General features: G+C 65.1%; 79 protein-coding genes and 1 other RNA gene (1 of these 80 cut by a window edge). 42 read left to right on the top strand and 38 right to left on the bottom strand.

Going from position 1 to position 99,611, the window contains the following annotated elements:
• Positions 1-110 precede the first annotated feature (110 nt).
• From guaD to xdhA, 4 genes are all read right to left on the bottom strand, one after another.
• Complete coding sequence (gene guaD, locus ACI2KK_RS09930; RefSeq protein ID WP_404668805.1) at positions 111-1,415, bottom strand: guanine deaminase; 1,305 nt, start codon at positions 1,413-1,415, stop codon at positions 111-113.
• Positions 1,416-1,427: 12 nt separating this feature from the next.
• Entirely contained in the window at positions 1,428-2,273 is an 846-nt protein-coding gene (xdhC, locus tag ACI2KK_RS09925) for a xanthine dehydrogenase accessory protein XdhC (RefSeq protein ID WP_404668804.1), read from the bottom strand.
• Between the two features lie 132 nt (positions 2,274-2,405).
• Positions 2,406-4,805, bottom strand: coding sequence for a xanthine dehydrogenase molybdopterin binding subunit (xdhB, locus tag ACI2KK_RS09920; protein WP_404668803.1), 2,400 nt, complete (start codon positions 4,803-4,805; stop codon positions 2,406-2,408).
• A complete protein-coding gene (gene xdhA / locus ACI2KK_RS09915; protein WP_404668802.1) occupies positions 4,798-6,252 on the bottom strand; it encodes a xanthine dehydrogenase small subunit in 1,455 nt (484 codons plus the stop codon). Before xdhA ends, xdhB begins: the two co-directional genes overlap by 8 nt.
• A 258-nt stretch (positions 6,253-6,510) precedes the next feature.
• Here xdhA and ACI2KK_RS09910 point away from each other — a divergent pair, with 258 nt between their 5' ends.
• The 9 genes from ACI2KK_RS09910 (at position 6,511) to ACI2KK_RS09870 (ending at position 19,059) form a co-directional block, all read left to right on the top strand.
• A complete protein-coding gene (locus tag ACI2KK_RS09910; protein WP_217885860.1) occupies positions 6,511-7,170 on the top strand; it encodes a GntR family transcriptional regulator in 660 nt (219 codons plus the stop codon).
• A 3-nt stretch (positions 7,171-7,173) separates the two neighbouring features.
• Positions 7,174-10,662, top strand: a complete 3,489-nt coding sequence (gene smc / locus ACI2KK_RS09905; protein ID WP_404668801.1) for a chromosome segregation protein SMC — start codon at positions 7,174-7,176, stop codon at positions 10,660-10,662.
• 206 nt (positions 10,663-10,868) lie between these two features.
• Entirely contained in the window at positions 10,869-11,756 is an 888-nt protein-coding gene (zipA, locus tag ACI2KK_RS09900) for a cell division protein ZipA (protein ID WP_404668800.1), read from the top strand.
• Between the two features lie 253 nt (positions 11,757-12,009).
• Positions 12,010-14,364, top strand: coding sequence for an NAD-dependent DNA ligase LigA (gene ligA, locus ACI2KK_RS09895; RefSeq protein WP_404668799.1), 2,355 nt, complete (start codon positions 12,010-12,012; stop codon positions 14,362-14,364).
• Positions 14,365-14,566: 202 nt separating this feature from the next.
• Positions 14,567-14,663: signal recognition particle sRNA small type (gene ffs, locus ACI2KK_RS09890), an RNA gene on the top strand.
• A 228-nt stretch (positions 14,664-14,891) separates the two neighbouring features.
• Positions 14,892-15,938, top strand: a complete 1,047-nt coding sequence (locus ACI2KK_RS09885) for an N-acetylmuramidase family protein (protein ID WP_404668798.1) — start codon at positions 14,892-14,894, stop codon at positions 15,936-15,938.
• Position 15,939: 1 nt separating this feature from the next.
• On the top strand, positions 15,940-16,551 hold the full coding sequence (locus ACI2KK_RS09880; RefSeq protein ID WP_404668797.1) for a hypothetical protein: 612 nt from the start codon (positions 15,940-15,942) through the stop codon (positions 16,549-16,551).
• A gap of 117 nt (positions 16,552-16,668) precedes the next feature.
• Positions 16,669-17,094 carry a hypothetical protein gene (locus ACI2KK_RS09875; protein ID WP_404668796.1) on the top strand — a complete coding sequence of 142 codons (426 nt, stop codon included), beginning with the start codon at positions 16,669-16,671 and terminating at the stop codon, positions 17,092-17,094.
• Positions 17,095-17,115: 21 nt separating this feature from the next.
• Positions 17,116-19,059, top strand: coding sequence for a hypothetical protein (locus ACI2KK_RS09870; protein ID WP_404668795.1), 1,944 nt, complete (start codon positions 17,116-17,118; stop codon positions 19,057-19,059).
• A gap of 117 nt (positions 19,060-19,176) precedes the next feature.
• On the opposite strand, the gene ACI2KK_RS09865 is transcribed toward ACI2KK_RS09870, so the two are convergent.
• On the bottom strand, positions 19,177-19,566 hold the full coding sequence (locus tag ACI2KK_RS09865; RefSeq protein WP_404668794.1) for a helix-turn-helix domain-containing protein: 390 nt from the start codon (positions 19,564-19,566) through the stop codon (positions 19,177-19,179).
• An 85-nt stretch (positions 19,567-19,651) separates the two neighbouring features.
• On the opposite strand from ACI2KK_RS09865, the gene ACI2KK_RS09860 reads away from it, so the two are divergent.
• The 3 genes from ACI2KK_RS09860 to ACI2KK_RS09850 all read left to right on the top strand — a co-directional run bounded on the left by ACI2KK_RS09860 (position 19,652) and on the right by ACI2KK_RS09850 (position 21,903).
• Positions 19,652-20,131 carry a DUF2938 family protein gene (locus tag ACI2KK_RS09860; RefSeq protein ID WP_404668793.1) on the top strand — a complete coding sequence of 160 codons (480 nt, stop codon included), beginning with the start codon at positions 19,652-19,654 and terminating at the stop codon, positions 20,129-20,131.
• Between the two features lie 138 nt (positions 20,132-20,269).
• On the top strand, positions 20,270-21,181 hold the full coding sequence (locus tag ACI2KK_RS09855) for an EamA family transporter (protein WP_404668792.1): 912 nt from the start codon (positions 20,270-20,272) through the stop codon (positions 21,179-21,181).
• A gap of 44 nt (positions 21,182-21,225) precedes the next feature.
• Complete coding sequence (locus ACI2KK_RS09850; protein WP_404668791.1) at positions 21,226-21,903, top strand: hypothetical protein; 678 nt, start codon at positions 21,226-21,228, stop codon at positions 21,901-21,903.
• Between the two features lie 216 nt (positions 21,904-22,119).
• Here the strand turns inward: ACI2KK_RS09850 and ACI2KK_RS09845 are convergent, their stop codons facing one another.
• Positions 22,120-22,398 (bottom strand): hypothetical protein, encoded by a 279-nt coding sequence (locus ACI2KK_RS09845; RefSeq protein ID WP_217839550.1) that lies wholly within the window; start codon positions 22,396-22,398, stop codon positions 22,120-22,122.
• 798 nt (positions 22,399-23,196) lie between these two features.
• Complete coding sequence (locus ACI2KK_RS09840) at positions 23,197-23,949, bottom strand: substrate-binding periplasmic protein (RefSeq protein ID WP_404668790.1); 753 nt, start codon at positions 23,947-23,949, stop codon at positions 23,197-23,199.
• A gap of 132 nt (positions 23,950-24,081) precedes the next feature.
• On the opposite strand from ACI2KK_RS09840, the gene dnaX reads away from it, so the two are divergent.
• The 3 genes from dnaX to recR all read left to right on the top strand — a co-directional run bounded on the left by dnaX (position 24,082) and on the right by recR (position 27,576).
• Positions 24,082-26,163, top strand: coding sequence for a DNA polymerase III subunit gamma/tau (dnaX, locus tag ACI2KK_RS09835; protein ID WP_404668789.1), 2,082 nt, complete (start codon positions 24,082-24,084; stop codon positions 26,161-26,163).
• A 64-nt stretch (positions 26,164-26,227) separates the two neighbouring features.
• Positions 26,228-26,563 carry a YbaB/EbfC family nucleoid-associated protein gene (locus tag ACI2KK_RS09830; RefSeq protein WP_023535908.1) on the top strand — a complete coding sequence of 112 codons (336 nt, stop codon included), beginning with the start codon at positions 26,228-26,230 and terminating at the stop codon, positions 26,561-26,563.
• A 410-nt stretch (positions 26,564-26,973) separates the two neighbouring features.
• Positions 26,974-27,576 carry a recombination mediator RecR gene (gene recR, locus ACI2KK_RS09825; RefSeq protein WP_404668788.1) on the top strand — a complete coding sequence of 201 codons (603 nt, stop codon included), beginning with the start codon at positions 26,974-26,976 and terminating at the stop codon, positions 27,574-27,576.
• A 124-nt stretch (positions 27,577-27,700) separates the two neighbouring features.
• Here the strand turns inward: recR and ACI2KK_RS09820 are convergent, their stop codons facing one another.
• From ACI2KK_RS09820 to ccoN (ACI2KK_RS09740), 17 genes are all read right to left on the bottom strand, one after another.
• Complete coding sequence (locus tag ACI2KK_RS09820; RefSeq protein ID WP_028692867.1) at positions 27,701-28,249, bottom strand: adenine phosphoribosyltransferase; 549 nt, start codon at positions 28,247-28,249, stop codon at positions 27,701-27,703.
• An 86-nt stretch (positions 28,250-28,335) separates the two neighbouring features.
• Positions 28,336-28,911 carry a hypothetical protein gene (locus tag ACI2KK_RS09815; protein WP_404668787.1) on the bottom strand — a complete coding sequence of 192 codons (576 nt, stop codon included), beginning with the start codon at positions 28,909-28,911 and terminating at the stop codon, positions 28,336-28,338.
• A 153-nt stretch (positions 28,912-29,064) separates the two neighbouring features.
• Positions 29,065-29,799, bottom strand: coding sequence for a Crp/Fnr family transcriptional regulator FnrA (fnrA, locus tag ACI2KK_RS09810; protein WP_217839545.1), 735 nt, complete (start codon positions 29,797-29,799; stop codon positions 29,065-29,067).
• A gap of 187 nt (positions 29,800-29,986) precedes the next feature.
• On the bottom strand, positions 29,987-31,369 hold the full coding sequence (gene hemN, locus ACI2KK_RS09805; protein ID WP_404668786.1) for an oxygen-independent coproporphyrinogen III oxidase: 1,383 nt from the start codon (positions 31,367-31,369) through the stop codon (positions 29,987-29,989).
• Positions 31,370-31,711: 342 nt separating this feature from the next.
• Positions 31,712-32,395: a sulfite exporter TauE/SafE family protein gene (locus tag ACI2KK_RS09800; RefSeq protein ID WP_404668785.1), complete on the bottom strand. Its 684-nt coding sequence runs from the start codon at positions 32,393-32,395 to the stop codon at positions 31,712-31,714.
• Positions 32,388-32,600 (bottom strand): cbb3-type cytochrome oxidase assembly protein CcoS, encoded by a 213-nt coding sequence (gene ccoS / locus ACI2KK_RS09795; protein ID WP_217885832.1) that lies wholly within the window; start codon positions 32,598-32,600, stop codon positions 32,388-32,390. Before ccoS ends, ACI2KK_RS09800 begins: the two co-directional genes overlap by 8 nt.
• Positions 32,582-35,053, bottom strand: coding sequence for a heavy metal translocating P-type ATPase (locus ACI2KK_RS09790; protein ID WP_404668784.1), 2,472 nt, complete (start codon positions 35,051-35,053; stop codon positions 32,582-32,584). Before ACI2KK_RS09790 ends, ccoS begins: the two co-directional genes overlap by 19 nt.
• Positions 35,054-35,202: 149 nt before the next feature.
• A complete protein-coding gene (locus ACI2KK_RS09785; RefSeq protein WP_404668783.1) occupies positions 35,203-35,730 on the bottom strand; it encodes a FixH family protein in 528 nt (175 codons plus the stop codon).
• Between the two features lie 15 nt (positions 35,731-35,745).
• Positions 35,746-37,161, bottom strand: coding sequence for a cytochrome c oxidase accessory protein CcoG (ccoG, locus tag ACI2KK_RS09780; protein WP_404668782.1), 1,416 nt, complete (start codon positions 37,159-37,161; stop codon positions 35,746-35,748).
• A 319-nt stretch (positions 37,162-37,480) separates the two neighbouring features.
• Complete coding sequence (gene ccoP / locus ACI2KK_RS09775; RefSeq protein ID WP_404668781.1) at positions 37,481-38,461, bottom strand: cytochrome-c oxidase, cbb3-type subunit III; 981 nt, start codon at positions 38,459-38,461, stop codon at positions 37,481-37,483.
• Complete coding sequence (locus ACI2KK_RS09770; protein ID WP_217839537.1) at positions 38,458-38,652, bottom strand: cbb3-type cytochrome c oxidase subunit 3; 195 nt, start codon at positions 38,650-38,652, stop codon at positions 38,458-38,460. The genes ccoP (ACI2KK_RS09775) and ACI2KK_RS09770 overlap by 4 nt, the downstream gene beginning before the upstream one ends.
• 5 nt (positions 38,653-38,657) lie before the next feature.
• Entirely contained in the window at positions 38,658-39,266 is a 609-nt protein-coding gene (ccoO, locus tag ACI2KK_RS09765; RefSeq protein WP_217839536.1) for a cytochrome-c oxidase, cbb3-type subunit II, read from the bottom strand.
• Positions 39,266-40,708, bottom strand: a complete 1,443-nt coding sequence (gene ccoN / locus ACI2KK_RS09760; RefSeq protein ID WP_369987366.1) for a cytochrome-c oxidase, cbb3-type subunit I — start codon at positions 40,706-40,708, stop codon at positions 39,266-39,268. Before ccoN (ACI2KK_RS09760) ends, ccoO (ACI2KK_RS09765) begins: the two co-directional genes overlap by 1 nt.
• A gap of 431 nt (positions 40,709-41,139) precedes the next feature.
• Positions 41,140-42,078 carry a cytochrome-c oxidase, cbb3-type subunit III gene (gene ccoP, locus ACI2KK_RS09755; RefSeq protein WP_404668780.1) on the bottom strand — a complete coding sequence of 313 codons (939 nt, stop codon included), beginning with the start codon at positions 42,076-42,078 and terminating at the stop codon, positions 41,140-41,142.
• Positions 42,075-42,266 (bottom strand): cbb3-type cytochrome oxidase subunit 3, encoded by a 192-nt coding sequence (locus ACI2KK_RS09750; protein WP_404668779.1) that lies wholly within the window; start codon positions 42,264-42,266, stop codon positions 42,075-42,077. Before ACI2KK_RS09750 ends, ccoP (ACI2KK_RS09755) begins: the two co-directional genes overlap by 4 nt.
• Before the next feature lie 5 nt (positions 42,267-42,271).
• Positions 42,272-42,880 (bottom strand): cytochrome-c oxidase, cbb3-type subunit II, encoded by a 609-nt coding sequence (gene ccoO, locus ACI2KK_RS09745; RefSeq protein WP_217839527.1) that lies wholly within the window; start codon positions 42,878-42,880, stop codon positions 42,272-42,274.
• A gap of 13 nt (positions 42,881-42,893) precedes the next feature.
• Complete coding sequence (ccoN, locus tag ACI2KK_RS09740; RefSeq protein ID WP_217839526.1) at positions 42,894-44,318, bottom strand: cytochrome-c oxidase, cbb3-type subunit I; 1,425 nt, start codon at positions 44,316-44,318, stop codon at positions 42,894-42,896.
• Positions 44,319-44,368: 50 nt separating this feature from the next.
• Between ccoN (ACI2KK_RS09740) and ACI2KK_RS09735 the strand changes: the two genes are divergently transcribed.
• Positions 44,369-45,061, top strand: coding sequence for an alpha/beta family hydrolase (locus tag ACI2KK_RS09735; protein WP_404668778.1), 693 nt, complete (start codon positions 44,369-44,371; stop codon positions 45,059-45,061).
• 113 nt (positions 45,062-45,174) lie between these two features.
• On the opposite strand, the gene ACI2KK_RS09730 is transcribed toward ACI2KK_RS09735, so the two are convergent.
• Both ACI2KK_RS09730 and ACI2KK_RS09725 read right to left on the bottom strand, forming a co-directional pair.
• Entirely contained in the window at positions 45,175-45,459 is a 285-nt protein-coding gene (locus ACI2KK_RS09730; protein WP_217839525.1) for a pyrimidine/purine nucleoside phosphorylase, read from the bottom strand.
• A 73-nt stretch (positions 45,460-45,532) separates the two neighbouring features.
• Entirely contained in the window at positions 45,533-46,084 is a 552-nt protein-coding gene (locus ACI2KK_RS09725) for an exonuclease domain-containing protein (protein WP_404668777.1), read from the bottom strand.
• Positions 46,085-46,265: 181 nt separating this feature from the next.
• Here ACI2KK_RS09725 and ACI2KK_RS09720 point away from each other — a divergent pair, with 181 nt between their 5' ends.
• A complete protein-coding gene (locus ACI2KK_RS09720; RefSeq protein ID WP_404668776.1) occupies positions 46,266-47,060 on the top strand; it encodes a substrate-binding periplasmic protein in 795 nt (264 codons plus the stop codon).
• Between the two features lie 63 nt (positions 47,061-47,123).
• Positions 47,124-48,137, top strand: coding sequence for a GNAT family N-acetyltransferase (locus tag ACI2KK_RS09715; protein ID WP_404668775.1), 1,014 nt, complete (start codon positions 47,124-47,126; stop codon positions 48,135-48,137).
• Between the two features lie 115 nt (positions 48,138-48,252).
• On the opposite strand, the gene ACI2KK_RS09710 is transcribed toward ACI2KK_RS09715, so the two are convergent.
• Positions 48,253-48,780 carry an RNA polymerase factor sigma-70 gene (locus ACI2KK_RS09710; RefSeq protein ID WP_404668774.1) on the bottom strand — a complete coding sequence of 176 codons (528 nt, stop codon included), beginning with the start codon at positions 48,778-48,780 and terminating at the stop codon, positions 48,253-48,255.
• A gap of 321 nt (positions 48,781-49,101) precedes the next feature.
• On the opposite strand from ACI2KK_RS09710, the gene ACI2KK_RS09705 reads away from it, so the two are divergent.
• From ACI2KK_RS09705 to ACI2KK_RS09655, 11 genes are all read left to right on the top strand, one after another.
• Positions 49,102-62,046, top strand: coding sequence for a non-ribosomal peptide synthetase (locus ACI2KK_RS09705; RefSeq protein ID WP_404668773.1), 12,945 nt, complete (start codon positions 49,102-49,104; stop codon positions 62,044-62,046).
• 158 nt (positions 62,047-62,204) lie between these two features.
• Positions 62,205-66,752: an RHS repeat-associated core domain-containing protein gene (locus ACI2KK_RS09700; protein ID WP_404668772.1), complete on the top strand. Its 4,548-nt coding sequence runs from the start codon at positions 62,205-62,207 to the stop codon at positions 66,750-66,752.
• Positions 66,739-67,044, top strand: coding sequence for a hypothetical protein (locus tag ACI2KK_RS09695; RefSeq protein ID WP_404668771.1), 306 nt, complete (start codon positions 66,739-66,741; stop codon positions 67,042-67,044). The genes ACI2KK_RS09700 and ACI2KK_RS09695 overlap by 14 nt, the downstream gene beginning before the upstream one ends.
• Positions 67,045-67,286: 242 nt before the next feature.
• Complete coding sequence (locus ACI2KK_RS09690) at positions 67,287-67,748, top strand: hypothetical protein (protein WP_404668770.1); 462 nt, start codon at positions 67,287-67,289, stop codon at positions 67,746-67,748.
• A 28-nt stretch (positions 67,749-67,776) separates the two neighbouring features.
• Positions 67,777-68,118 (top strand): Imm45 family immunity protein, encoded by a 342-nt coding sequence (gene imm45 / locus ACI2KK_RS09685; RefSeq protein ID WP_404668769.1) that lies wholly within the window; start codon positions 67,777-67,779, stop codon positions 68,116-68,118.
• A gap of 204 nt (positions 68,119-68,322) precedes the next feature.
• Positions 68,323-68,640: a hypothetical protein gene (locus tag ACI2KK_RS09680; RefSeq protein WP_404668768.1), complete on the top strand. Its 318-nt coding sequence runs from the start codon at positions 68,323-68,325 to the stop codon at positions 68,638-68,640.
• Between the two features lie 67 nt (positions 68,641-68,707).
• Complete coding sequence (locus ACI2KK_RS09675) at positions 68,708-69,031, top strand: hypothetical protein (protein WP_404668767.1); 324 nt, start codon at positions 68,708-68,710, stop codon at positions 69,029-69,031.
• A 27-nt stretch (positions 69,032-69,058) separates the two neighbouring features.
• A complete protein-coding gene (locus tag ACI2KK_RS09670; RefSeq protein ID WP_404668766.1) occupies positions 69,059-69,325 on the top strand; it encodes a hypothetical protein in 267 nt (88 codons plus the stop codon).
• An 81-nt stretch (positions 69,326-69,406) separates the two neighbouring features.
• Complete coding sequence (locus tag ACI2KK_RS09665) at positions 69,407-69,685, top strand: hypothetical protein (protein WP_404668765.1); 279 nt, start codon at positions 69,407-69,409, stop codon at positions 69,683-69,685.
• The gene (locus tag ACI2KK_RS09660; protein WP_404668764.1) at positions 69,682-70,164 is read left to right on the top strand and encodes a hypothetical protein; all 483 of its coding nucleotides are present in this window, start codon (positions 69,682-69,684) and stop codon (positions 70,162-70,164) included. The genes ACI2KK_RS09665 and ACI2KK_RS09660 overlap by 4 nt, the downstream gene beginning before the upstream one ends.
• A 34-nt stretch (positions 70,165-70,198) precedes the next feature.
• Complete coding sequence (locus tag ACI2KK_RS09655) at positions 70,199-70,585, top strand: hypothetical protein (protein WP_404668763.1); 387 nt, start codon at positions 70,199-70,201, stop codon at positions 70,583-70,585.
• An 837-nt stretch (positions 70,586-71,422) separates the two neighbouring features.
• Here the strand turns inward: ACI2KK_RS09655 and dsbG are convergent.
• From dsbG to dsbD, 3 genes are read right to left on the bottom strand one after another with little or no spacing between them, the layout of a single operon-like run.
• Entirely contained in the window at positions 71,423-72,181 is a 759-nt protein-coding gene (dsbG, locus tag ACI2KK_RS09650) for a thiol:disulfide interchange protein DsbG (protein WP_404668762.1), read from the bottom strand.
• A gap of 1 nt (position 72,182) precedes the next feature.
• A complete protein-coding gene (locus ACI2KK_RS09645; RefSeq protein WP_404668761.1) occupies positions 72,183-73,013 on the bottom strand; it encodes a prolipoprotein diacylglyceryl transferase family protein in 831 nt (276 codons plus the stop codon).
• The gene (dsbD, locus tag ACI2KK_RS09640) at positions 73,013-74,725 is read right to left on the bottom strand and encodes a protein-disulfide reductase DsbD (protein WP_404668760.1); all 1,713 of its coding nucleotides are present in this window, start codon (positions 74,723-74,725) and stop codon (positions 73,013-73,015) included. Before dsbD ends, ACI2KK_RS09645 begins: the two co-directional genes overlap by 1 nt.
• A gap of 223 nt (positions 74,726-74,948) precedes the next feature.
• Here dsbD and ACI2KK_RS09635 point away from each other — a divergent pair, with 223 nt between their 5' ends.
• The 3 genes from ACI2KK_RS09635 to ACI2KK_RS09625 all read left to right on the top strand — a co-directional run bounded on the left by ACI2KK_RS09635 (position 74,949) and on the right by ACI2KK_RS09625 (position 78,607).
• Positions 74,949-75,632: a response regulator gene (locus ACI2KK_RS09635; RefSeq protein WP_404668759.1), complete on the top strand. Its 684-nt coding sequence runs from the start codon at positions 74,949-74,951 to the stop codon at positions 75,630-75,632.
• Positions 75,629-76,951, top strand: coding sequence for an ATP-binding protein (locus tag ACI2KK_RS09630; RefSeq protein ID WP_404668758.1), 1,323 nt, complete (start codon positions 75,629-75,631; stop codon positions 76,949-76,951). The genes ACI2KK_RS09635 and ACI2KK_RS09630 overlap by 4 nt, the downstream gene beginning before the upstream one ends.
• A gap of 258 nt (positions 76,952-77,209) precedes the next feature.
• The gene (locus tag ACI2KK_RS09625; protein WP_404668757.1) at positions 77,210-78,607 is read left to right on the top strand and encodes an aspartate aminotransferase family protein; all 1,398 of its coding nucleotides are present in this window, start codon (positions 77,210-77,212) and stop codon (positions 78,605-78,607) included.
• Positions 78,608-78,699: 92 nt separating this feature from the next.
• Here ACI2KK_RS09625 and ACI2KK_RS09620 read toward each other — a convergent pair whose 3' ends face one another.
• Positions 78,700-79,632: a siderophore-interacting protein gene (locus tag ACI2KK_RS09620; protein WP_404668756.1), complete on the bottom strand. Its 933-nt coding sequence runs from the start codon at positions 79,630-79,632 to the stop codon at positions 78,700-78,702.
• 148 nt (positions 79,633-79,780) lie between these two features.
• Here ACI2KK_RS09620 and ACI2KK_RS09615 point away from each other — a divergent pair, with 148 nt between their 5' ends.
• Complete coding sequence (locus tag ACI2KK_RS09615) at positions 79,781-81,403, top strand: twin-arginine translocation signal domain-containing protein (protein ID WP_404668755.1); 1,623 nt, start codon at positions 79,781-79,783, stop codon at positions 81,401-81,403.
• 382 nt (positions 81,404-81,785) lie between these two features.
• Here the strand turns inward: ACI2KK_RS09615 and ACI2KK_RS09610 are convergent, their stop codons facing one another.
• Genes ACI2KK_RS09610 through ACI2KK_RS09600 form a run of 3 tightly spaced genes read right to left on the bottom strand, consistent with a single transcriptional unit; the run spans position 81,786 to position 86,337 of the window.
• A complete protein-coding gene (locus ACI2KK_RS09610) occupies positions 81,786-83,189 on the bottom strand; it encodes an efflux transporter outer membrane subunit (protein WP_404668754.1) in 1,404 nt (467 codons plus the stop codon).
• Between the two features lie 3 nt (positions 83,190-83,192).
• The gene (locus tag ACI2KK_RS09605; protein ID WP_404668753.1) at positions 83,193-85,157 is read right to left on the bottom strand and encodes a MacB family efflux pump subunit; all 1,965 of its coding nucleotides are present in this window, start codon (positions 85,155-85,157) and stop codon (positions 83,193-83,195) included.
• Between the two features lies 1 nt (position 85,158).
• Positions 85,159-86,337 (bottom strand): efflux RND transporter periplasmic adaptor subunit, encoded by a 1,179-nt coding sequence (locus tag ACI2KK_RS09600; RefSeq protein WP_404668752.1) that lies wholly within the window; start codon positions 86,335-86,337, stop codon positions 85,159-85,161.
• 211 nt (positions 86,338-86,548) lie between these two features.
• Here ACI2KK_RS09600 and ACI2KK_RS09595 point away from each other — a divergent pair, with 211 nt between their 5' ends.
• From ACI2KK_RS09595 to ACI2KK_RS09570, 6 genes are all read left to right on the top strand, one after another.
• Entirely contained in the window at positions 86,549-87,025 is a 477-nt protein-coding gene (locus ACI2KK_RS09595) for a sigma-70 family RNA polymerase sigma factor (RefSeq protein ID WP_404668751.1), read from the top strand.
• A 144-nt stretch (positions 87,026-87,169) separates the two neighbouring features.
• Complete coding sequence (locus ACI2KK_RS09590) at positions 87,170-87,655, top strand: histidine kinase (RefSeq protein WP_404668750.1); 486 nt, start codon at positions 87,170-87,172, stop codon at positions 87,653-87,655.
• 60 nt (positions 87,656-87,715) lie between these two features.
• A complete protein-coding gene (locus ACI2KK_RS09585) occupies positions 87,716-89,041 on the top strand; it encodes an MFS transporter (protein WP_404668749.1) in 1,326 nt (441 codons plus the stop codon).
• Between the two features lie 93 nt (positions 89,042-89,134).
• On the top strand, positions 89,135-89,431 hold the full coding sequence (locus ACI2KK_RS09580) for a type II toxin-antitoxin system MqsR family toxin (RefSeq protein ID WP_404668748.1): 297 nt from the start codon (positions 89,135-89,137) through the stop codon (positions 89,429-89,431).
• Positions 89,432-89,434: 3 nt separating this feature from the next.
• The gene (locus ACI2KK_RS09575; RefSeq protein WP_404668747.1) at positions 89,435-89,836 is read left to right on the top strand and encodes a type II toxin-antitoxin system MqsA family antitoxin; all 402 of its coding nucleotides are present in this window, start codon (positions 89,435-89,437) and stop codon (positions 89,834-89,836) included.
• A 124-nt stretch (positions 89,837-89,960) separates the two neighbouring features.
• A complete protein-coding gene (locus ACI2KK_RS09570; protein ID WP_404668746.1) occupies positions 89,961-91,604 on the top strand; it encodes a hypothetical protein in 1,644 nt (547 codons plus the stop codon).
• A gap of 66 nt (positions 91,605-91,670) precedes the next feature.
• Here ACI2KK_RS09570 and ACI2KK_RS09565 read toward each other — a convergent pair whose 3' ends face one another.
• On the bottom strand, positions 91,671-93,353 hold the full coding sequence (locus ACI2KK_RS09565) for an electron transfer flavoprotein-ubiquinone oxidoreductase (protein WP_404668745.1): 1,683 nt from the start codon (positions 93,351-93,353) through the stop codon (positions 91,671-91,673).
• A gap of 540 nt (positions 93,354-93,893) precedes the next feature.
• Here ACI2KK_RS09565 and ACI2KK_RS09560 point away from each other — a divergent pair.
• The 3 genes from ACI2KK_RS09560 (at position 93,894) to ACI2KK_RS09550 (ending at position 96,464) form a co-directional block, all read left to right on the top strand.
• Complete coding sequence (locus ACI2KK_RS09560) at positions 93,894-94,643, top strand: electron transfer flavoprotein subunit beta/FixA family protein (protein WP_404668744.1); 750 nt, start codon at positions 93,894-93,896, stop codon at positions 94,641-94,643.
• Positions 94,644-95,573 (top strand): electron transfer flavoprotein subunit alpha/FixB family protein, encoded by a 930-nt coding sequence (locus ACI2KK_RS09555; protein WP_404668743.1) that lies wholly within the window; start codon positions 94,644-94,646, stop codon positions 95,571-95,573.
• An 81-nt stretch (positions 95,574-95,654) separates the two neighbouring features.
• On the top strand, positions 95,655-96,464 hold the full coding sequence (locus tag ACI2KK_RS09550; RefSeq protein WP_404668742.1) for a substrate-binding periplasmic protein: 810 nt from the start codon (positions 95,655-95,657) through the stop codon (positions 96,462-96,464).
• Between the two features lie 133 nt (positions 96,465-96,597).
• Here the strand turns inward: ACI2KK_RS09550 and ACI2KK_RS09545 are convergent, their stop codons facing one another.
• From ACI2KK_RS09545 to ACI2KK_RS09535, 3 genes are all read right to left on the bottom strand, one after another.
• On the bottom strand, positions 96,598-97,923 hold the full coding sequence (locus ACI2KK_RS09545) for an NAD(P)/FAD-dependent oxidoreductase (RefSeq protein ID WP_404668741.1): 1,326 nt from the start codon (positions 97,921-97,923) through the stop codon (positions 96,598-96,600).
• 17 nt (positions 97,924-97,940) lie between these two features.
• Positions 97,941-98,834, bottom strand: a complete 894-nt coding sequence (locus ACI2KK_RS09540) for a dihydrodipicolinate synthase family protein (protein WP_404668740.1) — start codon at positions 98,832-98,834, stop codon at positions 97,941-97,943.
• Positions 98,835-99,043: 209 nt separating this feature from the next.
• Positions 99,044-99,611 carry the 3' portion of a LysR substrate-binding domain-containing protein gene (locus ACI2KK_RS09535; protein WP_404668739.1) on the bottom strand. 419 nt of this gene lie beyond the right edge of the window, so only the last 568 of its 987 coding nucleotides appear in the window; its start codon lies off the right edge, out of view; its stop codon occupies positions 99,044-99,046.

The raw sequence follows: 99,611 nt of genomic DNA, 5'->3' as shown, positions 1-99,611 counted from the left end.
TAAGCTGTGATCGCTGTGAGCTTGAATTGCTCGGTGTACTTTTCCATCGATCCCCCAAGGGTTGGATTGGTGTCCAACTTTTGGGGGGCAGTCCAGGGGGCGGTGCAGGTTCAGCGTTTGTGCACGCAACGCCCGGCAGCGTAGGTTTCGCGCACGGTGCGGTCATCGCCCAGGGTGGTCAGCACGAACAGGGTCTCTTCAATGCTTTTGGATTGCTGTATGCGGTAGTCCAGCAGCGGCGTGGCCTTGTAGTCCAGCACCACGAAGTCGGCGTCGTTGCCCGGGCGCAGGCTGCCGATGCGGTCGTCCAGGCGCAGCGCGCGGGCGCCGCCCAGGGTGGCCAGGTACAGCGACTTGAACGGGTGCAGGCGCGCGCCTTGCATTTGCATCACCTTGTATGCCTCGTTCAGCGTGTTCAGCAGCGAGAAGCTGGTGCCGGCGCCCACGTCGGTGCCCAGGCCCACGTTGACCTTGTAGCGCTCGGCCTGGGGCAGGTTGAACAGGCCGCTGCCGAGGAACAGGTTGGAGGTGGGGCAGAAGGCGATGGCCGAACCGGTCTCGGCCAGGCGCTGGCATTCGCTGTCGCACAGGTGCACGCCGTGGGCGAACACCGAGCGCTCTCCCAGTAGCTCGAAGTGGTCGTACACGTCCAGGTAGCCGTTCTGCTCGGGGAACAGCTCTTTTACCCAGTCGATTTCCTTGAGGTTCTCCGACAGGTGGGTGTGCATGTAAACGCCCGGGTGCTCCTTGAGCAACTTACCGGCCGCGCTCAATTGCTCCGGGGTGCTGGTCGGCGCGAAGCGCGGGGTCACCGCATAGTGCAGGCGGCCCTTGCCGTGCCAGCGCTCGATCAGCGCCTTGCTGTCGCGGTAGCTCGACTCGGCAGTGTCGGTCAGGTAGTCCGGGGCGTTGCGATCCATCATCACCTTGCCGGCGATCATCCGCAGGTCCAGGCGCTGGGCCTGCTCGAACAGGGCGTTGACCGACTCGGGGTGCACGCTGCCGAACACCAGCGCGGTGGTGGTGCCGTTGCGCAGCAGCTCCTCGATGAAGATCTTCGCCACCTGGTCGGCGTGGGCCTTGTCGGCGAACTGCTTCTCGCAGGGGAAGGTGTAGGTGTTCAGCCAGTCCAGCAACTGCTCGCCGTAAGAGCCGATCATGCCGGTCTGCGGGAAGTGGATATGGGTGTCGATGAAGCCCGGGGTGATCAGCGCGTCCTGGTAGTGCAGCACTTCGATGTCGGCAGCCAGGCTGGGCAGCAGCTCGCTGGCAGGGCCGACGGCGCTGATGCGGCCGTCGTCGATCACCAGCAGGCCGTCCTCGTAATATTCCTGCGACGCCTCCAGGCCCACTTCGGCGGGGTCGGCGATGCTGTGCAGGATGGCGGCGCGGTAGGCTTTGCGTGTAGCGGTCATTGAATACGCTCGTCAGAGGGCTTGGCTGCGCCGGGAAGGCGGCAGCAACTGGGCAATGGGGCCGGCATTGGCGCCAGCGTCGTGCTGGCCAAAGCAGGCGTTGTAGGTGGCAATGATCTCGGCGGCAATGGACACGGCGATCTCGATCGGCAGCTTGCCTTTGACCTCGGCCAGGCCCATGGGGCAGCGCATGCGCGCCAGCAGGGCATCTTCGAAGCCGCGCTCGCGCAGGCGGTGTTCGAACTTGACGCGCTTGGTCTTCGAGCCGATCAGGCCGAACCAGGTGAAGTCGTTGCGCTTGAGAATGGCGGCGGTGAGTTCCAGATCGAGCGCGTGGTTGTGGGTCATGACGATGCAGTAGCTGCCGGCGGGCAGCTCGGCGATTTCGTCCACCGGCTCTTCGCTGATGATTTTGCTCACCCCTTTAGGGATGTGCTCGGGGAACTCCTGCTCGCGCGAATCGATCCAGCGCACCCGGCAGGGCAGGGCGGCGAGCAAGGGTACCAGAGCGCGGCCGACATGGCCCGCGCCGAACACGGCGATTTCGGCCTGCACCCCGGTCATGGGTTCGAACAGCAGCACGGTGACGCCGCCGCAGCACTGGCCCAGGCTGGCGCCGAGGCTGAAGCGCTCCAGGTGCGGGGTGTGGCGGTGTTCTTCGAGCATCTGCCGGGCGATGTGCAGGGCCTTGAACTCCAGGTGGCCGCCGCCGATGGTGTCGTACAGCGCGCTGGCGCTGACCACCATCTTGGAGCCGGCATTGCGCGGGGTGGAGCCGCGCTCTTCGATGATGGTTACCAGCACGCAGGGTTCGCCGCGGGCTTGATGGTCGGCGAGGGCGTTGATCCATTGGTGCATGATTCAGATCCTCTCTGGCGATCGACACGACCCTGTGGGAGCGGGTTCACCCGCGAACAAGGGCGAAGCCCTTGCCATGCACCGCGGTGCTGGCTTCGCGGGTAAACCCGCTCCCACAGGGATTCCTCGCTATTACGGATGGGCGGTTTCCAGTTCAGCCTCGGCAGGTTGCGCCGCAGCCTGCGCCTTGCGCATCTGCTCGCAGCCCCACAGCACCCGTTCCGGCGTCGACGGCGCGTCGATGTTCGGCTGCACGCGGTAGTCGGCGATGCTCGCCACCGCATCCTTGATCGCGCACCAGGCGGCGATGCCGAGCATGAACGGCGGCTCGCCCACGGCCTTGGAGTGGAACACCGTGTCCTCGGGGTTCTTGCGGTTTTCCACCAGCTTCACGCGCATGTCGATGGGCATGTCGGCCACCGCCGGGATCTTGTAGCTGGCCGGGCCGCTGGTCATCAGCTTGCCCTTGGCGTTCCACACCAGCTCCTCGGTGGTCAGCCAGCCCATGCCCTGGATGAAGCCGCCCTCTACCTGGCCGATGTCGATGGCCGGGTTCAGCGAGTCGCCCACGTCGTGCAGGATGTCGGCGCGCAGCATCTTGTACTCGCCGGTCAGGGTATCGACGATCACCTCCACGCAGGCGGCGCCGAAGGCGTAGTAGTAGAACGGCCGGCCGCGCGCCTGGCTGCGGTCGTAGAAGATCTTCGGCGTGCGGTAGAAGCCTGTGGTCGATAGCGACACCTGGGCGAAGTAGGCCTGCTGCACCAGTTGCTCGAAGCTGACGATCTGGTCGCGGGCGCGCACATGGCCGTTGCGAAACTCCACGTCTTCCTCGGTCACGTTGAAGTGCCGGGCGGCGAACTCGGTCAGGCGCTTCTTGAGAATTTCGGCCGCGTTCTGCGCTGCCTTGCCGTTCAGGTCGGCGCCGCTGGAGGCGGCGGTCGGCGAGGTGTTGGGCACCTTGTCGGTGTTGGTGGCGGTGATCTGGATACGCTTGAAGTCCACCTGGAATACCTGCGCCACCACCTGCGCCACCTTGGTGTTCAGGCCCTGGCCCATCTCGGTGCCGCCGTGGTTGAGGTGGATGCTGCCGTCGGTGTAGATGTGAATCAAGGCACCGGCCTGGTTGAGGAAGGTGGCGGTAAACGAGATGCCGAATTTTACCGGGGTCAGTGCCAGGCCTTTTTTCAGCACCGGGCTGTTGGCGTTGAAGCGGCGGATCGACTCGCGGCGCTCGAAATAGTCGCTGCTGGCTTCAAGGTCGGCGGTCATCTCTTCGAGCATGTTGTGCTCGACGGTCTGGTAGTAGTGGGTGACGTTGCGCTCGGTCTTGCCGTAGTAGTTGGCCTTGCGCACCGCCAGCGGGTCCAGTGCCAGGTGGCGGGCGATGTGGTCCATCACCTGCTCGATGGCCACCATGCCCTGTGGGCCGCCGAAGCCGCGGTAGGCGGTGTTGGAGGCGGTGTTGGTCTTGCAGCGGTGGCCGTGCACGGTGGCATCGCCCAGGTAGTAGGCGTTGTCGGAGTGGAACATGGCGCGGTCGACGATCGAGCCGGACAAGTCCGGCGAGTAACCGCAGTTGCCGGCCAGGTCGAAGTTGATGCCATGCAGGCGGCCCGTGTCGTCAAAGCCCACGTCGTACTCGACGTAGAACGGGTGGCGCTTGCCGGTCATCATCATGTCCTCCACCCGCGGCAGGCGCATCTTGGTTGGCTGGCCGGTCAGGCGCGCGATCACCGCGCACAGGCATGCGGGGCTGGCGGCCTGGGTTTCCTTGCCGCCAAAGCCACCGCCCATGCGGCGCATGTCGACGACGATCTTGTGCATGGGGACATCCAGCACCTCGGCTACCAGCTTTTGCACCTCGGTGGGGTTTTGCGTGGAGCAGTAGACGATCATGCCGCCGTCTTCGCCGGGCATCACCGAGCTGATCTGGGTCTCGAGGTAGAAGTGCTCCTGGCCGCCGATATGCAGGTTGCCCTGGATGCGGTGCGGGGCGCAGGCCAAGGCGGCGGCCGAATCGCCGCGCTGGTGGGTGTGGCTGTCGAGCACGAAGTGCTTCTTGCGCAGCGCATCGACCACATCCAGCACTGGCTCCAGGTCCTCGTACTCGACGATTGCAGCCATCGCCGCGCGGCGCGCGGTGTCCAGGTCGCGGGCGGCCACGGCGAGCACCGGCTGGCCGAAGAACTCGACCTTGTCGATGGCCAGCAGCGGGTCGCCGGCCACCACCGGGCCTATGTCTTTCAGGCCCGGGATATCCTCGTGGGTGATGGCGATGCGCACCCCCTCGAACTGGTAGCAGGGGCTGGTGTCGATGCGCAGGATGCGCGCATGGGCGCGGTCGGCGGTGCGCGCATACACATGCAGCTGGTTGGGGAATTCCAGGCGGTCGTCGATGTACACCGCTTCGCCGGCCACGTGCTTGTCGGCGCTGTCGTGCTTGAGGCTGCGGCCGACCCCGGTGGTCAGGTCCTGGCTGAACAGTGCGGCCATTTCGGCCTGGCTCTTGACGGCATGATGGTTAGACATAAGCGGTCACCCGGGTTTCGATGTGCGGCGATTGCAGTTCGATGAAGTACTTGCGCAGCAGGTTCTGTGCGGTCAGCAGGCGGTATTCGCGGCTGGCCCGGAAGTCGCTGAGCGGGGTGAAGTCTTCGGCCAGGGCCTGGCAGGCACGCTCGATGCTGGCCTGGGTCCAGGGTTTGCCGCGCAGCGCGGCTTCACAGGCGCGGGCGCGCTTGGGGATGGCCGCCATGCCGCCGAAGGCCAGGCGCACGTCACTGACCAGGCCGTTTTCCAGGCGCAGGTTGAAGGCGGCGCACACTGCAGAAATGTCATCGTCCAGGCGCTTGGAAACCTTGTAAGCGCGGAACGTCCAGGCGTTGCTGGCGCGCGGCACGATGATTTTCTCGATGAACTCGCTGTCCTGGCGTGCAGTGACGCGGTAGTCGATGAAGTAGTCTTCCAGCGCCAGGGTGCGCTGGCGCTCGCCCTGGCGCAGCACGATCTGCGCGTCCAGGGCGATCAGCAGGGGCGGCGAGTCGCCGATCGGCGAGGCGTTGCCGATATTGCCGCCCAGGGTGCCCTGGTTGCGGATCTGCAGCGAGGCGAAGCGGTGCAGCAGGGCGCCGAAGTCGGGGTATTCGGCGTTGAGCGCGCCGTAGCAGTCGGTCAGCGGGGTGGCGGCGCCGATCTCCAGGTGGGTGGCGGTCTTGTCGATGCGCTTGAGCTCGGCCACGTGGCCGACGTAGATCATTACCGGCAGGGTCTTGTGAAACTGCGTGACCTCCAGGGCCAGGTCGGTGCCGCCGGCCAGCAGGCGCGCTTCGGGGTGCGAGCTGTACAGGTCGGCAAGGTCGGCCACGGTCAGCGGCACCAGGCAGCGCTTGTCGCCAGTGTTCAGCTCGCCGGTCTGCTGCGGGGCGATGGCCTTCAGGCGGGCGAGGGTCTGCGCTTGTTGTGCGTCGAACTGGTCCTGGCAGGGGCGGGCGCAGCTTTGTTCGGCGGCGTCGAGGATCGGCCGGTAGCCGGTGCAGCGGCACAGGTTGCCGGCCAGGGCTTCCTGGGCCTGGTGCAGGTCGTGGCCCTGGCTGTTCTTCTGCAGGGCGAACAGCGACATGACGAAACCCGGGGTGCAAAAACCGCACTGCGAGCCATGGCAGTCGGCCATGGCCTTTTGCACGCTGTGCAGTTCGCCCTGGTGCTTGAGTCCTTCGACGCTGATCAGTTGCTTGCCGTGCAGGGAGGATACGAACGTCAGGCAGGAGTTGAGGCTGCGGTAGCGCAGGCTGTCGTTGCCCAGTTCGTCCTGGACCCGCTCGCCCACCACCACGGTGCAGGCGCCGCAGTCGCCGCTGGCGCAGCCTTCCTTGGTGCCGGGTTTGCCCAGGTGCTCGCGCAGGTACTGCAGCACCGTCATGTTCGGGTCCAGGGCGTGCTCGCTGTGCAGCGCCTGGTTGACGAGAAACTGGATCACGGGGAAGGCCTCGCAATGGTTTTATTGTTGTTCCGGCGGACTCTAAGCAACCGCTGACCCCGTGGTCAATAAATTTTTGACTCAAAGGTCAGGATTTTGCCCGGGTGCCGCCCGAACCGCCGCAATGTGCCTTTTCCCAAGCATAGTTCGCGCCGGGCGCAAAGGTTGACCTTGCGGTCACACAAAGCACCTCGCGCAAGCAGCAAGTGCGCTACAATCGCGCGCTTGTGCACAGCCTCCCGATTTTGAAGGAAAACCATGACGTTCAAGGCGCCGGACAGCCTCTCTGAGCAGATAGCCCACTACCTGGCCGAGCGGATCATCCGCGGCGAACTCGCGCCCGGCGAGCGCATCCAGGAGCAGAAGGTCACCCAGGCACTCAACGTCAGCCGCGGCTCGGTGCGTGAGGCGCTGCTGATCCTCGAACGCCGCCACCTGGTGGCGATCCTGCCGCGCCGTGGCGCCCACGTGACCGAGCTGGACGAACACAACATCCGCAGCCTGTGCACGCTGATGGGTGAGCTGTACATCTTGCTGGGCAACGCCGTTGCCCAACATTGGCGCCTCGAGGCCGACCTGCGCCCGTTTTTGGAGATCCAGCAGCGCCTGCAGCAGGCCCATGCCCGCGGTGATATCGAGGCCTTCGTCGCCGACAGCTTTGCGGTGATGCGCGCTGCCTACCCGTTCGCCAACAACCCGTACCTGCAGGAGACCGTCGAGAACCTGCACCCGGCCATGAGCCGCGCCTACTACCTGGCGCTGGACCAGCGCCAGGCCAACATGGACGATTACCTCAGCCTGTTCGCGCGCCTGCTCGAAGTGGTGGTCGCCCGCGACCTGGCAGGTATTCGCGAGGTACTCGCCGCCTATTGCCAGCGCAGTTGCGAGCTGGTGCTGGCGGCCATGGCGCGGGCCTGACCGATGCGCCTCAAGTGCATTCGCCTGGCCGGGTTCAAGTCGTTCGTCGACCCCACCACGGTAAACTTCCCCAGCAACATGGCCGCCGTGGTGGGCCCCAACGGCTGCGGCAAGTCCAACATCATCGATGCGGTGCGCTGGGTGATGGGCGAAAGCTCGGCGAAAAACCTGCGTGGCGAGTCGATGACCGACGTCATCTTCAACGGCTCCACCAGCCGCAAGCCGGTCAGCCAGGCCAGCATCGAGCTGGTGTTCGACAACAGCGACAACACCCTGGTGGGCGAGTACGCCGCCTACGCCGAGATTTCGATCCGCCGCAAGGTCACCCGCGACGCACAGAACACCTACTACCTCAACGGCACCAAGTGCAGGCGCCGCGACATCACCGACATCTTCCTCGGTACCGGCCTGGGCCCGCGCAGCTATTCGATCATCGAGCAGGGCATGATCAGCAAGCTGATCGAGGCCAAGCCTGAGGAGCTGCGCAACTTCATCGAAGAGGCGGCCGGCATCTCCAAGTACAAGGAGCGCCGCCGCGAGACCGAGAACCGCATCCGCCGCACCCAGGAAAACCTCGCCCGCCTGACCGACCTGCGCGAAGAGCTCGAGCGCCAGCTCGAACGCTTGCAGCGCCAGGCCCAGGCCGCCGAGAAGTACCGCGAGTACAAGGCCCAGGAACGCCAGCTCAAGGCGCGCCTGTCGGCCCTGCGCTGGCGCGACCTGGACGAGCGCGTACGCCAGCGCGAAACAGTGATCGGCGACCAGGAGGTGGCCTTCGAGGCGCTGGTGGCCGAGCAGCGCAACGCCGATGCCAGCATCGAGCGCCTGCGCGATGGCCACCATGAACTGTCCGAGCGCTTCAACCAGGTGCAAGGCCGCTTCTATTCGGTGGCTGGCGATATCGCCCGGGTGGAGCAGAGCATCCAGCATGGCCAGCAGCGCCTGCGCCAGTTGCAGGACGACCTGAAAGAGGCCGAGCGCACCCGCCTGGAAACCGAATCGCACCTGGGCCATGACCGCACCCTGCTGGCCACCCTCGGCGAAGAGCTGGCGATGATCGAGCCCGAGCAGGAACTGACCCTCGCCGCTGCCGAAGAGGCCGCCGCCACGCTGGAAGAAGCCGAGCTGGGCATGCATGGCTGGCAGGAGCAGTGGGACAGCTTCAACACCCGCTCCGCCGAGCCGCGCCGCCAGGCCGAAGTGCAGCAGGCGCGCCTGGCGCAGCTGGAAAGCAGCCTGGAACGCCTGGCCGAGCGCCAGCGCAAGCTGGGCGAAGAAGGCGAGCAACTGGGCGCCGACCCGCAGGACGCCGAAACGGTTGAATTGGCCGAGCAACTGGCCAGCAGCGAAATGCTGCTTGAAGAACTGCACCTGCAAGAGCAGCAGGTGGTCGAGCAGTTGGAAGGCGTGCGCGAGCAATTGCAGCAGGCAAGCCAGGCCCAGCAGCAACAGCAAGGCGACCTGCAACGCCTGGGCGGCCGCCTGGCCTCCCTCGAGGCCTTGCAGCAGGCCGCCCTGGAACCAGGTGCCGGCGCCGCCGACTGGCTGCGCGCCCAAGGGCTGGAGCAGCGCCCGCGGCTTGCCGAAGGGCTGCGGGTCGAGCCCGGTTGGGAGCTGGCGGTCGAGACAGTACTCGGCGCCGACCTGCAGGCGGTGCTGCTGGATGACTTCGCCAACCTGGATTTCAACCAGCTGGAGCAGGGCGAACTGCGCCTGCTGCTGGGGGCGGGCGAAGGCACGCGTATCGCCGGCAGCCTGCTGGACAAGGTCGAGGGGCGTACTGACCTGTCGCCTTGGCTGGGCCAGGTGCGGCCGGTAGAAAGTTTGGAGCAGGCCTTGGCCCAGCGTGCCTCGCTGGCTGATGGCCAGAGCCTGGTCAGCCGTGATGGCTACTGGGTTGGCCGGCACTTTTTGCGGGTCAGCCGCGGCGGCGAGTCCCAGGGTGGGGTACTGGCCCGCGGCCAGGAAATCGAGCGCCTGGGCGAGGAACAACTGGCACAGCAAGCGCTGCTCGAACAGTTGGACGAGCAGTTGCAGCGCCTGCGCGAGCAGCAGCTCGAGCATGAAGAACAACGCGAACAACTGCGCCGCCAGGGCCAGGACGAAGGCCGCCGGCATGGCGAGCTGAAGGCGCGGCTGTCTGCCGGCCGTGCCCGTGCCGAGCAGCTCGAGCTGCGCCGCCGGCGCTTGCAGGAAGAACTCGCCGAGCTGCAGGAACAGCGCGCCATCGAGCACGAGCAGTTGGGCGAAGCCCGCCTGCTGCTGCAGGAAGCCCTGGAGCTGATGGCCCAGCACACCGAGCAGCGCGAGCAACTGATGGCCCGCCGCGACACCCTGCGCGAAGGCCTCGACCGCGTGCGCCAGGAGGCCCGCCAGCACAAGGACCACGCCCATCAGCTGGCCGTGCGCCTGGGGTCGCTGCGTGCCCAGCACGACTCTACTCGCCAGGCCCTGGAGCGCCTGGAGCAGCAAGCCGCGCGCCTGAGCGAGCGCCAAGAGCAACTGAGCCTGAACCTCGAAGAGGGCGAAGCCCCGCTCGAAGAACTGCGCCTGAAGCTCGAAGAACTGCTGGAGCGGCGCATGGGCGTGGACGAAGAAATGCGCCAGGCGCGCCTGCACATGGACGAAGCCGACCGTGAGCTGCGCGACGCCGAACGCCGCCGCACCCAGGCCGAGCAGCAGGCGCAGATGCTGCGCGGCCAGCTGGAGCAGCAGCGCCTGGAATCCCAGGGCCTGGACGTGCGCCGCAAGACCTTGCAGGAACAATTGCTCGCCGACGGCTACGATCTTCAGGGCGTGCTCGACACGCTTGAAGCTGATGCCAGCGAACAAGGCACTGAACAGGAACTTGAGCAGGTCGAGGCGCGTATCCAGCGCCTGGGCGCGATCAACCTCGCGGCCATCGAAGAATATGAGCAGCAGTCCGAGCGCAAGCGTTATCTGGATGCGCAAAACGCCGACCTTGTGGAAGCGCTGGAGACCCTGGAGAACGTCATCCGCAAGATCGACAAGGAAACCCGCAACCGCTTCAAGGATACCTTTGATCAGATAAATGCCGGATTACAGGCACTTTTCCCAAAAGTTTTCGGTGGCGGCAGCGCTTATCTGGAACTGACGGGCGAAGATTTACTCGATACTGGGGTGACGATCATGGCGCGCCCGCCGGGCAAGAAGAACAGCACCATCCATTTGCTGTCCGGCGGCGAAAAAGCACTCACTGCCCTGGCGCTGGTGTTTGCCATCTTCAAATTGAACCCGGCGCCGTTCTGCATGCTCGACGAAGTCGACGCACCGCTGGACGACGCCAACGTCGGGCGTTATGCCCGCCTGGTCAAGGAAATGAGTGAAACCGTGCAGTTCATCTACATCACCCATAACAAGATTGCCATGGAAATGGCCGATCAATTGATGGGCGTGACCATGCATGAACCAGGCTGTTCACGTCTTGTTGCAGTTGACGTGGAGGCAGCCATGGCCATGGTCGATGCGTGATTCACGCAGATCGGGCGCTATCGTGCAGGTATTTGCCCCTGGCAAATGCGACAGACGGTGTAAAGTTGCCTTTGGTCGTGCTAGCTTTATGTCACTTGTTTTTTGCGTGGGTAAAACGCCTGTCAGAACATAGAGTTGGCGCCACGTGTTAAAGGCCTTTGAAGCCTTTGTTTTCAAGCATATTTTTTATAGAGGCACGGGATTACATGGAAATCGGTCTGCGCGAGTGGCTGATCGTCATCGGCATCATTGTCATCGCCGGTATTCTTTTTGATGGCTGGCGCCGCATGCGTGGCGGCAAGGGCAAGCTGAAGTTCCGCCTGGACCGCAGCTACGCCAACGTGCCGGACGACGAAGGCAGTGCCGAGGTGCTCGGCCCGTCCCGCGTGCTGGATACGCAAAAAGAACCTGAGCTGGACGAGACCGACCTGCCGTCGGTGAGCGCCCCTGCCCGTGAACGCGAGCGTGAGCGCGAAGCCAAGCCGGCCAAGCCCAAGCGCGGCAAGCGCAACAACAGCGAACCGCAACAGGGCGACCTGAACCTGGCCGCCGAACAGCGCGAGCCCGACCTGTTCGCTGACAGCGATGAGGACTTCGCCGCCGACAACAGCCGCAACAGCGGTTTCGCCGCCACTGGCAACGCCGCCAAGGACCTGCCGCCGGTGGAAGAGGTGCTGGTGATCAGCGTCATTTCCCGCGACGAAAACGGTTTCAAGGGCCCGGCCCTGCTGCAGAACATCCTGGAAAGTGGCCTGCGCTTCGGCGAAATGGACATCTTCCACCGCCACGAAAGCATGGCCGGCCACGGCGAAGTGCTGTTCTCCATGGCCAACGCGGTCAAGCCCGGCGTGTTCGACCTGGACGACATCGACCATTTCAGCACCCGTGCGGTGAGCTTCTTCCTCGGCCTGCCTGGCCCGCGTCACCCCAAGCAGGCCTTCGATGTAATGGTTGCCGCCGCCCGCAAGCTCGCCCATGAGCTCAACGGTGAACTGAAGGATGACCAGCGCAGCGTGCTGACCGCCCAGACCATCGAGCACTACCGCCAGCGCATCGTCGAGTTCGAGCGCCGCGCGCTGACCCAGAAGCGCTAAGTATCCAGGCACGCGGGTCCAGCCTCGGCCCGCGCTGCGATGATTCAGGCAAGTGAGTAGCCAGGGGCTGGTGCTGTCACCTCTATCGATCGGGGCTGCTGTGCAGCCCATCGCGGGCAAGCCCGCTCCTACAGGTAATACGCGACCCCTGTAGGAGCGGGCTTGCCCGCGATGGGCCGCACAGCGGCCCCGTTGCTTGAGGGTGCAGCACGAGGCCAAGGGCTTGCCCGCCTGTCTTGCAAGAGACCCGAAAATGACCGCCGAAACCCGAATCCACGCACTGCGCGCCGAACTCGACCAGCACAACTACCGCTACTACGTGCTCGACGAGCCCAGCGTGCCCGACGCCGAATACGACCGGCTGTTCAACGAGCTCAAGGCCCTGGAGGCCGAGCACCCGCACCTGGTCACCCCCGACTCGCCCACCCAGCGCGTGGGCGGTGCGGCGTTGTCGGCGTTCAGCCAGGTACGCCACGAAGTCCCCATGCTCAGCCTGGGCAACGCCTTCGAAGAAGACGACCTGCGCGATTTCGGCCGCCGGGTGAACGAAGGCCTCGACTTGCCCGCCGGCGACCTGTTCGCAGCAGGCGAGGCCGTGGACTACAGCTGCGAGCCCAAGCTCGACGGCCTGGCGGTGAGCCTGCTGTACCGCGACGGCCAGCTGGTGCAGGGCGCCACCCGTGGCGACGGCACCACCGGCGAGGACATCAGCGCCAACGTGCGCACCGTGCGCAACATCCCGCTCAAGCTGCAGGGCGAGGGCTGGCCGGCGGTGCTCGAGGTGCGCGGCGAGGTGTACATGAGCAAGGCCGGTTTCGACCGCCTCAATGCCGCCCAGGCCGAGGCCGGCGGCAAGACCTTCGCCAACCCGCGCAACGCCGCCGCCGGCAGCCTGCGCCAACTGGACTCGAAGATCACCGCCAGCCGCCCGCTGGAGTTCTGCTGCTACGGCATCGGCCAGGTGTCCGAGCCGTTCGGTGACAGCCACATCGGCATCCTCGAAAAACTCAAGGCCTGGGGCATGCCCATCAGCCGCGAGCTGCGCCATGCCGCCGGCATCGAAGAGTGCCTGGCCTACTACCGCGACATCGGCGCCCGGCGCAACGAGCTGCCCTACGAGATCGACGGCGTGGTGTTCAAGGTCAACAGCCTGGCCTCCCAGCGTGAGCTGGGCTTTCGCGCCCGCGAGCCGCGCTGGGCCATTGCCCACAAGTTCCCGGCCATGGAAGAGCTCACCGAAGTGCTCGACGTCGAGTTCCAGGTCGGGCGCACCGGCGCCGTCACTCCGGTGGCGCGCCTCAAGCCTGTGAAGGTGGCCGGGGTGACCGTATCCAACGCCACCCTGCACAACATGGACGAAATCGCCCGCCTGGGCCTGCGCATCGGCGACACGGTGATCATCCGCCGTGCCGGCGACGTGATCCCGCAGGTAATGCAGGTGGTGCTCGACCGCCGCCCCGAGGGCGCGCGCCCGGTGCAGGTGCCCAGTGCCTGCCCGGTGTGCGGCTCGCAGGTCGAGCGCACCCAGCTGGTCAAGCGCAGCAAGGGCAAGGAAACTACCAGTGAAGGCGCGGTGTACCGCTGCGTTGGCCGCCTGAGCTGCGCCGCGCAACTCAAGCAGGCGATCATCCACTACGTGTCGCGCCGCGCCATGGACATCGATGGCCTGGGCGAAAAAAGCGTCGAGCAGTTGGTGGATGAAGGCCTGATCCGCTCGCCGGCCGACCTGTACAAGCTGCAGTTCGAGCAGATCGTCGGCCTGGAAGGCTTTGCCGAGGTGTCCAGCAACAAGCTGCTGGCCGCCATCGAAGCCAGCAAGCGCCCGACCCTGGCCCGCTTCATCTACGCCCTGGGCATTCCCGATGTGGGCGAGGAGACCGCCAAGGTGCTGGCCCGCTCCCTGGGCAGCCTGGCGCGGGTGCAGGTGGCGTTGCCGCAGGTGCTTACCTACCTGCCGGACATCGGCCTGGAAGTGGCGTACGAGATCCACAACTTCTTCGAAGACCCGCACAACCAGGACGTCATCAAAGCGCTGCTGGCCGCTGGCATGCAGTTGCAAGATGAAGGCGATCTGGCCGCCGAGTTCGCCGCCAGCACCACCCTGGCCGGCATGCTGGCAAAGCTCGACATCCCCTCGGTAGGCCCCACCGGTGCGGAAAAGCTGGTGGACAAGCTTGGCACCCTGGACAAGATCATCGCCGCCGACGGCATCGACCTGCGCCAGGCCCTGGCCGCCAAGCAGGCCGAAGGCGTGCGCGAGTTCTTCAAGGTCGAGGCCAATCAGCAACTGGCCCGCGCCATCGAAGCCCAACTGCTCGAGTTCGGTATGCACTGGTCGTGCGAGAAGAAAACCGCCGAGGGCCTGCCCCTGGCCGGGCAAACCTGGGTGCTCACCGGCACCCTGGAGCGCATGAGCCGCGATGTGGCCAAAGAGAAGCTGGAAAGCCTGGGTGCGAAAGTGGCCGGCTCGGTGTCGGGCAAGACCCACTGCGTGGTCGCCGGCCCCGGCGCTGGCTCCAAGCTGGCCAAGGCCAACGAGCTGGGTGTGAAGGTGCTGGACGAGGAGCAGTTCGTTGCCTTCATGGCGGGGCAGGGCATCAGCCTGTAGGTAAGCCCAAAAGCTGACGCAATCCCTGTAGGAGCCGGCTTGCCGGCGATGAGGCCCGAACGGTCCTGCCCCGGCCTTACCCGGCCCTCACGGCACAAGTCCTTGAGAAATGATGCTTTTTTCTCCCCCAACGGTTGTATCTTCGTCACGGAACGGTACAATGGCGCGGCTCGCTGCCTAGCGAGCTGCGTAATGGTGGCCCCACCGGTCCCCCCGCATTGATTACCCGTTAACCTGGTCAGGCCCGGAAGGGAGCAGCCATAGCGGGAACATCGAGTGCCGGGGTGTGGCTGGTGGGGCCGCCTCCATTTTGGGCCCACGGTCCACCTCTGCCGATACCTGCCTGCCAAGCGCCACCCACGCTTCTTGCGTGTCTTCGCGTATCTGCCTCACAACTTCAAAGTCCATCTCTGGACAACTCAAAACCACCTTGTTAGTTTTCGCCCGCCATATGTTTCAATATGTGACTACGGCAATGGATTGATATCAAATTGATATCGCCGCATAAACTAACAAGGATGTACGCAATGAAAAACCTGAAAGGGTTGCCCAAGCTTATCTCGGCTTCGGTAGGTTCGCCGGGCAAGGCCCGCAATGTGCCTGCCGATGTTCAGTGCATCCAGTACCTGTTCAACCTGATCATTCCACGGCTGGGCCTGCCATTGCAGGAAAACGGCCGGTGTGACAATCAACTGGTGCAGTGCATCACCCAGTACCAGTTCCGCCATTTGAAGTACGCGCACCCCGACGGGGTGGTCGACCCGGGCGGGCGCACCTTCAACAGCCTGATCGAAGAGGCCCTGCGCGTGCCGGTCAAGCAGCATCCCACGCTGCGCCTGCCGACCTTCTTCAATGCCTTCGGCAACAAGGGCCCGGACATGATCCAGGCCACGGTCAACAACTACCTGGCGCGCGCCCGGGCGATCATCGAGGCCGAGCGGCGCAACCGCGAGCAGGCACTCAAATCCACCTGCGATGGCGGCACCACCTTGAGTGACGCGGATTACCAGTACGCCGCCACCCAGTTGGGCGATGGCATCCCGGCCACCCTGATCAAGGCTTTCGCTCAGGTGGAGTCCGGTGGCCGCTCTGGTTTTGCGCCAAACGGCCTGCCGATCATTGCCTTCGAAGGGCACTGGTTCCAGCGCCTGACCAACGGCAAATACGACCAGACCCACCCGCTGCTGTCGTACCGCTATAAGAAAAAAGCCGGCCCGCAGTGGCAGCACAACAACAAGGACCAGGACAAGGCCTGGGATACCCTGGCCACCGCCTTTGCCCTGGACCAGGACGCGGCGTTGCAGTCGGCGTCCTACGGTATGTTCCAGACCCTCGGGATCAACTATGGAAAGTGCGGTCACAAGAACGTGTTCGAGTTTGTCGCGGCGATGAAAATCAACGCCAGCAAGCAACTCGAGGCGTTTTTGAACTACTGCAAGAAAACCCCTGCGTTTATCCCCGCGGCCAAGGCCAAGAACTATGCCGGCATGGCGCAAAGTTACAACGGCGATGACTACGGCAACTACGACGTGCTGATCAAGCAAGCCTACGAAAAACTGGAAGGGAAGCGCTGATATGAACCGGATTCTTTGTGCAGGCCTGCTGGCACTGGGTGCACTGGTGGCGACGCCGCTGTTCGCCGCCGGCAGTGCCATCAAGTCTGGCCGCTACGATGCGATGCTGCTGGCAGTGACCCCGGACCACCAGGTCCAGGGCTACTACCTCGAAGAGCTGGGCGAAGGCGTCAGCCGGCGTTGCACCTTCTACTTCCAGGGGGCGATCGATGGGCCGTCGCCCGCGCCGGTCACCACCTGGCGCACAGAGGCGCTGCCCGGCAGCATTGTGGCGTCCGATAAAGGCGTGGTGCTGACCGTGGCGCGTGGCGATGAACATCCTGGCTGTTCGAGTGTGCTGGGGCCGATGATCGGCAAAGGGCTGCCGCTGCAGCGCATCGACACCCGGCCCTGGATCGGCCTGGTCAGCATTGCTGCCGACAAGGCTTACCTGCTCAAGACCCCGGGCAGCAAAGCCGGCAAGCGCCCCTACATCATCAAGAACGATGTGGTCGGTGTGCTCGAGTACAAGGATGGCTGGGCCCGGGTGGAGTACGTCAACGGCGATGACCGCTCGTTCAAGGGCTGGATCCGCGCCGATCAGTACGCCAAGCTGGTACCGCCACAAGGCTGAGCCTGCGTGGTTTCGGGGCCGGACCGCGGCCCCGTCGACTTTTCTTACACCCCCGCCTCTTTCCCTCTCGTCCTCCCAGGGTTTTAATTCCAGCACGATCCCGCGTGGCGCCTTATCATGCGCACCCGTCCGTTCGGCCAGGAGACAGCGACCGTGGAACACGTCGACGAGCTTACCCGTCAAAAAATCCGTGAGTGGCAGGCGCGCCGCCTGGAAATCAAGGACCAGATGGCCAGCCAGCCCGAGCGGGTGTTGGAGCTGTCGCGGGTGCTCGACCAGATGGAAGACGAGCACGAGCAGATTCTCGCCGAAGCCGTGCCGCCAGCGCCGGCGCCTGTGGTTGCTGCGCTTGAACTGCAGCTGAGCGTGTCTGCGGCCAACCGCCGCGACCTGCGCAAGCTGCTGGAACTGGCCCTGCACGAACTGGACGGCGCGCTCGACGAGCCTGAAACCGACGCCCGCCACGCCGGCGACATGGCCGGCTCGCTTGGCGCCTACCGCTTCGAACTGGCGGTAGGCGAGCCGCCGGCCAACCCTGAATGAACCTTTGTACCCTGAGCCCACATGCAGCCTGAACACTTCGACTTTTCCCGCCCGGTCTTTTTGCCGATCACCCTCGAGGTGTGCCAGGGCCTGCTCGAGGCCGAAGGCGCGCCTGCGCTGGACGCGCTGAGCGAACCGGAGCTGGCCGCGCTGCTGGTGATCCAGAACCTGGCCCAGAGCCAGGGCCAGTTGGATGCGCGGGCCGCAGAAAAGGTGCTCGGCAAGTTGTTGGCCTGGGCCGTTGATGGCGCCCATTCGCCTGGTGTGGGCCTGCTGTCGGAGGCGCGCCGGCTGTTCGATGCACGCAAGTTGTACTTTGGCCTGGAAGTGATCAAGGGCTCCAAACTGCGCCTTCTCGATGCCGAAGAAGTGGCTGCCCGCGAGTACCTGCTGGCCGATGGCAAGTGGGACTTTGAATTCCGCATTCGCCGCCAGCAGGGCGACAACCCCTTCAGCCAGCAGGTGGTCACCGGTTTTGACAAGGAGCGCTGGCTCACCGTCGAGCAGGACAAGCTGCTCAAGGTGATCCGCGCCAACCTCGACGAAGACATCCACGTGCAGGGTTACGCCGGCATCGGCAAAAGCTACCTGCTCGGCGCGCTGATGGACTGCCTGCCCGGCGGCCGGGTGCTGGCACTGGCGCGCACCCCGGCCAAGCTCGGCGCGCTGCGCCAGCGCATGGGCCTGGATGCCCAGGCCAAGGTCGGCACCACCTTTGGCCAGTTCGCCCGCGTGCTGCTCAAGGATGCCCGACCGGCCAACAGCCGCACGCCAGTGCCGGGCAAGCGCAAGCTGGCCGAGGAGCTGGGCATCCTGGGCTTGCGCCAGTACGACGCCGAGCACGCTCTGGAGATCTGCCTCGAAGTGCTGCAAAGCTACTGCCAGAGCCGCGACTACAGCCTGGCCAACCGCCACCTGCCGTTCTTCCGCCAGGCCCTGAGCGCGGTGGATGCCCAGGCGCTGCTCGAATACGCCAGCCGGCTGTGGCGCTACCTGGAGGCCAACCCGGCCTGGGGGGCGCAGACCGGTTTCGAGGCGCTGCTGCTGATCAAGCGTGCCAGCCTTGCCGGTTGCAGCGTGCCCGGGCGTTTCAGCCACGTGATCATCGACGAGAGCCAGGACGCCCCGGCTTCGCTGCTGCAGATCATCGAGCGCGGCCGCCAGGTGTTGATCACCCTGGGCGACGAATACCAGAAGGCCACTGGCGAGGTGGTGCGGCGCGAGCGCCAGGTGCGGCACAAGGACATGGCCTTTGCCGTGCGCTCGGGCCCCAAGGTCGAACGCCTGATCAACCCGCTGATCGGCATGCATTCGCGCAAGTCCAAGGTGCAGTTCGAGGCGGCGCGCAGCGTCGATGTGGGCATCGAGCACTACCCCCAGGGCTTCGTGCCGCCCGAAGGCTGTGTGGTGCTCACCGCCTCGCGCTGGGACACCATGCGCTGGGCCATGGAACTGGCTGAGGGCCACTGCCTGCTGACGTTCCCCGACTGGCCCGACATGCGCCGCTTCATGGCCAGTGCGCTGGGGCTGTTCCGTGCGGCGTTCTACGCCAGCGGCCAGGATGCAGCAGATGCCCATCCGTACTTCGCCCACTTGCCCGACTGGCAGCAGGTGCGCGATTCGGAACGCTTCGACGAGTCGTTCCTGTGGGTCGAGGCGCGGCTGCAGGGCGGCTACAAGTTCGCCGACCTCACAAGCCTGGATGCGCGGGTCAGCGATACCCGCGCCAGCCTCACGCTGATGATGGCGCAGGAGGCCGGGGGCCTTGAGTTCGATCAGGTGCTGCTGACCCCGGAGCTGATGAGTACCCAGGCGTTTCGCGATGCCTACGCCTTCGATGCACGCATTTGCGCGGTGTACATCGCCCTGTCCCGGGCGCGCCGACAGCTGTACCTGCCGTATGACGTGCAGGAGTGGATCGACTACCACAAAGGCCAGCCGTTCCGGGAGTTGCACGGGTACTGACTGCTGTTGTGGTGCTTGCGCGCAGTCATCGCCGGCAAGCCGGCTCCTACAGTTGATCGCGCTTCCCTGTAGGAGCCGGCTTGCCGGCGATAGGGCCTGTCCTGTCGGACATTTCTTTCAGCTATTCGCCGATCTGCCACGCCCCGCCACCTGCATCAATCGCCTGAAGGTCGGGCAATCCAGATGATTCTGCTGCGGGCAAACCGCCGCATGCCGCAACCCCTTGCTCATCGCCTGCAAGCGCTTGACCCGCTGGTCCAGCTCATCGGCCTTGGCCAGCAGCATCTCGCGGTCCACCTGCTGCTCCACCAGCATCGCCGCCACCTCATCCAGCGAAAACCCCGCCGCCTGCCCCAGGGCAATCAGTGCCAGGCGCTCCGGCGTATCGGCGGGGAACTGCCGCCGCGCCCCACGCCCGGACAGCGTGCGCAGCAGGCCCTTGTTGGCGTAGTAACGCAGTGTCGAGGCCGGCACCCCGGTGCGCCGGGCCACATCGGCAATGTCCATTCTGGCTCCCTTGACTTGAAGTCGACTTCAACTTGCATGCTGCTTGGCACAGACCTTTTTCGTCAACCTGCCGAGGGCCTTGGCCATGAACATCACCTTGCACATCCTGCTGACCGGTATCGGCGCCACCTTGCTGATGGACCTGTGGACGCTGCTGTTGCGGCGCCTGGGTATCACTACCCTGAACTACGCGATGATTGGCCGTTGGGCCGGGCATCTGTTCCACGGCCAATGGCGGCACGTAGCCATTGGCAAGGCGCCGCCGATACCCGGCGAGCTGGCCTGGGGGTGGTTGCTGCACTACGCCACCGGGCTGCTGTTTGCCGTATTGCTGGTGGGGTTGGCGGGGCAGGGGTGGTTGCATGCGCCTACGTTGGGGCCGGCGTTGCTGTTTGGTGTGGTGACGGTGCTGGTGCCGCTGGGGGTGATTCAGCCGGCGCTGGGGGCGGGGTATTTTGCGGCGAGGACGCCGCGGCCTTTCATGAGCTGTTTGCGTAGCCTGGGGATACATGGGGTGTTTGGGGTGGGGTTGTTCATGGCTGCAAAACTGCTTGCCAGCCTTTGAGCAGGGCGGTGTTTATTGCCGTGTTTATTTCACCCTCAAAATTGCAGATCGGTCGTACGTGAATGCCGGACGCAGCTGATATCTACCGATGAACGATGCCGCTACCGTGACGACTCGCAACCAGTCTGGAGAGGCATCATGAGCATGAGTCGGCGAGATCTGTTTTTCGGCGTTATGGTGACGGTCCTTTGGGGGTGTAACTTTTCAGTTATCGAGCTGGGGTTGGAGTCGCTCGACCCCTACCTGCTGACATTGTTGCGGTTCACGTTCTGCGCATTCCCATTGGTGTTTTTTGTCAGGCGGCCGGCCGGCATTTCATATTGGGTGCTGGGTGTATACGGCGCTCTGTTCGGTGCAGGGTTGTGGTGGATGGTCAACTTTGCCATGTACAACGGTCTCTCACCGGGTATGTCTTCGGTGTTTCTGCAGTTCAGTGCGTTCTTCACCATCGGCTGGGGGGCGCTGGTGCTCGGGGAGCGCATTACCCCGGTGCATGTATGTGGGGTGCTGTTTGCACTGGGCGGCTTGATGTTGATTTTGCTGTTCAACGACGAGGCCTCTACTTCATTTGGCATTTTCCTCGTACTGATGGCTGCCCTGGCCTGGTCGCTTTGCAACTTGTTGGTGAAGCTTCGTAAACCCGCTGAAATGATGGCGTTCATTATCTGGTCGAGCCTGTTCTCAGTGCCGGCGATACTGGTGCTGACGCTTATGATTCAAGGCTTCGAGCCCTTTGTCGGGCTGGCGAAAGGGCTGGCGTGGGGCGCTGTATTCTCCATTGCCTTCCAGAGCTATATCACCACGCTGCTGGGGTATCTGGTCTGGAACAATCTGATGAAAAAATATGCCGCGGCACAGGTGGCACCGCTGTCCTTGCTGGTGCCTGTTTCGGGGTTACTGGCCTCCCATGTGTTCTATGGCGAAGAGCTCAGCGCACTACAAGGTGCCGCCATAGGGCTGATCTTGATCGGCATCGCGATATTCCTCAATGCAGGCGCATTACAGGCAAAGTTGGCTGGCAGGTATGGTGTGCAAGAAGGGCGGTTGTAATTCCGCTCATCAAGACTCGTTTATTCAAGGCAAGGGAGACCGCTATGTTCGATGTGAACAAATACAGGCGCGAGTATTTCTATGACATGGCCACTGTGATCGACGGGTTGCTTCCTGATGACATGTGCGATGAGCTTGCCCGTCGAGTGCAGGCGGTCATCCAAGAGCACGGCGTAGAACTTGTGCAGCATTCCGGGTTGGGCACCGATGCGGTTTCAGACTTGGGCGGCGAGTACAAGCATCATATTTTCAAGGGCAATGATGTGCGGCGGTATTTGCCAGAGTTGCAAGCGGTCTATCATGCGCTGGTACCTCTGGTCAGCATGATCACACATACCGATACGGTAGTTTCGCCGTACCCGTTGTCTGATGTGAATATCAAGGCTTACCCGGCCGGTGGGGGTACCCTGGGGCTGCACTATGACTCCAATGGCATAACGGTCCTGCTGTTCCTGACTACCAATACGGAAGCGCCGCTTCGGATGCAGGTTGAGCGTTCGCATCCAAGCCGGAAAGAAAAGTGGGTCGAGCATCGGAATATCCATGCTCAAAAGGGAGCACTCCTTGTCATGCAGGGCCGTAAAGTGTTGCACGACTCTGAGCCGACTCTGACCGAACATAAGCTCTCGGTGGTCTACAACTACTACGAACGCCACGACACCTTCCGGCACGAAGACTTCGATGAGTTCGTGTATTACGGCACTCGGCCAAAAAAACTGTAGTGGTCATGCAAGCCATTGGGTTGGGTTCCAGGAGTACTCGGGGGGCAGCTAAGTGTTTGTCGAAGCCTTCTGACGCCTAATGAGTCGAGCGCCGCCCGAGCGGCGTTTGATTCATAGGTGTCAGAAGGCTTTCGACGAACCCCTGGTAGCCCAGGTGCGATCACCTCGAGGCCTGCAAGGGCTTCGCCACCGGGAAGCCGGCTCCTAAGCATGGGCTCAATGCTCTGTACGGTTCTCCACAGCGCTAGCCAGCGCATCCGCCTGGCCCCAGGCAATCTGCATGGCGCGCAGGCCGTGTTGCAGCAACTGTCGGGTTTCCTCGTCCTTGATGCGGTCCAGCGCGCGATGGCTGTCGCTGAAGGCGAACATCAGGTAATGGGAGACGTTCATCAGCACGTACTCCATCGGTACCACGCCATCCTGAATTGCTCGGGCGAGGGACTTTTCAGGGGGCAGGATGAATTGATGGGGTGGGTCGGGGACGATTTTTTTCATAAGGCACCATACCGGTTGAAGTCTCCCGTCCGCTTCCACACATCAGGGTGACAGTTGTACGCGGAGTGGAAGACCAGGCGTATGGCAACCCGGCAGGCCGAAAAGCCTCCCGCGCACAACTGTCATGACGACAGCCAGACATTGCCGGGCTTCCACACCCGGTCGCTGAACCCTCAGCGACCGGCAGAGCCTAGTGGGCAGTGATTCCCCGGACAATCAGACGCACATCGACAGGTTTCGTAGGATATTTCCATGGTGTTCGTGGATGTGTGGGAAAGATCTGGCGAATGCGTAGGGCGCTTCCTTGAGCATCGGCTGATGCCTCTGTAGGAGCTGGCTTGCCAGCGATGAGGCCGGCCTAGGCGCAAACAATGCAGTGGCTGGGCGAGTCAGCGCTTTCAAGGGGTTCGCGTGAGGGCTGGCAGGTGTTCGCCGAAAGCCTTGCAGCGCCTATGAGATCGAGCGCCGCCCGCGCGGCGCTTCGCGGGTAAACCCGCTCCCACAGTTTATTTCTGGCCAGTCTCTCCTGAGCCGATATCGGGTCCCCCTTGTTTGTAAGTCGCGATATCAGCGTGGGCATTGCAGCCGCCACACATGACTCCAGACATGCACCAAGGCAGGCGCCGGTACTTTCACAGAAAGTATTGGCCCGAAACAAACTGTGGGAGCGGGTTTACCCGCGAAGCGCCGCGCGGGCGGCGCTCGATCTTATAGGCGCCAAAAGGCTTTCGGCGAACACCTGTCAGCCCTGATGCAATCCCTTCGAGATCCCGTCCCCCATCGCCAGCAAACCACCCCCTACCTCGATGGCGCAGCAGTCTCATCGGTATACCGCCGAATAATCCGCTCGATCTCCCCCGATTGCTTGATCCGCACCAACGCCCGCAGCACCGCCTGGGTCGGCAGCGCCGGGTCGCTGCGCACCATGCAACCCAGCGCCTGCTCCTGCAGCACGGCCAGCACCGGCAAGCGCTGCTCCGGCGGCAGCTGGCGGTTGTACCACTGCAGCGACAGCTGGTTGCTCACCGCATGCCGGTAACGCTGGGCCTGCAGCTTGCGCAGCACCAGCAACTGGCTGCGGCTGTCTTCACGCTGCAGCCGGCCGCTGGCGAACAGCGGCTCAAGCGTTGGGTAGGTGTAGCCCAGCACCGTGCCGATGGCCTGGGCTGGCAGTGCTTCGGGTGTGCTGGGGGTAGTGTCGCCCGGGCGGCCGACCAGCAGGTCGCGCTGCTCGATCAGCGGGATGCTCCAGACATATTCGCCGGGCCGGTCGGTCAGCCACTGGGTGGCCACGTAGCAGCGTACATCGATGTCGCCGCTTTGCATGGCCTCCTGCACGCGCAGCCGGGCCATCACGTGGTAGCGCGGGGTGATGCCGGTTTCCCGGGCGATGGCCTGGATAATGTCGTAGATGATGCCTTCCACCGGCTGTTCGTGCTCGATGCGCACCAGCGGCATGCTCCAGCTTTCGGCAATGGAAAAGCGCAGCTCCGCCGCCCCGGCCAGGCTGTGGGTGGCCCATAACAACAGCATCGCCAGGACTCGCCGCACGCCCCATCCTCCCTGATCAGCCCTGCGCCATGCCTGCCAGTGAGCTTAGACCAGAACCGCAGGGTGCAATTTCCCCCTCGCTCCGCTAGCATTAGCGCTCTTTCCGCCCGCTCCGGTCATGATGGTTTTTTGATGAGTTATCAGGTTCTTGCACGTAAATGGCGCCCGCGCTCGTTCCGCGAAATGGTCGGCCAGACCCATGTGCTCAAGGCTTTGATCAACGCCCTGGACAACCAGCGCCTGCACCACGCCTACCTGTTCACCGGTACCCGTGGCGTGGGCAAGACCACCATCGCGCGCATTATCGCCAAGTGCCTGAACTGCGAAACCGGCATTACCTCCACCCCGTGCGGCACCTGCTCGGTGTGCCGGGAGATCGACGAGGGCCGTTTCGTCGACCTGATCGAGATCGACGCCGCCAGCCGCACCAAGGTCGAAGACACCCGCGAGCTGCTCGACAACGTGCAGTACGCCCCGAGCCGCGGGCGCTTCAAGGTCTACCTGATCGACGAAGTGCACATGCTCTCGACGCACTCCTTCAACGCCTTGTTGAAGACCCTCGAAGAGCCGCCGCCCTACGTCAAGTTCATCCTCGCCACCACCGACCCGCAAAAACTGCCGGCCACCATCCTGTCGCGCTGCCTGCAGTTCTCGCTGAAGAATATGAGCCCGGAGCGGGTGGTCGAGCACCTGAGCCACGTGCTCGGCGCCGAGAACGTGCCGTTCGAGGACGATGCCCTGTGGCTGTTGGGCCGCGCGGCCGACGGCTCGATGCGCGACGCCATGAGCCTGACCGACCAGGCCATCGCCTTTGGTGAAGGCAAGGTATTGGCCGCCGATGTGCGGGCGATGCTCGGCACCCTCGACCATGGCCAGGTGTACGGCGTGTTGCAGGCATTGCTTGACGGTGATGCCCGGGCGCTGCTGCAGGCGGTACGCGATTTGGCCGAGCAGGGCCCGGACTGGAACGGCGTGCTGTCGGAAATGCTCAACGTGCTGCACCGCGTGGCCATCGCCCAGGCGCTGCCCGAGGCGGTCGACAACGGCCAGGGCGACCGCGAGCGCGTGCTGGCGCTGGCCCAGGCGTTGCCGGCAGAAGATGTGCAGTTCTACTACCAGATGGGCCTGATCGGCCGGCGCGACCTGCCCCTGGCGCCAGACCCGCGTGGCGGTTTCGAGATGGTGCTGCTGCGCATGCTGGCGTTCCGCCCGGCCGACAGCGACGACGCACCGCGGCCGGTGCTAAAGCCAGTGGGGATCAGCCAGGCCACAGCTGATCCGGCAACACCGGTGGCTGCGGTGGCTACCGTTGCCCCGGCGGCGCCCGTTGCAGAGCCTGTGCCAGCCCCGGTGGCCAGCGAGCCGCCGCAGCCGGTTGCCGAGCCTGAGCCCGAGCCGGCCCCTGCTGCAGAGCCTGAGCCTGAGCCTGCACCGCAAGCGACAGTGCCCGAGCCGCAGCCAGAACCTGAGCCCGAGCCCGTGGAAGAGGTCATCGACCTGCCATGGGAAGAGCCCGCTGCTGCTGTCGCTGCCCAGCCGCAACCCGAGCCGGTCGCACCTGCACCAGTCGCCGAGCCTGAACCTGCGCCGGCTTCAAGCCAGCCCGACTACGACGAGCCGCCGTTCGATCCGTCTGCTTACAACCCGGCAGGCATGGACCGTGACGACGAACCGCCGGCAGACGAAGACTACTACGCCCCTGACGGCGACCCGGCAGGCTTCAGCTACCTCGACGAGCTGGCCGAGCACGTGCAGGAAGAGGCGCCCGCCAAGGCCCCCGAGCCACTGCCTGCGTCCAAACCGGCCACGGGCCTTGCCCTGCAATGGCTGGAATTATTCCCACAGTTGCCTGTCTCGGGTATGACAGGCAACATCGCCGCGAACTGTACGCTGATCGCCGCCGACGGTGACGACTGGCTGCTGCACCTGGACCCGGGCCAGGGCGCGCTGTTCAACTCGACGCAACAGCGCCGGCTCAACGATGCGCTCAACCAGCAGCTGGGCCGCGAGATCCGCCTGAAGATCGAGCTGATTCGCCCCGAGCAGGAAACCCCGGCCCAGGCCGCCGCTCGCAAGCGCGCCGAGCGCCAGAACGACGCCGTGCTGTCGATCGAGCAAGACCCGCTCATCCAGCAGATGATCAAGCAGTTCGGCGCGACGGTGAGGCAGGATACTATTGAGCCTGTAGACGCCCTGGCCAGCCAGGGCCAATAACGGATAACCATGCAGCCGGCCTGTGCCCGGCTGCATTACATGACCCAGATCGAGGTACTTCCCCATGATGAAAGGTGGCATGGCCGGCCTGATGAAGCAGGCCCAGCAGATGCAGGAAAAGATGCAGAAGATGCAGGAAGAGCTGGCCAACGCCGAAGTCACCGGCCAGTCCGGTGGTGGCCTGGTGAGCGTGGTGATGACCGGGCGCCACGACGTCAAGCGCGTGAGCATCGACCAGAGCCTGATGTCGACTGAAGAAGACGACAAGGAAGTGCTGGAAGACCTGATCGCCGCCGCGCTGAACGACGCTGTGCGCAAGATCGAGCAGAGCAGCCAGGAGAAAATGGGCGGCATGACCGCCGGCATGCAGCTGCCGCCAGGCTTCAAGATGCCGTTCTAAGGCATTTGGTCTGTTCAAGAAGCCGCCGTTGGGTAACCACCGGCGGCTTTTTTATGTGCCTCACGGCTGCGCAACCTATCTTGCATGCGCGCTCCATCTCCTGCGGGAGCAACTGTCTTGTGCTGCCTGTTCCGGCCTCATCGCCGGCAAGCCGGCTCCTACAGGTATGGCACTGGCTTGAAGCTTGTGCGGTCCCTGTGGGAGCGGCTTTAGCCGCGAAGCAGACGACGCGATGTATGGCACCGGCTTTGCCGGTGTTCGCGGCTAAAGCCGCTCCTACAGGTACAGCGCCGGGCCTGCGCTTTGCACACCCCCGTGAAGCAGGCGGCACTATCGGTGTCATGGCAAATTTGACGCTACTGCCCCACGCCGGTATAAACCGCCTCTTACCGATTTATCAGGCCTTTCCCATGAGCTTCAGCCCCCTCATCCGCCAACTGATCGACGCCCTGCGCATCCTGCCCGGCGTCGGCCAGAAAACCGCCCAGCGCATGGCCCTGCAACTGCTGGAGCGCGACCGCAGCGGCGGCACGCGCCTGGCCCAGGCCCTGAGCCAGGCCATGGAAGGGGTTGGCCACTGCCGCCAGTGCCGCACCCTGACCGAGCAGGAGCTGTGCCCGCAATGCGCCGATACGCGCCGCGACGACACCCAGCTGTGCGTGGTGGAAGGGCCGATGGATGTGTATGCGGTGGAGCAGACCGGCTACCGCGGGCGCTACTTCGTGCTCAAGGGGCACTTGTCCCCGCTCGACGGGCTGGGGCCGGATGCCATCGGCATTCCGCAGTTGATGGCGCGTATCGACGAGCAAGGCACTTTCAATGAGGTGATCCTGGCCACCAACCCGACGGTGGAAGGGGAGGCTACGGCTCATTACATCGCCCAGTTGCTGGCCGAGAAGGGCCTGACAGCCACGCGCATTGCCCATGGCGTGCCGTTGGGCGGGGAGTTGGAGCTGGTGGATGGCGGTACGCTGGCCCACGCGTTTGCCGGGCGCAAGCCGATTTCGCTTTGAGAACGCCGGGGCCGCTTTGCGGCCCAATCGCAGGCAAGCCTGCTCCTACAAGGTCACGCAATACCTGTAGGAGCAGGCTTGCCTGCGATTGGGCTGCAAAGCAGCCCCAAAAGCACCGAAAGACTCAGTACTCGCTCAACGAAAACTCAGTCAGGCAGAAGGTCGGCACACCGGCCGCCTGCAACCGGCGCGAACCTTCAAGCTCGGGCAAGTCGATGATCGCCGCCGCCTCGAACACCTGTGCACCGGTGCGGCGCACCAGGTTGGCCGCCGCCAGCAGGGTGCCGCCGGTGGCGATCAGGTCATCGAAGATCAGCACCGAATCGCCTTCGCACAGGCTGTCGGCATGCACTTCGAGGAAGGCTTCGCCGTACTCGGTCTGGTAACCCTCGCTCAACACATCAGCCGGCAGCTTGCCCTGCTTGCGGAACAGGATCAGCGGCTTGTTCAACTGGTGGGCGATGATCGAGCCGATCAGGAAGCCCCGCGCGTCCATGGCACCGATGTGGCTGAACTCGGCTTCGACATAGCGCTCGATGAACTGGTCGGCAACATAGCGCAGCCCGCGCGGCGACTGGAACAGCGGGGTGATGTCGCGGAAGATGACGCCCGGCTTGGGGAAGTCCACTACCGGGCGAATCAGGGCTTTGAGGTCGAAGGTGTCGCTGTGCATGGGGCGGGTATCCTGGAAAACCAAGGCGCCAGTATACCCTCCCTCAACCACATAAGCCTCCCCGAACTGGAGGCGAGGCTGTGGCGTTAGTCTGGGACTTTCTCCCAGCGTATCGAGTCAATCTGAAGGGACCCCACCCGAGACGTTTTGAATATCAATGCAGTGACTATTGCGGTGCCCAAGCTTTTGTTGTGCACGCCCGGGTCGTCGGAGAGGTCGGGCTCCTTGATTGCCTCCTTTGGGATTGCCTCAACAAGGAAATCTTCGGAAAAATTCAGAGCCGTCAGCTTGGTTACGTCCACCGTGCCTACCAAGTCTGGATGTTCAGCATTCAAGTCCTCTTCTGTGTAGTCGATCACCACACAGTAATTCCAGCTCACATTGGTGACCTTTTCTCCGAAATCGAGCCGAACTGCGCTCTGATCGCCGACCACCAGTACCTTTGCACCCATGCCGAGGAGTTCGGTTGACATGATTCCGGAGGGAGTGGCCCCGTCTTCCACGATAGTCAATTCAAAGCTGTGCTTTGCATTGCTACTGGTTTTGTAGGTCATGCCTTTCTCGAACGTTGTCAGCTCGGAACGCTCGAAGTTCTCCACACTGGGGTAAATGGGCGCGGTCATGATGAAGCTCCTGAGGGAGGGAAGGTACTCCAGCGTCATCCAGTTTCCAGGGTTGTACAACTGACAGAATTGCTAGGTGGTCGCAGCCTGTCGCCTTGCGCGTGGGGTGCGCAGAAGCAAAGAAGCCGGCAGGATCTGCTTGGATCCTGCCGGCTTCTCTTGGCGCGTACTATCTAAAGCAGGGAGTGCCGCTCAGGACTCCATTGCACCGCCGGCCAGCGCGCACAGCTGGATCGGGTCGAGGATGTGCACCTCTTTACCCTCGGCCTTGAGCAGGCCGTTCTGCTGGAAGCGGGTGAACACGCGGGACACGGTTTCTACCGCCAGGCCCAGGTAGTTGCCGATCTCGTTGCGCGACATGCTCAGGCGGAACTGGTTGGCCGAATAGCCACGGGCGCGGAAGCGTGCCGACAGGTTGACCAGGAAGGTGGCGATGCGCTCGTCGGCGGTTTTTTTCGACAGCAGCAGCATCATTTGCTGGTCATCGCGGATCTCGCGGCTCATTACCCGCATCAGCTGGCGGCGCAGCTGTGGCAGTTGCACCGACAGCTCGTCGAGGCGCTCGAAGGGGATTTCGCACACCGAGGTGGTTTCCTGGGCCTGGGCCGACACCGGGTAGGCCTCGGTGTCCATGCCCGACAGGCCGACCAGCTCGCTGGGCAGGTGGAAGCCGGTGATCTGTTCTTCGCCGGCGTCGCTCAGGCTGAAGGTTTTCAGGGCGCCGGAGCGTACTGCGTAGACCGAGCCGAAATTGTCACCCTGGCGGAACAGAAACTCGCCTTTTTTGAGCGGGCGCCCGCGTTTGACGATTTCATCCAGTGCGTCCATGTCCTCGAGGTTGAGCGACAGGGGCAGGCACAGGGGGGCCAGGCTGCAATCCTTGCAATGGGCCTGGTTGTGAGGGCGCAGTTTGACTGGCTCGGACATAGCTTCAATCCTTGTGGTAAAGCACACATAAGCCGTAAGGGTAACCCACGGCTAGGGTAGTAGGCCAGCGTGCGCATTTTTGGTGCGTGCTGGTGGCGGCCCTGGCAAGGGTGTGCCGGGGCCTTCCACTGTCCATAGTGTGCCTGGCAAGGCGAGCTGTCCATGCGGTGAAACGCCTCAATTACCGCTATATCACCCGGGAAAAACGCTGGCGGTTGTGCTGGGCGAGGTAAGCGTCGAACACCATGCACACTGAGCGCACCAGCAGCCTGCCGGCCGGCTGCACGCGGATGCCCTTGGCGTCGAGGCTGATCAGGCCGTCGCGCTGCATGGCCTGAAGCTCGGGCCATTGTTCGTTGAAGTAACCGCGAAAATCGATCAGGAACTGCCGCTCGATGGTTTCGAAATCCAGTTCGAAATGGCAGATCAGTTGCTGGATCACCGCCCGGCGCAGGCGGTCGTCCTGGTTGCACAGCAGGCCGCGCTGGGTCGCCAGCTGGGCGCTGGACAGCGTGTCCTGGTAGGTGTTGAGGTCGCTGCTGTTCTGGCAGTACAGGTCGCCGATCTGGCTGATGGCCGACACCCCCAGGCCGATCAGGTCGCAGTGGCCGTGGGTGGTATAGCCCTGGAAGTTGCGCTGCAGGGTGCCTTCTTCCTGGGCGATGGCCAGCTCGTCGTCGGGCAGGGCGAAGTGGTCCATGCCGATGTAACGGTAGCCGGCGCCGGTCAGTTGCTCGATGGTGGCCTGCAGCATCTCGAGCTTGGCCGCAGGGCTGGGCAGCTCGTTTTCGTCGATGCGCCGCTGCGGCATGAAGCGTTCGGGCAAGTGCGCGTAGTTGAACACCGACAGGCGATCGGGTTGCAGGCGGATGACTTCTTCGACCGTGCGGGCGAAGCCTTCCGGGGTTTGCCGGGGCAGGCCGTAGATCAGGTCGAGGTTCACCGAGCGGAACTGCAAGGTGCGCGCGGCCTCGGTCAGGGCGCGGGTCTGCTCCAGGCTTTGCAGGCGGTTGACCGCGCGTTGCACGGCCGGGTCGAGGTCCTGCACGCCGAGGCTGACGCGGTTGAAACCCAGCTCGCGCAGCAGGCCCATGGTCGACCAGTCGGCTTCACGCGGGTCGAGCTCGATGCCGTAGTCGCCGGAATCGTCGTCCAGCAGGTTGAAGTGCTGGCGCAGGCTGGCCATCAGTTGGCGCAGCTCCACATGGCTTAAAAAGGTCGGTGTGCCGCCGCCGAAGTGCAGTTGCTCGACCCGCTGTTTAGGGTCGAGGTGGCAGGCAAGCAGCTGGATTTCCTGCTCCAGGCGCTGCAGGTAAGGCGCGGCGCGGCCGCGGTCCTTGGTGATGACCTTGTTGCAGGCGCAGTAGTAACAGATGTTGGCGCAAAACGGCACGTGCACGTACAGCGACAGTGGGCGCGTGGCCCGGCGGCTTTCACGCAGGGCGTGGAGCAGGTCGAACGAGCCCACTTCGCCATGCAGTTGCACCGCGGTCGGGTAGGAGGTGTAACGGGGCCCGGCCAGATCGTAGCGACGGATCAGGTCGGCGTCCCAGCGTAGGTCGTCGAGCATGTGGGTAGTCCCCGGATAGAGCTGCAGTGTCCGGAGTCTAGGGCGGTGGCGGGGAGGGCATGTTGATTTGCATCAAGGGCAGCCGGTGCGCGTTCGCCAGGCCAGCACCGAACCCTCTGTAGGAGCGGCCTTGTGTCGCGAAAGGGCTGCGCAGCAGCCCCGCGATCCATACATCATGCGAAATCGTCGGGGCTGCTGCGCAGCCCTTTCGCGACACAAGGCCGCTCCTACACAGGGATCGCATTAGCTTTGGGGCTGCGCTGTACCTGTAGGAGCCGGCTTGCCGGCGATGAGGCCGTTACAGGCGGCACAAGACAGTTGCCCCCTAGATCAGCGGTTACCTCAATGCCCCATCAACCAATGCTGATGCGGCCCGGGCAGGGTCCACAGGCCAAACAGCATCACCATCACCCCGCCGGCCATGCGCACCCCGCGGTTGCGCAGCAGCGCACCGACCTGCTGCGCCGCAATCCCGGTGGCCAGCAGCACCGGCCAGGTGCCCACGCCGAACGCCAGCATCAGCGCCGCGCTGTGCAGCGCATTGCCCTGGCTGGCGGCCCACAGCAGGGTGCTGTACACCAGCCCGCACGGCAGCCAGCCCCACAGCGCCCCCAGCAGCAGCGCCCGGGGCAGGCTGGACACCGGCAGCAGCCGTGTGGCCAGAGGCTGCACATGGCGCCACAAACCACGCCCCAGTGCCTCGATGCGGGTCAGGCCGCTCCACCAGCCGGCCAGGTACAAACCCATGGCAATCAGCAGCAGCGCCGCCAGCACCCGCAGCCCGATGGCCAGCGGGCTGCTGGCCACGGCGACGCCGGCCAGGCCCAGCAGCAAGCCGGCGGTGGCGTAGCTCAAGATACGCCCGAGGTTGTAGGCAATCAGCAGGCGCAAGCGGCGGCCGCGCTGCTCGGGGGGGATGGCCAGGGTCAGGGCGCCCATCAGGCCGCCGCACATCCCCAGGCAATGGCCGCCGCCGAGCAGGCCAAGCACCAGGGCCGAGCCCAGCAGGGGGAGCAGCTCAGGCACGCGGGGCAGGGTCCTTGTCGTCGGGCTTTTCGTCTTCAGGTTTTACTGCGGCCTGGTGGCGCGGGTCCTGGTCGTCGAACAGGATGCTGTGGGCCGGGCTTTCCAGGTCGTCGTACTGGCCACTGTCCACCGCCCAGAAGAAGATGTACACGGCCACGCCAACCAGCAGCAGGGCAGCGGGGATCATCACGTAGAGGGCGGGCATAGGGTCTTCCTTCCAGGCGTGGGCGACGCGCAGGTGGCGGGAGCAGCAACGCTGCTCTGGCGGGTCAGGCGCAGGGCGTTGAGCACCACGATCAGCGAGCTGACCGACATGCCGACTGCCGCCCAGACCGGGGTCACCCAGCCCAGCGCGGCGAACGGCAGCATCAGGCCATTGTACAGGCTCGCCCACAGCAGGTTCTGGACAATGTTGCGGCGCGTGCGGCGGGCCAGGGCGAAGGCCTGCACCAGCGCCTGCAGGTTGTTCGACAGCAGCACGGCGTCGGCGCTGGTCTTGGCAAGGTCGGTGGCGCTGCCCATGGCGATGCTGATGTCGGCGGCGGCCAGCACCGGCACGTCATTGACCCCGTCACCGAGCATCAGCACCTTGCGCCCTTCGCCCTGCAATTGCTTGAGGCGGCTGAGCTTGTCGTCCGGGCGCAGGCCGCCAACGGCCTGGTCGATACCCAGTTGCGCGGCCACCTCGGCGACCATCGGCGAGCTGTCGCCAGACAGCAGCAGGGTTTGCCAGCCGCGGGCCTTGCAGGCGGCCACCAGATCCGCGGCGTCATCGCGCAGGCGGTCGTCCAGGCCGAACCAGGCCAGCGGGCCCTGGCGGTCGCCCAGCAGCAGCCACTGGCCGCGTGGTTCGGGTACGGCGGGCACTTCGGCGCCGCTCAGGGCGCAGACGAAAGTCGCCTGGCCGATGCGCAGGCGCTGGCCGTCCACCTCGCCTTCCAGGCCCAGCCCGGGCACTGCGTTGACCGCCTCGGCGGCCTGTGCAGCGCGGCCAAAGGCGCGGGCGATGGGGTGTTCGGAGCGGTTCTCCAGTGCCGCAGCCAGGGCCAGGCACTGGTCGGCATCAAGCCGGCCCAGCGGGCGGATGCTGCGCAGGGCCAGGCGGCCTTCGGTAAGGGTGCCGGTCTTGTCGAAGATCACCGTGTCGATCTGGTTCAGGCCTTCAAGCACATGGCCGCGGGTCACCAGCAGGCCAAGCTTGTGCAGGGTGCCGGTGGCGGCGGTCAGCGCGGTGGGGGTGGCCAGCGACAGGGCGCAGGGGCAGGTGGCTACCAGCATGGCCAGGACGATCCAGAACGCTCGGCCCGCATCCAGCTGCCACCACACCAGGCCGATTACTGCCGCCGCCACCAGGCTGAACAACAAGAACCATTGCGAGGCACGGTCGGCGATTTCGGCCAGGCGGGGCTTTTCCGACTGGGCGCGTTCTAACAGGCGCACGATGGCCGACAAACGCGAGTCCTGGCCGAGGGCCTGAACCTCGACGGTCAGGGTGCTTTCGACATTCAACGTGCCGCCGGTGACCCGGTCGCCGCTGCGCCGGGGTTGCGGCAGGTACTCACCGGTCAGCAGCGACTCGTCGACACTGGAGCGCCCGGCGACGATGCAGCCGTCGGCCGGGATCACCGCCCCCGGCAGCACTTGCACGCGGTCGCCGCAGCGCAGCTCGCCCAGCAGAATACGCTCGGCCTGGCCATCGGCGCCCAGGCGCAGGCACGAGGCCGGCAGCAGGTTGACCAGCTGCGCGGTGGCCGCCGCCGTGCGCTCGCGGGCGCGGCGCTCCAGGTAGCGGCCGGTGAGCAGAAACAGCGCGAACATGCCCACGGTGTCGAAGTAAAGCTCGCCGCTGCCGGTGATGGCGGTCCAGATACCGGCGCCGAAGGCCAGGGCGATGGCCAGCGACACCGACACGTCCATGGTCAGGTGGCGGGTGCGCAGGTCGCGGGCGGCGCCCTTGAAGAACGGCGCGCAGCTGTAGAACACGATGGGGATGGTCAGAAACAGCGCGACCCAGCGCAGGATGGTATGCATCTCGGGCGACAGGTCGATGTTGAATTCCGGCCAGGTGGCCATGGTCGCCATCATTGCCTGGAACCACAAAAGCCCGGCCACCCCCAGGCGGCGCAGGGCGCTGCGGTTTTCGGCAGCCAGGTGTTCAGCGGCCTGGTCGGGCTGGTAGGGGTGGGCGGCGTAGCCGATGTGGCGCAGCTCGGCCAGCAGGCTCGAGAGCGGCAACTGGTCGTCGGCCCAGCTGACCAGCAGGCGGTGGTTGGACAGGTTCAGGCGCGCTTCGCTGACCCCGGCAAGGTTGCGCAGGTGCTTCTCGATCAGCCAGCCGCAGGCTGCGCAACTGATGCCCTCGACCAGCAGGGTGGCCTCGGCCAGCTCGCCCTCGTGGCGCACGAAGTTGCGCTGCACGTCGTCGCGGTCGTACAGCGCCAGTTCGTCCTGCAACTGTTTGGGCAGGGCCTCGGGGTTGGCGCTGCTGTCGCTGCGGTGCTGGTAGTAGTGCTCCAGCCCCCCGGCGACGATGGACTCGGCCACTGCCTGGCAGCCCGGGCAGCAGAAGGCCCGTGGCTCGCCAAGGACCACGGCGGTGAAGCGGCTGCCGGCGGGGACGGGCAGGGCGCAGTGGTAGCAGGGGGTGGGGTGGGTCATTTACATCATTGCCTTACGCAAGTCGGCTGGCTGAACACGGCCCCTGTGGGAGCGGGTTTACCCGCGAAAGCGTCAGGTCGGGCAATGAGGTTTCCAGGTCTGACGCATTCGCGGGTAAACCCGCTCCCACAGGGCTCGCGGTGGAGCGGTTATCGGTGCTCGGCGCCTTGCAACGCCTCATCTCCCAACTGTAACGCTACCCCATGCTCGACCTTCTCCTCCTCGAACAGGCGCCACACATGCTCATCCTGGCTGCCCAGCAGCTCGACGAAGCGCCGCCCCTCGACCTTGTCGTCCAGCTGGCCGACATAGCGGCCAGGCTCGCTGCGGGCCAGTTGCACCTTGCGGTCGCGGTCCGGCTGGGTGGGGGAGATCAGGTTCAGCTCCAGGGTTTGCGGGTTGCTGTTGCCGCTCAGGCGCACGTCCACTTCGCCGGTCAGCTCGTCTAGGTGGATGCTGGCCTTGAGGTTGAGGGTCTGGGCCAGCAGCTCGCGGTCCAGCGAGCGGTTGATGCCCTTGCCGGCCTCGTAGTAGTTGTCGTTGACCAGGTTGTCGGGGTTGCGCACGGCAATGCTGACCATGGTCAGGCTCAGGCACACCGAGGTGGTCAGGATACCGATGATGATCCAGGGCCAGAGGTGCTTGTACCAGGGGCTGGTGGCGGTAGCGGCAGGCATGGTGCGTGGTCTCTCTCAGCGGATCTGTGGGCCGATGAAACGGCTCTTGGCTTCGACCTGTTGGCCGCTGTCGTCGGCGTCCTTCAGGGTGAAGATGATTTCGTTGGTGGTCGAGGGCAGTTTTTCCGGGGCCACCGACAGCTGCACCGGCAGGCTGACGATGTCGCCGGCGGCCACGCGGATCTCGCGCTGGCCGGTCAGTTGCAGGTCGGGCACACCGGTGGCGTCCAGCACATACACGTGGTCGCGCTGGTCCTTGTTCATCACTTTCAGGCTGTACACGTTCTCGATCCGGCCCTGGGCGTTCTCGCGGTACAGCACGCGGTCCTTGGCCACGTCGAAGCCTACCAGCGAACGGGTGGCGAAGGCGGTGGCCAGGGCGCCGATCATCACCAGCAGCACCATGGCGTAGCCGATCAGGCGCGGGCGCAGCATGTGGGTCTTCTGCCCGGACAGGTTGTGCTCGGTGGTGTAGCTGATCAGGCCCTTGGGGTAGTTCATCTTGTCCATGATCGCATCGCACGCATCGATGCACGCGGCGCAGCCGATGCATTCGACCTGCAGGCCGTCGCGGATGTCGATGCCGGTGGGGCACACCTGCACGCACATGGTGCAGTCGATGCAGTCGCCCAGGCCCTGGGCCTTGTAGTCCGCGTCCTTTTTACGCGGGCCACGGGTTTCGCCACGGCGCGGGTCGTAGCTGACGATCAGGGTATCCTTGTCGAACATCACGCTCTGGAAGCGCGCATAGGGGCACATGTACACGCACACCTGCTCGCGCAGCCAGCCGGCGTTGCCATAGGTGGCCAGGGTGAAGAAACCGACCCAGAAGTACGCCCAGCCGTCGGCTTGCCCGGTGAAGAACTCGATGACCAGCTCGCGCACCGGGGCAAAGTAGCCGACGAAGGTCAGGCCGGTGACCAGGCCGATCAGCAGCCACATACTGTGCTTGGCCAGCTTGCGCAAAAACTTGTTGGCGCTCATCGGCGCCTTGTCCAGCTTCATGCGCTGGTTGCGGTCACCCTCGGTGACCTTCTCGCACCACATGAACACCCAGGTCCACACGCTTTGCGGGCAGGTGTAGCCGCACCATACGCGTCCGGCATACACGGTGATGAAGAACAGGCCGAAGGCGGCGACGATCAATATGCCCGACAGCAGGATGAAGTCCTGCGGCCAGATGGTGGCGCCGAAGATGTAGAACTTGCGCTCGGGCAGGTCCCACCACACGGCCTGGCGGCCGCCCCAGTTCAGCCACACGGTGCCGAAGTACAGCAAGAACAGCGCAGCGCCACCGACCATTCGCAGGCGGCGGAACAGGCCGGTGAAGGCGCGGGTGTAGATTTTTTCGCGCGAGGCGTAGAGGTCGACGGAATCCTTCCCTTTGCTGGCAGGCGGGGTGACGTCATGTACCGGTATTTGCTTGCTCATCATCAAGTCCCACGGCAGTGGAGAAACGCCGCGACCCGTGCTTGGCGGCCGCGGTCTGGCGCGCTCTTACGGCGCTCTGCGGCCCATGATACGCCTGTGATGGCGCGCCGGGGCCTTGCTGCGACACTTAGTCGCGTTGGGCGGCTTGGGTAAACGTGATATGGCGGGTGTCAATTGATCCAGGTCATGGACCTGTGGGAAATGGGTAGGCTGTACTGGCTTCTTCGCGGGTGAACCCGCTCCCACAGGTTCACTGCTGTCTCGAATATTACGCAGCTCCTGTGGGAGCGGGTTTACCCGCGAAGAGGCCAGGCCTGCCTTATTCGGCCTTTTGGGCCGCCTCGGGCTGATGCGACAGGCTGTACACATAAGCCGCCAGCAGGTGCACCTTGTCATTGCCCTGCAGCTGCTCTTGCGCCGGCATCTGGCCCTGGCGGCCATAGCGGATGGTCTGTTGCAGCTGGGCAAAGCTCGAGCCGTAGATGAACGCCTGCGGGTGGGTCAGGTTGGGCGCGCCCATGGCCGGCGTGCCCTTGCCCTCGGGGCCGTGGCAGGCCACGCAGTTGGTGGCGAAGATCTGCTGGCCCTTGACCGGGTCGGCCTTGGCGTCTTCGGGCAGCTTGCGCCCGTCCAGGTTGCTCAGCACGAAGGCCGCCACATCAGCCACGCCTTGCTCGCCGATCACCGTGCCCCAGGCCGGCATCACCCCGTGGCGCCCGCCCATGATGGTGGTCTTGATGGTTTCCGGCTCGCCGCCCCAACGCCAGTCGTTGTCGGTGAGGTTGGGGAAACCGTAGGCGCCCTTGGCGTCGGAGCCGTGGCACACCGAGCAGTTGGAGGCGAACAGCCGCGCGCCCATCTTCAGTGCCTGCGGGTCCTTGGCTACCTCTTCCAGCGGCATGGCGGCGAACTTGGCGAAGATCGGCCCGAAGCGCGCATCGGCCTTGGCCATCTCCTTTTCCCACTCGTGCACGCCGGTCCAGCCGGCCTGGCCATTGGAAAACTCGGTCTGCTTGTCGTTGTCCAGGTACGCGTAGCCCGGCAGCACGCCTTTCCAGTTGCCCAGGCCCGGGTACAGCACCAGGTAGCCCAGGGCGAACACGATGGTGCCGACGAACAGCCAGAACCACCATTTGGGCAGCGGGTTGTCGTACTCCTCGATGCCGTCGAAGGCGTGGCCCACGGTCTCGTCGGTGATCTCCTCGCGCTGGCCCTTGCGGGTCGACAGCAGCAGCCAGGTCAGCGAGAAGATGGTGCCCAGGGTGAGTACGGTGACGTACAGACTCCAGAAGGTTGTCATTGTTGTTTGCTCCCAGAAGCGTTTTTCGCTTGCTCGACGTGGCGGATGGCCTCGGGGTCGTCCGCGAACGGCAGCCGCGTCGCTTCATCGAAGTCCTGCTTGCGCCGCGGGCTGAACACCCACAGCGCCAGGCCCACGAAAGCCACCAGCACCACCACGGTGCCCAGGCCGCGAATCATCCCGATATCCATCAGCGTCACCGTTTGCTCTTGATGATGGTGCCAAGGCCTTGCAGGTACGCCACCAGGGCGTCCATCTCGGTCTTGCCCTTGACCGCGTCGCGGGCACCGGCGATGTCTTCGTCGGTGTAAGGGGTGCCGAGGGTGCGCAGCACTTCGAGCTTCTTGGCGGTGTCCTTGCCGTCGAGCTTGTTCTCGACCAACCACGGGTAGGATGGCATTTTCGACTCAGGCACCACGTTGCGCGGGTTGTACAGGTGCGCGCGGTGCCAGTCATCGGAGTAGCGGCCACCTACGCGGGCCAGGTCCGGGCCGGTGCGCTTGGAGCCCCACAGGAACGGGTGGTCCCACACGCTTTCGCCGGCCACCGAGTAGTGGCCGTAGCGTTCGGTTTCGGCGCGGAACGGGCGGATCATCTGCGAGTGGCAGCCCACGCAGCCTTCGCGAATGTAGATATCGCGGCCTTCGACTTCCAGCGCAGTGCGCGGCTTCATGCCTTCGACCGGCTTGTTGGTGACGTCCTGGAAAAACAGCGGGACGATTTGGGTAAGGCCACCGATGCTGACGGCGATGACCATGAAGAAGGCCAGCAGGCCAATGTTCTTCTCGACGGCTTCATGCTTCATCAGTGCGCTCCCACGACGACGATCTTGGCGGCTTGCTCAGCCTCTGCCGGGTTGGCGGCACGCACGGTGCGCAGCACGTTGTAGGCCATCAGCAGCATGCCCGAGGCAAAGAACGCACCGCCCAGGGCGCGGACGATGTAGCCCGGGTGGCTGGCTTGCAGCGCTTCGACGAACGAGTAGGTGAGGGTGCCGTCGTCGTTGATGGCGCGCCACATCAGGCCCTGGGTGATGCCGTTGACCCACATCGAGGCGATGTACAGCACGGTGCCGATGGTGGCCAGCCAGAAGTGCGCGTTGATCAGGCCGACGCTGTGCATCTGCTCGCGGCCGTAGAGTTTCGGGATCATGTGGTACACCGCGCCGATCGAGATCATCGCCACCCAGCCGAGGGCGCCGGCGTGTACGTGGCCGATGGTCCAGTCGGTGTAGTGCGACAGCGAGTTGACCGTCTTGATGGCCATCATCGGGCCTTCGAAGGTGGACATGCCGTAGAACGCCAGCGAGACGACCAAAAAGCGCAAAATCGGGTCGGTGCGCAGCTTATGCCAGGCCCCCGACAGGGTCATCATGCCGTTGATCATGCCGCCCCAGCTTGGCGCCAGCAGGATGATCGACATCACCATGCCCAGCGACTGCGCCCAGTCGGGCAGGGCGGTGTAGTGCAAATGATGCGGGCCGGCCCAGATGTACAGGGTGATCAGTGCCCAGAAGTGCACGATCGACAACCGGTACGAGTAGATCGGCCGCTCGGCCTGCTTGGGCACGAAGTAGTACATCATCCCCAGAAAGCCCGTGGTGAGGAAAAAGCCCACCGCGTTGTGCCCGTACCACCACTGGATCATCGCGTCGGTGGCGCCGGCGTAGGCCGAGTACGACTTGAACAGGCTCACCGGCAGCGAGATGTGGTTGACGATGTGCAGCATCGCGGTGACCACGATGAAGGCGCCGTAGAACCAGTTGCCGACATAGATGTGCTTGGTCTTGCGCTTGACGATGGTGCCGAAGAACACCAGCCCGTAGGTGACCCAGACGATGGCCAGCAGGATCGCCAGCGGCCACTCGAGCTCGGCGTATTCCTTGGTGGTGGTGTAGCCCATCGGCAGGGTGATCAGCGCGCCGACGATCACCGCCTGCCAGCCCCAGAAGGTGAAGGCGGCCATGCTGTCGGAGATCAGGCGGGTCTGGCAGGTGCGCTGCACCACATAGTAGCTGGTGCCGAACAGGGCGCAGCCGCCGAAGGCGAAGATCACCAGGTTGGTGTGCAGCGGGCGCAGGCGGCCAAAGCTCGTCCATGGCAGGTCCAGGTTGAGCTGGGGCCAGACCAGTTGCGAGGCGATGAAGACGCCGAGCCCCATGCCAAGGATCCCCCAGACCACCGTCATGATGGCGAACTGGCGGACGACCTTATAGTTATAAGCAGTCGGGCTGATTGCTGTGCTCATGCTAAGGTTCCACGGTTTTGGGTCATTCTTGTTGGTTGAAATCGGCGCCAGTTTCTATAACCACCAGGGTTATGGCAACGCAAGGAGACTTGCGCCGACCCGTGTCCAGGCCCTCTACACCACCGTCCCGGGGTGATTGGGCTGAACGATTGTACACAAATAAATCTTTGTAATGTGTACCGTTTTTCGCCTTTTTCTGATCGAACGGTCAAGCTTTTTTTAACGCGCGGCGTCAGGCTGTGCGCCACGTCTGCTGCGCCCTTGAGAGAGCGAAGCCACTGAGGCAACAAGCTTAGTTGCGTTCGGAAGGGGTGCAAGGGAGGGGGTAGAGCGGGGTAGGGGCTGGCTGCCGGGGATGGCGCCCGATCAGGCAGTGTTGCTGCCTGATCGGGCCTCATCGCCGGCAAGCCGGCTCCTAAAGGGGAGGGGGGTTACTTGGCGGTTACGGTCTCGGCTGTCTGATCCTGCGACAGGCTATACACATACGCCGCCAGCAAGTGCACCTTGTCGTTGCCCTGGATGTCGGCCTGGGCCGGCATCTGGCCCTGGCGGCCGTAGCGGATGGTCTGCTGCAGCTGGGCGAAGCTCGAACCGTAGATGAACGCCTGCGGGTGGGTCAGGTTGGGCGCGCCCATGGCCGGGGTGCCCTTGCCCTCGGGGCCGTGGCAGGCCACGCAGTTGCTGGCGAAGATCTCCTTGCCCTTGGCCGGGTCGGCCTTGGCGTCTGCCGGCAGGCTGCGGCCATCCAGGCCTGTGAGCACGAAGGCGGCCACATCGGCCACGCCCTGCTCGCCGATCACCGTGGCCCAGCCCGGCATCACGCCGTGGCGGCCGTTCATGATCGAAGCCTTGATGGTGTCCGGCTCGCCGCCCCAGCGCCAGTCCTTGTCGGTCAGGTTGGGGAAGCCGTAGGCACCCTTGGCGTCGGAACCGTGGCACACCGAGCAGTTGGAGGCGAACAGCCGGCTGCCCATCTTCAGTGCCTGCGGGTCCTTGGCCACTTCCTCCACCGGCATGGCGGCGTACTTGGCGAAGATCGGGCCGAATTTGGCGTCGGCCTTGTCCATTTCCTTTTGCCATTCGTTGACGCCGGTCCAGCCGTTCTCGTAGCCCGGCAGGATACCTTTCCAGTTGCCCAGGCCCGGGTAAAGGATCAGGTAGCCCACCGCGAACACCAGGGTGCCGACGAACAGCCAGAACCACCACTTGGGCAGCGGGTTGTCGTACTCCTCGATGCCGTCGAAACTGTGGCCCATGGTCTGGTCGGTGGTGCTGCCCTGGCCCTTGCGGGTGCTGAGCAGCAGCCAGGTGAGGCCGATCAGGCTACCGATGGTCAGTACGCTGATATACGTACTCCAGAAGGTGGTCATTGCCCGTTACTCCTAATGGAAGGTTCCTGCCCGCTCGGGGGCAGGCGGTCGTCGACGAAGGGCAGCAGGCGCGCTTCGGCGAAATCACGGTCGCGGCGACGGTTGAAGACCCAGAGCGACAGGCCGATGAAGGCGATCATCACCACCAGGGTGCCCAGGCCGCGGATCATGCCGATGTCCATTTCCATCGCATTCACCTCTTGTTCTTGATCGCGGTGCCGAGCACCTGCAGGTAGGCCACCAGGGCGTCCATCTCGGTCTTGCCCTTGACCGCGTCGCGGGCACCGTTGATGTCGTCGTCGGTGTAGGGCACGCCGAGGGTGCGCAGGGTGCGCATCTTCACGTCGGTGTGGCTGTTGTCCACTTGCGCGGCCACCAGCCAGGGGTAGGACGGCATTTTCGACTCAGGCACCACGTTGCGCGGGTTGTACAGGTGCGCGCGATGCCAGTCGTCGGAGTAGCGGCCACCTACGCGGGCCAGGTCCGGGCCGGTGCGCTTGGAGCCCCACAGGAACGGGTGGTCCCACACGCTTTCGCCGGCCACCGAGTAGTGGCCGTAGCGCTCGGTCTCGGCGCGGAACGGGCGGATCATCTGCGAGTGGCAACCCACGCAACCTTCGCGAATGTAGATATCGCGGCCTTCGAGCTGCAGCGCGGTGTAGGGCTTCATACCCTCCACCGGCTTGTTGGTGACGTCCTGGAAGAACAGCGGGACGATTTGGGTAAGGCCGCCGATGCTGACGGCGAACACCATCAGCAAGGCCAGCAGGCCGACGTTTTTCTCGATGACTTCATGTTTCATCAGGCAGGTCTCCTCAAGCCAGCTGGGCGTTCGCAGGGGCGGCGTCGAGCGCCGGCGAACGCACGGTGCGCCAGGTGTTCCAGGCCATCAGGAACATGCCGCTGAGGAAGATCGCGCCGCCGACAAAGCGCACGACGAAGCCTGGGTGGCTGGCCACCAGGGTTTCCACGAACGAGTAGGTGAGCGTGCCGTCGCTGTTGACCGCGCGCCACATCAGGCCCTGGGCGATGCCGTTGACCCACATCGAGGCGATGTACAGCACGGTGCCGATGGTGGCCAGCCAGAAGTGCGCGTTGATCAGGCCGATGCTGTACATGCGCTCCTTGCCGAACACTTTCGGGATGGTGTGGTACAGCGCGCCGATGGAGATCATCGCTACCCAGCCGAGGGCGCCAGCATGCACGTGGCCGATGGTCCAGTCGGTGTAGTGGGAGAGGGCGTTGACGGTCTTGATGGCCATCATCGGGCCTTCGAAGGTGGACATGCCGTAGAACGCAAGCGACACCACGAGGAAGCGCAGGATCGGGTCGCTGCGCAGCTTATGCCAGGCCCCCGACAGGGTCATCATGCCGTTGATCATGCCGCCCCAGCTTGGTGCCAGCAGAATCAGCGACATCACCATGCCCAGCGACTGCGCCCAGTCGGGCAGCGCGGTGTAGTGCAAATGATGCGGGCCTGCCCAGATGTACAGGGTGATCAGCGCCCAGAAGTGCACGATCGACAGCCGGTACGAATACACCGGGCGTTCGGCCTGCTTGGGCACGTAGTAGTACATCATCCCGAGGAAGCCTGCGGTCAGGAAGAAGCCCACCGCGTTGTGGCCGTACCACCACTGCACCATGGCATCGGTGGCCCCGGCGTACACCGAGTACGACTTGGTCAGGCTGACCGGCAGTTCCAGGTTGTTGACCACATGCAGCAGCGCCACGGTGAGGATGAACCCGCCGAAGAACCAGTTGCCCACATAGATGTGCTTGGTGGTGCGCTTCATCAGCGTGCCGAAGAACACGATGGCGTAGCACACCCAGACGATGGTGATCAGGATGTCGATCGGCCACTCGAGCTCGGCGTACTCCTTGGAGCTGGTGTAGCCCAGCGGCAGGGTGATGGCGGCGAGCAGGATCACCAGTTGCCAGCCCCAGAAGGTGAACGCGGCAAGCTTTGGCGAGAACAGGGTGGTCTGGCAGGTGCGTTGCACCGAATAATAGGAGGTGGCGAACAGGGCACAGCCACCGAAGGCGAAGATCACCGCGTTGGTGTGCAGCGGCCGCAGGCGGCCGAAGCTGGTCCACGGCAGGTCGAAGTTCAGTGAGGGCCAGGCGAGCTGGGCGGCGATGAAGACGCCGAGCCCCATCCCGACGATGCCCCACACCACCGTCATGATGGCGAATTGGCGGACCACCTTGTAGTTGTAGGCGGTACTGCTGGTTGTGTTCATGTATGGGTTCCCATCCACGGTTATTGGCAGGCTATACAGCGAGGAGAAGCATGATTAATGGGCAAAGTGCCGGTATTGACGGGGATCAATGGGCGCAGATCGCAAATGTCCCAGGCTTGCGCTGCGATCCACCCAAGGTCGGCGGCGATCACGGCGTTTGCCCGTGGTTGATCCTGGCCCACGGCGCCGGCGCGCCGATGGACAGCGGGTTCATGGACGAAATGGCGCAAAGGCTGGCCGCGCTTGGCGTAGGGGTGGTGCGCTTCGAGTTCCCGTACATGGCCCAGCGCCGGCTCGACGGTGGCCGCCGGCCGCCCAATCCACAGAAGGTGCTGCTGCAATGCTGGCGCGAGGTGTATGCCCAGGTGCGGCCATTGGTCGCAGGCCGGTTGGCGGTGGGCGGCAAGTCCATGGGCGGGCGCATGGCCAGCCTTCTGGCTGATGAGCTGGGCGCTGCTGCGCTGGTGTGCCTGGGCTATCCGTTCTATGCCGTGGGCAAACCGGAAAAACCGCGGGTCGAGCACCTGGCCGGTTTGCGCACGCCGACGCTGATCGTGCAGGGCGAGCGCGATGCCTTGGGCAATCGGGAGGCGGTGCAGGGGTATGAATTATCGCCGGCGATCGAGGTGAGCTGGCTGGTGGCGGGGGACCATGACCTGAAGCCGCTGAAGGCGTCGGGGTTCAGCCATGAGCAGCATCTGCAGGCGGCGGCAGAAAAGGTGGCGGGGTTCTTGCTGAAATGATGTGTGCTTCTTCGCGGGTGAACCCGCTCCCACAGGTCAATAGCTGGTCTTCAGACCACTGATATCCCTGTGGGAGCGGGTTTACCCGCGAAGAGGCCGGTACAGGCTGACGCTTAGTCGCGGTACTCGCACAGGTAGGCGGTATCCACGGCCACCTTCAACTGGAACTTGCTGTCGGCCGCCACGTTGAACTTGTCGCCGGCATTGAAGGTTTCCCAGTTGTCGCTGCCCGGCAGCTTGACGGTCAGTGCGCCGGACACCACGTGCATGATCTCGCGCTTGGCAGTGCCGAACTCGTATTCGCCAGGGGCCATCACGCCGACAGTAGCCGGACCTTCATGGCCTTCGAAGGCGATCGACTTGACGGTGCCATCGAAGTACTCGTTGACCTTGAACATGGGCGACTCCTGAAAAAAGGCTGAAAAAAAGGGCTGGCCAGTATGCCCAAGGCCAACCCTTGCGTCATCTGTTTCAGGCGCTGCCCGCCGGCAGGCTCAGGGGCAGCAGCCGGGCGGTGTTGCGCGCGTCTTCCAGGGCCCGGTGCTGCTGGCCGGTAAACTGAAGCCCAGCCAGTTGCAGGGCGCTGTTCAGCCCGGCCGGGCGCTGCAGGTGGCGGGCCTTGGCGAAGCGCTGCTTGAGGTTGATGTGCGGCAACTGCGCCAGCAGGCTGAGCACCTGGTGCTGCTGCCACTCCTGCAGCAGTTGCTTGCGGTCGTAGTCGCCCCAGCTGACCCAGGCCTGCAACTGCCCCTGGTGATGAGTCAGCCAGCGCTCGAACTGCGCCCACACCTCGGCGAAGGGTTCGGCGCTGTCGACGCTGGCCTGGGTGATATGCGTGAGTTCGCGGCAGAATGGCGTCAGTTGCGGGCGCCGGCGCGGCCGCACAAAGCGCTGGAAGTGGTCTACCTCGCGCCCCTCTCGGGTGACCAGGCTTGCGCCGATTTCAATGATTTCCATCTCCGTGACCGGCCAGCCGCCGTCATCGGTGGTGGCTTCCAGGTCGATCACCAACCAGTGGCCCATGCCAGGCTCCCTTTCAATGCAGGTGGTTTGCGGGTGCTCGACCACGCAGGCCTGTAGAGCGTAGCCAAACTCGTCGCTCGCGGCATCCCCTGGCACTTTGGCATATCCAGCGGTTGTGCCTGCCCCGGAAAACGCCTAGCTTAAGCGCATCCAGGCCAATACCCTCGATGAGTGCCCCGTCTTGATCCCACTGCCACGCCTCAACTTGCCCTCCTTCCTGCTGCTGTTGGCCGCATCGCTGGTAGCGGGCCTTATCCAGGCTGGCGAGGTGGTCGAGGTGAAGGTCGGGGCCGCGCACTTCCCGCCCTACACCGTGCGCCCCGAGCAGGGCGCCGACACCGGCCTGCTGCCGCAACTGGCCGAGGCGCTCAATCACTTGCAGGGGCAGTACCACTTCGTGCTGGTGCCCACCTCCATCCCCCGGCGTTTCGGCGACTTCCAGCAGGGCCGCACCGACCTTGCGATCTTCGAGAACCCGCTGTGGGGCTGGCAGGACATCCCGCACCAGAGCGTCGACATGGGGCTGGAAGACGCCGAGGTGTTCGTCGCCCAGGCCGCGCGTGGCCAGCACTATTTCGACAGCCTCGAAGGCAAGCGCCTGGCCCTGTTCAACGGCTACCACTACGCATTTGCCGGCTTCAACGCCGACCCGGCCTACCTCAAGCAGCGCTACCGCGCGACCCTCACCTATTCCCACGACAGCAACCTGTCGATGGTCGAGCGCGGGCGCGCCGACATGGCCCTGGTCACCCGCTCGTATCTCAGCGATTTCTTGCGCCGCAACCCCGGCAGTGGCCAGGCGCTGATGGCCTCGCAGCGCGTCGATCAGGTCTACCACCACTACGCGCTGCTGCGCCCCGGTGCGCCGATCAGCCCCGAGGCGTTCGCCGGGCTGATGCGCCAGCTGCGTGAAAACGGCGAACTGCTGCGCATCTTTCAGCCTTATCAAATCACCGTAGAAGCCCCTCAGGACTAAATCCGCAGGGCCTGGCCGCGTTCTGCAAGGTGAGCCTTTCTTTCATCTTCGTGAGCCAAGACCATGCCGTTCGATGCCGCTTCGCAGCCCCTCGCCGCGCCCCGCTGGCGCACCTTGCAGGCCGAGGAGGGCGATTGCCGCCTGAGCCTGACCCTCGAGGGCCGGCCCCTGATCAGCGTCCGCCTGGTGGCGGGCGAACCCCTTGCCGTGCACCTGGAACAGCTCTGCCCCGAGCGCCCCGAGCAGGCCCTGTGGGCCGCCTGTTACTGGCTGCTGTCCCGCGACCCGGCCTGCCAGCGCCTGGCCTGGCAACTGCCGCAAGCCGTCCCCCAGGCGGTGGCCAGCGGCCTGCTGCTGCCCGGCGCGCAGCCTGGGCAGTACCTGTGCGAGCGCACCCTGTTCTGGCAGTTGCCGCAACCCTGGCTGGGCCAATCGCCTGCTGGCGTTTACCCGCAGCAGATGCAGCTGAGCAACGGCAAGCGCCACCCCCGGCGTGCGCCCAAGCCCCGGGGCGAGGTGTACCGGCGCTTCGACGCGCGGCTGGGGGCCTGGGTGTCGTTGCGCACCCTTGAGGTCGATCAGGATCTTGAGCGTTTCAACCGCTGGCAGAACAACCCGCGGGTGCTGCAGTTCTGGCAGGAGGGCGGAACGCTGGCGCAGCACCGCGAGTACCTCGACAAGCTCGACGCCGACCCGCACACCCTGACCCTGATCGGCTGCTTCGACGACCAGCCGTTCGCCTACTTCGAGGCGTACTGGGCCAAGGAGGATCGCATCGCACCGTTCTACCCGGCCGACGACTACGACCGCGGCATCCACATGCTGGTGGGCGAGGAGGCGCACCGTGGCCCGCACAAGGTGGCCAGCTGGTTGTCGGCGCTGGTGCACTACCTGTTCCTCGACGACCCGCGCACCCAGCGGGTGGTGGCCGAGCCGCGCGCCGACAACGGCAAGATGATCGGCTACATGCACGACCAGTGCTTCCACTGCGAGAAGGAATTCGATTTCCCGCACAAGCGCGCGGCGTTGATGATCCTGGGGCGGGAGCGGTTCTTCGACCACTGCAAGCTGGCGTGAATCCATTCCCCTGTAGGAGCCGGCTTGCCGGCGATGGGGCCCTGGCAGGTCACCCGCATGGCACCGGCCATGCCGGTGATCGCCGGCAAGCCGGCTCCTACAGGGGGGGGCGTCTTCAGTTCTGGCGGCTGCTCTTGCGGCAGTGGATCAGCGCATCGCGAATCATGAAGTTGACCAGTGTCGGCGACACCCCCAGCTCCTTGGCGATGTCTTTCTGCGGCACGCCATGCAGGCGGTACATCTCGAAGGCGTAGCGGGTGCGCTGGGGCAGCTCGTTCAGCGCCTCGGCAATGTCCTCGAGGGCCGCCAGGTTGATGTGCGTGGCTTCCGGCGAGGCGTTCTGGATGACCACGTTCAGCCCTTCCTCCTCGCTGCCGGAGTACTTCAGCTCCATGGCCTGCTTGCGGTAGTGGTCAATGGCCAGGTTGCGCACGATCTGGAACAGGTAGCTGAGCTGGGCCTTGAACGACGAGGTGATCTGCGGCGCGGCGCTGAGCCGGAAGAACGCATCCTGCACCACATCCTCGGCGCGCGAGCGGCAGCCGGTGATGCGCGCGGCGATCTTCACCAGGATGCTGCGGTTGTCGACGAAAGCCTGGAGCAGGGGTGAATCGCACTTACTTGTGGACATTGGTTCCGCCATGGAATTTTCACCTGGTCTCAGAGAGGGAGGGAGGCCATCCCGGCAGGGGGAGGCTACCTGCGACGAGCGACAAATTATTCAAGATGATAATGATTGTCAAATGCAGAAGTTAATGATTCTTCATTTGTATTGGTTCTAAACCACGATCCATGACGCTTTCAATCGCGCAGGTTACATACCCAGCAGTGCAGGCCCGGCAGGGCTAATTTCTTCCCCGGTCCATCCGTTCCCTTGTGTACATCCGGTTGCCGAGCGCTGCCCGCCTGAACGGCGCGGTACAGCCCTGGCACGACTCACCCCAGACACTGGCAGGAACATTCCATGACGGACGCCTTCGAACTCCCGCACTCGCTGGTCCAGGCCCTGGCGCAACGCGCCGCCAGCACCCCGGAGCGCATTGCCTTGCGCTTTCTGGCCGATGCGCCCGGCGAGCAGGCAGTGCTCAGCTACCGGGACCTCGACCAGCGCGCGCGCACCATCGCCGCCGCGCTGCAGGCCCGTGCCGGCTTCGGTGAGCGCGCCGTGCTGCTGTTTCCCAGCGGCCCGGACTACGTTGCGGCGTTCTTCGGCTGCCTGTACGCCGGGGTGATCGCGGTGCCGGCCTACCCGCCGGAGTCGGCCCGCCAGCACCACCAGGAGCGCCTGCTGTCGATCATCGACGATGCCCGACCGCGCCTGTTGCTCACCGTCGACGCACTGCTCGGCACCTTGCAGGGCCTTGAAGCCCTCGAAGGCGAAGATGCCCCGGCGTTGCTGGCGGTCGACGGCCTCGACCCGGCGCTGGCCGGGCAATGGCAGGCGCCGGCACTGGCGGCTGACGATATCGCCTTCTTGCAGTACACCTCTGGCTCCACCGCACTGCCCAAGGGTGTGCAGGTCAGCCACGGCAACCTGGTGGCCAACGAGCAACTGATTCGCCACGGCTTTGGCATCGACCTCAACCCGGACGATGTGATCGTCAGCTGGCTGCCGCTGTACCACGACATGGGCCTGATCGGCGGCCTGCTGCAACCGATCTTCAGCGGCGTGCCCTGCGTGCTGATGTCGCCGGGTTACTTCCTCGCTCGCCCGCAGCGCTGGTTGCAGGCCATCAGCGAGTATGGCGGCACCATCAGCGGCGGCCCCGACTTCGCCTACCGGCTGTGCAGCGAGCGGGTCAGCGAGGCGGCCATGGCCGAGCTCGACCTGAGCCGCTGGCGCGTGGCCTATTCGGGCTCCGAGCCGATCCGCCAGGACAGCCTCGACACCTTCGCCGCCAAGTTCGCCGGCTGCGGCTTCGATGCCGGCAGCTTCTTCGCCAGCTACGGCCTGGCCGAAGCCACCTTGTTCGTCAGCGGCAGCCGCCGTGGCCAGGGCATCCCCGCGCTTGAGGTGGACGCCGAGGCGTTCGCCGGCAACCGTGTCGAGCCAGGCCAGGGCAGCGTGCTGATGAGCTGCGGTTACCCGCAGCCCGGCCACCCGGTGCGCATTGTCGAGCCGCAGCAACTTGCCGTGCTGGGCGACAACCAGGTGGGCGAGATCTGGGCCGGTGGCCCGAGCATCGCCCACGGCTACTGGCGCAACCCCGAGGCCAGCGCCCGCACCTTCGTGCAGATGGACGGCCAGACCTGGCTGCGCACCGGCGACCTGGGTTTCATGCGCGAGGGCGAGGTGTTCGTCACCGGGCGCCTGAAAGACATGCTCATCGTGCGCGGTCAGAACCTCTACCCGCAGGACCTGGAAAAAACCCTCGAGCGCGAAGTGGACCTGTTGCGCAAAGGCCGGGTGGCGGTGTTCGCCGTCGACGACCAGGGCGAGGAGGGCATCGGCGTGGCGGTGGAGATCAGCCGCAACGTGCAAAAAGCCCACAGCCCCGAATCACTGATCAACACCCTGCGCCGGGTAATCGCCGACGCCTGCCGCCAGGCCCCGGCAGTGGTGCTGCTGCTCAACCCCGGTGCGCTGCCCAAGACCTCCAGCGGCAAGCTGCAGCGCTCGGCCTGCCGCCTGCGCATGCACGATGGCAGCCTGGACTGCTATGCAAGGTTCCCGAGCGCGGATCAGGCCCAGGCGCCTCAAACCACTGGTGATGGCTTGCAGGTGCGCATCGCCGGCATTTGGCGTGAGCTGCTCAAGGTCGAGGCCGTGGCGGCTGATGACCACTTCCTGCTGCTGGGCGGCAACTCCATCGCCGCCACCCAGGTGACTGCACGCCTGGCCGACGAGCTGGGTATCCAGCTGAGCCTGCGCACCCTGTTCGAGGCGCCGACCCTGGCCGAGTACAGCGCCGCCGTGGCCGCCATCCTCGCCGAGGGCGGCAACGCCAACGCCGCCATCGCCACCCAGGCCCGCGACCAGGCGCTGCCCCAGTCGCTGGCGCAAAACCGCCTGTGGCTGCTGTGGCAGTTGGAGCCGCAGTCCGCTGCCTACAACATTCCTGCCGGCCTGCACCTGCGTGGCGAGTTGGACGAAGCGGCGCTGCAAGCCAGCTTCACGGCGCTGGTGGCGCGCCACGAATCGCTGCGCACCGTGTTCGACGAGGTCGATGGCCAAGCCGTGCAGCGTATCCTGCCGAGCCTGCCGTTCAGCCTGCAGCACTACGACCTCGAAGGCCTGGAACCCGCCGAAGTCGCCGCCCGCCGCGAAGACGAAGCCCAGCAGCCGTTCGACCTGCGCCAGGGCCCGCTGCTGCGGGTCACCCTGGCACGGCTGGACGACGAAGAGCACCAGCTGTGGGTGACCCTGCACCACATCGTCGCCGACGGCTGGTCGCTGAACATCCTGCTGGACGAGTTCGCCCGCCTGTACGCAGGCGCAGGCCAGGCCGAACTGCCGGCCTTGCCGCTGGGCTACGCCGACTACGGCAACTGGCAGCGCCAGTGGCTGGCCGAGGGCGAGAGCGCCCGCCAGCTCGATTACTGGAAAGACAAGCTGGGTGACGAGCTGCCGGTGCTCGACCTGTGCACCGACCAGCCCCGTGGCAGCCAGCAGCACAACCTGGCCGCGCGCCACAGCGTGAAGGTACCGGCCAAACTGGCCAGCGCCCTCGAAGCGCTGGCCCGCGACCAGCAAGCCAGCCTGTTCATGGTGTTGCTGGCCGGCTGGCAGGCGTTGCTGCACCGCTACAGCGGCCAGGGCGATATCCGCGTTGGCGTACCCAATGCCAACCGCCCGCGCCTGGAAACCCAGGGCATGGTCGGTTTCTTCATCAACACCCAGGTGCTGCGCGCCGAGCTCGACGGCCGCCTGTCGTTCGCGCAACTGCTGACCCAGGTGCGCCAGGCCACCCTCGAAGCCCAGGCCCACCAGGACCTGCCGTTCGAACAACTCATCGAAGCGCTGCCCCAGGCCCGCGAACAGGGCCTGTTCCAGGTGATGTTCAACCACCAGCAGCGCGACCTGTCGGCCTTGCGCCGCCTGCCGGGCCTGCTGGCCGAAGAACTGCCGTGGCACAGCCGCGAAGCCAAGTTCGATTTGCAACTGCACAGCGAGCAGGACCACCAGGGCCGCCTGACCCTGGCCTTCGACTACGCCGCCGGGCTGTTCGAGGCCGGCACCGTCAAGCGCCTGGCCGGCCACCTGCTGGCGCTGCTCGAGCAGGTGTGCGCGCAACCGCAACTGGCCCTGGGCGAGGTGCAACTGCTCGACGCCGCCGGCCATGCCCAACTGCTGCAGTGGGGCCAGGCGCCACAGCCGGCGCCCCGGCAACTGCTGGTGGAACAGCTCAATGAACAGGCGCGCCTGACCCCCGAGCGCACCGCGCTGCTGTGGGACGGCGGCCAGCTCGACTACGCCACCCTGCACCAGCAGGCCAACCGCCTGGCCCACTACCTGCGTGACAAGGGCGTTGGCCCCGACACCTGCGTGGCTATCGCCCTGGAGCGTTCGCCGCAACTGCTGGTGGGCCTGCTGGCCATCCTCAAGGCCGGCGGCGCCTACGTGCCGCTGGACGTGGACTACCCGGCCGAGCGCCTGGCCTACATGCTCGCCGACTGCCAGGCCGGCCTGCTGCTCAGCGACAGCACGCTGCTGCAGCAACTGCCGCAAGTTGAGGGCGTCAGCGCCATCGCCCTCGACCAGTTGCACCTGGACAGCTGGCCAAGCCAGGCCCCGGGCCTGCACCTGCACGGCGACAACCTTGCCTACGTGATCTACACCTCCGGCTCCACCGGCCAGCCCAAGGGCGTGGGCAACACCCATGCCGCCCTGGCCGAGCGCCTGCAATGGATGCAGCACCACTACGCGCTGGGTGACAGCGACGTGCTGATGCAAAAGGCGCCGATCAGCTTCGACGTGTCGGTGTGGGAGTGCTTCTGGCCGCTGGTGACTGGCTGCCAGCTGGTATTGGCCGGCCCCGGCGAGCACCGCGACCCGCAGCGTATCGCCCAACTGGTGCAGCAATACCAGGTGACCACGCTGCACTTCGTGCCGCCATTGCTGCAGGTGTTCGTGCAGGAGCCGCTGGCGGCTGGCTGCACCAGCCTGCGCCGGCTGTTCAGTGGCGGCGAGGCGCTGAGCGCCGCGCTGCGTGACCGCGTGCTGCAACTGTTGCCGCAGGTGCAACTGCACAACCGCTATGGCCCGACCGAAACCGCCATCAACGTCACCCACTGGCACTGCCAGGCGGTGGATGGCGCCCGCTCGCCCATCGGCCGCCCGCTGGGCAACGTGCTGTGCCGGGTACTGGATGATGAATTCGAAGCGACCGCGCCGGGCGTGCCTGGCGAGCTGTGCCTGGGGGGCGCGGGCCTGGCCCGTGGCTACCTGGGCCGCCCGGGGCTGACCGCCGAACGCTTCGTGCCGCAGCCTGATGGCGACGGCGCGCGGCTGTACCGCAGTGGCGACCGCGCCCGCTGGCATGTGCGCAGCGAGTCGCTGGACTACCTGGGCCGCCTCGACCAGCAGGTGAAGGTGCGCGGTTTCCGTGTCGAGCCTGACGAAGTGCAAGCGGTGCTGCTGGCCCAACCGGGTGTCGAGCAGGCCCTGGTGCTGGTGCACAAGGACGCCGTCGGTGCGCAGCTGGTGGGCTACTACAGTGGCGTCGAGCAGAGCGCCGCGCTGTTGGCCGCACTGTCCGAGCGGCTGCCGGCCTACATGGTGCCGGCGCAACTGATTCACCTGGCGCAGATGCCCCTGGGCCCGAGCGGCAAGGTTGAGCGCAAGGCGCTGCCGGCGCCGGTGTGGCAACAACGTGAGCATGTCGAGCCGCAAAGCCCGCTGCAGCAGCAGGTGGCGGCCATCTGGCGCGAGGTGCTGAACCTGCCGCAGGTCGGCCTGTTCGATGACTTCTTCGCCCTCGGCGGGCACTCGCTGCTGGCCACCCAGATCGTTTCGCGCACCCGCCAGGCACTGGACGTCGAGCTGCCGCTCAAAGCGCTGTTCGAAGCCAGCGAGCTGGGGGCGTTCTGCGCCGAGGTGCAGCGCCTGCAAAGCAGTGGCGCACGCAACCAGCAGGGCGCAATCGCCCGGGTCGACCGCCGCCAGGCCGTGGCGCTTTCGTACTCGCAGCAGCGCATGTGGTTCCTCTGGCAGATGGAGCCGGACAGCCCCGCCTATAACGTCGGCGGCATGGCGAGGTTCAAGGGCGCACTGCACGTGGACGCCTTCGAGCGTGCCTTGCAGGCACTGCTGGTGCGCCACGAAACCCTGCGCACCACCTTCCCCAGCATCGACGGCAAGCCGTACCAGTGCGTGGCCGACGACGCCAACCTGCAACTGCACTGGCACGACTTCAGCGCGCTACCCGCCGAAGTACGCCAGCAACAACTGCAACAACTGGCCGACCAGCAGGCGCACCAGCCGTTCGACCTGGAGCGCGGGCCGCTGCTGCGCGCCTGCCTGGTCAAGGCCGACGAGCGTGAGCACTACTTCGTGCTGACCCTGCACCACATCGTCACCGAAGGCTGGGCCATGGACATCTTCGCCCGCGAGCTGGGCGAGCTGTACGAAGCCTTCGTCGACGAGCGCGAATCACCGCTGGCGCCGCTGCCGGTGCAGTACCTCGACTACAGCGTCTGGCAGCGCCAGTGGCTCGAAGGCGGCGAGGGCGCCCGCCAGCTGGATTACTGGAAAGCCCGCCTGGGCGACGAGCACCCGGTGCTGGCCTTGCCGGCCGACCGCCCGCGCCCGGCGGTGCAGAGCCACCGCGGCGAGCTGTACCGCTTCGACCTCGACCCGGCCCTGGTGCAGCGCGTGCACGCCTTCAACAGCCAGCGCGGCCTGACCCTGTTCATGACCATGACCGCCACCCTGGCCGCGCTGCTGCACCGCTACAGCGGCCAGCGCGACCTGCGCATCGGCGCGCCGGTGGCCGGGCGTGTCCGCCCGGAAAGCGAAGGGCTGATCGGCGCCTTCCTCAACACCCAGGTGCTGCGTTGCGAGCTGGACGGGCAGATGAGCGCCTCGGCGCTGCTGGAGCAGATGCGCGAAACCATCGTCGATGCCCAGTCGCACCAGGACCTGCCGTTCGACCAGTTGGTCGAGGCCTTGCAGCCGCCGCGTTCCAGTGCCTACAACCCGCTGTTCCAGGTGATGTGCAACGTGCAGCGCTGGGCCTTCCAGCAAAGCCGCGAGCTTGCCGGCATGCAGGTGGACTACCTGGTCAACGACGCCAGCGCCACCAAGTTCGACCTGTACCTGGAAGTCACCGACCTCGACGGCCGCCTGGGTTGCTGCTTCACCTACAGCCGCGACCTGTTTGACCAGCCGCGCATCGCGCGCATGGCCGAGCATTGGCAGCAGTTGCTGGTGGCCCTGCTGGACAACCCGCAGCAGCGCCTGTGCGAACTGCCGATGCTGCTTGAAGCCGAGCAACAGGAGCTGATCGGCCAGTTGCAGGGCCAGCAGGACTTCGAACTCAACCAGACCTTGCACGGGCTGTTCGCCGCCCAGGCCGAGCGCAGCCCCGAGGCGCTGGCACTGACCTTCGCCGGCCAGCACCTGAGCTACGCCGAGCTGGACCAGCAGGCCAACCGCCTGGCCCGCGCCCTGCGCGAGCGCGGTGTCGGCCCGCAGGTGCGGGTGGGCCTGGCGCTGGAGCGCTCGCTGGAAATGGTGGTGGGCCTTTTGGCCATTCTCAAGGCCGGCGGCGCCTACGTGCCGCTGGACCCGGAATACCCCCTCGACCGCCTGCACTACATGATCGAGGACAGCCGCCTGGGCCTGCTGATTGGCCAACGCGGCTTGCTCGATGCACTGGGCGAGTTGCCCGAGGGCGTGGCCAGCTGGTGCCAGGAAGATGACGCCGCGCAGCTGTCGGCCTACAGCGCCGCGCCGCTGGACAACCTCAACCTGCCCGGCCACCAGGCCTACCTGATCTACACCTCCGGTTCCACCGGCAAGCCCAAGGGCGTGGTGGTCAGCCATGGCGAAATCGCCATGCACTGCCAGGCGGTGATCGCCGAGTTCGGCATGCGCAGCGACGACTGCGAGCTGCACTTCTATTCGATCAACTTCGACGCCGCCAGCGAACGCCTGCTGACGCCGCTGCTGTGCGGCGCCCGCGTGGTGCTGCGTGCCCAGGGCCAGTGGGGCGCCGAAGAGATCTGCCAGCTGGTGCGCGAGCAGCAGGTGAGCATCCTTGGCTTCACCCCGAGCTATGGCAGCCAGCTGGCCCAGTACCTGGCCGGACAGGGCGAGCAGTTGCCGGTACGCCTGGTGATCACCGGCGGCGAGGCGCTGACCGGCGAGCACCTGCAGCGCATCCGCCAGGCCTTCGCCCCGCAGCAGTTCTTCAACGCCTACGGCCCCACCGAAACCGTGGTCATGCCGCTGGCCTGCCTGGCCCCGGACCAACTGCCGATCGATGCCGGCAGCGTGCCGATCGGGCGGTTGATCGGGGCGCGTACCGGCTACATCCTCGACGAGGACCTGGCGCTGTTGCCGCAAGGCGGCATTGGTGAGTTGTACATCGGCGGCGCCGGCCTGGCCCAGGGTTACCACGACCGCCCGGGCCTGAGCGCCGAGCGTTTCGTCGCCGACCCGTTCAGCCAGGCCGGTGGCCGCCTGTACCGCACCGGCGACCTGGTGCGCCTGCTTGCCGATGGCCAGGTGGAATACGTCGGCCGCGCCGACCAGCAGGTGAAGATCCGCGGCTTCCGCATCGAGCTGGGTGAAATCGAAAGCCGCCTGCAGGAGCACGCCGATGTCGACGAGGCGGTGGTCCTGGCCCTCGACCTGCCGGGTGGCAAGCAACTGGTGGGTTACCTGGTGTGCAAGCAGGCCGCTGCCGGCAGCGAGGCCCAGGCCGCGCTGCGCGAAGCGGTCAAGGCCGACGCCCGCCAGCACCTGCCGGACTACATGGTGCCTGCGCACCTGGTGCTGCTGGCCAGCCTGCCGCTGATGGGCAACGGCAAGCTCGACCGCCGCGCGCTGCCGGCGCCGGACCTGGAGCAGGCCCGCCAGCATTACCAGGCCCCGGCCAACGAGCTGGAAGAGCAACTGGCGCAGGTTTGGCGCGAGGTGCTGAACCTGCCGCGCATCGGCGTGCAGGACAACTTCTTCGAGCTGGGCGGCGACTCGATCCTGTCCATCCAGGTGGTCAGCCGCGCCCGCCAGCTGGGGCTGCAGTTCACCCCGCGCGACCTGTTCCAGCACCAGACCATCCAGACCCTCGCCGCCGTGGTCACCCACAGCGAGGCGCCGGGCGATATCGAGCAGGGCCCGCGCCAGGGCCGTACCGGCCTGACGCCGATCCAGCATTGGTTCTTCGACAGCGAAGTGGTGCAGCCGCAGCACTGGAACCAGGCCGTGCTGCTGCAGGTGCGCCAGCCGTTGCAGGCCGAGCTGCTGGAGCAGGCCCTGGGGGCGCTGGTGCAGCACCACGACAGCCTGGGCCTGCGCTTTGCCCAGGTGCAGGGCCGCTGGCACGGCGAGTACGCCCAGCCGGCCGTGCAGCCGCTGCTGTGGTCCGCCACCGTGGCCAGCTTCGACGACTGCCAGGCGCTGTACACCGACGTACAGCGCAGCCTCGACCTGGAACAAGGCCCGCTGCTGCGCGCCTTGCTGGTGAGCGACGGGCAGGGCGCGCAACGCCTGCTGCTGGCGATCCATCACCTGGTGGTGGACGGGGTGTCGTGGCGGGTGTTGCTGGAAGACCTGCAGGCGCTGTACCGCGGCGCCCCCCTGGCCGCCAAGACCCACGCCATGGGCGACTGGGCCGCGCGCCTGGCCAGCTACGCCGGCAGCGATTCGCTGCGCGACGAGCTGGGCTGGTGGGAAAACCAACTGGGCAGCGTGCGCCACGAGCTGCCCTGCGATCACCCGCAGGGCGGCAACCTGCACTGCCATGCCCGCAGCCACGCCATCGAGCTGAGCGTGGAGCAAACCCGCCAGCTGCTGCAACAGGCCCCGGCGGCCTACCACACCCAGGTCAACGACCTGCTGCTGACTGCCCTGGCCCGCACCCTGTGCCAGTGGAGCGATGACCCGCAGGTGCTGGTGCAGCTGGAAGGCCACGGCCGCGACGGCCTGTTCGAGGACATGGACCTGACCCGCAGCGTCGGCTGGTTCACCAATGCCTACCCGCTGAGCCTGAGCCCCGAGCCGGGCGACAGCGAGGCGGCCCGCGCCGCGTCGATCAAGCGCATCAAGGAGCAACTGCGCCAGGTGCCGCACAAGGGCCAGGGTTACGGCGTGCTGCGCTACCTGGCCGATGAAGCGGCCCGCGAGCGTATGGCGGCGTTGCCCCAGGCGCGCATCACCTTCAACTACCTGGGCCAGTTCGACCAGCAGTTCGACGACGCGGCGCTGTTCCAGCCGCTGGACGCCCCGGCCGGCCTTGCCCACGACCTTGACGCGCCGCTGCCCAACTGGCTGAGCATCGATGGCCAGGTGTACGGCGGTGCCCTGCAACTGCGTTTCAGCTTCAGTGGCGAACGCTATGAACAAGGCACCATCGCAGGCCTGGCCGATGCCTATCGCCAGGAGCTGCTGGCGCTGGTCGAGCACTGCCTGGCCGACGGCAACGGCAGCTTCACGCCATCGGACTTCCCGCTGGCGCAACTGACCCAGGAGCAGATCGACGCATTGCCGGTAGCGGCCGCGCAGATCGAGGACGTCTACCCGCTGACGCCGATGCAAGAGGGCCTGCTGCTGCACACCCTGCTGGAACCGGGCACCGGCCTTTACTACATGCAGGACCGCTACCGCATCAACAGCGCCCTGGACCCCGAGCGCTTCGCCCAGGCCTGGCAGGCCGTGGTGGCGCGCCACGAGGCGCTGCGCGCATCGTTCAGCTGGAACGCCGGCGAAGCGATGCTGCAGATCATCCACAAGCCGGGCCAACTGGCAGTGGACTACCAGGACTGGCGCGGCCAGGACGACGCAGCGCAGGAAGCGCGCCTGCAAGCGCTGCACAAGCAAGAGCGCGAGGCCGGCTTCGAGCTGCTGCGCGAGGCGCCGTTCCACCTGCGCCTGGTGCGCGTGGCCGATGAGCGCTACTGGTTCATGATGAGCAACCACCACATCCTCATCGATGCCTGGTGCCGCTCGCTGCTGATGAACGACTTCTTCGAGATCTACCAGGCGCTGGGCGAAGGCCGTCAGGCCCAGTTGCCGGTGCCGCCGCGCTACCGCGACTACATCGGCTGGCTGCAACGCCAGGACCTGAACGAAGCGCGCCAGTGGTGGCAGGCCAACCTGGCCGGTTTCGAGCGGGCCACGGCGGTGCCAAGCGACCGGCCGCTGCGCCATGACCACGCCGGTGACGGCATGCTGGTGGGCGACTGCTACACCCGCCTTGAGGTCAGCCAGGGGGCGCGCCTGCGCGAACTGGCCCAGGCCCACCAGCTGACCGTCAACACCTTTGCCCAAGCGGCTTGGGCCCTGACCCTGGCGCGCTACAGCGGCGAGCGTGACGTGGTGTTCGGCGTGACCGTGGCCGGGCGCCCGGTGAGCCTGCCGCAGATGCAGCGCACCGTCGGCCTGTTCATCAACAGCATCGCCCTGCGCGTGCAACTGCCGCAGCCGGGCGAAAGCCGCAGCGTGCGCCAGTGGCTGCAGGGTTTGCTGGAGCGCAACATGCAGTTGCGCGAGTACGAGTACCTGCCGCTGGTGGCCATTCAGGAGTGCAGCGAGCTGCCCAAGGGCCAGCCACTGTTCGACAGCCTGTTCGTGTTCGAGAACGCCCCGGTGGAAACCGCGGTGCTCGACCACGCCCAGCACCTGAACGCCAGCTCCGACTCCGGCCGTACCCACACCAACTTCCCGCTGACCGCGGTGTGCTACCCGGGCGACGACCTGGGCCTGCACCTGTCGTTCGACCAGCGCTACTTCGACTTCGCCACCGTCGAGCGCCTGCTGGGCGAGTTCAAGCGCCTGTTGCTGGCGCTGGTGGAAGGCTTTGACGGGCAGGTGGATGCACTGCCACTGCTGGGGGCAGACGAACAGCGCTTCCTGCTGGACGACTGCAACCGCAGCGCGCACGCCTACCCGCTGGAGCGCAGCTATATAGAGCTGTTCGAGGCGCAGGTGGCGGCGCACCCCGAGCGCACCGTGGCCCGTTGCCTGGAGGCGTCGTTCGACTATGCCGGGCTGAACCTTGCCGCCAACCGCCTGGGCCATGCCCTGGTGGCGGCGGGGGTAACGCTCGACCAGCCGGTGGCGCTGCTGGCCGAGCGCGGCCTGGCACTGTTGGGCATGATCGTCGGCAGCTTCAAGGCCGGCGCCGGCTACCTGCCGCTGGACCCAGGCCTGCCGTCGGCGCGCCTGCAACGCATCGTCGAGCTCAGCCGCACGCCAGTGCTGGTGTGCAGCGCCGCCTGCGCCGAACAGGCGCGCCAGCTGCTGGATGAAGTGGCCGGCGCAGTGCGGCCAACGTTGCTGGTGTGGGAAGAGGTGCAGGCCAGCAACGTGGCCACGGCCAACCCTGGCATCCACAGTGGCCCGGGCAACCTGGCCTATGTGATCTACACCTCCGGCTCCACCGGTTTGCCGAAAGGGGTGATGGTCGAGCAGCGCGGCATGCTCAACAACCAGCTGAGCAAGGTGCCGTACCTGGCCCTGAGCGAGCGTGACGTGATCGCCCAGACCGCCTCGCAGAGCTTCGACATTTCGGTGTGGCAGTTCCTCGCAGCGCCGCTGTTCGGCGCTACTGTCGAGATCGTGCCCAACGCCATCGCCCACGACCCGCAGGGCTTGCTGGCCCATGTGCAGGCCACCGGCATCAGCGTGCTGGAGAGCGTGCCGTCGCTGATCCAGGGCATGCTCGCCAGCGACCACCAGGCCCTGGACGGCCTGCGCTGGATGCTGCCCACCGGTGAGGCGATGCCGCCGGAGCTGGCCGCGCAGTGGCTGCAGCGTTACCCGGGCATTGGCCTGGTGAATGCCTACGGCCCGGCCGAGTGCTCCGACGACGTGGCGTTCTTCCGCGTCGATGAAGCCTCGACCCAGGGCAGCTACCTACCGATCGGCACGCCTACCGACAACAATCGCCTGTACCTGCTCGGCGAAGACCAGGCCCTGGTGCCGCTGGGTGCGGTGGGTGAGCTGTGCGTGGCCGGCACCGGGGTTGGCCGTGGCTATGTGGGCGACCCTGTGCGCACCGCGCAGGCGTTCATCCCGCACCCGTTCGGCGCGCCGGGCGAGCGCCTGTACCGCACCGGCGACCTGGCCCGGCGGCGCCCGGACGGGGTGCTGGAGTACGTTGGCCGCATCGACCACCAGGTGAAGATCCGCGGCTATCGCATCGAACTGGGTGAAATCGAGGCGCGCCTGCACGAGCAACCCGAGCTGCGCGATGCCGCAGTGGGGGTGCAGGAAGGCGTCAACGGCAAGCACCTGGTCGGCTACCTGGTGGCTCACCAGGGTGTCGCCGCCGACGCCGCGCTGCTCGACCAGCTCAAGCAGCGCCTGCGCGCCGAGCTGCCGGAGTACATGGTGCCGCTGCACTGGGGCTGGTTCGACAACCTGCCGCACAACGCCAACGGCAAGCTTGACCGCAAGGCGCTGCCGGCCATCGACATCGGCGGCCAGCACAGCCAGGCATACCTCGCGCCACGCAGCGAGCTTGAAGAAACCCTGGCCGGTATCTGGGCCGATGTGCTCAAGGCCGAGCGGGTAGGGGTGCGCGACAACTTCTTCGAGCTGGGCGGGCATTCGCTGCTGGCCACGCAGATCGCCTCGCGGGTGCAGAAGGTGCTGGCGCTGAATGTGCCGCTGCGGGCGATGTTCGAGTGCAGCACGGTGGAGGAGTTGGCCGGGTATGTAGAGGGCTTGCAGGCCAGCGTGCTGGATGAGGACAAGGTCGACCGCCTGAGTGACCTGATGGCGGAGCTGGAGGCACTTTGACCGGGCCGCATCGCCGGCAAGGCACGCGGTCCCTGTAGGAGCCGGCTTGCCGGCGATGAGGCCGGTACAGGCTGGCACCTTGCTACCCTGTAACCGGCTTGGCACCAGTGCTACCCTGCGCCGCTTCACAGCCGCACCGCGCAAGGACTTCAGGTTTCATGGACGACAGCCTGCACGCCGCCCGTGAGGGCGATCGCATTCTGCACCCGCCGCTGGCCGCCGAACTGGTCAGCGGCCTGGTCGAGGCCGCGGTTTATGCCGCTGCCGTCGCTGCCGTCGGTGCCGCCATTGGCGGCGCGGTGGTGGCGGTGGTGGGTACCGGTGGCGCCGCCGCGGCGCTCACACCCCTGATCGCCGGGGCCATGGTCAGCGCCGCCGCGATGCTGCCGGCAGGCGAAGACAAGAGCATCGGCGACCATATCAGCGACTTCAGCAGCTGGGTCGGCAACTCGATGTTCCCGCCCGAGCCCCACGGCAAGATCACCAGCGGCTCGCCCGATACTTTCGTCAACGGCAAACCTGCAGCCCGCGCCGCAGGGGTGCCAGGTGTGCCCGACGAGCAGCCGGCGCAGGCCGAAGAGCCTTCCATCCTCGAAAACATCGGCAGCTACGCCATGGTGGCTGCGGGCATGGTGTTGCCGGTGGTGGGGCTGGCCCAGGAGATCCATGGCATCTTCAACCCGCCGGTGACCACGCCAAAGGCGCCGGGCGCGGTGGATGCACCTGGGGACACGGCCGAATGCAGCAAGCACCCGCCCAAGCCCGACCAGTTCATCGCCCAGGGCTCGGACAAGGTGTTCATCAACGGCCAGCCCGCCGCCCGGGTGGGTGACAAGACCACCTGCGACGGCCCCATCGGCATGGAGTTCTCGCCCAACGTGCGCATTGGCGGCGGCACGCTGACGGTGCGGGATATCCACGATGGCAAAAGCGCGGCGGCGAAGATCATCGGCTTGATTGCCGGGATGCTGCTGACCCGCCGTGGCGGCAAGGCGCGACCGAAGCCGGGTAAGGCGCCAAAGCCAAGGTCGATGATCCCCAAGTGCAAGGGCAAGCCGGTGGTGGTGTCCAGCGGCGCCAAGCTGCTCGATGGCCCGGATGACCTGGATTTCAGCCTGCCGGGCCTGCTGCCCATCGAATGGGCGCGGCGCTACGACAGCAGCGACCTGCGCGATGACGGGGTGTTCGGCAAGGGCTGGAGCCTGCCTTATGAGGTGCGCCTGGAGCGCGTCGCCCACCCCGAAGGCGGGGAGCTCTGGGTGTACGTGGACGAAGAGGGCATCCGCATCGAGCTGGGCCGACTGCAGGTGGGCAGCGCTTTCGTCAGCAGCCTCGACGGGCTGGCGTTCTTCCATCAGGACCACGGTGTGACGGTGGTCGAGAACATCTACAGCGGGCTGTACCAGGTGTTCCGGCCCGACCCCCACGATGGCCGGCGTTCACGCCTGGAGCAACTGGGGGACCGCAACCTCAACCGCCTCGAAGTGCTGTACGACAGCGAAGGGCGCCTGCATGGCCTGGTGGATGAATTCGGCGGCACCGGGGTAGAGCTGTGCTACGGGCCGCAGCGGCGCCGGGTCAGCGAGGTGCGCCGCCTCTACCTGCGCCCTGGCGCTGGCCGCGAGGTATTGCGCCACGAGACGCTGGCCAGCTACAGCCATACCCCTGCCGGGCAGTTGAGCGAGGTGCGCGGGCCGGAGGGCGAACTGCTGCGGCGCTTCAGCTATACCGACGATGGCCTGATGGCCAGCCAGACCCTCGCCAGCGGCGCGGTGTTCCATTACCAGTGGCAGCGCTTCGAGGCCTGCCCGCGACCGGCGCCGGGCCTGCCGCCGTTGCTCGAGCCGCAACCTGCGCATGAGTGGCGGGTGGTACGGCACTGGAGTGAAGACGGTGAGCAATACCACTTCAGCTACGACCTGGCCCAGGGGCATACCGATGTGCTCGACAGCCTGGGGCGCCGCGAGCACTACCAGTGGGGGCCGCTGCACGAGGTGCTGCTGTATGTCGACCCGCTCGGCCAGCGCTGGCATGAAGAGGTGGTCAACGGGCAGTTGCTGGCCAGCATCGACCCGCAGGGCGGCGAATGGCGTTATGGCTACGATGCACTTGGGCGGCTGGTCAGTGCCCAGGACCCGTTGGGGCGCAGCGAGCAAGTTCGTTACACCGAGCATTGGGCGTTACCTACCCAGGTAACCGACCTGGGCGGGCGCACCCGGCGCATGGCCTATGACCGCCACGGCAACCTGACCTGCGACACCGACCCGCTGGGGCGCAGTACGCACCTGGCCTACGACGAACGTGGCCGCTTGCTGCGCATCACCGACCCCCACGGCAAGGCCAGGCGCTTGCAATGGAACGACTGTGGCCAGTTAAGCAGCTACCGTGATTGCTCCGGGCACAGCACCCGCTATGTCTATGACGAGCGTGGGCACCTGAGCGATCTCTACGACGCTAACGGGGCGCGTACCCGCTACCGCTTCAATGCCCGCGGCCACCTGCTGGAAAGCGTGCGCCCGGATGGCCGGGTGGACCGCTACGAGGTCGATGCGGTGGGGCAGTTGCTGCGCCACAGCGACCCGGCGCAGCACGTCACCCATTGGCAGTACGATGCCCGTGGCCGCCTGGCCCAGCGTACCGATGCCATGGGCCTGACATTGCGTTTCAGCTGGGATGCGTACGACCGCCTGCTGCAACTGGAAAACGAGAACGGCGAGCACTACCGCTTCCAGTGGGATGTACTTGATCGGCTCAATGCCCAGCGCAACCTCGATGGCGGTGGCCAGCGCTACCACTACGACGCCAGCGGCAACCTGACGCGCCTCGACCTGTACCCGGCCATCGAGGCCGAGGCGCCGTTCACCGGCAGCCCGGCGGAGCCTGAGGCTGCCATGCAAAGCCGCTGGTTCGAGCATGACCGGGCTGGCCGGGTGCTGCGCAAGCGCACTGCCGATGGCGTCACGGCGTACGACTACGACAACGCGGACAACCTGTTGGCGGTCAGCTTCACCGACCTGCAGGGCGAGCAGCAGCGCCTGGCCTTCGGTTACGACCTGCTGGGGCAGAGGGTCAGTGAAACCTGTGGGGTGGGTGAGCTCGGCTATGACCATGACGAGCTGGGCAACCTGCAAACCCTGACCCTGCCCGACCAGCGCCGCATCAACTACCTGCACTATGGCAGCGGCCACCTGCACCAGATCAACCTCGACGGCCGGGTGCTCTGCGATTTCGAGCGCGACGAACTGCATGCCGAAGTGCTGCGCACCCAGGGTCGCCTGCACACCCGAACCCGTTACGACAGCAGCGGGCGCCTGGTGCAGAAGGCCTTGCAGTACCACGACGCCAGCCTGGCGAGCTTGCCGTTGCTGCAGAAGGACTACCAGTACGACGCCGCCGACAACCTGGTGGGCGAAGTGCTCACCCAGACCCAGCGCCCAGGGCAGGGTGGCAGCGTTGAGGTGGAGGAAATCATCGGCCGGCTGCAGGCCGCTGCGCGAGGCAATGGCAGCCTGCAGGCCAGGGTTCGCTATGACCTCGGCCCGACCGAGCGCATTCACGGCCTGACCCGGCAACTGCCGGGCGCGCAACGCGTCGAGCACTATGGCTACGACCGGGCGGGCAACCTGCTGGATGGCCATGGGCTGGGTGGTGCGGTCAGGCACAACCGGGTCAAGGTGTATCAGGACAATCGCTACCGCTACGACCGCTTCGGCCGATTGAGCGAGAAACGTAGCGGCAGCCGGCTGATTCAGCACTTCGACTATGACGCCGAGCACCGCCTGGTGCGGGTTCGCCAGCAGCGCGGGCAGGTCAGCGAGCGGGTCGAATTCAGCTACGACCCGCTCGGGCGGCGGACGCACAAGCGTCTGTATCGGGAAGGGCATGCCCAGCCGCTGAGCCATACCGAGTTCTTTTGGCAAGGGCTGCGTTTGCTGCAGGAGGTGCAGGACGGCAAGCCGAGTTTGTATGTGTATGCCGATGCCGACAGCTACGAGCCCCTGGCGCGGGTCGATGGGTTTGCGGGGCACGAGAGCCTGCATTACTTCCATACCAACCTCGCCGGGCTGCCCGAGCAACTGACCGATGAGCAGGGGCTGAGTGTTTGGCACAGCGACTACCAGGCGTGGGGTTGCAGCCGCGATGAGTGGCATGAGCCTGGGCAGAACCGGCAGCAGAACCTGCGGTACCAGGGGCAGTATCTGGACCGGGAGACAGGGCTGCACTACAACACGTTCCGGTTTTATGATCCGGAGGTGGGGCGGTTTACGCAGTGTGATCCGGTAGGTATTGAAGGTGGGGTCAACCTCTATACTTATTCGCCGAACGCTCAAGATTGGATTGACCCTCTTGGGTTGACACCTTGCCCCAAAAAGATCAAGACCCTCAGAGAGGGCCCCAATGGAACCGTAGTTACGGTCAAGACCAAGGCGCAGGCTGACGAATTGGTGCTTCACGCATTCCCAGGGGCACAGAAAGTTCGGGGAATCGGCTCTCAGGATGCTCAGGGCATCAGGAAGCAGCACAAGATGAACCAGTTCAAAAAGAAGGATGGCAAAGTCAGGTATCGCAAGGACTACCCTATCGATGCCAGCACTGGGCGGGTTTATGGGCATGACGACCCCAAAGGCAATGGGCATGGATCATTGCCTCATATCAACATCAAACGTGCTGACGGCACGATGGTAAGAATCGATGTCTCAGGATAATGTGTTAAAGCAGGTTAGCGTTGCAATCGAGCAGGGTAAAGCGCGAGGTTATGATGAGTTCATCGAACTTGAGGGCGTTTCCTGCTACCGGCAGTTTGCTATCCGATTGAAGCCGGATGGCTATTTGGCCTACGTTTTCACGGTGCCGGAGGCGCGCATGGATGCTATTGAAGATTATGATACGACGGAGGAGAGCCTGTTTGATGCATTTGCTGACGCCATCGAATTTTTACAAGCTAAGGGTGCCGACCTTTCAAGGTTCAAGGCATTCAAGGCCAATTGTCCAATCTGACTCATGGTGTACTGATTAGCGATTTTGAATTTGAGTGCTGCCGGGTTAATGGTGATTTCCGATTTTCTGGAGCGCTACTTCGCCAGTGCGTCGGGCTGTGATCTGTCACTCGCTTTCGTGTCGCCGAGGCTGTCTTGTGCCTGACCGACATTAGGTATGATGTAACGTTGCACTACCTCAGGCGCTAGCTTCAGGTGATTAATTGGTGACGTTTGTATAAGGCTGGGCGGGATCTACTAAGTATGGAAATTATCAAGTTCGCTGTGCAAGAAGATGGCTATCTGTTGGATAGCAGTGCCTATCCCGCCTACGTAGAAAGTGTCAAGGCGCAATTGCCTTTGCATATTTTTGAGTTCATGAGTGCTGAGTGGCATTACTCCCCGCGCGATCAACGATGTTTGCACGATGCAAAGCTTCAACGGATGGTGGTGGATGAGCATGACGACGGTGAGGCGTTTTCTTGCGGGCTGACGCTCTACTTGCTGGGCGCCTATGGCAACCCGCTCGAGCTGCGTTACATCGGCGTCACACGCTACGCGTTACAGAAAAGAAAGACAGTCTGGCCCGCAGGGCAAGCCACCCATGGTGACTTGCTTATTGATGAAATGCTGCTGCTGGAGGAAGGCGTCTTTCATCACGAAATAATTTTTGAAGATGCCACGTTAGAAGTGACGTTCAGAGACTTTTCATTCAGCTTCGTCTGACGGGCTTTGATCCAACGCGGAGTGGTCAATGGAAAGACTTATCGAATGGCAAGCAGGCGATCTCGGCAATGGCTGCGTATTCAGATTTGCGGCGCAGTGGCCGTATGAAGCCGTTGTCGATCTGCTGCTGGTCAGCATGCCGGATGATTTCTCCCAGTTTGGTCTTGTGGTCACTACCGGTCACAAGGCAGGTCTGCTGCTGGTACGTTTGCCCAGGGAATGCGAGTCGGCACAGTCAGTGGGGGTGCGGCATGAATGGCTGGTCAGCAACTGGAGCACCTGGGTTTATCCAGAAAGTGACGTTGTCGATGTGTGGTTGTTACGTCACTACTCGGTGCCTGTCTTGGCCGATTTGCCTGGAGGCTCCTAGGCTTTGTACGAAAAGTGCCTGCGCGACGATCATGCTGCGTTGAAAACAGGCTCGGAATGCTCATTTACAACCCGTAAACTCCGCTTCCTCGCCTGTTTTCGCCTTGCCTGATCGCCGCTCGGCGACTTTTCGTACAAACCCTAATGAGGGGCAGCATCGATAGGCATGCGATCAACTAGCGTGATGGCCGCGTGAGGCGCTGATATGAAGCAGGTGTATTTCGTCCACAGGGATGCCGGAGCGTTCGAGCGCCAGAGTGATGGTGTCGAGTTTTGCGTGATTCCCGAACTGCATGACGAGAAGATTTACTTCTACTGCCAGGAATATGCTGTTTTCTGGCGGGTGATTGATGAGGTCGGGGACTTTGCCAGCGCGTGCGGTTTTTCATTGAAGGGCGAAATCAGGCCGGCCTCGCTTGAGGAGGTAGCCCATGCCGGACTCCTTGCGTTTGTCGATACCGTCAAGGAATACGACTTGGTAAAGGGCCGCTTGAAGGCTATCAGCTATATCCACTTGAAGTAGCCCGAGCCCTGGCAATGCGCGGGTTTACCTGGGCTGTCGCCCAGATGGTTTCCAGAGGGTGTGATTCATGAGTGACGAGGGTGTCGGAGTGTTGACCAGGGAAGAGGCAAACGCCTTGATCAAGGCGCTCTTGTATTTGAAGTTCGACTGTCGTGAATCCGAGTCACTGCTCTATGCCGCCAGCCCGTTGATCAATACATCGCTGGACAAGCTTCTGGCGATGCATGGCAATGCCGATGACTGGGCCAAGGTATTTTCCGTATTGCCGGAAACCTACAAGCAGCTGATTGAGCAAAAAATCGAGTGTTCGGAGCGCGATAATGGCGGTGCCTATGATAACGACGTCAGGCGGCTGGTAACGCAGTACTGTCACCATCCATACGCGCCTTGAGGGAGTCCAATGGGGGAGGGTGAGCAAATGCTTCTGGCTTTCGAACACTACCTGACGTCTCTGGACGACCTGACGGTCGAGGTGTCGAAGCAGGGGAGCAACAGTATCGTTGCCGAGGTGGCTGACGAGCGATTCCTGGCTCGGTTCACGGTGTGGGAGCAGGGTAGTTTTGTGGCCGAGGTCATGGATTTGGAGAGTGAGCGCTTTGTGTTGGAGACGCGAGTCGAGTTTGATGATACCTCGCAGCTCAAGTCTGGCTTCGATGCGTTTCTCAACGCGATGGGTAGGCGTTGATAGGCGGCAGCTAGTTGAGGAGGAGAGAGTGGTGAGTAGAGCGTCGTTACCAGTAAAGGCCGGCCTATGAACAGGTTCAGGTTGGACAAAAAATATACCCCGTTCCTGTTCAAGGCAATCGAAGCGGTACGTGCGAGTGATCTGGTCAGCTCGGGCAAGTATGACGTGGAGAATTTCAACATCGCGTTCGAAGATGTACTGCACGAGCGCGACGGGGTGCAGTACTACACCGTCAGTTTCTATGCCGAGGAGGTCACGGCGCAGAACTGGATGACGGCAACCGCCGCCGAAATGGGTGGGGTACATGTGGACATCGATGCAGGCACCCGGCAAGTCGTCCGTGTATATGGGGATCGATGAGCGAGCCGTCAGATACCCCGCAGAATGAAGACGCGCTCATCGTGGGCCGAGATTCGTTGAGCGAAAGATTACTGATCAGCAAGGCGCGACGCTATGCCTCGACGCTGGAGGGCGTTGATGCCTATCAGGTTGTCTTGCTCGACGATGAAACGCTGGCATGGCAGCGGCTGGCTCTGGCGCGTATGCGCTCATTTGAAGATGTGGGCCTGCAGGCGCGCTTGGCACATCCCGTGGCGCCTGCTGCGTTGCAGCGCGCAATCATTGCGCTGACCGGGCTGACAGAGGCGTTTTCTGGTTGGGTGGTGTACGAAGGCGTGGTGGGCGTAGCGCTGCAAGGCAGTGATTTCGACTTGTTTCTGCAGCGTTACCTGGCCAGTCACTCGAGCTGCGATCTGTCACTTGCTATCGAGTCGCCCGAGGCCGTGCTGTGTGTGAACGACAACGAGCACGATGTGACGCTGCACTACCTCAGGGGTTAGCCATCGCACTTCAACGGAATGCAAGGAATCGCACATGAGTGATGTTACCCGGTTGCGTCGCGATCTCGGCCTGCCGCCCGGTGATCGATATACCCAGGACTGGGCGTACGAACTGCCGGAGCAATACCGCACCACGGCATGGCTGGAAAAGTACCTGGCGGCTTATTTGATGGGCGGCTATTCCCCGCAAGGGCAACATGAGTTGATGACCTTGGCGTTGGATGTCTGCAACGACCTGGTGTCTGCAGGGGGCAGCCCGGCGGATGAACCTTTGGTCAGGGTATTGAGCGCGCTGTTCGATGATGCCCTGGCAAATGGCGACCTCATTGCCTACTGGGCCATGGAAGGGGAGGTGCTGGAAGAATGCTTCGCCTTGACGCCTGAGATCAGGCGCTTGAAGGCGTGCAAAATGGGCGGTTGAGAGCAGCTTTCACAGTGGCCGGTGAGGGTCTCGAGGAGTTCGCCGAAAGCCTTTCAGCGTCTATCAGACTGAGCGCCGCCCGCGCGGCGCATCGCCGGCAAGCCGGCTCCTACATTTATTTCGGGCCAATTATGCCAATGAGGGTGCCCGCGCCTGCCCCCCACGATTGAACTGCGTCGTACAAACAAGGCGTACCCCGGTAACGGCACAAGACAGATTGGCCCGAAACAGATCTGCAGGAGATTACGCAGCCCTGCGGGCTGCGCTGTCGCGTAGAGAACTGGGCACGAACCCGCCGCGGCCCCTGTGGGAGCGGGCTTGCCCGCGAACACCGGCGAAGCCGGTGCCAGACACCGCGTCGCCTGCTTCGCGGTGGTTCGGCACCCCGACAAGCCCGCTCCCACAGGTTCCCGCTAAATCAATAAGTTATGTGCAGTTCTATGAGAGCCCACACGCCGCCTTGGCGCCGCGCTGTCGCGCAGGGAACTGCGGCCGCAAGCGCGCCCGCGCCCTCTGTAGGAGCCGGCTTGCCGGCGATAGGGCCGGCAGAGGCGAATGCTGGCACCGACTGTGCCGGTGATCGCCGGACAAGCCGGCTCCTACAGGATCGCGCGAAGCCCGAACCAAGCGCCGTACCTGTGGGAGCGGCTTTAGCCGCGAAGCAGGCGCCGCGTCAGATGGCACCGGCTTCGCCGGTGTTCGCGGCTAAAGCCGCTCCCACAGAATCTTCGTTAAATCAACGAGTTGTGATTTGTTCCATAGGAGCCGGCTTGCCGGCGATGCGCCGCGCGGGCGGCGCTCGGTTCTTCAGGCGCCAAAGCCCTTTCGTCAAATCTCTCAACGCTTGCCGAGAATCTTCCCGAGCATCTCCGGCCGTGGCGCACCTTGCTGGCTCTGCAACTGGCCATGCTCATCCTGGTAGAAGATCGCCGGTGTGGCGGCCAACCCCAGCTCCTCCATCAGGGCCAGGTTGGTATCGAGCTTCTTCTGCACCGCCTCCGGCACCTTGTCCAGCGCCTTGAGGGTGCTGGCCTTGCCGGCCTTTTCGTGCTCTTGCAAGGCCTTGGCCGGGTCTTTCGCGGCCAGTAGGGAGGCCGACTTGCCGGGGCTGTCCTCGCGGATGATGCCGACCATGATATGGCGCAGTTGCACCTTGCCCGACTCCACCCACGGCCGCGCCTGCTGCCAGAACATGTTGCAGTACGGGCAGTTGGGGTCGCTGAACAGGTAGACGATGCGCGGCGCGTCGGGCTTGCCGTCGGCGATCCAGGCGGTGTTTTCCATCTTCGCCCAGATGGCTTTGCTCATGGGGGCATACACCAGCTTTTGCAGGGGTTCTGCGCTCAGATCCTGGCCTTGTTCGTCGAACAGGCTGCCCACCAGCACGTGCTTGCCGTCGGGGGTGAGGTACAGGGCGATGCCGTTGTTCTGGTACTCGGCGGCGTAGCCGCGCAGGCCGTTGGGGGCATCGAAGCTGCCCTTGATCACCGCGCCCTTGGCCTCGAGTTGCTGGATGGCCTTGGGCAGGTCCTCGGCGTGCAGCAGGGGGCTTGCGAGCAGGGTGAAGGTGAGGGGCAGCAGGGCGGTCAGGCGCATGTCAGTTTCCTTGTGGCGCGGGGGCGTCGTTGGAGTCGAAGGGTTCCAGGGCGTGGCGCAGGCTGGCCCGCGACAGCTCGCCCAGGTGGCTGCCGACCAGGCGCCCGTCAGCGTTGTAGAACAGCGTGGTGGGCAGGGCCATGGAGCCGACCTTGCGGGCCAGCTCGCCACTGCCGTCGAACAGCACGTGGGACAGCATCAGGCCGGTGGTGGCCATGAAGGTGCTGACATTCTCCGGGGTTTCGCCCTGGTTGACGAACAGGAAGGTCACGTGGGGGTAGTCGTGCTGGGCCTGCTGCAGCACCGGCATTTCGCGCCGGCACGGCGGGCACCAGGTGGCCCAGATGTTGATGACCAGCGGCTTGCCGCGGTAGTCGTGCAGGGCCACGGCCTGGCCGCGGCTGTCGCGCAGGCTCAGTGGCGGCAGCTCCGTGCCCTTGCTGTACAGGTGGCTGGCAAAGCTGCCCAGTACCCAGAACAACGCGCCGCTGCACAGCGCCCAGCCCAGCGGGCGGCGCAGGCCGGGGCGGCGCCAGCCTTGCCAGAGGGTGCCGAGCACCACGCCGAACAGGCCGCCCCAGAGCAAAAAACCGCCGTCGCGAATGTCGATGACCTGCAACAGGTCGTCGCGGTACATCGGCCAGTAGGCCAGCACGAAACCCAGGCGGGCGAACAGCAGGCCGAGCAGGAACAAGTTGAACAGCGCCGACTCGGGGTTTTCACCGCCACGCTTGGCCACGCGCCAGCCCACCAGGCTGGCGATGCCCAGCGCTGCCAGCAGCAGCAGGTGGTTCAGGGCCATGGTCAAGGGCCCGAGGGTGACGGTCAGCATCAGCCTTGGCTCCTGGTCTGCGCCCAGTGCTGCAGGAAGGCCGCAGCGTCGACTTCGCCGGTGATGCGCCGGGCGCGGCGTTCGTCGCCTTCGGGGCCGACCCACACCAGGCTGGGCGGGCCGGGGACCTGGTAGCGTTGCAGCAGCTCGCGGCTGGCCGGGGTGTCGGCGGTCACGTCCAGGCGCAGCAGGTGCACGCCTTCAAGGCTGGCCTGCACGTCGGGGCGGGCGAATACCTGCTTTTCCATGACCTTGCACGACACGCACCAGTCGGCGTAGTAGTCCACCAGCACCCACTGGCCGCGGGCCTTGGCGGCGTCCAGTTCACGTTGCAGGGCGGCGGGGGGGCTGACGGTGGTGAAGTTGTCGTGGCTGGCAGCGGGGGCGCTGCCAGCGGCTTTGGCGGTGAAGGGGTGCAGCGGTTGCCACAGGTCGTTGCCGCCGGCAGCAGCGCCCACCAGCAGCAGGCCGCCCCACAGCGCACCGAGTAGCGGCACGGCGCGCAGGGCCGGCAGGCGCTGCAGGGCCGGCCAGGCGGCCCAGCCCAGGGCGATCAGCCAGGCGCCGGCCAGGGCCAGCAGCAGCGGGGCGGGTAGCAGGTTGCGCACGGTGTACAGGGCCATGCCCAGGAACACGAAGCCGAATACGCCCTTGACCAGGTTCATCCAGGCGCCGGGGCGCGGCAGGTAGCGGTTGCCCAGGGTGACCAGCAACAGCAGCGGCACGCCCATGCCCAGCCCCAGGCTGAACAGCACCAGCGCGCCCTGCAGCACATCGCCGCTTTGGGCGATGAACAGCAGCGCGCCGGCCAGTGGCGCGGTCATGCACGGGCCCATCAACAGCCCCGACAGCGCGCCAAGCAATGCCGCGCCATACAGGTTGCCGCCACGGGCGCCGCGCCCGGCTCGGTCGAGGCGGTCGCGCAGGGCGCCGGGCAGTTGCAGCTCGAAGGCGCCGAACATCGGCAGCGCCAGCAGCACGAACAGCGCCGCCAGGCTGCCCAGCAACCAGGGTTGCTGCAGCCAGGCTTGCAGGCTGGCGCCCAGCAGTGCGGCGACCACCCCCAGGGCCGCGTACACCAGGGCCATGCTCAGCACGTACACCCCGGCCAGCACCCAGCCACGGCGGGCGCTGGCGCCGTTGCCCAGCACCAGCCCGGCAAGGATCGGCAGCATCGGTAGCGAGCAGGGGGTGAAGGCCAGCAGCAGGCCCAAACCGAAGAACGCCAGCAGGCTCCAGGCCAGGCTTGCGTGTTGCAGGTCGCTGGCCAGGGCCTGGTCGCCGGCCAGCGTTGCGTCTGCCGGCTGCGCGCCGCCCAGGGCGATGGCGGTGGTTTGCGGCGGGTAGCACAGGCCGGCGTCGGCGCAGCCCTGCCAGCCCAGGCGCAGCTCGCCGGTGGCGTTGGCCGGTATCAGCAGCTCGAGCTGCTGGCGGTAGACGGCGCTGTCGCCGAAGAATTCGTCGTGGTGGTTCTCGGCCTGTGGCAGTTGCGGGTGCTGCTCAGGGGGCAGGCCATCGAATTTCAGGCGCTTCTGGTAGAGGTAGTAGCCGTCCTTGATCTGGAAGTACAGGCGCATCTGGCCGTCCGGGAGGCGGTCGTGGCTCAGCACGAACGCGTCATTGACCGGCAAAAAGTCCGGTTTGACGGCAAAGGGGTTGGCCTGGAGCGGGCCGGCGAGCAGGAATGTCAGCAGGAGGAGGAAAACACGCATGTCGACGCCTTGGCAGAACTTGGAATGAGGGCATGCTGGCCGGGGGGTATTAACTCAAGGTTAACCGGCCTGCCTGGATGACTTGATCTTATCTCAAGGCTGCGCCTGGAGGCGTTTGTGCCTGCCGCAAGACAATGCCCAACCCACCCTGAAACGGTACATAATCCCCCCTTAATGCCCACCCTGTGCAATGCCAGCTTCCCCACCCCCGGAGACCCACCCCATGCACGTTCTGCTCTGCGAGGATGACGACCTGATCGCCAGCGGCATCTGCGCTGGCCTTTCGGCCCAGGGCCTGACCGTGGACCGGGTGGCCAGCGCCTCGCAGGCCCGGCAGATGCTCCAGGCCGCGCAGTTCGACGTGATGATCCTCGACCTCGGCCTGCCCGACGAAGACGGCCTGAAACTGCTGCGCCGCCTGCGCCAGCAAGGCGAGACCCTGCCGGTGCTGGTGCTCACCGCCCGCGATGCGGTCACCGACCGGGTCGACGGCTTGCAGGCCGGGGCTGACGACTACCTGCTCAAACCGTTCGACCTGCGCGAGCTGGCCGCGCGCCTGCACACCCTGCTGCGCCGGGTGGCCGGGCGTGCGGTGAACGTCATCGAGCATGGCCCGCTGATCTACGACCCCAGCAGCTGCGCCGCCACCCTGGCCGGCCAGCCGGTGGACTTGTCGCGGCGCGAGCAGGCACTGCTGCAGGCCTTGCTGCAGAACCCTGGCCGGGTGCTGTCCAGCGAGCAGCTCAAGGACTGCGTGTACGGCTTTAGCGACGAGGTCGAGAGCAACGCCCTCAACGTGCATATCCACCACCTGCGGCGCAAGCTCGGCAACGGTATCGTCGAGACCGTGCGTGGCCTGGGCTATCGCCTGGGGCCGGCGCAGGCGCCAGGGGAGGCTGCCTCATGAGCCTGCGGGTACGCCTGTCGCTGATCCTTGGCAGCGCCTTCATCGTCATCTGGGTGCTGGCGGCGGCGTGGATGCTGCGCGACCTGCGCCAGCAGATGATGTTTTCCCTCGACCAGCGCCTGGTGGCATCGGCGCGCATGGTCGCCGGGCTGGTCGACCAGTTGCCGCAACCGCTGGCAGCAAAGGGCGAGGATGCGCACTTCTCTGCCGACCAGCTCAGCGTGCCGGATGGCATGGCCTGCCAGGTCAGCTCGCTGCGTGGTGAAATCCTTGCCAGCAACCACAAGCACGACGGCGCCATGGACGACCAGCGCAGCGGCTTCCGTGACCAGACCATCGACGGTGCGTCGTGGCGTACCTTCACCTACAACCATGATGATGTGCGTATCACCACCGCCGACCGGCACATGGAGCGCGAGGCGCTGAACCAGTCGATTCTGCTGGCTGCCTCGGCGCCGGTGCTGATGGCGCTGCTCGGCAGCCTGGGGCTGTTGTGGATCGGCCTGGGCAAGGGCCTGGCGCCGCTCAACCGCATGCGTGACGCCCTGCGTCGCCGGCGCGCCGACAGCGTCGAGCCGTTGCAGGTGGGTAACCTGCCCAGCGAGCTGCAGCCGCTGCTCGATACGCAAAACCAGCTGTTCCTGCGCATTGCCCAGACCATCGAGCGCGAGCGGCGCCTGACCGATGACGCCGCCCACGAGCTGCGCAGCCCGCTGACCGCGATCAAGACCCACCTGCAGGTGGCGCGCATGACCGACGGCGCGGTGCGCGAGCAGGCCCTTGAGCATGCCGAACAGGGCACCGACCGCATGCACCGCACCTTGGAGCAGTTGCTGATGCTGGCGCGGGTGGAGGGCAGCCTGTCGTTCGATGACGGGGTGCAGTGCAGCGCCGAGCAGGTGGCGTTGCAGGCCATCCAGGATGCCGGTGGCGGCGACAACCGGCGCATCTTGCTGCACCTGCCGGACGAGGCGGCGCGAGTGTACCTGGGTATGCCGGCGCCCTTGGCGGTGGCGGCGCTGCGCAACCTGCTGGACAACGCCCTGCGCCATGGCGGCGATGCGGCGGTGGAGCTGGACGTGCAAGCCCTCGATGGCCAGGTGGACTTTGTGGTGCGCGACCATGGCCCGGGCATCCGCCAGGAAGACCTGGCGCACCTCACCGAACGCTTCTGGCGCAACAGCCAGAGCGGTGGCTGCGGCCTGGGCCTGGCCATCGTCCAGGCCATCGTCCAGCGCTGCGCTGGCAGCCTGCGTTTTGACAGCCAGGCCGATGGCTTGCGGGTGTGTCTGCAGGTGCCGGCACGCACTGCTGGCTGAAGTCTTCAGGCCTGTGCGATCCCTGTAGGAGCCGGCTTGCCGGCGATGAGGCCGGTAGCCCGAGTGATGCACCGCCTGGGCGGGCCCCATCGCCGGCAAGCCGGCTCCTACAGGGCAGCACAGGCCTGGGTGAACAAATCCCGCAACAAGCGCTAAATCCGCACCTCGCCCAAGCGTTTTTCAAGCGATAACAACCCGACACACATCCGGTTACAGGACGCGTGGCGGGCACATCCGCTTGCTTGCGAGGGTTTCTCCATGTCCACCGCGTCCAGCCTTGCCCGGGCCCTGCCGGCCAACGAGCCCCAGGCCCTGTACGAATTCGCCGACTCGCCGCTGCTGCTGCGCCAGCAGCAACAGGAGTCCAACGCCCGCAGCTACCCGCGGCGCATCCCGCTGGCGCTCAAGCGCGCCCGGGGCATCCATGTGGAAGATGTCGAAGGCCGCCAGTTCATCGACTGCCTGGCCGGCGCCGGCACCCTGGCCCTGGGGCACAACCACCCGGTGGTGGTCGAAGCCATCCAGCGCGTGCTGGCCGACGAGCTGCCGCTGCACACCCTGGACCTGACCACCCCGGTCAAGGACCAGTTCGTCCAGGACCTGTTCGCCCTGCTGCCCGAAGCGCTGCGTCGCGAGGCGAAGATCCAGTTTTGCGGCCCGACCGGCACCGACGCGGTGGAGGCGGCGCTCAAACTGGTGCGCACCGCCACCGGGCGCAGCACCGTACTGGCGTTCCAGGGCGGCTACCACGGTATGACCCAAGGCGCCCTGAGCCTGATGGGCAGCCTGGGCCCGAAGAAACCGCTGGGCGCACTGCTGAGCAGCGGCGTGCAGTTTTTGCCATACCCCTATGACTACCGTTGCCCGTTCGGGTTGGGCGGCGAGGCCGGCGTGCGCGCCAACCTGCATTACCTGGAAAACCTGCTGAACGACCCCGAGGCCGGTGTGGCGCTGCCGGCGGCGGTAATCGTCGAGGTGGTGCAGGGCGAGGGCGGTGTGATCCCGGCTGACATCGAGTGGCTGCGCGGCCTGCGCCGCATCACCGAGCAGGCCGGCGTGGCGTTGATCGTCGACGAGATCCAGAGCGGCTTTGCCCGTACCGGCAAGATGTTCGCCTTCGAGCACGCCGGCATCGTGCCGGACGTGGTGACCCTGTCCAAGGCCATCGGCGGCAGCCTGCCGTTGGCGGTGACGGTGTACCGCGACTGGCTCGACCAGTGGACGCCTGGCGCCCACGCCGGCACCTTCCGTGGCAACCAGATGGCCATGGCGGCGGGCTCGGCGGTGATGCAGTACCTGGTCGAGCACCGCCTGTGCGAGCACGCCGAAGCCATGGGCCAGCGCCTGCGTGGGCACCTGCAGACGCTGCAGCGCGACTACCCGCAACTGGGTGACATTCGCGGGCGCGGGCTGATGCTGGGTGTGGAACTGGTGGACCCGGCGGGCGAAGTGGACGCCCTGGGGCACCCGCTGGCCCACCGCAGCCTGGCGCCGAAGGTGCAGCGTGAGTGCCTGCGCCGTGGCTTGATTCTTGAGCTGGGCGGCCGGCATGGTGCGGTGGTGCGCTTCCTGCCGCCGCTGATCATCAGCGCCGAGCAGGTCGACGAAGTGGCCGGGCGCTTTGCCGAGGCGCTGCGGGCGGCGCTGGCGGGTTAACCTGCAGCAGCCCTATCGCCGGCAAGCCGGCTCCTACAGAAGATCACGTCCCTCTGTAGGAGCCGGCTTGCCGGCGATGCTTTTCGGGCCGGTCAATCAAAGGTGCGCCCCGCGCGCCAATACCCCATCAAGGTCAAACTCTCCCGCGCCAGCCCGCGCTCCTTGATCAGGTAGCGGCGAATATCCATCACCGTGCCCGACTCCCCGGCAATCCAGGCGTAGAAGTCGCCTTTCGCGTCACTGGCCAGCTCCCACAGGATGCGCTGGTCGATATCGATATCCTCCAGCTCCACAGACTTGGCCACCTGCACCCCAGGCAGGTTGGCCAGCTCGTGCACGGCATGGTGCATGCCTTGCCCGTGTTCGCAGCGCAGCAGGTCGCGGGGCAGCCAGTGCAGGCGGGTGGCGGGGCTGTGGCGCAGGGGCAGGCAGTCGCTCTCAAGCGGCACTTCGATGAACGCCTGCACCTCGCGCTGCGGCGCGTGGTCGGCCAGTTGTTCGAGAATGCCGGCGATTGCCGGCAGCGCGGTCTCGTCGCCCACCAGCAGGATGCGCTGGGCGCTGTGTGGCGGCTTCCACTCGTAGCCACCGGGGTCGCGGTGGTAAGCCAGGTTGGGGGCGACCATCTGCAGGCGGTCACCCACCTGGGCCGTGGTGGCCCAAGCCGAGGCCGGGCCGTTCACCCCGTGCAGGACGAAGTCGACGTCCACCTCCAGTGCTTCGCGGCGCAGGGCGCGAATGGTGTAGGTACGCATCGGTGGCGTGTGCTGGGGTGCCAGGTCGCGGCGCGCCTGCTGCCACTGGCCGTCCTTGGGCAGGTTGGGCGGCGTGCCGGCGGGGGTGGGGAAGAACAGCTTGATACGCTGGTCGGGCGCCAGGGTGGTCATCTGCGCGACGTCGGCACCGGTGAACACGTAGCGGCACAGCGAAGGGCTGAGGCGCTCGATGGCCTTGAGCTCGATGTCGAAGATGCTGTAGGCGGTGGCCTTGCTTGGGCGGATCAGGCGTGAAAGCAGGGAGGTCATGGGCTTGCCTCTGGCAGCGGGGGATACACAACAGACGAGTGCCTGGCCTGTTGAATTAGCCGGGCCGCGTGCGCGGTTAAATTTCCCCGCCCAGCGAACGTCCTAGCTTGGATAGAAGCCGCAGCAAGCACAGACGAATCGAGGCGCAATGACCATTTCCCGACGAGGTTTCATCGCAGGCCTGGCAGTGGCGGGCGCTGCCGGCACGGCGGCCTATTACGCGCACAAAGAGCTGACCCACGACCCCGAAGATGATGTCGTCACGCCTGGTGAGGCCAGCGTGGAGCTGGCCGATTACAACGCTCAGGTACTGGCGGATCTGCTGCGCGGGGTCTGGGATATCCGTTTCGAAGGTGCCGATGGCGGCCTTGAGGGGCTGCCCGGGCAGGGCGTCGAGATGTTCCTCGACATCGCCACCAAGGGCCGTGGCCTGCGCGGGTTCGTCGATACCGGTGTTGCCCTGCGCGCAGAAGCGCAGCCGGCCTACCGCGTGCTGGGCGATCTGGTGGGTGCCAGCAGCGGCGAGGTGCGCTGGCGACTGGTGGGCCGCGAAGGTGGCGTTGTCTACGAATGCGTGGCCAGCCTGGACGAGGTGTGGGGCGAATTTGCCAACGCCGGCAGCGGCACCTTGAGCGTGCGGGTGCAGCGGCTGGACCGGCCGCTGACATTGGTGCTGCAGGACAGCCGCCTGGTCGCGGTCAAGCGCCTGTTCCCCGAGGCCCGCGAGCGCCTGCCCTATACACCGGCGATGTTGGCCTGGGTGATCAGTGCCGAGCACCGGTTGTTCCACCAACTGTGGCACGCCACCCGCGACCGCTGGCACAAACTGCCGACGAGCAAGCAGGATGCCCTGCGTGGGCTGGGCTGGCAGCCCGGGCCGCGCGACCTTGAGCGTGATGCCCGCGGGCCGCGCAAGCACCGCAATGGCTCGGGGATCGATTTTCTGTTCATGCACCGGCACATGGTGATGCACGCGCGCACCCTGCAGGATTTGCCGTCCTGGCAGCGTTTCCCGCTGCCGCAAGCTGCGGTGGAAGCTGACCGCGCAGGCTTTGCCCGCTACTACGACAACCACGACGGCTACCGCGTGCCGCCCCCCTGGCAGGCCCCCGGTGACCAGGCCTATGGGCAGTGGGTAGGGGCGATCAAGGCCGGCGAGACTTTCTGCAGCAATTTCCAGGTGTGGGAGTCGCAGTACCAGGACCCGCTGTACCTCTCGAAGCTGTCTTTGGGGGCACTGGGGTCGGAACTTGAGATGAACCTGCACGACTGGCTGCACATGTGCTGGGCAAGCGTGCCGCGCGACCCCATCAGCGGCGCGCCGGTGCCGTTCGCCCGTGATCCGTCGGACTTCGCCGCGCGTTGGTTCGGGCGTGAAAACGACTTTCTCGGCGACCCGTTCTCGTCCCACGTCAACCCGGTGTTCTGGGCCTTCCATGGCTGGATCGACGACCGTATCGATGACTGGTTCCGTGCCCAGGAACGCTACCACCCAGGGCAGGTCACGCGCCTTGAAGTCAACGGCGTGCCCTGGTTCGCCCCGGGGCGCTGGGTGGAGGTGGACGACCCCTGGCTGGGGCCGGACACCCACGGCTGCAGCACGCAGCCGGGCATGCGCCCGGGCAAGTCGGTGGAGATGGACGTGGAGGTGATGAAGCTGGCCTTGCGCATCACCTTTGGCGAGGAGGGCAAGATCGATGGGTTGTTGCGCAAGGTGCCGCAGCGGCCTTGGTATGCGCGGCATTTGTCGATGAAGAATATTGTTTCTTGAGAGGCTGGCGGGGATTTGGTGAGGGCTGCAAGGTGTTCGGCGAAAGCCTTGCAGTGCCTGTGAAACCGAGCGCCGCCCGCGCGGCGCTTCGCGGGTAAACCCGCTCCCACAGTTTATTTCGGGCCAGTCTCTCCTGTGCTGGTACCGGGTCCCCCTTGTTTGTACGACGCGGTTTCAGCGTGGGCATTGCAGCAGCCCCACATGGCTCAAGACATGCACCAAGGCAGGCGCCGGTACTTGCACAGGCATAACTGGCCCGAAACAAACTGTGGGAGCGGGTTTACCCGCGAAGCGCCGCGCGGGCGGCGCTCGATCTCATAGGCGCCGAAAGGCTCTAGGCGAACCCCTGTCAGCCCTGACCCACCCTCGAAAGGGACATCCCCTACATCCCCCGCGCCTCCCACCCCCCACCCAACGCCTTGTACAACGCCACGCTGCCCTGCAACCGGGCCAGGCGCAGTTGCGCCTGTTCATCCTCGGCCAGGTACAGCGTGCGCTGGGTTTCCAGCACACTGAGCAGGGTCTCGGCGCCGGCGCGGTAGCGCTGCTGGGCAAGGTCGAAGGCGATGCGTGCCTGGGCCACTTCCTCATCCTGCCACTGGCGCTGGCGCTCCACGCCGTCGATGGCGTTCAGGGCCTTTTCCACATCACCGAAACCATTGACGATGCTGGCCCGGTAATCCTCCAGTAGCTCCTGCTGCTCGGCCGTGGCCAGGTCGCGTTCGGCGCGCAGGCGGCCGTTGTTGAATATCGGCGCGGTCAGGCCTGCGGTGAGGGTGTAGTAGGGGCTGTCGAGCACATTGGCGAAGGTCCGCGACCCGCTGCCAAGGTTCGCGCCCAATACCAGGCGCGGCAAAAGCGCGGCGCGGGCCACCTGAACGTTGGCACTGGCCGCCGCCAGGCGCGCCTCGGCGGCTGCGATGTCCGGGCGCCGGCCCAGCAGCTCGCTGGGCACGCCGCTGCCGATGCCCGGCCAGCGCAAAGCGTGGATGTTCTGGGTGCTGGCTGGCAGCTGTTGCACAGGGTCGCCCAGCAGGGTGGCCAGGGTGACGCGGTTGTCCTGGCGGCGCTGCTCCAGCAACGGCAGCTGGCGTTGCTGGGCGGCCACCAGGCTGCGCTGCTGGGCCAGCTCCAGGCGGGTCGCCGAGCCCGAGCGTTCGCGGGCTTCGACCACGCCGAGCACGTCGCGGGCGTTTTCCAGGTTGAGGCAAGCGATACGCAGCTGTTCGTCCAGGGCCAGGCCCTGCAGGTAGCTGTCGGCCACTGCGCCGAGCAGGGTCAGCTCGACGGTCTGGCGGTCGAAACGGCTGGCGTCGAGGCTGCGCAGGGCACTGTCGCGGGCCGCGCGCAGGCCGCCCCAGAAGTCGATCTCGTAGCTGGCGCTGAGCTGCAGGCCGAACGAGGTGCTGGTGCGTTCGCTGCTGCTGGCGTCGAGCTGGTCGTTGCCTTCGCCGCGCAGCAGGTGCTGGCGGCTGCCGTCCAGGCCCAGTTGCAGTTCGGGCAGCAATGGGGCGCCGGCGATGATCGCGCTGGCCTGGGCCTGGCGCACGCGCGCGGCGGCGGCGGCCAGGTCGTGGCTGTTGTGCCGCGCGCGTTCGATCAACTGGTTCAGTTCAGGGCTGGCGAACGCTTGCCACCACTGTGCATCTGGCTGTGCTTGCGCGGCCTGGGCAGGCCCTTGCCAGGCGGCAGGCGGGGTGATTGCGCTGGCCGGCGGCGGTGGTGTGCTGCAGGCGGCCAGGCACAGGCTCAGGGTCAACAGGCTGATACGGCTGGGGATTGGCATGGACTATTCGCTGGTAAGGGCTTTGACCGGGTCGAGACGGGCGGCCTTGCGTGCCGGCATGAAGCCGAACAGCACGCCGGTGATGACCGCGCAGGCGAAGGCGCCGACGATGGCGGGCAGGGCGAAGGCCACGGCGATGCCGGCCAGCAGCAGGCCGGCGCCAATCGCCAGGGCCAGCACGATGCCGGTGACGCCGCCGACCATCGACAGCATCACCGCCTCGGTGAGGAACTGGCGCAGGATGTCGCGCTGGCGGGCACCGGTGGCCATGCGGATGCCGATTTCGCGGGTGCGTTCGCGCACGGTCATGAGCATGATGTTCATCACCCCGATGCCGCCCACCAACAGCGAGATCGCGGCAATCGCCCCAAGCATCAGCGACAGGCTGTTCTGGGTACGCGCCTCGGCCTGGATCAGCGCGGCGTCGTTGGTCAGCTCGAAGTCGTGCTTGCCCTGGTGGCGCTGGCGCAGCAAGCGGTCGATGGCTTGTTCGGTTTCGCCCACGCGGCTGGAGTCCTGTGCGGCGATGGCGATGTATTCGGGGTCGCGGCTGCCGAACAGGCGGATGGCCGCAGCGGAGTAGGGCACGGCGATGCGCTCGTCGGCGTTTTCGCTGCCGGAGCTTGCGCCCTTGCCGAGCAGGATGCCGATCACCTGGAACGGCACGTTGCCGATCAGCAGGTACTGGCCGATCGGGTTGCTGCCTTCGCCGAACATCTTGTCGCGAACCTTCTGCCCGATCACTGCCACTGCCGCGCCGCTGGCCTCATCCGCTTCGGTATAGAAGCTGCCTTCGACCACCGGCCAGTTGAAGATCTCGGGGAACCAGGTGTTGTTGCCGCCCACATAGAACTGCTGGCTGTTGTTGCCCTGGCGCACCATCAGCTTGTCGCCGATCACCGGCATGGCGTGCATGACCTGCGGCAGCTCGCCGATGGCCGCAACGTCATCGAGTGTGACGATACCGGCGGGCTCGCGCTCGGTGGCGTGCTTGCCGTTGAGGTAAAGAATGTTGGAGCCGAAGGCGGCCATCTGCGCCATGACCTGGCGCTTGCTGCCTTCGCCCACCGCCAGCATGACCACCACCGAGGCCACGCCGATGACGATGCCAAGCAGCGTCAGTGCGGTGCGAAAGCGGTTGATCCACATCACCCGCCAGGCCGCCTGCAGGGCGTCGACCAGCTCGCCCTTCCAGGCGCCCTTGAGCGTGGCGCCGCGGTCCAGGCGCTGGCGCAAATCATCTGCCTGCAACTGCTCGCGTGGGGCTTGGGCGGGTTGTTCGGCGGCCGAGTCGCTGACCATCTGCCCGTCACGGATCTCGATCACCCGCTGCGCGCGGGCAGCCACCTCGCGGTCGTGGGTGATGAGGATGATCACATGCCCTTGACTGGCCAGTTCGTCGAGCAGCGCCATCACCTCGGTGCCGCTGTGGCTGTCCAGGGCGCCGGTGGGTTCGTCGGCGAGGATGATATGGCCGCCGTTCATCAGGGCGCGGGCGATCGACACGCGCTGTTGCTGGCCGCCAGACAACTGGTGCGGGCGGTTGCCGGTGCGGCTGGCCAGGCCCAGGCGCTCGAGCAGGGCGCGGGCGCGGGCGTGGCGTTCGGCGGGGGGGATGCCGGCGTAGATGGCCGGCATCTCGACGTTTTCCTGGGCGGAGCCCGAGGGGATCAGGTGGTAGCCCTGGAACACAAAGCCGAAGGCCTCGCGGCGCAGCCAGGCCAACTCGTCGCTGCCCAGCTCGGCCACATCACGGCCGGCGAAGCGGTAGCTGCCGGAGGTGGGGCGGTCGAGGCAGCCGAGGATGTTCATCAGGGTCGACTTGCCCGAGCCCGAAGCGCCGACGATGGCGACGAACTCGCCGGGGTGGATGCTCAGGCTGATGCCGCGCAGCACCTCGACGATGGGCGAGTCGATGCCGCCGTAGACCTTGCGGATGTCGCACAGCTCGATCAAAGGAGTGCTCATGTCAGCTCCCGCTGGCGGCTGGTGCACCGATCACCAGGCGCTCGCCCTCGCGCAGGCCGTCGAGCACCTGCACGCGCAGGCGGTCGCTCAGGCCAGTACGCACCTGGCGTGCCTCGATCTTGCCATCGCCCTTGAGCACCTGGGCCAGGCGCAGGTGCTCTTCGCCGGTGTCGCCCAGCGCCGCCAGCGGCACGCTGAGCACCTGGCTGGCTTGCCCTGCAACGAAGAACACCTGGGTAGTCATTTCGGCCATCAGCGCGCCGTCGGGGTTGTCGACGTCCAGCAGCACGGTGTACTGCACCACCTTGCTGCCGGTGGTCCCGGCGCTGGCGCTGGCCGGGCTGCCGCCACCCTGGCTGGCTTGGTCCAGCGGTTTGGGCGGTACCGGCAGGATCTGCCGCACGGTGCTGGCCCAGCGGCGCTTGCCGCCGGACAGGGTGGTGAAGTAGGCGCTCATGCCCGGTTTGACCTTGCCGATGTCGGCCTCGGACACCTGGGCCCATACGGTCATCGGCGACAGCCGGGCGATGCGCAAAATCAGTGGCGTCTGCTGCTGGGCGTTGAGGGTCTGGCCTTCACGGGCGTCCACCGCCACAACCGTACCGCTCATGGGCGCATAGATGCGCGTGTAGCCAAGCTCGGCTTCGGCGCTGCGCAGGCTGGCCTGGGCCTCAAGAATCTGCGCCTGGTACATCTGGATGCGCGCCTGGGTCACCTTCAGTTGTGATTCGGCGGTTTGCAGGTCTTCCTGGCGGGTGGCGCCGCTGGCGGCCAGGTCACGCTGGCGCTTGAGCTGCTGCTGGGCAAGCTGATGCTGGGCGCGTTGTTCTGCCAGCTGCGCCTTGAGGTTTTCGATCGAGTAGCGCCCGGCGTCCAGGGCGGCCTGTTGCGTGGAGGGGTCGATCTCCACCAGCAGCTGGCCTTCCTGCACCGGGTCACCGGCCTCCACGTGCAGCTTGCGGATCTGCCCGGAGGCCTGGGCGCCGACATCCACGTAGCGCCGGGGCTGCAGGGTGCCCAGGGCGGTGACGCTGCTTTCGATGTCGCTGCGGGTTACCGGCACGCTGCTGACCGGTGCGCCGCCCAGCGGCAGGGTCTTCCAGGCCAGCAGGCTGCCCAGGCCCAGCAGGCCAAGGGTGGCCATCAGCAGGCGGCGGCGGGTGTCGGGTGTGCGAGTCATGCGGGCTTCCAACCGGGGTTGATCGAGCGAGGCGGTGGGGATTGCACTCGGGGTCCCAGTTAAACGAAAGCGCCGCGTGCCGATTTACCGCGCTGGGTGCTTCCGCTTCATGTTGCTGAGAATCATTATAATTTGTAAGATTGCACCTTGATATCAGCCTACCCGCTGCCCGTGCCTACAGCGCTTGCGCAGGGAGACGCCAGGTGCCGTCGTGGAACATTACTATCGCGAATTGGTGAGTTTTCTCTGTGCCCGCCTGGGTAACCGGCAGGCTGCCGAAGACGTCGCCCATGATGCCTACCTGCGGGTGCTGGAACGTAGCGAGGGTGAGCGCATCGAGCACCCGCGGGCGTTTCTCTACCGCACCGCGCTGAACCTGGTGGTCGATCGCCATCGGCGTCATCAGGTGCGCCAGGCCGAGCCGCTGGAAGTGCTCGACAGCGATGAGCGCTGGCACAGCCCGGCGCCGTCCCAGAGCATGCAACTGGACCAGCGCCTGGCGCTGATGCAGCAGGCGTTGGACGAGCTGGGTGCGGCCTGCCGCGAGTGTTTCCTGCTGCGCAAGCTCGATGGCCTGTCGCACCAGCAGATCGCCGAGCGGCTGGGCATCTCCCGCAGCCTGGTGGAAAAGCACATCGTCAATGCCATGAAGCACTGCCGCCAGCGCATGCGGCAGTGGGAAGGCTGAAAATTTCCCATGCTGGCAACTTGATTTCCCGCAGTTTCACGACAACGCTCTAGAAAGACCGCCCGGGCAGCCAGCCTGCGGCTTGCCGGTGCCGGCGCAGTCCTGGTCATGGAACCCTCACACCTGACTGCCCGGGTTCGGACGATGGCCAACAAATCCCTGCGTATCCTCATTGCTGACGAGCACCCTCTGCAGCGCCTGCAACTGGAACGGCTGCTCAATGGTCTGGGCTACTACCGCATCGCCCCGGTAGAGAGCTTCGACGAGCTGCAGCGCCTGGTGCACAGCGCCCTGCAACCCTTTCACCTGCTGCTGGGCAATATCGAGCTGGCCAGCCACGCCGGCGTCGACCTGGCGCGCTTCTGCCGGGTCAGCTCGCAGATCCAGCATGCCTTGCTGTACCACTCCAAGCAGATACGCGTGCCGACAGTGCCGCCGGGCGAGCGCCAGGCGGTGAGCGTGAGCCTGCCGCGTGCACCCGATAACGACGCGTTGCAGGCGTTCATGGCGATCATCGACATGCCGCTGGTGGTGGGGCAGGTACCGCTGCCCGAGGCGTTTGCCTCAGGTGCGGGGCGTTACCCCCGGCGCATGAACTTCGGCCACACGGTATTCAGCCGTAGCTCCTGAGCGGCTTGCAGGGCTGGCATTTGCTATCCTCTTGGCCTTTTGCCGACCTGCGGAACTGCCATGACTGCCATCGATACCGCCCGCGCGCCCCGTTTCAGCCGCGGCGACCACCGGACCCTGGGCCTCGCGGCGCTGGGTGGCGCCCTGGAGATCTACGACTTCATCATCTTCGTGTTCTTCGCCCTGACCCTGAGCCAGTTGTTCTTCCCGCCGGAAATGCCCGAGTGGCTGCGCCTGCTGCAGAGTTTTGGCATCTTCGTCACCGGTTACCTGGCAAGGCCCCTGGGCGGCATTCTCATGGCGCACTTTGCCGACCACCTGGGGCGCAAGCGGGTGTTCAGCCTGAGCATCCTGATGATGGCGCTGCCCTGCCTGTTGATCGGGGTGATGCCGACCTACGCCGACATCGGTTATGCCGCGCCCTTGATTCTGCTGGCCCTGCGCATTCTGCAGGGGGCGGCAGTGGGGGGCGAGGTGCCAAGTGCCTGGACCTTCGTCGCCGAGCACGCGCCTGTGGGGCGGCGCGGTTACGCCCTGGGCTTCCTGCAGGCCGGGCTGACCTTCGGCTACCTGCTGGGCGCGCTTACCGCCACGGCGCTGGCGCAGCTGTACAGCCCGCAGGAGATCCTCGACTACGCCTGGCGCTACCCGTTCCTGCTGGGTGGGGTGTTTGGCGTGATTGGTGTGTGGCTGCGCCGCTGGTTGAGCGAGACGCCGGTGTTCCTGGCCCTGCGCGAGCGCCAGGAACAGCCGGTGAGCTTCCCGTTGCGCAGCGTGCTGAGCGAGCACCGTCGGGCGTTGATCCCGGCGGCTCTGCTGACCTGCGTGCTCACCTCAGCGGTGGTGGTGCTGGTGGTGATCACCCCCACGGTGATGCAGCAGCGCTTCGGCATGAGCGCCGGGCACACCTTCGCCCTGAGCAGCGTGGGGATTGTCTTCTTGAATATCGGCTGTGTGCTGGCCGGGCTGCTGGTGGACCGTATCGGCGCGTGGCGCGCGCTGATGCTCTACAGCCTGTTGCTGCCGCTGGGCATCGGCGCGCTGTATGCCAGCCTGGTGGGGCAGTGGGGGGCGACCTGGCTGGCCTACGCACTGGCCGGGCTGTCGTGCGGGGTGGTGGGGGTGGTGCCGTCGGTGATGGTCGGGTTGTTCCCGGCGCAGATCCGCGTGTCGGGCATCTCGTTCACCTACAACGTGGCTTATGCGCTGTGGGCCAGCACCACGCCGCTTGCGCTGATCGCGCTGATGCCGTGGAGCCCGTGGGTGTGTGTCGGCTTTTGTCTGATCATGGGCACGGTGGGGCTGCTGACGGCGCTGTACTTCGGGCGCCGCGAGCCGCTGGCCTTTGCCGCAGAGCCGGCGCCGATCATGTGTGGTGACAAATGAAGGGCTAGTGCCAGGCACTGAGTGGGGCAGACTTCCGGGCGAGGTAATTGGAAATTCCTATTGGCCTAAAATAACCTGGAAGGTTAATTTCTCATGGAAAAGAGAATGCCCCATTGTCCACTCGCAAGGGTGCACTCATTGCTGGCTGACGGCTTGGTGAGAATCACCGGTGTGGCGGCAAAAGGTGCAGCTGATCTGCAGCTTAGCGAGCAGCAATTGCTGGCGACGGTGTCACAGCTTAGTGGCGGTGACTTTTACAAAAGCATGACCAGCCATGCCGATCACCGGATCTGGCATGACGTCTACCGTCCGGTCACTCCGGCGGGTAGGGTTTATCTCAAGCTCGTGGTGATCAATGACGTGCTCATCGTGTCGTTCAAGGAGCTGTAAACCATGAAGTGTCCAATCTGTGGAGCTGCGGAGCTGGTTCGCGAGGTGCGAGACATGCCCTATAGCTACAAAGGTGAGTCAATGGTCATTGCGCAAGTCGATGCCGAATACTGCCCGGCTTGCGATGAAGCAATCATGACCATACCGGTCGCAGGGCGAGTGAACGCCGAGATGCGGGCGTTCAATCAACAGGTCAATGCTGCTGCTGTCGACCCAGGCTTCATCGCCACCATCCGCCGCAAGTTCGACCTCGACCAGCGCGAAGCCGGCGAGATCTTCGGCGGTGGCGTCAACGCCTTCTCCCGCTACGAAAACGGCAAGACCCGCCCACCGGTGGCGTTGATCAAGCTGTTCAAGCTGCTCGACCGCCACCCCGAGCTGTTCGAGGAAGTACGCTCTGCGTGACAGAGCGTAGGGCCTAGGCCATGTCGCCTCCTGAGGGCATGGCTTCCTCATTATCCCTGATGGTCCATAACCATAACCTCACCTGGCAGGCAGAGTCCTTCTACTCAACCACCAGGATCAAGGTATGAACCACTTTGACATTGTTTGGCTTGCACAAGCTGATCTCCCCGATATTCCGCCGCAAGCGCTGCTCTCCCACCCTGAACAGAAAAACCACGTGAAGGGGGCCGTACCCGCCATCAAGTGGAGTGGTGGCATGGCTTTGGTCCTGGACTCCAGGCTGCATCATGACCAGGCGTGGGTTGTCGTTTACCGGGCCGGCAAAACCGTCGCTGGTTTGCAGGTGTTGCACGATTTTCGCCATGTGCATGACATCAAGGAGGCCGCCAATGGCCATTCCATGCTGCTGACGGATGCAACTGGTCGTCAGCACACCCTCGAACTTTCCTGGCTGAGCATGGTGTCCGGGAGCGGTGGCGCATGGGACAACCTCCTGCCAAGTGGCACCTCGTTCATGCTGACAAATGGCCACGACTTTCTCATGGCAGACAGGGACGGAGTGGGCATGGCAGTGCATGTGGAGCCCGCAGCGATGCAATGGCAATTGCGCAATGGCTGCCTTTACAACGATTCGACAGGGCAAGCGCTGGGCCTGGGCATTTGCCAGAAGAAAGTCGTTGGCGCGGATGATCATTGGCAATTGTTGCCCAGCGGGGAGCTCGTCTATGGGGACGGGGGGCACATCTTGTGCAGCGACCCGGTCAGTTCGCAGGTATGGCTGCAGGCGCGCGACCGCTCTGTTGCGCACAATGCCTGGCACGTGCAGATGCCTGGCCTGCCTACCCCCTCAGAAGTGCCAGAGAAGCAGGTGAACACCCTCAGCCTTCACCTCAGGGTCTGTGATGATTTCAGGGCCGGCAGCGGGGACTCGATAAGCTTTTCAATCAATGAAGGCAAGGTGACGCAAGTACTGGCCAGCAATTTCGAGCGCGGCAGCTATTTTGAGGTCGACGTTGACTTGAAGGGGACGGTTGGCAGCACGCCGTTGTTCATCGATGAGCTGAAGTCGGTTGAGCTCTATCAAAAGAGCAACGGCGGTTATGGACCGGCGTGGAAGATGCAATCGCTGGACTTGGTGGTCAACCGCGCCTGGACCAACAGGGTGGTGGGTAGCGATAACGTCTGGGTTGAGGAAAAAAAGGATGCGGCCTCGTGGCGCGGGTGTGTCAACTGGCTGGACTGGCGGGTGCCAGGCTTGCAGTCGCCGCTTGATTTTGCCGGTTACACCTACCCTGTCCGATTCTTGCCGTGGCTGGCGGATTTTTTCAAATGGCGCAGCTACCAACCTGACAAGCTTGATGGCGTATGCCAATTGATCGGGGAAGACAAAGGACAGATCCTCGCCTATGAGCTGAAAACCAACCGCCTGATTCATCTTCCGCCCAATGGGCCCGGGGATTCGTACACATGGGTCTACACCCCGCAAAAAAGCATCTTGATCAAGGCCTGGGACCAGGCGCTGGGCCGAATAAACTACATCAGGCACAGCCAGTTGGCCGGGGGCAAACCGGTCGTATGCGCGGGTGAGTTGAAGATCGGGCGAATGACCCTGAGCAATCCTGTCACTGACATCATTGGCTTGCTCAATGATGCGTCCGGGCATTACAAGCCCGACGGCGGGCAGTGCCTGGTGCATGTGCGTGAGCGGCTGGAGGAACTGGGGCTGGATACCTCAGAGACCAGAATTGCGTACCGTGAGCACGGTTAGGTATGCAGGGTGGGATGCCCCTGGGCCTTGCGGCCAAGGGGCATTTTCAGCGCCTTGTGCGGGGCCTTACATGTTCGGGTAAGTCGGCCCGCCGGCGCCTTCAGGGGTAACCCAGGTGATGTTCTGGGCCGGGTCCTTGATGTCGCAGGTCTTGCAGTGCACGCAGTTCTGCGCGTTGATCTGGAAGCGCTTGCTGCCGTCTTCCTGCGCCACCACCTCGTACACGCCGGCCGGGCAGTAGCGCTGCGCCGGTTCGTCGTACAGCGGCAGGTTGCTGGCGATCGGGATGTTCGGGTCGGTCAGCTTCAGGTGGCAGGGTTGTTCCTCTTCATGGTTGGTGCTGGAGAGGAATACCGAGCTGAGCTTGTCGAAGCTGAGCTTGCCGTCGGGTTTCGGGTAGTCGATCTTCTTCGAGTCGGCCGCAAGCTTGAGGCAGGCGTAGTCCGGCTTGGTATCGTGCAGGGTGAACGGCAGCTTACCGGCGAACCAGTTCTGGTCGACGTAGTTGAACGCTGCGCCCAGCAACGGGCCGAACTTGTGCATCGCCGGGCCGAAGTTACGGCTGGCGAACAGCTCTTCATGCAGCCAGCTGGCCTTGAACGCGGTGACATAGCCATTGAGCAGGTCGCCACCCTCGCTGCCGGCGATCAGCGCGTCGGCCACCGCTTCGGCGGCGAGCATGCCGGACTTCATCGCGGTGTGGCTGCCCTTGATCTTGGCCACGTTCATGGTGCCCAGGTCGCAACCGATCAGGGCGCCGCCATTGAACACCATCTTCGGCAGCGAGTTGATGCCACCCTTGGCCAGGGCGCGGGCGCCGTAGCTGATGCGCTTGCCGCCTTCGAGGTACTGGCTGATCACCGGGTGGTGCTTGAGGCGCTGGAACTCGTCGAAAGGTGACAGGTAGGGGTTGGCGTATGACAGGTCGACGATCAGGCCGACCACCACCTGGTTGTTTTCCAGGTGGTAGAGGAACGAGCCACCGGTGTTGTCCTTGGCCATCACGTCCAGCGGCCAGCCGGCGGTGTGCACCACCAGGCCCTGCTCGTGCTTGGCCGGGTCGATTTCCCAGATTTCCTTGAGGCCGATGCCGTAGTGCTGCACGTCGGACTCGTTGTCCAGGTCGAAGCGCTTGATCAGCTGCTTGCCGATATGGCCGCGGCAGCCTTCGGCGAACAGGGTGTACTTGGCGCGCAGCTCCATGCCCGGGGTGTACAGGCCGTCCTTCGGGTTGCCTTCGCGGTCGACGCCGAGGTCGCCGGTGATGATGCCGCGCACCACGCCTTGCTCGTCGAACAGCGCTTCCTGGGCGGCGAAGCCCGGGTAGATTTCCACGCCCAGGTTCTCGGCCTGCTGGGCCAGCCAGCGGCACAGGTTGCCCAGGGAGATGATGTAGTTGCCCTGGTTGTGCATGGTCTTGGGCACGAACAGGTCAGGCACCTTGGTGGCGCTGCCGGCATCCTTGAGCACGTAGATGTCGTCGCGCTTCACTTCGGTGTTCAGCGGCGCGCCGAGCTCTTTCCAGTCGGGGAACAGCTCGTTCAGGGCGCGGGGCTCGAACACGGCGCCGGAGAGAATGTGGGCACCGACCTCGGAGCCTTTCTCGACCACGCAGACGCTGATCTCGCTACCGGCTTCGGCGGCCTTCTGCTTCAGGCGGCAGGCGGCCGACAGGCCCGCCGGGCCTGCGCCGACGATGACCACGTCGAATTCCATGTATTCGCGTTCCACTGGTTCTCTCCTACTCATCAAGGCTCGTGCTGTTGCTTTGTCTTTTTAGGGTGCGGGGACGGTCATGCGCGGCTGGCTGGGCTGTAGCAGCGGGAATGACGGACTACACCGTTTTGTCTTGGCCGCGCATTATATCTACACCACTTGGCGGGTCCAATACAAACGTTTGTTTGAATTTGCCGGAGCCCAGTAAAATCACAGGAGCGCGGCTGGAGGCTGGCCAATTTGCCGTATTGACCCGATTGGGTGTTACGGTCAAGATACGAGCGCTTTTACGCTCGCCGTAGGCTGTCCGTCGGGCGCAGGTGCACCCCTAAAGACCAGGCGTGGAGCAGGGTTTACGGGCCGAATCAGGTTTTGTAGTGGAGTCTACACGCCATGACAGAAAATGACCCGCGGGTTTTGCCCATGGGGTCTGAACAAGACTGATCGGTCATGTGACGGTTTTACTTAAATCTCCCTGCTGCGCTACGTTTTCAGAGGTGCCCTTGTACCCACGCGCATTCGCCGGGCAGTCCCCAGGCGATCTTCTTTTCACCGGAGAGTAACGAGGAATCCATGAAGGTTCTTGTAGCTGTCAAACGAGTGGTCGACTACAACGTCAAGGTTCGCGTCAAGGCGGACAACTCCGGCGTCGACCTTGCAAACGTCAAGATGTCCATGAACCCCTTCTGCGAAATCGCCGTGGAAGAGGCCGTCCGCCTGAAAGAAAAAGGCGTTGCCACCGAGATCGTCGTGGTCTCTGTCGGCCCGACCACCGCCCAGGAGCAGCTGCGTACCGCCCTGGCCCTGGGTGCCGACCGCGCCATCCTGGTCGAAGCCGCTGATGAGCTGAACTCCCTGGCCGTGGCCAAGGCGTTGAAAGCCGTTGTCGACAAGGAGCAGCCACAGCTGGTCATCCTCGGCAAGCAGGCCATCGACAGCGACAACAACCAGACCGGCCAGATGCTGGCCGCGCTGACCGGCTTCGCCCAGGGCACCTTCGCCTCCAAGGTTGAAGTGGCAGGCGACAAGCTCAACGTCACCCGCGAAATCGACGGCGGCCTGCAGACCGTTGCGCTGAACCTGCCGGCCATCGTCACCACCGACCTGCGCCTGAACGAGCCGCGCTACGCGTCGCTGCCGAACATCATGAAGGCCAAGAAGAAGCCGCTGGAAACCGTCACGCCAGATGCGCTGGGCGTAACGCTGGCCTCCACCAACAAGACCATCAAGGTTGAAGCCCCGGCTGCCCGCAGCGCTGGCATCAAGGTCAAATCGGTGGCCGAACTGGTCGAGAAGCTGAAGAACGAAGCGAAGGTAATCTAAATGACTATCCTGGTTGTCGCTGAACACGAAAACGGTGCCGTAGCCCCGGCCACCCTGAACACTGTCGCCGCTGCCGCCAAGATCGGTGGTGATGTGCACGTGCTGGTCGCAGGTGCAAATGTCGGTGGTGTGGCCGAAGCTGCCGCCAAGATTGCCGGTGTTGCCAAGGTGCTGGTCGCTGATAACGCCGCCTACGCCCACGCCCTGCCGGAAAACGTCGCGCCGCTGATCGTCGAGCTGGCTGCTGGTTACAGCCACGTGCTGGCCCCGGCCACCACCAACGGCAAGAACATCCTGCCGCGCGTTGCCGCGCTGCTGGACGTCGACCAGATCTCCGAGATCGTCTCGGTCGAAGCCGCCGACACCTTCAAGCGCCCGATCTACGCCGGTAACGCCATTGCCACCGTGCAATCGAGCGCCTCGGTCAAGGTCATCACCGTGCGTACCACCGGCTTCGACGCCGTGGCCGCCGAAGGTGGCTCGGCTGCCGTCGAAGCTGTCGCTGCTGCGCACAATGCCGGCATCTCGGCCTTTGTCGGCGAAGAGCTGGCCAAGTCCGACCGCCCAGAGCTGACCGCTGCCAAGATCGTCGTTTCCGGCGGCCGTGGCATGGGCAACGGTGACAACTTCAAGCACCTGTACAGCCTGGCCGACAAGCTCGGCGCCGCCGTCGGTGCCTCGCGCGCCGCGGTTGACGCAGGCTTCGTGCCCAACGACATGCAGGTCGGCCAGACCGGCAAGATCGTTGCGCCGCAGCTGTACATCGCCGTCGGTATTTCCGGCGCGATCCAGCACCTGGCCGGCATGAAGGACTCGAAAGTGATCGTTGCGATCAACAAGGACGAGGAGGCGCCGATCTTCCAGGTGGCTGACTACGGCCTGGTCGCCGACCTGTTCGAAGCAGTGCCAGAGCTGGAAAAGCTGGTCTGATCCGCCTGCTTCACCTATAAAGAAGCCCGGCCCCTGTCATGGGGGCCGGGCTTTTTTTATGAAAGACGAGGAGTGCGGGGCATGGCGTTTGGTTCGAGTTCAAGGGTGCTGGCCTGTGCACTGGCGCTGTTGTCGGCCCCGGTGTGGGCGGTGGGCAAGTGCGAGCGCCTGGTGGTCACCGGCAGCCCGGATGCGCCGCCGTATTCCTGGCAGGACCCGCAGGACCCTAACCACCTGATCGGCGCGAATGTCGACCTGCTGCGCCAGGTGGCGGGCGAGCTGGGCTTGAAGGTGGAGGTGCTGCATGCCGGCAAGCGCGAGCAGGCACTGGAAGAGGTGCGCAGCGGGCGCATGGACCTGCTGCTCGACACGCCGATGCAGGTTACCCAGCTGACCGCGCTGGACTACATTCACCCGCCGTTGCAGCTCAACGAGTACCTGGTGTGGACCCGCCACGATGCGGTGCTGGAGTTCAACGGCCCGGCGGACCTGGCCCGCTACAAGGGCAGCGTGTCACAGAAGGCGCGCCTGACCCCGGCGTTCGAGGCGTTCGCCAAGGCCCAGCTCAAGCTGGACCCTTCGCAAAACCTGACCCAGGCGTTCCAGAAGCTGGTGCTCGGGCAGGTGGACTATGTGCTGGCCGGGCGCTACTCGGGCATGGCCCTGGCGCAGAGCCTGGGGGTGGGCGACAGCCTGATCGCCCGCGGCCTGCCGGTGGACCGGCCGGGGCTGTACCTGGCGCTGTCGCACAACTCGGCGTGCAACGACAGCTGGCTGCGCGGGCAGTTGGCCAAGAAGCTCACCGAGCTGCCGATATCCGGGGCTTCGGAGGCGGTGCTGCAGCGTAACGTGGAGCGCTGGAAGGCGCAGATGCAGCCTGCGGTGCAGTAACCGGCTGTTCTGTGGGAGTAACGCCTGTACCGGCCTCATCGCCGGCAAGCCGGCTCCTACAGGTGACCGCATTCCTCTGTAGGAGCCGGCTTGCCGGCGATGAGGCCATTACAGGCAGCCTATGCCTTGATGCTCACTCCGCCCCCGCCCGCCACTCGCGCACGCTGAGGTTGGCCTTGGCCCCGATGCTCAAAAATGGCTGCGGCGGCAGGTTTTTGGGCGCCTCGTAACCCCGGAAGATCTCCACCATCGGCGAGTTCACCCCCATGGCCGCTTCCGCCGCGGCAATCCCCGCCGCCGTCGACTTCGACGCCCCCAGCCCGTTACAGGCGCACGCGGCAAACAACCCCGGCTTGATTTCACCGAACGCCGGCACGCTGTTCAGCGTCAAGGCCATCGGCCCGCCCCAGCGGTACTGCATCTTCACGTTCAACAGGCCCGGGAAGCGCGCGGCGAACTTGATGTCGTGGATGCGCCCGGCGCTGCGTACGTGGCCCTCGTTGATCTCAAGCCCGGCGTGGTAGCTGTAGCGCGAGCGGATCAGCAGGCGGTCGCCGTCCGCACCGCTCACACGCCGCACTGTGGTACCCATGGGCAGGGCAGGGGTGGCCGCCCAGTCGCGCTGCCCCGCCAGGCGCTTGGGGTCGAACGGCTCGCTCATCGAGGCGTAGGTGAACACATGCAGCAACTGCCCGCGGAACAGCCCGAAGCTTTGCGCATGGCCGTTGTTGGCGAGGATGATGCGCCCGGCCTGCACCGTGCCCTTGGCGGTCTTCAACAGCCAGCCGCCGGCTTTGTTGTCGAACGATTGCACCGCGCTGTTCTCGTAAAGCGTGACCGGCGCCTGGAAGCTGTCGGCCACCGCGCGGATGTACGCCGCCGGCTGCACCATGACCGTGCCCGGCATATACAGGCCCGAGGTGTACAGGGCGCTGCCGGTCACCGCCTGGATGCCCTTGGCGTCGAGGATCTCGTGCGCCTCGCCTAACCCCTGCAACTGCCTGGCGTAGGTGCTGATATGGGCGTCGCCCTTGTGACTGATGGCCACGCTGTAGCGCCCGCAAGGGTCGATGATCTCGCGGCCCCAGCCATACTGCTTGGCCATGTCGGTGGCCAGGGCGATGGCCGTGCGGTACAGGGTGATGTCACGCCGGGCGCGTTCGTTGGAGGTGTCGCCGAAGTCCTCCGAGCTGACCTCGTGGGGCAGGTCGATGATGAACCCCGAGTTGCGCCCGGTGGCGCCTTCGCCCACCACCCCGGCTTCGAGGATGGCGATGCGCAGGGTCGGGTCGAGCTGGCTCAGCCTGCGCGCTGCCGACAGCCCGGCAAAGCCGGCACCGATGATCGCCACGTCGGCGTTGATGTTGCCATTGAGCGCGGGGCGCGGCTGGCGTGCCGGCAGCAGGCCGACCCAGCCCGACAGGCTGTCGTTACGCGGGAATTTTCTGGCCTTGTACATGGTTGTGCTCCAAAGGTTCAGGCCAGGCTCGCTTCGCGGGCCAGCAGCGGGGCCAGCGCGGCCTCGAGGGTGGCGGCTTTGTCGGCGCCAAGGCGCGCCAGCGGGCGGCGCGGGTTGCCGGCGCCGTAACCGGCCAGCTCGGCACCGGCATACACCGACTGCACGTAGTCGCCCTGCCAGATCAGCGACATTGCCGGCTCGATATCGCGCCACAGTTCGCGGGCGCGGTCCCATTGCTTGTCGAGCGCGGCGTTGACGAACGCCACGCAACTGCGCGGGGCCATGTTGGCGCCGCCCCAGATCAGCCCGGCGGCGCCGGCATACAGGGCGTAGGGCACCAGCGGGTCGGCGCCGTTCATGGTCGGCAGGCCGGTGCGAATCAGCGAGGCTTGGGCGGCCAGGTCGCCGCTGCTGTCCTTGACCGAGACGAAGTTGGGGATCTGGCTGAGCTGTTCGAACAGTGCCGGGGTCACTTCCACACCCACGGCCTGCGGCACGTTGTAGCCGATGACCGGCAGGCCGGCACTGGCAACCGTGGTGTAGAAGTCGATGATGCCCGCATCGTCGGTCGGGCCCTCGAAGAACGGCGGCAGCACCATCACCCCATCGGCGCCGCAGTCGGCGGCGTGGCGGGTGCGCTCGACCACTTCATCGGCCAGCAGCGCGGAGGTCTGGGCGATGACCCGGGCACGGCCGGCGATCACCTTGGCGCCGAAGGCCACCAGTTGCTTCGACTCGTCCTTGCTCAGGTACACGTGCATGCCGGTGCCGGAACTCAGCACGAAGCCCTGTACGCCTGCTGCCAGGTAACGCTCGATCAGCGCCTCGAAACGGGCGAAGTCGATCTTGCCCTGGGCGTCGAACGGGGTGGTAATGGCCAGGTTGATACCGGGGAACTTGAAGTTGGACATCGTGGTTTAACCTCTAATTGTTTTGTATAAGTGTTGTTTTTAAGGTGCAGAAGTCCGCTGGCGCAATGGCCAGTTTTATTCAAACTTCAGCAGGGTCTGGGCGAGGTCAGATAAAAACCTCAGGGCCGGTCAGGGCGCTGAGGTAAAGAGTAGGGAAGGGGCGTGGAGTGTGACAGCAACATTTAAGGTTATGAATTGATGAGCTGAGGTTATCTATCGGCGTTGTCGTCTTCCAGTGTTTCGCCTTCGAACTGCTCTGCCAGCCATTCGCGCAACTTGCAGCAACTGGGGTCGTGGCTGCGGGTTTCGTTGAAACTCAGGTAGTGCAGGGTATTGCGGTGTACCAGGCGCTCTTCTACCGGCCGTACCAGCAGCCCTTGTTCCACCAGTGGGGCGACCAGGTAGTGCCAGCCCAGTGCCACGCCCTGGTGGGCCAGGGTCAGTTGCAGCAGCACGTTGAAGTCGTTGGCGCTGAACAGCAGCGGTGCGTGGCTGGCGCGCTGGGCAAAATCGACCTCCTGGTAGGCGAACCAGACCTTCCAGTCGACGTGCTCGGCCACCTGCGAGCGCCCGTAGGGGCTCAGGTTCAGCAGTGCGCTGTCACGGATGCCCTCGAGCGTTGCAACCTCGGGGTGCTGCGCCAGGTACTGCGGCGTGCACACCGGGTAGATCACGTCGCACATCAGTGGCTGGCTGTGGTAGCCGTCGCCGCCCTTGGCCATCTTGCAGATGATGATGTCCGGGCGCAGGCCGTTCTCCAGGGTCAGGAAGTTCTGC

Source organism: Pseudomonas sp. NPDC089406 (assembly GCF_044900265.1).
Lineage (GTDB): Bacteria > Pseudomonadota > Gammaproteobacteria > Pseudomonadales > Pseudomonadaceae > Aquipseudomonas > Aquipseudomonas fakonensis.
This window is presented reverse-complemented; position numbering and strand designations above follow the sequence as displayed.

Excerpts from the sequence above, each read along its gene's own strand:
- guaD (WP_404668805.1), bottom strand. The coding sequence starts at position 1,415 with ATGACCGCTACACGCAAAGCCTACCGCGCCGCCATCCTGCACAGCATC.
- xdhC (WP_404668804.1), bottom strand. The coding sequence starts at position 2,273 with ATGCACCAATGGATCAACGCCCTCGCCGACCATCAAGCCCGCGGCGAA.
- xdhB (WP_404668803.1), bottom strand. The coding sequence starts at position 4,805 with ATGTCTAACCATCATGCCGTCAAGAGCCAGGCCGAAATGGCCGCACTG.
- ACI2KK_RS09910 (WP_217885860.1), top strand. The coding sequence starts at position 6,511 with ATGACGTTCAAGGCGCCGGACAGCCTCTCTGAGCAGATAGCCCACTAC.
- smc (WP_404668801.1), top strand. The coding sequence starts at position 7,174 with ATGCGCCTCAAGTGCATTCGCCTGGCCGGGTTCAAGTCGTTCGTCGAC.
- zipA (WP_404668800.1), top strand. The coding sequence starts at position 10,869 with ATGGAAATCGGTCTGCGCGAGTGGCTGATCGTCATCGGCATCATTGTC.
- ligA (WP_404668799.1), top strand. The coding sequence starts at position 12,010 with ATGACCGCCGAAACCCGAATCCACGCACTGCGCGCCGAACTCGACCAG.
- ACI2KK_RS09885 (WP_404668798.1), top strand. The coding sequence starts at position 14,892 with ATGAAAAACCTGAAAGGGTTGCCCAAGCTTATCTCGGCTTCGGTAGGT.
- ACI2KK_RS09880 (WP_404668797.1), top strand. The coding sequence starts at position 15,940 with ATGAACCGGATTCTTTGTGCAGGCCTGCTGGCACTGGGTGCACTGGTG.
- ACI2KK_RS09875 (WP_404668796.1), top strand. The coding sequence starts at position 16,669 with ATGCGCACCCGTCCGTTCGGCCAGGAGACAGCGACCGTGGAACACGTC.
- ACI2KK_RS09870 (WP_404668795.1), top strand. The coding sequence starts at position 17,116 with ATGCAGCCTGAACACTTCGACTTTTCCCGCCCGGTCTTTTTGCCGATC.
- ACI2KK_RS09865 (WP_404668794.1), bottom strand. The coding sequence starts at position 19,566 with ATGGACATTGCCGATGTGGCCCGGCGCACCGGGGTGCCGGCCTCGACA.
- ACI2KK_RS09860 (WP_404668793.1), top strand. The coding sequence starts at position 19,652 with ATGAACATCACCTTGCACATCCTGCTGACCGGTATCGGCGCCACCTTG.
- ACI2KK_RS09855 (WP_404668792.1), top strand. The coding sequence starts at position 20,270 with ATGAGCATGAGTCGGCGAGATCTGTTTTTCGGCGTTATGGTGACGGTC.
- ACI2KK_RS09850 (WP_404668791.1), top strand. The coding sequence starts at position 21,226 with ATGTTCGATGTGAACAAATACAGGCGCGAGTATTTCTATGACATGGCC.
- ACI2KK_RS09845 (WP_217839550.1), bottom strand. The coding sequence starts at position 22,398 with ATGAAAAAAATCGTCCCCGACCCACCCCATCAATTCATCCTGCCCCCT.
- dnaX (WP_404668789.1), top strand. The coding sequence starts at position 24,082 with ATGAGTTATCAGGTTCTTGCACGTAAATGGCGCCCGCGCTCGTTCCGC.
- ACI2KK_RS09830 (WP_023535908.1), top strand. The coding sequence starts at position 26,228 with ATGATGAAAGGTGGCATGGCCGGCCTGATGAAGCAGGCCCAGCAGATG.
- recR (WP_404668788.1), top strand. The coding sequence starts at position 26,974 with ATGAGCTTCAGCCCCCTCATCCGCCAACTGATCGACGCCCTGCGCATC.
- ACI2KK_RS09820 (WP_028692867.1), bottom strand. The coding sequence starts at position 28,249 with ATGCACAGCGACACCTTCGACCTCAAAGCCCTGATTCGCCCGGTAGTG.
- ACI2KK_RS09815 (WP_404668787.1), bottom strand. The coding sequence starts at position 28,911 with ATGACGCTGGAGTACCTTCCCTCCCTCAGGAGCTTCATCATGACCGCG.
- fnrA (WP_217839545.1), bottom strand. The coding sequence starts at position 29,799 with ATGTCCGAGCCAGTCAAACTGCGCCCTCACAACCAGGCCCATTGCAAG.
- hemN (WP_404668786.1), bottom strand. The coding sequence starts at position 31,369 with ATGCTCGACGACCTACGCTGGGACGCCGACCTGATCCGTCGCTACGAT.
- ccoS (WP_217885832.1), bottom strand. The coding sequence starts at position 32,600 with ATGCCCGCCCTCTACGTGATGATCCCCGCTGCCCTGCTGCTGGTTGGC.
- ACI2KK_RS09790 (WP_404668784.1), bottom strand. The coding sequence starts at position 35,053 with ATGACCCACCCCACCCCCTGCTACCACTGCGCCCTGCCCGTCCCCGCC.
- ACI2KK_RS09785 (WP_404668783.1), bottom strand. The coding sequence starts at position 35,730 with ATGCCTGCCGCTACCGCCACCAGCCCCTGGTACAAGCACCTCTGGCCC.
- ccoG (WP_404668782.1), bottom strand. The coding sequence starts at position 37,161 with ATGAGCAAGCAAATACCGGTACATGACGTCACCCCGCCTGCCAGCAAA.
- ccoP (WP_404668781.1), bottom strand. The coding sequence starts at position 38,461 with ATGACAACCTTCTGGAGTCTGTACGTCACCGTACTCACCCTGGGCACC.
- ACI2KK_RS09770 (WP_217839537.1), bottom strand. The coding sequence starts at position 38,652 with ATGGATATCGGGATGATTCGCGGCCTGGGCACCGTGGTGGTGCTGGTG.
- ccoO (WP_217839536.1), bottom strand. The coding sequence starts at position 39,266 with ATGAAGCATGAAGCCGTCGAGAAGAACATTGGCCTGCTGGCCTTCTTC.
- ccoN (WP_369987366.1), bottom strand. The coding sequence starts at position 40,708 with ATGAGCACAGCAATCAGCCCGACTGCTTATAACTATAAGGTCGTCCGC.
- ccoP (WP_404668780.1), bottom strand. The coding sequence starts at position 42,078 with ATGACCACCTTCTGGAGTACGTATATCAGCGTACTGACCATCGGTAGC.
- ACI2KK_RS09750 (WP_404668779.1), bottom strand. The coding sequence starts at position 42,266 with ATGGAAATGGACATCGGCATGATCCGCGGCCTGGGCACCCTGGTGGTG.
- ccoO (WP_217839527.1), bottom strand. The coding sequence starts at position 42,880 with ATGAAACATGAAGTCATCGAGAAAAACGTCGGCCTGCTGGCCTTGCTG.
- ccoN (WP_217839526.1), bottom strand. The coding sequence starts at position 44,318 with ATGAACACAACCAGCAGTACCGCCTACAACTACAAGGTGGTCCGCCAA.
- ACI2KK_RS09735 (WP_404668778.1), top strand. The coding sequence starts at position 44,369 with ATGATTAATGGGCAAAGTGCCGGTATTGACGGGGATCAATGGGCGCAG.
- ACI2KK_RS09730 (WP_217839525.1), bottom strand. The coding sequence starts at position 45,459 with ATGTTCAAGGTCAACGAGTACTTCGATGGCACCGTCAAGTCGATCGCC.
- ACI2KK_RS09725 (WP_404668777.1), bottom strand. The coding sequence starts at position 46,084 with ATGGGCCACTGGTTGGTGATCGACCTGGAAGCCACCACCGATGACGGC.
- ACI2KK_RS09715 (WP_404668775.1), top strand. The coding sequence starts at position 47,124 with ATGCCGTTCGATGCCGCTTCGCAGCCCCTCGCCGCGCCCCGCTGGCGC.
- ACI2KK_RS09710 (WP_404668774.1), bottom strand. The coding sequence starts at position 48,780 with ATGGCGGAACCAATGTCCACAAGTAAGTGCGATTCACCCCTGCTCCAG.
- ACI2KK_RS09705 (WP_404668773.1), top strand. The coding sequence starts at position 49,102 with ATGACGGACGCCTTCGAACTCCCGCACTCGCTGGTCCAGGCCCTGGCG.
- ACI2KK_RS09700 (WP_404668772.1), top strand. The coding sequence starts at position 62,205 with ATGGACGACAGCCTGCACGCCGCCCGTGAGGGCGATCGCATTCTGCAC.
- ACI2KK_RS09695 (WP_404668771.1), top strand. The coding sequence starts at position 66,739 with ATGTCTCAGGATAATGTGTTAAAGCAGGTTAGCGTTGCAATCGAGCAG.
- ACI2KK_RS09690 (WP_404668770.1), top strand. The coding sequence starts at position 67,287 with ATGGAAATTATCAAGTTCGCTGTGCAAGAAGATGGCTATCTGTTGGAT.
- imm45 (WP_404668769.1), top strand. The coding sequence starts at position 67,777 with ATGGAAAGACTTATCGAATGGCAAGCAGGCGATCTCGGCAATGGCTGC.
- ACI2KK_RS09680 (WP_404668768.1), top strand. The coding sequence starts at position 68,323 with ATGAAGCAGGTGTATTTCGTCCACAGGGATGCCGGAGCGTTCGAGCGC.
- ACI2KK_RS09675 (WP_404668767.1), top strand. The coding sequence starts at position 68,708 with ATGAGTGACGAGGGTGTCGGAGTGTTGACCAGGGAAGAGGCAAACGCC.
- ACI2KK_RS09670 (WP_404668766.1), top strand. The coding sequence starts at position 69,059 with ATGCTTCTGGCTTTCGAACACTACCTGACGTCTCTGGACGACCTGACG.
- ACI2KK_RS09660 (WP_404668764.1), top strand. The coding sequence starts at position 69,682 with ATGAGCGAGCCGTCAGATACCCCGCAGAATGAAGACGCGCTCATCGTG.
- ACI2KK_RS09655 (WP_404668763.1), top strand. The coding sequence starts at position 70,199 with ATGAGTGATGTTACCCGGTTGCGTCGCGATCTCGGCCTGCCGCCCGGT.
- dsbG (WP_404668762.1), bottom strand. The coding sequence starts at position 72,181 with ATGCGCCTGACCGCCCTGCTGCCCCTCACCTTCACCCTGCTCGCAAGC.
- ACI2KK_RS09645 (WP_404668761.1), bottom strand. The coding sequence starts at position 73,013 with ATGCTGACCGTCACCCTCGGGCCCTTGACCATGGCCCTGAACCACCTG.
- dsbD (WP_404668760.1), bottom strand. The coding sequence starts at position 74,725 with ATGCGTGTTTTCCTCCTCCTGCTGACATTCCTGCTCGCCGGCCCGCTC.
- ACI2KK_RS09635 (WP_404668759.1), top strand. The coding sequence starts at position 74,949 with ATGCACGTTCTGCTCTGCGAGGATGACGACCTGATCGCCAGCGGCATC.
- ACI2KK_RS09630 (WP_404668758.1), top strand. The coding sequence starts at position 75,629 with ATGAGCCTGCGGGTACGCCTGTCGCTGATCCTTGGCAGCGCCTTCATC.
- ACI2KK_RS09625 (WP_404668757.1), top strand. The coding sequence starts at position 77,210 with ATGTCCACCGCGTCCAGCCTTGCCCGGGCCCTGCCGGCCAACGAGCCC.
- ACI2KK_RS09620 (WP_404668756.1), bottom strand. The coding sequence starts at position 79,632 with ATGACCTCCCTGCTTTCACGCCTGATCCGCCCAAGCAAGGCCACCGCC.
- ACI2KK_RS09615 (WP_404668755.1), top strand. The coding sequence starts at position 79,781 with ATGACCATTTCCCGACGAGGTTTCATCGCAGGCCTGGCAGTGGCGGGC.
- ACI2KK_RS09610 (WP_404668754.1), bottom strand. The coding sequence starts at position 83,189 with ATGCCAATCCCCAGCCGTATCAGCCTGTTGACCCTGAGCCTGTGCCTG.
- ACI2KK_RS09605 (WP_404668753.1), bottom strand. The coding sequence starts at position 85,157 with ATGAGCACTCCTTTGATCGAGCTGTGCGACATCCGCAAGGTCTACGGC.
- ACI2KK_RS09600 (WP_404668752.1), bottom strand. The coding sequence starts at position 86,337 with ATGACTCGCACACCCGACACCCGCCGCCGCCTGCTGATGGCCACCCTT.
- ACI2KK_RS09590 (WP_404668750.1), top strand. The coding sequence starts at position 87,170 with ATGGCCAACAAATCCCTGCGTATCCTCATTGCTGACGAGCACCCTCTG.
- ACI2KK_RS09585 (WP_404668749.1), top strand. The coding sequence starts at position 87,716 with ATGACTGCCATCGATACCGCCCGCGCGCCCCGTTTCAGCCGCGGCGAC.
- ACI2KK_RS09580 (WP_404668748.1), top strand. The coding sequence starts at position 89,135 with ATGGAAAAGAGAATGCCCCATTGTCCACTCGCAAGGGTGCACTCATTG.
- ACI2KK_RS09575 (WP_404668747.1), top strand. The coding sequence starts at position 89,435 with ATGAAGTGTCCAATCTGTGGAGCTGCGGAGCTGGTTCGCGAGGTGCGA.
- ACI2KK_RS09570 (WP_404668746.1), top strand. The coding sequence starts at position 89,961 with ATGAACCACTTTGACATTGTTTGGCTTGCACAAGCTGATCTCCCCGAT.
- ACI2KK_RS09565 (WP_404668745.1), bottom strand. The coding sequence starts at position 93,353 with ATGAGTAGGAGAGAACCAGTGGAACGCGAATACATGGAATTCGACGTG.
- ACI2KK_RS09560 (WP_404668744.1), top strand. The coding sequence starts at position 93,894 with ATGAAGGTTCTTGTAGCTGTCAAACGAGTGGTCGACTACAACGTCAAG.
- ACI2KK_RS09555 (WP_404668743.1), top strand. The coding sequence starts at position 94,644 with ATGACTATCCTGGTTGTCGCTGAACACGAAAACGGTGCCGTAGCCCCG.
- ACI2KK_RS09550 (WP_404668742.1), top strand. The coding sequence starts at position 95,655 with ATGGCGTTTGGTTCGAGTTCAAGGGTGCTGGCCTGTGCACTGGCGCTG.
- ACI2KK_RS09545 (WP_404668741.1), bottom strand. The coding sequence starts at position 97,923 with ATGTACAAGGCCAGAAAATTCCCGCGTAACGACAGCCTGTCGGGCTGG.
- ACI2KK_RS09540 (WP_404668740.1), bottom strand. The coding sequence starts at position 98,834 with ATGTCCAACTTCAAGTTCCCCGGTATCAACCTGGCCATTACCACCCCG.